The 112,581-nt window shown below is 73.5% G+C and carries 104 protein-coding genes, 3 tRNA genes and 1 pseudogene (2 of these 108 only partly in view); 46 read left to right on the forward strand and 62 right to left on the reverse strand.

The window, feature by feature from the left end:
• On the reverse strand, positions 1–355 hold the 5' end (the start) of the coding sequence (locus ACW14Y_RS15800) for a methyltransferase domain-containing protein (protein WP_456987247.1). 833 nt of this gene lie to the left of the window's left edge; 355 of the gene's 1,188 nt are visible here — the first part of the coding sequence; its start codon is at positions 353–355; the stop codon falls past the left edge of the window.
• Entirely contained in the window at positions 356–520 is a 165-nt protein-coding gene (locus tag ACW14Y_RS15805; protein ID WP_456987249.1) for a hypothetical protein, read from the reverse strand.
• 378 nt (positions 521–898) lie between these two features.
• On the opposite strand from ACW14Y_RS15805, the gene ACW14Y_RS15810 reads away from it, so the two are divergent.
• Together ACW14Y_RS15810 and ACW14Y_RS15815 are read left to right on the forward strand one after the other, a co-directional pair.
• Positions 899–2,182 carry an XRE family transcriptional regulator gene (locus tag ACW14Y_RS15810; protein ID WP_456987251.1) on the forward strand — a complete coding sequence of 428 codons (1,284 nt, stop codon included), beginning with the start codon at positions 899–901 and terminating at the stop codon, positions 2,180–2,182.
• Complete coding sequence (locus ACW14Y_RS15815; RefSeq protein ID WP_380440428.1) at positions 2,160–2,675, forward strand: NUDIX domain-containing protein; 516 nt, start codon at positions 2,160–2,162, stop codon at positions 2,673–2,675. The genes ACW14Y_RS15810 and ACW14Y_RS15815 overlap by 23 nt, the downstream gene beginning before the upstream one ends.
• A gap of 69 nt (positions 2,676–2,744) precedes the next feature.
• Here the strand turns inward: ACW14Y_RS15815 and ACW14Y_RS15820 are convergent, their stop codons facing one another.
• The 4 genes from ACW14Y_RS15820 to snpA (ACW14Y_RS15835) all read right to left on the reverse strand — a co-directional run bounded on the left by ACW14Y_RS15820 (position 2,745) and on the right by snpA (ACW14Y_RS15835) (position 7,487).
• Positions 2,745–4,856, reverse strand: a complete 2,112-nt coding sequence (locus ACW14Y_RS15820; protein ID WP_456987253.1) for a phosphocholine-specific phospholipase C — start codon at positions 4,854–4,856, stop codon at positions 2,745–2,747.
• Positions 4,857–5,021: 165 nt separating this feature from the next.
• Entirely contained in the window at positions 5,022–5,693 is a 672-nt protein-coding gene (locus ACW14Y_RS15825) for a pentapeptide repeat-containing protein (protein ID WP_456987255.1), read from the reverse strand.
• 245 nt (positions 5,694–5,938) lie between these two features.
• Positions 5,939–6,571, reverse strand: a complete 633-nt coding sequence (gene snpA, locus ACW14Y_RS15830; protein WP_380300007.1) for a snapalysin — start codon at positions 6,569–6,571, stop codon at positions 5,939–5,941.
• A 268-nt stretch (positions 6,572–6,839) separates the two neighbouring features.
• Positions 6,840–7,487 carry a snapalysin gene (gene snpA / locus ACW14Y_RS15835; protein WP_380300009.1) on the reverse strand — a complete coding sequence of 216 codons (648 nt, stop codon included), beginning with the start codon at positions 7,485–7,487 and terminating at the stop codon, positions 6,840–6,842.
• A 331-nt stretch (positions 7,488–7,818) separates the two neighbouring features.
• Between snpA (ACW14Y_RS15835) and ACW14Y_RS15840 the strand changes: the two are divergent.
• Positions 7,819–8,757, forward strand: a pseudogene (locus tag ACW14Y_RS15840) (LysR family transcriptional regulator); the annotation flags it as partial.
• A 224-nt stretch (positions 8,758–8,981) separates the two neighbouring features.
• Here ACW14Y_RS15840 and ACW14Y_RS15845 read toward each other — a convergent pair.
• A complete protein-coding gene (locus tag ACW14Y_RS15845; protein ID WP_380300011.1) occupies positions 8,982–10,187 on the reverse strand; it encodes a low temperature requirement protein A in 1,206 nt (401 codons plus the stop codon).
• A 524-nt stretch (positions 10,188–10,711) separates the two neighbouring features.
• On the reverse strand, positions 10,712–12,418 hold the full coding sequence (locus tag ACW14Y_RS15850) for an ABC transporter family substrate-binding protein (RefSeq protein ID WP_030394167.1): 1,707 nt from the start codon (positions 12,416–12,418) through the stop codon (positions 10,712–10,714).
• A gap of 391 nt (positions 12,419–12,809) precedes the next feature.
• Between ACW14Y_RS15850 and ACW14Y_RS15855 the strand changes: the two genes are divergently transcribed.
• From ACW14Y_RS15855 to ACW14Y_RS15875, 5 genes are all read left to right on the forward strand, one after another.
• The gene (locus ACW14Y_RS15855; RefSeq protein ID WP_380300015.1) at positions 12,810–13,793 is read left to right on the forward strand and encodes an ABC transporter permease; all 984 of its coding nucleotides are present in this window, start codon (positions 12,810–12,812) and stop codon (positions 13,791–13,793) included.
• A gap of 16 nt (positions 13,794–13,809) precedes the next feature.
• The gene (locus ACW14Y_RS15860; protein ID WP_380440420.1) at positions 13,810–14,796 is read left to right on the forward strand and encodes an ABC transporter permease; all 987 of its coding nucleotides are present in this window, start codon (positions 13,810–13,812) and stop codon (positions 14,794–14,796) included.
• Positions 14,793–16,946, forward strand: coding sequence for a dipeptide ABC transporter ATP-binding protein (locus ACW14Y_RS15865; RefSeq protein ID WP_456987259.1), 2,154 nt, complete (start codon positions 14,793–14,795; stop codon positions 16,944–16,946). Before ACW14Y_RS15860 ends, ACW14Y_RS15865 begins: the two co-directional genes overlap by 4 nt.
• Positions 16,947–17,088: 142 nt before the next feature.
• Positions 17,089–17,162 (forward strand) — tRNA-Lys (locus ACW14Y_RS15870).
• Positions 17,163–17,312: 150 nt separating this feature from the next.
• Complete coding sequence (locus tag ACW14Y_RS15875) at positions 17,313–18,005, forward strand: GPP34 family phosphoprotein (RefSeq protein ID WP_456987261.1); 693 nt, start codon at positions 17,313–17,315, stop codon at positions 18,003–18,005.
• A 49-nt stretch (positions 18,006–18,054) separates the two neighbouring features.
• On the opposite strand, the gene ACW14Y_RS15880 is transcribed toward ACW14Y_RS15875, so the two are convergent.
• Both ACW14Y_RS15880 and ACW14Y_RS15885 read right to left on the reverse strand, forming a co-directional pair.
• Positions 18,055–19,068, reverse strand: coding sequence for an alpha/beta fold hydrolase (locus ACW14Y_RS15880; protein ID WP_456987263.1), 1,014 nt, complete (start codon positions 19,066–19,068; stop codon positions 18,055–18,057).
• Entirely contained in the window at positions 19,065–19,916 is an 852-nt protein-coding gene (locus ACW14Y_RS15885) for a DUF998 domain-containing protein (protein ID WP_456988179.1), read from the reverse strand. The genes ACW14Y_RS15880 and ACW14Y_RS15885 overlap by 4 nt, the downstream gene beginning before the upstream one ends.
• Before the next feature lie 175 nt (positions 19,917–20,091).
• Between ACW14Y_RS15885 and ACW14Y_RS15890 the strand changes: the two genes are divergently transcribed.
• The 3 genes from ACW14Y_RS15890 to ACW14Y_RS15900 all read left to right on the forward strand — a co-directional run bounded on the left by ACW14Y_RS15890 (position 20,092) and on the right by ACW14Y_RS15900 (position 24,114).
• A tRNA-Lys gene (locus ACW14Y_RS15890) sits at positions 20,092–20,165 on the forward strand.
• A 269-nt stretch (positions 20,166–20,434) separates the two neighbouring features.
• Complete coding sequence (locus ACW14Y_RS15895; RefSeq protein WP_456987265.1) at positions 20,435–22,879, forward strand: transglycosylase domain-containing protein; 2,445 nt, start codon at positions 20,435–20,437, stop codon at positions 22,877–22,879.
• Between the two features lie 149 nt (positions 22,880–23,028).
• Positions 23,029–24,114, forward strand: coding sequence for an EamA family transporter (locus tag ACW14Y_RS15900; protein ID WP_380388843.1), 1,086 nt, complete (start codon positions 23,029–23,031; stop codon positions 24,112–24,114).
• Positions 24,115–24,168: 54 nt separating this feature from the next.
• Here the strand turns inward: ACW14Y_RS15900 and lepB are convergent, their stop codons facing one another.
• Together lepB and ACW14Y_RS15910 are read right to left on the reverse strand one after the other, a co-directional pair.
• Positions 24,169–24,981, reverse strand: coding sequence for a signal peptidase I (lepB, locus tag ACW14Y_RS15905; RefSeq protein ID WP_380300028.1), 813 nt, complete (start codon positions 24,979–24,981; stop codon positions 24,169–24,171).
• 191 nt (positions 24,982–25,172) lie between these two features.
• Positions 25,173–25,535: a chorismate mutase gene (locus ACW14Y_RS15910; protein WP_380300030.1), complete on the reverse strand. Its 363-nt coding sequence runs from the start codon at positions 25,533–25,535 to the stop codon at positions 25,173–25,175.
• A 333-nt stretch (positions 25,536–25,868) separates the two neighbouring features.
• On the opposite strand from ACW14Y_RS15910, the gene ACW14Y_RS15915 reads away from it, so the two are divergent.
• Together ACW14Y_RS15915 and ACW14Y_RS15920 are read left to right on the forward strand one after the other, a co-directional pair.
• Entirely contained in the window at positions 25,869–26,297 is a 429-nt protein-coding gene (locus ACW14Y_RS15915; protein WP_045940640.1) for an OsmC family protein, read from the forward strand.
• Between the two features lie 403 nt (positions 26,298–26,700).
• Positions 26,701–28,881: a putative bifunctional diguanylate cyclase/phosphodiesterase gene (locus ACW14Y_RS15920; RefSeq protein ID WP_456987269.1), complete on the forward strand. Its 2,181-nt coding sequence runs from the start codon at positions 26,701–26,703 to the stop codon at positions 28,879–28,881.
• Positions 28,882–28,887: 6 nt separating this feature from the next.
• On the opposite strand, the gene ACW14Y_RS15925 is transcribed toward ACW14Y_RS15920, so the two are convergent.
• On the reverse strand, positions 28,888–30,006 hold the full coding sequence (locus ACW14Y_RS15925) for an LLM class flavin-dependent oxidoreductase (RefSeq protein ID WP_380300035.1): 1,119 nt from the start codon (positions 30,004–30,006) through the stop codon (positions 28,888–28,890).
• Positions 30,007–30,679: 673 nt separating this feature from the next.
• On the opposite strand from ACW14Y_RS15925, the gene ACW14Y_RS15930 reads away from it, so the two are divergent.
• Together ACW14Y_RS15930 and ACW14Y_RS15935 are read left to right on the forward strand one after the other, a co-directional pair.
• On the forward strand, positions 30,680–31,276 hold the full coding sequence (locus ACW14Y_RS15930; protein ID WP_380300037.1) for a DedA family protein: 597 nt from the start codon (positions 30,680–30,682) through the stop codon (positions 31,274–31,276).
• Between the two features lie 236 nt (positions 31,277–31,512).
• Positions 31,513–32,799, forward strand: a complete 1,287-nt coding sequence (locus ACW14Y_RS15935) for a polysaccharide deacetylase family protein (protein ID WP_380300039.1) — start codon at positions 31,513–31,515, stop codon at positions 32,797–32,799.
• 51 nt (positions 32,800–32,850) lie between these two features.
• On the opposite strand, the gene ACW14Y_RS15940 is transcribed toward ACW14Y_RS15935, so the two are convergent.
• From ACW14Y_RS15940 to ACW14Y_RS15950, 3 genes are all read right to left on the reverse strand, one after another.
• Positions 32,851–33,759, reverse strand: coding sequence for a glycoside hydrolase family 6 protein (locus ACW14Y_RS15940; protein WP_380388837.1), 909 nt, complete (start codon positions 33,757–33,759; stop codon positions 32,851–32,853).
• 344 nt (positions 33,760–34,103) lie between these two features.
• Positions 34,104–34,832, reverse strand: coding sequence for a uracil-DNA glycosylase (locus ACW14Y_RS15945; protein ID WP_380388835.1), 729 nt, complete (start codon positions 34,830–34,832; stop codon positions 34,104–34,106).
• Between the two features lie 102 nt (positions 34,833–34,934).
• Positions 34,935–36,248 carry a low temperature requirement protein A gene (locus ACW14Y_RS15950; RefSeq protein ID WP_456987273.1) on the reverse strand — a complete coding sequence of 438 codons (1,314 nt, stop codon included), beginning with the start codon at positions 36,246–36,248 and terminating at the stop codon, positions 34,935–34,937.
• 254 nt (positions 36,249–36,502) lie between these two features.
• Here ACW14Y_RS15950 and ACW14Y_RS15955 point away from each other — a divergent pair, with 254 nt between their 5' ends.
• Together ACW14Y_RS15955 and ACW14Y_RS15960 are read left to right on the forward strand one after the other, a co-directional pair.
• Positions 36,503–37,282: an HAD-IIA family hydrolase gene (locus ACW14Y_RS15955; RefSeq protein ID WP_380300047.1), complete on the forward strand. Its 780-nt coding sequence runs from the start codon at positions 36,503–36,505 to the stop codon at positions 37,280–37,282.
• A gap of 463 nt (positions 37,283–37,745) precedes the next feature.
• Positions 37,746–38,861, forward strand: coding sequence for a Gfo/Idh/MocA family oxidoreductase (locus ACW14Y_RS15960; protein ID WP_380440398.1), 1,116 nt, complete (start codon positions 37,746–37,748; stop codon positions 38,859–38,861).
• Positions 38,862–38,936: 75 nt separating this feature from the next.
• On the opposite strand, the gene ACW14Y_RS15965 is transcribed toward ACW14Y_RS15960, so the two are convergent.
• Entirely contained in the window at positions 38,937–39,359 is a 423-nt protein-coding gene (locus ACW14Y_RS15965; protein WP_380388831.1) for a type II toxin-antitoxin system VapC family toxin, read from the reverse strand.
• Entirely contained in the window at positions 39,352–39,636 is a 285-nt protein-coding gene (locus ACW14Y_RS15970; protein WP_030394189.1) for a type II toxin-antitoxin system Phd/YefM family antitoxin, read from the reverse strand. The genes ACW14Y_RS15965 and ACW14Y_RS15970 overlap by 8 nt, the downstream gene beginning before the upstream one ends.
• 130 nt (positions 39,637–39,766) lie before the next feature.
• Between ACW14Y_RS15970 and ACW14Y_RS15975 the strand changes: the two genes are divergently transcribed.
• The 8 genes from ACW14Y_RS15975 (at position 39,767) to ACW14Y_RS16010 (ending at position 46,777) form a co-directional block, all read left to right on the forward strand.
• Positions 39,767–40,189 (forward strand): hypothetical protein, encoded by a 423-nt coding sequence (locus ACW14Y_RS15975; RefSeq protein WP_456987276.1) that lies wholly within the window; start codon positions 39,767–39,769, stop codon positions 40,187–40,189.
• Between the two features lie 6 nt (positions 40,190–40,195).
• Positions 40,196–41,662 carry a hypothetical protein gene (locus ACW14Y_RS15980; protein ID WP_456987278.1) on the forward strand — a complete coding sequence of 489 codons (1,467 nt, stop codon included), beginning with the start codon at positions 40,196–40,198 and terminating at the stop codon, positions 41,660–41,662.
• Positions 41,659–42,207, forward strand: a complete 549-nt coding sequence (locus ACW14Y_RS15985; protein WP_456987280.1) for a hypothetical protein — start codon at positions 41,659–41,661, stop codon at positions 42,205–42,207. Before ACW14Y_RS15980 ends, ACW14Y_RS15985 begins: the two co-directional genes overlap by 4 nt.
• Before the next feature lie 76 nt (positions 42,208–42,283).
• The gene (locus ACW14Y_RS15990) at positions 42,284–42,580 is read left to right on the forward strand and encodes a DUF6412 domain-containing protein (protein ID WP_380300059.1); all 297 of its coding nucleotides are present in this window, start codon (positions 42,284–42,286) and stop codon (positions 42,578–42,580) included.
• Between the two features lie 87 nt (positions 42,581–42,667).
• Positions 42,668–43,396, forward strand: a complete 729-nt coding sequence (locus tag ACW14Y_RS15995) for a YidC/Oxa1 family membrane protein insertase (RefSeq protein ID WP_456987282.1) — start codon at positions 42,668–42,670, stop codon at positions 43,394–43,396.
• A 116-nt stretch (positions 43,397–43,512) separates the two neighbouring features.
• Positions 43,513–44,283, forward strand: a complete 771-nt coding sequence (locus ACW14Y_RS16000; RefSeq protein WP_380300063.1) for a CDP-alcohol phosphatidyltransferase family protein — start codon at positions 43,513–43,515, stop codon at positions 44,281–44,283.
• A gap of 251 nt (positions 44,284–44,534) precedes the next feature.
• Positions 44,535–45,803, forward strand: a complete 1,269-nt coding sequence (locus ACW14Y_RS16005) for a serine hydrolase domain-containing protein (protein ID WP_456987285.1) — start codon at positions 44,535–44,537, stop codon at positions 45,801–45,803.
• Positions 45,804–45,868: 65 nt separating this feature from the next.
• On the forward strand, positions 45,869–46,777 hold the full coding sequence (locus ACW14Y_RS16010; protein ID WP_456987287.1) for an aminoglycoside phosphotransferase family protein: 909 nt from the start codon (positions 45,869–45,871) through the stop codon (positions 46,775–46,777).
• A gap of 7 nt (positions 46,778–46,784) precedes the next feature.
• Here the strand turns inward: ACW14Y_RS16010 and ACW14Y_RS16015 are convergent, their stop codons facing one another.
• Positions 46,785–47,222 carry a hypothetical protein gene (locus ACW14Y_RS16015; protein ID WP_456987289.1) on the reverse strand — a complete coding sequence of 146 codons (438 nt, stop codon included), beginning with the start codon at positions 47,220–47,222 and terminating at the stop codon, positions 46,785–46,787.
• Between the two features lie 448 nt (positions 47,223–47,670).
• Here ACW14Y_RS16015 and ACW14Y_RS16020 point away from each other — a divergent pair, with 448 nt between their 5' ends.
• From ACW14Y_RS16020 to ACW14Y_RS16030, 3 genes are all read left to right on the forward strand, one after another.
• Positions 47,671–48,297 (forward strand): RNA polymerase sigma factor, encoded by a 627-nt coding sequence (locus ACW14Y_RS16020; RefSeq protein WP_380300071.1) that lies wholly within the window; start codon positions 47,671–47,673, stop codon positions 48,295–48,297.
• Positions 48,294–49,319, forward strand: coding sequence for a CU044_5270 family protein (locus ACW14Y_RS16025; protein WP_380300073.1), 1,026 nt, complete (start codon positions 48,294–48,296; stop codon positions 49,317–49,319). The genes ACW14Y_RS16020 and ACW14Y_RS16025 overlap by 4 nt, the downstream gene beginning before the upstream one ends.
• 115 nt (positions 49,320–49,434) lie before the next feature.
• Complete coding sequence (locus ACW14Y_RS16030) at positions 49,435–50,112, forward strand: peptidase inhibitor family I36 protein (RefSeq protein ID WP_380300075.1); 678 nt, start codon at positions 49,435–49,437, stop codon at positions 50,110–50,112.
• Between the two features lie 100 nt (positions 50,113–50,212).
• On the opposite strand, the gene ACW14Y_RS16035 is transcribed toward ACW14Y_RS16030, so the two are convergent.
• On the reverse strand, positions 50,213–51,730 hold the full coding sequence (locus tag ACW14Y_RS16035) for an MFS transporter (RefSeq protein ID WP_456987292.1): 1,518 nt from the start codon (positions 51,728–51,730) through the stop codon (positions 50,213–50,215).
• A gap of 158 nt (positions 51,731–51,888) precedes the next feature.
• Here ACW14Y_RS16035 and ACW14Y_RS16040 point away from each other — a divergent pair, with 158 nt between their 5' ends.
• Positions 51,889–52,620, forward strand: coding sequence for a TetR/AcrR family transcriptional regulator (locus ACW14Y_RS16040; protein ID WP_380300079.1), 732 nt, complete (start codon positions 51,889–51,891; stop codon positions 52,618–52,620).
• A gap of 179 nt (positions 52,621–52,799) precedes the next feature.
• Here ACW14Y_RS16040 and ACW14Y_RS16045 read toward each other — a convergent pair whose 3' ends face one another.
• The 9 genes from ACW14Y_RS16045 to ACW14Y_RS16085 form a co-directional block, all read right to left on the reverse strand.
• Positions 52,800–53,639 (reverse strand): DUF4097 family beta strand repeat-containing protein, encoded by an 840-nt coding sequence (locus tag ACW14Y_RS16045; protein WP_456987294.1) that lies wholly within the window; start codon positions 53,637–53,639, stop codon positions 52,800–52,802.
• An 85-nt stretch (positions 53,640–53,724) separates the two neighbouring features.
• On the reverse strand, positions 53,725–54,291 hold the full coding sequence (locus tag ACW14Y_RS16050) for a hypothetical protein (protein ID WP_380443684.1): 567 nt from the start codon (positions 54,289–54,291) through the stop codon (positions 53,725–53,727).
• A 211-nt stretch (positions 54,292–54,502) separates the two neighbouring features.
• Positions 54,503–55,501, reverse strand: coding sequence for an adenosine deaminase family protein (locus ACW14Y_RS16055; protein WP_456988181.1), 999 nt, complete (start codon positions 55,499–55,501; stop codon positions 54,503–54,505).
• A gap of 456 nt (positions 55,502–55,957) precedes the next feature.
• On the reverse strand, positions 55,958–57,253 hold the full coding sequence (locus ACW14Y_RS16060; RefSeq protein ID WP_456987297.1) for a DUF445 domain-containing protein: 1,296 nt from the start codon (positions 57,251–57,253) through the stop codon (positions 55,958–55,960).
• Positions 57,254–57,366: 113 nt separating this feature from the next.
• On the reverse strand, positions 57,367–58,683 hold the full coding sequence (locus ACW14Y_RS16065; protein ID WP_380443686.1) for a nucleotide sugar dehydrogenase: 1,317 nt from the start codon (positions 58,681–58,683) through the stop codon (positions 57,367–57,369).
• A 104-nt stretch (positions 58,684–58,787) separates the two neighbouring features.
• Entirely contained in the window at positions 58,788–60,110 is a 1,323-nt protein-coding gene (locus tag ACW14Y_RS16070) for a glycosyltransferase family 2 protein (protein ID WP_456987299.1), read from the reverse strand.
• 252 nt (positions 60,111–60,362) lie between these two features.
• Complete coding sequence (locus ACW14Y_RS16075) at positions 60,363–61,322, reverse strand: ABC transporter ATP-binding protein (protein WP_456987301.1); 960 nt, start codon at positions 61,320–61,322, stop codon at positions 60,363–60,365.
• Positions 61,323–61,352: 30 nt separating this feature from the next.
• Entirely contained in the window at positions 61,353–62,225 is an 873-nt protein-coding gene (locus ACW14Y_RS16080) for an ABC transporter permease (protein WP_380300093.1), read from the reverse strand.
• The gene (locus ACW14Y_RS16085) at positions 62,218–63,018 is read right to left on the reverse strand and encodes an ABC transporter permease (protein ID WP_380300105.1); all 801 of its coding nucleotides are present in this window, start codon (positions 63,016–63,018) and stop codon (positions 62,218–62,220) included. The genes ACW14Y_RS16080 and ACW14Y_RS16085 overlap by 8 nt, the downstream gene beginning before the upstream one ends.
• Positions 63,019–63,405: 387 nt before the next feature.
• On the opposite strand from ACW14Y_RS16085, the gene ACW14Y_RS16090 reads away from it, so the two are divergent.
• On the forward strand, positions 63,406–65,889 hold the full coding sequence (locus ACW14Y_RS16090; protein WP_456987304.1) for a transglycosylase domain-containing protein: 2,484 nt from the start codon (positions 63,406–63,408) through the stop codon (positions 65,887–65,889).
• A 67-nt stretch (positions 65,890–65,956) separates the two neighbouring features.
• Here the strand turns inward: ACW14Y_RS16090 and ACW14Y_RS16095 are convergent, their stop codons facing one another.
• Complete coding sequence (locus ACW14Y_RS16095; protein WP_456987306.1) at positions 65,957–67,162, reverse strand: winged helix DNA-binding domain-containing protein; 1,206 nt, start codon at positions 67,160–67,162, stop codon at positions 65,957–65,959.
• Positions 67,163–67,317: 155 nt separating this feature from the next.
• Between ACW14Y_RS16095 and ACW14Y_RS16100 the strand changes: the two genes are divergently transcribed.
• The gene (locus tag ACW14Y_RS16100; protein ID WP_456987308.1) at positions 67,318–67,635 is read left to right on the forward strand and encodes a hypothetical protein; all 318 of its coding nucleotides are present in this window, start codon (positions 67,318–67,320) and stop codon (positions 67,633–67,635) included.
• Positions 67,636–67,687: 52 nt separating this feature from the next.
• Here the strand turns inward: ACW14Y_RS16100 and ACW14Y_RS16105 are convergent, their stop codons facing one another.
• The 3 genes from ACW14Y_RS16105 to ACW14Y_RS16115 all read right to left on the reverse strand — a co-directional run bounded on the left by ACW14Y_RS16105 (position 67,688) and on the right by ACW14Y_RS16115 (position 69,651).
• Positions 67,688–68,569, reverse strand: a complete 882-nt coding sequence (locus ACW14Y_RS16105; protein ID WP_456987310.1) for an MBL fold metallo-hydrolase — start codon at positions 68,567–68,569, stop codon at positions 67,688–67,690.
• A 154-nt stretch (positions 68,570–68,723) separates the two neighbouring features.
• Complete coding sequence (locus ACW14Y_RS16110; RefSeq protein ID WP_380302747.1) at positions 68,724–69,026, reverse strand: GroES family chaperonin; 303 nt, start codon at positions 69,024–69,026, stop codon at positions 68,724–68,726.
• Positions 69,027–69,300: 274 nt separating this feature from the next.
• Positions 69,301–69,651: a DUF3618 domain-containing protein gene (locus tag ACW14Y_RS16115; RefSeq protein WP_380442656.1), complete on the reverse strand. Its 351-nt coding sequence runs from the start codon at positions 69,649–69,651 to the stop codon at positions 69,301–69,303.
• A gap of 131 nt (positions 69,652–69,782) precedes the next feature.
• Here ACW14Y_RS16115 and bcp point away from each other — a divergent pair, with 131 nt between their 5' ends.
• The gene (gene bcp, locus ACW14Y_RS16120) at positions 69,783–70,259 is read left to right on the forward strand and encodes a thioredoxin-dependent thiol peroxidase (RefSeq protein WP_030394219.1); all 477 of its coding nucleotides are present in this window, start codon (positions 69,783–69,785) and stop codon (positions 70,257–70,259) included.
• A gap of 142 nt (positions 70,260–70,401) precedes the next feature.
• Here bcp and ACW14Y_RS16125 read toward each other — a convergent pair whose 3' ends face one another.
• On the reverse strand, positions 70,402–72,804 hold the full coding sequence (locus tag ACW14Y_RS16125) for a chitinase C-terminal domain-containing protein (protein WP_380387111.1): 2,403 nt from the start codon (positions 72,802–72,804) through the stop codon (positions 70,402–70,404).
• Between the two features lie 562 nt (positions 72,805–73,366).
• Here ACW14Y_RS16125 and ACW14Y_RS16130 point away from each other — a divergent pair.
• Positions 73,367–73,450: transfer RNA gene (locus ACW14Y_RS16130), tRNA-Leu, on the forward strand.
• Positions 73,451–73,522: 72 nt separating this feature from the next.
• Here the strand turns inward: ACW14Y_RS16130 and rdgB are convergent.
• The 4 genes from rdgB to ACW14Y_RS16150 form a co-directional block, all read right to left on the reverse strand.
• Complete coding sequence (gene rdgB / locus ACW14Y_RS16135; RefSeq protein ID WP_456987313.1) at positions 73,523–74,128, reverse strand: RdgB/HAM1 family non-canonical purine NTP pyrophosphatase; 606 nt, start codon at positions 74,126–74,128, stop codon at positions 73,523–73,525.
• 52 nt (positions 74,129–74,180) lie between these two features.
• The gene (locus tag ACW14Y_RS16140; protein ID WP_149030570.1) at positions 74,181–74,570 is read right to left on the reverse strand and encodes a hypothetical protein; all 390 of its coding nucleotides are present in this window, start codon (positions 74,568–74,570) and stop codon (positions 74,181–74,183) included.
• 183 nt (positions 74,571–74,753) lie between these two features.
• Entirely contained in the window at positions 74,754–75,488 is a 735-nt protein-coding gene (gene rph / locus ACW14Y_RS16145; protein ID WP_266269626.1) for a ribonuclease PH, read from the reverse strand.
• Positions 75,489–75,658: 170 nt separating this feature from the next.
• Entirely contained in the window at positions 75,659–75,892 is a 234-nt protein-coding gene (locus ACW14Y_RS16150) for a glucose PTS transporter subunit EIIB (protein ID WP_030060521.1), read from the reverse strand.
• A 380-nt stretch (positions 75,893–76,272) separates the two neighbouring features.
• Between ACW14Y_RS16150 and ACW14Y_RS16155 the strand changes: the two genes are divergently transcribed.
• The 4 genes from ACW14Y_RS16155 (at position 76,273) to ACW14Y_RS16170 (ending at position 82,200) form a co-directional block, all read left to right on the forward strand.
• Positions 76,273–77,562, forward strand: coding sequence for a PTS transporter subunit EIIC (locus tag ACW14Y_RS16155; protein WP_380302732.1), 1,290 nt, complete (start codon positions 76,273–76,275; stop codon positions 77,560–77,562).
• A 394-nt stretch (positions 77,563–77,956) separates the two neighbouring features.
• Positions 77,957–79,234: a PTS transporter subunit EIIC gene (locus ACW14Y_RS16160; protein ID WP_456987317.1), complete on the forward strand. Its 1,278-nt coding sequence runs from the start codon at positions 77,957–77,959 to the stop codon at positions 79,232–79,234.
• Positions 79,235–79,783: 549 nt separating this feature from the next.
• The gene (locus ACW14Y_RS16165; RefSeq protein ID WP_456987319.1) at positions 79,784–80,914 is read left to right on the forward strand and encodes an LLM class flavin-dependent oxidoreductase; all 1,131 of its coding nucleotides are present in this window, start codon (positions 79,784–79,786) and stop codon (positions 80,912–80,914) included.
• Entirely contained in the window at positions 80,911–82,200 is a 1,290-nt protein-coding gene (locus ACW14Y_RS16170) for an NtaA/DmoA family FMN-dependent monooxygenase (RefSeq protein ID WP_380302726.1), read from the forward strand. The genes ACW14Y_RS16165 and ACW14Y_RS16170 overlap by 4 nt, the downstream gene beginning before the upstream one ends.
• An 88-nt stretch (positions 82,201–82,288) precedes the next feature.
• Here ACW14Y_RS16170 and ACW14Y_RS16175 read toward each other — a convergent pair whose 3' ends face one another.
• From ACW14Y_RS16175 to clpS, 9 genes are all read right to left on the reverse strand, one after another.
• Positions 82,289–83,035 (reverse strand): MBL fold metallo-hydrolase, encoded by a 747-nt coding sequence (locus ACW14Y_RS16175; RefSeq protein ID WP_380302724.1) that lies wholly within the window; start codon positions 83,033–83,035, stop codon positions 82,289–82,291.
• Positions 83,036–83,254: 219 nt separating this feature from the next.
• Positions 83,255–83,446, reverse strand: a complete 192-nt coding sequence (locus ACW14Y_RS16180; protein WP_266269631.1) for a MerR family transcriptional regulator — start codon at positions 83,444–83,446, stop codon at positions 83,255–83,257.
• 156 nt (positions 83,447–83,602) lie between these two features.
• The gene (locus ACW14Y_RS16185; protein ID WP_456987322.1) at positions 83,603–84,571 is read right to left on the reverse strand and encodes a PLP-dependent cysteine synthase family protein; all 969 of its coding nucleotides are present in this window, start codon (positions 84,569–84,571) and stop codon (positions 83,603–83,605) included.
• 94 nt (positions 84,572–84,665) lie between these two features.
• Positions 84,666–84,944, reverse strand: coding sequence for a MoaD/ThiS family protein (locus tag ACW14Y_RS16190; RefSeq protein ID WP_030394231.1), 279 nt, complete (start codon positions 84,942–84,944; stop codon positions 84,666–84,668).
• Positions 84,945–85,047: 103 nt separating this feature from the next.
• A complete protein-coding gene (locus ACW14Y_RS16195; protein WP_317621128.1) occupies positions 85,048–85,167 on the reverse strand; it encodes a putative leader peptide in 120 nt (39 codons plus the stop codon).
• 149 nt (positions 85,168–85,316) lie between these two features.
• Positions 85,317–85,748, reverse strand: coding sequence for a Mov34/MPN/PAD-1 family protein (locus ACW14Y_RS16200; RefSeq protein WP_030394232.1), 432 nt, complete (start codon positions 85,746–85,748; stop codon positions 85,317–85,319).
• 66 nt (positions 85,749–85,814) lie between these two features.
• A complete protein-coding gene (locus ACW14Y_RS16205) occupies positions 85,815–87,269 on the reverse strand; it encodes an amino acid permease (protein WP_380302720.1) in 1,455 nt (484 codons plus the stop codon).
• 226 nt (positions 87,270–87,495) lie between these two features.
• Positions 87,496–88,071, reverse strand: coding sequence for a DUF2017 domain-containing protein (locus tag ACW14Y_RS16210; protein WP_380302719.1), 576 nt, complete (start codon positions 88,069–88,071; stop codon positions 87,496–87,498).
• A 97-nt stretch (positions 88,072–88,168) separates the two neighbouring features.
• Positions 88,169–88,462: an ATP-dependent Clp protease adapter ClpS gene (gene clpS / locus ACW14Y_RS16215; RefSeq protein WP_030394235.1), complete on the reverse strand. Its 294-nt coding sequence runs from the start codon at positions 88,460–88,462 to the stop codon at positions 88,169–88,171.
• Between the two features lie 287 nt (positions 88,463–88,749).
• Between clpS and ACW14Y_RS16220 the strand changes: the two genes are divergently transcribed.
• Complete coding sequence (locus ACW14Y_RS16220; protein ID WP_380302717.1) at positions 88,750–90,066, forward strand: nicotinate phosphoribosyltransferase; 1,317 nt, start codon at positions 88,750–88,752, stop codon at positions 90,064–90,066.
• Positions 90,067–90,287: 221 nt separating this feature from the next.
• A complete protein-coding gene (locus tag ACW14Y_RS16225) occupies positions 90,288–90,878 on the forward strand; it encodes an isochorismatase family protein (RefSeq protein ID WP_380302715.1) in 591 nt (196 codons plus the stop codon).
• A gap of 67 nt (positions 90,879–90,945) precedes the next feature.
• Here ACW14Y_RS16225 and ACW14Y_RS16230 read toward each other — a convergent pair whose 3' ends face one another.
• Positions 90,946–91,983 (reverse strand): hypothetical protein, encoded by a 1,038-nt coding sequence (locus ACW14Y_RS16230; protein ID WP_380387067.1) that lies wholly within the window; start codon positions 91,981–91,983, stop codon positions 90,946–90,948.
• Positions 91,984–92,239: 256 nt separating this feature from the next.
• Here ACW14Y_RS16230 and ACW14Y_RS16235 point away from each other — a divergent pair, with 256 nt between their 5' ends.
• Both ACW14Y_RS16235 and ACW14Y_RS16240 read left to right on the forward strand, forming a co-directional pair.
• Positions 92,240–93,184: a hypothetical protein gene (locus ACW14Y_RS16235; RefSeq protein WP_456987328.1), complete on the forward strand. Its 945-nt coding sequence runs from the start codon at positions 92,240–92,242 to the stop codon at positions 93,182–93,184.
• Positions 93,185–93,724: 540 nt separating this feature from the next.
• Entirely contained in the window at positions 93,725–94,192 is a 468-nt protein-coding gene (locus tag ACW14Y_RS16240) for an RNA polymerase sigma factor (protein WP_380302709.1), read from the forward strand.
• Between the two features lie 111 nt (positions 94,193–94,303).
• Here ACW14Y_RS16240 and ACW14Y_RS16245 read toward each other — a convergent pair whose 3' ends face one another.
• Together ACW14Y_RS16245 and ACW14Y_RS16250 are read right to left on the reverse strand one after the other, a co-directional pair.
• Positions 94,304–94,909, reverse strand: a complete 606-nt coding sequence (locus tag ACW14Y_RS16245) for a DinB family protein (RefSeq protein WP_456987330.1) — start codon at positions 94,907–94,909, stop codon at positions 94,304–94,306.
• A 75-nt stretch (positions 94,910–94,984) separates the two neighbouring features.
• Positions 94,985–95,380 carry a winged helix-turn-helix transcriptional regulator gene (locus ACW14Y_RS16250; RefSeq protein ID WP_456987332.1) on the reverse strand — a complete coding sequence of 132 codons (396 nt, stop codon included), beginning with the start codon at positions 95,378–95,380 and terminating at the stop codon, positions 94,985–94,987.
• Between the two features lie 128 nt (positions 95,381–95,508).
• Here ACW14Y_RS16250 and ACW14Y_RS16255 point away from each other — a divergent pair, with 128 nt between their 5' ends.
• Complete coding sequence (locus ACW14Y_RS16255) at positions 95,509–96,168, forward strand: NAD(P)-dependent oxidoreductase (protein WP_456987334.1); 660 nt, start codon at positions 95,509–95,511, stop codon at positions 96,166–96,168.
• A 4-nt stretch (positions 96,169–96,172) separates the two neighbouring features.
• On the opposite strand, the gene mycP is transcribed toward ACW14Y_RS16255, so the two are convergent.
• The 4 genes from mycP to ACW14Y_RS16275 all read right to left on the reverse strand — a co-directional run bounded on the left by mycP (position 96,173) and on the right by ACW14Y_RS16275 (position 100,289).
• The gene (mycP, locus tag ACW14Y_RS16260; RefSeq protein WP_456987336.1) at positions 96,173–97,360 is read right to left on the reverse strand and encodes a type VII secretion-associated serine protease mycosin; all 1,188 of its coding nucleotides are present in this window, start codon (positions 97,358–97,360) and stop codon (positions 96,173–96,175) included.
• Between the two features lie 136 nt (positions 97,361–97,496).
• Entirely contained in the window at positions 97,497–98,996 is a 1,500-nt protein-coding gene (locus ACW14Y_RS16265) for a WXG100-like domain-containing protein (protein WP_456987338.1), read from the reverse strand.
• Positions 98,993–99,445, reverse strand: coding sequence for a hypothetical protein (locus ACW14Y_RS16270; protein ID WP_380387084.1), 453 nt, complete (start codon positions 99,443–99,445; stop codon positions 98,993–98,995). Before ACW14Y_RS16270 ends, ACW14Y_RS16265 begins: the two co-directional genes overlap by 4 nt.
• Before the next feature lie 94 nt (positions 99,446–99,539).
• Complete coding sequence (locus ACW14Y_RS16275) at positions 99,540–100,289, reverse strand: endonuclease V (RefSeq protein WP_456987340.1); 750 nt, start codon at positions 100,287–100,289, stop codon at positions 99,540–99,542.
• A gap of 275 nt (positions 100,290–100,564) precedes the next feature.
• Here ACW14Y_RS16275 and ACW14Y_RS16280 point away from each other — a divergent pair, with 275 nt between their 5' ends.
• A complete protein-coding gene (locus ACW14Y_RS16280) occupies positions 100,565–100,792 on the forward strand; it encodes a hypothetical protein (protein WP_402723891.1) in 228 nt (75 codons plus the stop codon).
• Between the two features lie 9 nt (positions 100,793–100,801).
• Here ACW14Y_RS16280 and ACW14Y_RS16285 read toward each other — a convergent pair whose 3' ends face one another.
• A complete protein-coding gene (locus tag ACW14Y_RS16285; RefSeq protein ID WP_456987342.1) occupies positions 100,802–101,542 on the reverse strand; it encodes an RDD family protein in 741 nt (246 codons plus the stop codon).
• 176 nt (positions 101,543–101,718) lie between these two features.
• On the reverse strand, positions 101,719–103,245 hold the full coding sequence (locus tag ACW14Y_RS16290) for an RDD family protein (protein WP_456987344.1): 1,527 nt from the start codon (positions 103,243–103,245) through the stop codon (positions 101,719–101,721).
• 513 nt (positions 103,246–103,758) lie between these two features.
• Between ACW14Y_RS16290 and ACW14Y_RS16295 the strand changes: the two genes are divergently transcribed.
• Positions 103,759–104,175 carry an SsgA family sporulation/cell division regulator gene (locus ACW14Y_RS16295; RefSeq protein WP_266269651.1) on the forward strand — a complete coding sequence of 139 codons (417 nt, stop codon included), beginning with the start codon at positions 103,759–103,761 and terminating at the stop codon, positions 104,173–104,175.
• Positions 104,176–104,375: 200 nt separating this feature from the next.
• On the opposite strand, the gene ACW14Y_RS16300 is transcribed toward ACW14Y_RS16295, so the two are convergent.
• The 4 genes from ACW14Y_RS16300 to ACW14Y_RS16315 all read right to left on the reverse strand — a co-directional run bounded on the left by ACW14Y_RS16300 (position 104,376) and on the right by ACW14Y_RS16315 (position 110,276).
• The gene (locus ACW14Y_RS16300) at positions 104,376–105,776 is read right to left on the reverse strand and encodes a glycosyltransferase 87 family protein (RefSeq protein WP_380387096.1); all 1,401 of its coding nucleotides are present in this window, start codon (positions 105,774–105,776) and stop codon (positions 104,376–104,378) included.
• A 243-nt stretch (positions 105,777–106,019) separates the two neighbouring features.
• Complete coding sequence (locus ACW14Y_RS16305) at positions 106,020–107,687, reverse strand: glycoside hydrolase family 18 protein (protein WP_456987346.1); 1,668 nt, start codon at positions 107,685–107,687, stop codon at positions 106,020–106,022.
• A 268-nt stretch (positions 107,688–107,955) separates the two neighbouring features.
• Positions 107,956–109,554 carry a HAMP domain-containing sensor histidine kinase gene (locus ACW14Y_RS16310; RefSeq protein ID WP_380387099.1) on the reverse strand — a complete coding sequence of 533 codons (1,599 nt, stop codon included), beginning with the start codon at positions 109,552–109,554 and terminating at the stop codon, positions 107,956–107,958.
• The gene (locus tag ACW14Y_RS16315) at positions 109,551–110,276 is read right to left on the reverse strand and encodes a response regulator transcription factor (protein ID WP_380302681.1); all 726 of its coding nucleotides are present in this window, start codon (positions 110,274–110,276) and stop codon (positions 109,551–109,553) included. The genes ACW14Y_RS16310 and ACW14Y_RS16315 overlap by 4 nt, the downstream gene beginning before the upstream one ends.
• A 178-nt stretch (positions 110,277–110,454) precedes the next feature.
• Between ACW14Y_RS16315 and ACW14Y_RS16320 the strand changes: the two genes are divergently transcribed.
• The gene (locus tag ACW14Y_RS16320; RefSeq protein WP_380387102.1) at positions 110,455–111,024 is read left to right on the forward strand and encodes a hypothetical protein; all 570 of its coding nucleotides are present in this window, start codon (positions 110,455–110,457) and stop codon (positions 111,022–111,024) included.
• Positions 111,025–111,046: 22 nt separating this feature from the next.
• Here the strand turns inward: ACW14Y_RS16320 and ACW14Y_RS16325 are convergent, their stop codons facing one another.
• Positions 111,047–111,613, reverse strand: a complete 567-nt coding sequence (locus tag ACW14Y_RS16325; protein WP_380302677.1) for a VOC family protein — start codon at positions 111,611–111,613, stop codon at positions 111,047–111,049.
• Positions 111,614–111,975: 362 nt separating this feature from the next.
• Between ACW14Y_RS16325 and ACW14Y_RS16330 the strand changes: the two genes are divergently transcribed.
• Positions 111,976–112,437, forward strand: coding sequence for an Lrp/AsnC family transcriptional regulator (locus tag ACW14Y_RS16330; protein WP_030308163.1), 462 nt, complete (start codon positions 111,976–111,978; stop codon positions 112,435–112,437).
• A 38-nt stretch (positions 112,438–112,475) separates the two neighbouring features.
• On the opposite strand, the gene ACW14Y_RS16335 is transcribed toward ACW14Y_RS16330, so the two are convergent.
• Positions 112,476–112,581, reverse strand: partial view of a S16 family serine protease gene (locus ACW14Y_RS16335; RefSeq protein ID WP_380443615.1) — the 3' end only. 701 nt of this gene lie beyond the right edge of the window; the window shows 106 of its 807 coding nt (coding positions 702–807); its start codon lies beyond the right edge, outside the window; it ends in the stop codon at positions 112,476–112,478.

The following is a 112,581-nucleotide window of genomic DNA, read 5'->3' on the forward strand; positions in this document are numbered from 1 at the left end:
CCAGCACCCGCATGCCGTCCCGCAGGTCGAGCATGTCCAGCATGCGGAAGACGATCCCCGGATCGGACAGCGACGACGTCGGAACCGGGTCGTCCTCGCTCTCCCGACCGTCGTTGATCTGCGTGACCACCGGGGCTTCCGCGTACGCGGAAGCCCACCAGCCGGCTGGGTCTGTGGTCCTGCTGATCGGCGCGAGCGTGTCCGCGTCCCGGATCAGATCCGGCATGAATCGGTGGCGGGGGACCGCGTAGGCGGCCGCCTCCCACTCGGGGGCCACGTCGTGGCCGAGGTATTCCGCAACAGCCCGGAGCAGGCCACGCGTGGCGGCCCGCCCCGTCTCGTGCGCACCGGTCACCTACTTCTCGTCCTTCTTGTGCTTGTTGTCGGCCTTGCCGCTCCGGTGGTCGGCGTTCGTCTTGGAGTCACCGGGATCCTTCTTCCCCCCGTGCTTCCCCTGCCCGCCGTCGTTGGCTCCCGATCCGCCACCGCTGCTTCCGCCCTTGCCCGTTCCCCAGGCCATGGTCAGTCCTCCTGTCTGGATGGTCAGTTGGTGTTCTCGGTGAACCGCTTGGTCTCCGGCGCCGTCGGGCCGGGGGGACGTTCGATCGGGGTGCTCATGATGGCTACTCCTCACGATGGAGAGCGCCGGGCGTCCGACGACGGTCCCGGTCGAATATCGGTGCGAGCTGCCCGCCCTGGTCGCCCGAGGGAGGGCGACCAGGGCGGGCGGTGGTAATCCGGCTTGCTGCGCCCCTGGGGGCAGCAAGTCACCTGCCAGTGCCACCATTCAACGACTCAGAGTCCTCGCCCGGAGACTCCAGAGCGGTGACTCCAAGTTGGAGTCCGTGCACACGCTGTAGGTTGACGATCGGAGCGCGTCGCCAGGGGGAGCGAAACAGTGGATCTGGAACAACCACCATCACCGCGCGATGTTGTCGCGGGGCTCCTCGGAGATGAGCAGATGCTGGCTGTCCTCCGAGCACGCGATATCGGTGCTCTGTTCAAGCTGTTGAACGGCCGTGGCATCAGCACGCGCCGTCTCGCCGCAGCAGCAGAGATCACACAGGGCCGCCTGTACGACTACATGAACGGTCGGACCCGGGTCGAAAAACTGTTGATGTTCGAGCAACTGGCCGACGCGTTCCACATCCCAGGCAGCTTGCTCGGCCTCGCGACACGACCGTGGGAACCAGCAGCGCCGGTGCGGACAGCGCCCTTGGCAGACGTACTTGCCGAGTCCGACGACCTTGCAGCAATGGACGCGTTTCGCGAGGCAGACCGCCAAGCCGGCGGCGGGCGACTGTACGGCGCCGTTGTACAACACCTGCGGGTGAGTGTGGCTCCGCGCCTGATGGACGGCGCAACGGGCCCAAGCGTCTTCGGCGCCGCTGCCGCACTCACCGAAATGGCCGGGTGGATGGCGCATGACTCGGGCCAGGATGCCCTGGCGGCTGCGCACTTCGCCAAGGCATTGCCGCTCGCGCAGATCTCGGGCGATCAGCCGTTCGCCGCCCACGTTGCCGCGAGCAGCAGTCACCTGTCCCTACAGTCCGGCGACACCAAGCAGGCTGCACATTGGGCACTGACTGGGATTGAGATCGCCCGCAATAGTCCTCATTTGCCGAGTCTGGCCGCGCGCCTTCGTACGATGCACGCCCGCGCGCTGGCAGCACTCGGGCAGTCGACATCGGCTAGGTACGCACTCGGACAGGCTCGCGATTTCCTCGACCTCGGCGCGGCTGACGCTCACCCCTGGCTCAGCCCGTTCGATCACGCGGCCCTGGCCAGTGAATCCGCTTTGGCGCTAAAGGACTTGGGTCGGTACAGCGATGCACTGGAGCACGCACAGGAAGCCGTGCGCCTTCGGGGGCACGGACGGACAAGATCTCTTGCATTGAGCCGCATCACACTCGCCGCCGTGCACGTGCAGCGCAAGGAACTGGACGCAGCTGTCGGGGTCGGGGCCGAGCTTCTCGCCACAAGTCCCACTCTCGGGTCGGTAAGGGTCATGCATCAGCTTGACGGCCTTCGGGTTCAGCTCGCCGAGCATGCCGACTACCGTCCCGTCCGTGAGTATCTGGCACGATTCGACGAAGCACGTCGAACCCGGGCGTTGCTTCTGGCCGACATCATGCCGCCGCGAAGGGGAGGGAACGGGAGTGGGGACACCGACCCCGGATGACCCGGTGGCATGGGCCGCTTACCTGGCCGAGGGCAACGCCAGACAGGCGCGGAAACGTGTTGCCGCCGATGTGGTCATAAGAGACCCCGCAGGCCGGATCCTGGTCGTGAATCCCGGCTACAAGCCGGGCTGGGATCTCCCCGGTGGGATGGCAGAGGCGAACGAGGCCCCCGAAATGGCCGCGCGCCGCGAGCTACGCGAAGAACTCGGTCTGGAGATCCACACCTGCGGGCTTCTCGTCGTCGATTGGGTACCCCCACACGGGCCGTGGGACGATCAACTCGCGTTCATCTTCGACGGTGGCGTCATCAGCGTCGACCAGGCGGATTCCCTGCTCCCCCACGACGCAGAGCTGATAGAAGCCGCGATGCTCGCACCTGCCGACGCACGTCAACTACTGCGTACTCGGCTTCTTCCTCGCTATGACGCCGCGCTGGCGGCCTTGAACGACGGGCAGCCCCGCTACCTCAACGACGGACGCCCGATCTCCTGACCGGCGCGGCCTGACCTACCTGCCGGGGCCCGCCACCCGTCGTGCGGGTGGCGGGCCCCGGCCCCCCTATCAGCCGGTGATGCTGGCCGTGCCGGTCTCCAGGTGGCCGGTGAAGCGCTGGGACCAGGTGGCGTCCACGTTCACCGTCACGGTGAAGTCGTACCAACCGTTCGTGTAGGCGACGGCGTTGAAGAAGTCCGTCACGCTGCCGCCGGCCGGGACCTGGTACGTCCAGGGGCCGTCGGTGCGGTAGTTGGTGGACGTGATGGTGAAGGTCATCGCCGTGGTGCCGGTGTTGGCGAGCTTGAAGTACACCGCCGGCTTGCCGGTGCCCGGCTCGACCGCGTAGGAGCAGGTGACGGCCGCGTTCTTGCCCGCCTTGTTGGCGTCGCCCTTGAAGCGGCGGAGGAAGCGGTTGGGGCCGACCACGCTCAGGTCGTAGGGGCCGCCGCCGAAGCCGGTGCCGCAGTTGAAGAAGTCGCTCTGGTTGCCACCGGGGTCGACGGTGTACTGCCAGGGGCCGCCGCTGCGGTAGGCGTTGGCGTAGGCGGCGAAGTGGGCGGACTTGGTCGCCACCGCGCCCTCGTTGACCATCTTCAGCCAGACCTTGATGGCGCCGGCCGAGCCGTACTCCAGGTGGTCCAGGTTGGCGTTCGGCTGGACCGGTACCGCGCGGGCCGGGCGGGTGCCGGGCTCCTGGGCGGGGAGCTTGTTGTCCACCGGGGCCGGGTTGGGCAGCGGGCCGCAGCTGGACATGCCGACCACCGCGCCGGCCGTGTCGGGCAGCCCGGGCAGGCCGTAGACCGGGTTGGCGAAGTCGAACAGGCCGGTCAGGTCGCCGCAGACCCGGCGGCGCCAGTCGCTGATGTTGACGCAGTTCGCGGGCTTGCCGATGGCGGCGGTCCACTTCTCCATGAAGCGCAGCACCGAGGTGTGGTCGAAGACCTCGGAGGAGACCCAGCCGCCGCGGGTCCACGGGGAGACGGCGATCAGCGGGACGCGGAAGCCGAGGCCGATGTTGGTGCCGCCGTAGAACTCGCCCGGGGTGCCGGCCGGGGCCACGGGCGGCGGGACGTGGTCGAAGAAGCCGTCGTTCTCGTCGTAGTTGAGGAACAGGACGCTGGAGTTGAAGACGTCCGCGTCCGCGTTGAGCGCGTCGATCACCCGGTGGACGAAGTGCGCGCCGTCGGCCGGGGTGGCGTAGGGGTGCTCGGAGACCTCCTGGTTGGGGACGATCCAGGAGACCTGCGGAAGCGTGCCGGCCAGGACGTCGGCCTTGATCGCGGCGACGATGTCGTCCGGGGTCTTCCCGGTGACCTTGGGGACGGAGCCCATGCCCTTGACGGCGAGCGGGCTGCCGGCGGGCGCGCTCGTGAACTGCGTGAAATAGCCGAGAGCGTTGTCGCCGTAGTTGTCGGCGGCGTTCTGGTAGACCTTCCAGCTGACGCCCGCGTTCTCCAGCGCCTCGGCGTAGGTCTGCCAGCGCAGGCCCTTCTCGTCGCCGCCGTCGTAGGCCGGGCCGCCCGCCGCGCCGGTGGGGTCGATCTGACCGGACCAGTGGTAGGTGCGGTTGGGGCCGGTGGCGCTCAGCACCGAACAGAAGTAGGCGTCGGCGATGGTCCAGTTCTCGGCGAGCGCGTAGTGGAACGGGATGTCCTGGCGGGTGAGGAAGCCGAGCGGGCGGTTGTTGCCCTTGGCCGCCACCCAGGAGTCCATCTTGCCGCTGTTCCAGGCCCGGTGCTGGTCCCCCCAGCCGTGGGCGAGGTCGCCGTTGCACTGGGCGAGGCGCTCGGGGTCGGCGCCGCCGGCCGGCTTGGTGAGGCTGAACTGCCACGGGTACTGGCGGCCCAGGCCGTTGGGCTGGTTGAAGACGGAGTAGCCGCCGGCGATCTGGATGGCGGAGCGGTCCGCGAAGCCGCGGACGCCGCGCAGGGTGCCGAAGTAGTGGTCGAAGCTGCGGTTCTCCTGCATGAGGATCACGATGTGCTTCGCGTCGGCGATGGTGCCGGTCTGCGACAGCGCCGCCGACGGCGCGACGGCGGTCTCCCCGGCCGGCACCTCCCCCGGCGCTCCGGCGGCCGGGGCGGCCCCCGCTCCAGTGCTGCCGGCACCGGCCGCGGCGAGGCCCGCGGCGGCGGCACCGGACATGGTCACGAACTTCCTACGACTCAACTCGGCCATCAGCCCAGCCCGTCCCTTCACTGGCGAGGTTGTGCACACAACTCGGGCCCACTCGATCGCGCAGCATCTTCCACCCGCCCGGAACGGCCCGACCAGAGGCCGGGAGCAGGTTTGTCGGACTGTTCTCCCGGCCGTCACCGAACGACCGGGAGCTGAACGGTCGGCTCAGCCGTCCTTCACCGTGATGCCCAGGGCCTGGGCGAACTGGGGAGCCAGTTCGAGGAGTTGGGTGGAGCTGATCAGGGCGCCGCGCAGGCCCTGGTGGCCGTCGGGGAGGCCGAGGGAGACGGCCCCGCGCAGGTCGACACCACTCAGGGTGGCGCCGCGCAGATGGACCTCCTCCAGGGTGGAGCCGGGGAAGGTCACCCCGGTGAGCTTCGCGTCACCGAAGTCGACGTCGCGCAGCAGGCAGTCCTCGAAGACGACGTCGCGCAGGACGGCGGCGCGCAGGTTGACCGCTTCCAGCTTGCAGCCGCGCAGCACCACCCGGCGCAGCGCGGCGCCGTGGGCGGCGATGCCGGCCAGGACGCCGCCGGTGACGGCGCTGTCCTGCCACTCGCTGTCGACGAGGTCGCACGCCACCCAGCGGCTCGCCTGCGACCAGACCTCGTTGAACCGGGCCTGGCGGAGCTTGACCCCGCTCAGGGCGACGCCGGTCAGGGCGCACTCCAGGAAGGTGGCGCCGGCGGCCGACTGGTCGGTGTACTCACCGCCGTCGAAGTGGACGGTGTCGTAGCGGTCGTCGCCGCGCAGCGGGCCCCGGTGCGGGACCAGGAGGTCCGCGTACGGCAGGTCCTCCAGGCGGTCGGGGACGAACTGCGGCTTGGACGGCGGCATGGCGGCGGCACCTCGTGGTCGGCGGCGGACGGCTTCTCGTCCGCATGCTCGCACGGGGTACCGACAGTCGAGGGTGCGCGACCGGCCCGGGCGGGGGCGGCGGCGGAGCGGACACGGCGGTGGCACGGTGGGGCGCCCACCGCCGTGCCCTGCTCAGGTGCGCCTCAGGGGCGGGAACGCACGCGGGGCGGCCCGGTCGCCGGGGTTCCGGCGACCGGGCCGTCCACTGCGGTGCGGGAGGAGGATCAGCCGGCCAGGCCGTTCCGCCAGAGGGTGTTGACCCGGGTGCGCTCGGCGCTGTTCGGGTTCGGGTTGGTGCAGGAGGTGCCGGGGCCGCCACCGGACATCAGCTCGCTGCACGGGCCCGAGTAGTGGTCCGGCAGGCCGAGCACGTGGCCGGTCTCGTGCGCGACGACGCGCAGCGAGCTGTACTGGCGGTTCTGCGCGTAGTCGAGGAAGACGTAGCCGCGGCCGTGGCCGTCGGTGCTCGCGTAGGAGCCGCGCGAGTCGTTGCCCTCGTAGTAGCGGAAGTCGGCGGCCGAGCCGGAACGCAGCTGCACGTTGGCGACCGAGCTGTTCCAGATCTGCGCGCTCTGGGCTATCTGGTTGCGGAAGGTGGGCGCGCTGCTGGCGTCGTAGGTCACGGTGACGGCGAGCAGGAACGGGTTGGCGGCCTGCTTGGCCCGGGCGGACTTCATGACGGCCTCGTAGAACGCCTTGTTGTTGGCGTCCTCGGTGGGCGAGCCGGCGTAGGCGGTACCGGAGGCGGTGTAGCCCTGGGCCGGCGCGGCGGCGGCGGTGGTGGTCGGCAGGACCGCCAGGCCGGCGGCGAGGGCCAGACCGACGGCGGCGGAAAACGTGCGCGAGACACGGTTCATGTGGGGGCTCCGTTCAAGGACCGAGGGATGGGGGGTGCTTCGAGTGGGGGTACCGCGGTGGTGCGGGCGCGCCGGACCGGCCGGAGGGGCGTCCGGGCGACGCGCGTCGGGGGGCCGCCCGCCGGAGGGGCGGGCCGCGGAGGGTGGACCGGGCAGGCAGGAGGTCGCAAGGGCCGACCGGTCAGCGGTTCAGGAGGCCAGTGGTTCAGGAGGCCAGTGGTTCAGGAGGCCGGCAGGCCGGCGGGCCAGCAGCTCGGCAGGGCCGGCGTCAGCCCGCCAGGCCGTTCCGCCAGAGGGAGTTGACCCGGCTGCGCTCGGCGCTGTTCGGGTACGCGTTGGTGCAGGACGGACCGGGGCCGCCGCCGGACATCAGCTCGCTGCACGGGCCCGAGTAGTGGTCCGGCAGGCCCAGCACGTGGCCGGTCTCGTGGGCGGTCACCCGCACCGAGGAGTACTGCTGGTTCTGGGTGTAGTCGAGGAAGATGTAGCCGCGGCCGTGGCCGTCGGTGCTCGCGTACGAGCCGTTGTCCGGGTCGTCGCCCTCGTAGTAGTCGAAGTCGGCGCCGGACCCTTCCTGCAGCCGGACGTTGGCGACCGAGCCGTTCCAGATCTGCGCGCTGCGGGCTATCTCCGCCGCGAAGGAGGGCGCGTTGCTCGCGTCGTAGGTGACCACGACGGCCCGCAGGTACGGGGTGGCGGCCTGCTTGGCCCGCGCGGACTTCATGACGGCCTCGTAGAAGGCCCGGTCGTCCGCCTTGCCGGTGCTCTTCGCGGCGGCGCCCGGGGCGTACCCGTGGACGGCGGCCGGACCGGGAGCGGTCACCGGGGCGGCGGTGGCGGCGGCGGGCAGGGCGGCCGTTCCGAGGGCGAGGGCGATTCCGAGCGCGAGGGCAGGCGTTCGCGGCACGCGGTTCATGTGGGGGCTCCGATTCGCGAGTGCGCCGCGGACGGTGGGGGCCGGACCGCGGGCATCGGATGAATGCTTGCTGCCCACAGAGCTTCGGCCAGGCCGACGGCCCGGCGGATGATGTCAACCGGCGATAGCCCGAACCAATCACCCGCACCCGCCGGGGACCGCTCCGGGAGATCCGCCCGGGAGTCGGTGGGGTGTCGCCCGGGGGTCGTCCAGGGGTCGTCCGGGATCCGCCCGCGCGGTCCGGTGTCCGCGCCCCTGCCGACCCGACAGCCTGTCATGTCCCTGGCGTCATCCCGTTTTGGCCGTTACGCTCCCCCCTGTGGAGCTCGACGTGAGACACCTGCGGGTGCTGTGCGCGATCGCCGATACCGGAAGCCTCCGCAAGGCCGCGCTGCAGCTCGGGATGACCCAGCCGTCGCTCACCACCCAGCTGCACCGCATCGAACGGGCTGTCGGCGGAACGCTGTTCACCCGGGAGCAGACCGGCAGCCGGCCGACCGCGCTCGGCCACTCGGTGCTGTCCAGGGCCAGACCGGTGATCGCCGAGATGGCCGCGCTGGTCACCGCCGCGCGCCAGGAGGCCAGGGAGGCCGCCGGCGGCGAGCGGGCCCGCCGGCTGCGCATCGGCAGCGTCGGCAGCCGGGCGGTGGCCGCGTGGCTGCGCCGGGTGCACGAGCGGCTGCCGGAGACCGACACCACGATCCAGATCGACATCTCCGCCAACGCCCTGCTCCGGATGATCGCCTCCGACCAGCTGGACGTCGCCTTCGTGCACGAGAGCGAGGGCTTCCCGGTGCGGCTGCCGCCGGACGCCGAGCACCGGGTGCTGCTCGCCCGCGAGCCGCAGTTCGTCGCGCTCACCTCGGGCCATCCGGCGGCCGCGCGGCAGGTGGTCCGGCTGGCCGAACTCGCCGAGGACACCTGGATGGTGGACCCGACCGCCGACCACGAGTACGCCGCCATGCGCCGGGTGTTCCGCGCCGCCGGGCTCAATCCGCGCGTGGTCCAGGTCCGGGACAACGCCACCGCGGCCGAGCTCGTCGCCTCCGGCGAGGCGGTCCGGCCCTGCCAGCCGACCTCACTGCCCGGGCCGGGCACCGTCGTCCGGCGGCTGCAGGGCGACCCGCTGACCGTGCGGCTGCTCCTGGTCTGGCGGCCGCGCGCCCTCGGCCGCCCGGCCCGCGAGGCGCTGTACGAGGAGCTGCGGGCGGCCTATCTGGACCTCGCCCAGGCCAGTCCCGCGTACCGGGCCTGGCTGTCCGGGCACGGCGAGGTGCTGCACGGCCTGCTGGGGCCGTCGACGGCCGACCCACCGCGCGCGGACGGACCGGTCGTGGCGGGCCTGGCCACCGTCACCGGAACGACCGCGGCGGGCCCGGCCGGCATCACCGCGGCCACCGGAACGGGCCCGGCCGGCATCACCGCGGCCACCGGGGCGGACACCCCGAACCGGTCGAACGGCACCACCGCCCCGGCCGGCCCGGTCGCGCTCGCTCAGCGCTCCCTGGCGTGCAGCGCCACCCCGACCGCCACCGTCAACGCCGTCACCAGGCCCGCCACCAGGACCCCGGAACCGCCCGCCGCCGTACAGGCGAGCACCGCCACTGAGGCGACCGGCAGCAGCAGCTGAGCCGCGCCGGTCTTGACGTGCCGGGAGTGCAGCGCCCACACGGTGACGAGGTAGAGCGCGGTCGGCACGGTCACCGTCGCGGTGGCGGCCGTCTCGGACACGTGCGCCTGGTGCACGGCCGATTCGACCGCCACCTCCAGCCCGGAGCCGATCGCCGCCGCCGCGCCGAAGACCAGGTAGTGGCCGTACCCCCAGAGGAACGCCTGCCGGTTGGAGCGCAGGTGGTCGTGGACCGGCCGGGCGAAGTAGATCCACCAGGCCGAGAAGCAGATCAGCAGGCCGCCGGCCGCGACCGGCAGCAGCCGCGCCAGGCCCTCGTGCTCGTCCACCGCGGACTGCACCGCGACGGTCGCCGCGGCCACCGTCTCACCGAGCACGATCAGCGTGAACAGGCCGTACCGCTCGGCGATGTGGTGCGGGTGCCAGGTGGTCTGCGTCCGCAGTTCGGCGACCACCGGCACGGACAGCTCGGCCAGGATCCCGATCGGGATCACCACCGACCGGACGTCGTGCGGGAGCACCAGCACCACCGCCCAGCCGATCTGGCAGAGGGTGATCCCGACGGCGTAGCGCAGCGCCACACCGCGCGCCGGCCCCTCCTCGGCGGCCGCCGCGCGCAGCCACTGGGTGACCATGGCCAGCCGCATCACCACGTAGCCGACCACCGACAGCACGATGTCCTGGTCGGCGAAGAGCCGCGGCACCCCGGCCGCGAGGATCAGCACGCCGGCGATCTGGACCAGGGTGGTGACCCGGTACGGCACGTCGTCGCAGTCGTAGGCGGAGGCGAACCAGGTGAAGTTCATCCAGGCCCACCAGATGGCGAAGAACGCGAAGAAGTAGCCGGTCAGCCCGTCGCCCCAGTGGCCCTCGGCGAGGTCGTGTGCCAGTTCCCGGCCGGCCTGGCCGACCGCGACCACGAAGCAGAGGTCGAAGAAGAGTTCCAGCGGGGTGGCGACCCGGTGCGGCTCCTCCCGGCTGCGCGGGACCATCCGGCGCACCGGGCGCGAATCGGCGTGGTGCGGGCCGGCGTGGTGCGGTGGGGGGACTGCGGCGGACTCGCTGCTCATCGACGGTCTCCGGGCTGCGGACGGGCGGGCTGACCCGCCGCATCCTGGCAGCGCGCGGAGCCCCGCGCACGCACCGTCGCCCGCTCCGGCGCGGTCGGCGGAGCGCTCCGATTGCCCCGCAACGGCCCGATTTGCCCTGTCGTCAGCGAGAGTTGACGCCTCGGTGCGCGAACCGGGTGACTCCTCGGCGGGTTTCCGGGCGCGCCCCGCGCGCTGGGGCGCGAGGGCCCGGACCGCACCGCTAGATTCGTTCCGGTTCGAAGCGGGAGGGGTCCGGGGACGGGCCCCACGACACGGGCGGCCTGCGGGCATCGCGGAAGGTCAAGGCGGGTGGCAGGACAGCGGGGGCGGCAGCGCCGGTACCCCCGTGTCCGTACCACCGGCCTCGTGATCACCGCGCTGCTCGCCAGCGCCTGCCGTGCGCTCGCCGCTGCTCGCGGACGTCTGCCGTGCGCCCGCCGGCCTCCGCCGCGCGCCCGCCCCCGCCGCGGCCGTGCCCGCGACGGCCGCCCCGCCCCCGGCCGCTACTTCTCCCAGCCGACCTTGGTGTAGTCCGTGCTCGCCAGGCCGAAGGCGCCGTAGTTGGCGAGCCCCTTGCGGGCCGCCACCACGGTCGGCCGCTGGTACAGCTCGAAGGTGTGGCCGAGCTCCCAGATCTTGGCGTCCGCCTGGTTGTAGAGCTTCGCCGCCTCCACCGGGTCGATCGTGCCGGCCGCCTTCTTCAGCAGTCCGTCGATCTCCTCGGTACCCAGCTTGGAGAAGTTGCCGAACACGTTGTCGCCCTGCGGCAGCCGGAAGTTGGTGAGGCTGCTGGAGAGCGGGAACGAGTCGGTGTTGCGCCAGCTGGCGATGTCCCACTTGCCGGGGTTGACGTACTTGGTGAAGAAGTCGTTGGCCGCGACCTTGTCGACCTCCACCTTGACCCCGGCCTGCAGCCACATCGCCTGGGCGGCGGTGGCGAGGTCGACCTGGGCCTGCGGGGTGGACTCGTTGAGCACCCAGTGCAACGTCAGCGACTGGCCGTCCTTGGTGCGCGGCTGGCCACTGCCGGCCTCCTTCCAGCCCGCCTCGTCCAGCAGCTTCTTCGCCGCGGGCACGTCGAACTTCGCCCACTCGCCGGAGTTGTCCTGGTAACCGGCCTGGTTCGGCATGAAGATGTGGTTGCCGAGCGGCTTGAACTCCACCGGCACGCCGTTGTTGGCGATCTTGATGAGCGCGTTGCGGTCGAGCGCCTTCCCGAGCGCCTGGCGCACCTTCTGGTCCGCCAGCGCGCCGCCGCCGCCGAAGGAGATGTGCACCTCGTCCCAGGGGCTGGCCGAGCGGATCACCGCGTCCTTGGCGTCCTTGAGCTGCCCGTACGCGGTGGCGGTGCCGGCCGTGGCGTAGTCGATCTCGTTGTTGAGGAAGGCCTGGGTGGTCGCGGACTGCGACATCACCCGGAAGACGATCCGCTCCGCCTTGGGCTTGGCGCCCCACCAGTTGGGGTCCGGGACGAGGGTCAGGGTCTGCGCGGTCTTGTCGGCCGTGCCGATCTTCAACGCGCCCGCGGTGATCGGGACCTTCTCCACCCAGCCCTTGTTGAAGTCGTCGGCGGTGGCGATCCCGGCGGCCGGGATCAGCGGGCGGAAGAGGTTCTGCCAGTCCGCGTACGTCTCGGAGAAGGTCACCTTGACCTCGGCCGGGTCGGCGCCCTGCTCAACGGCGGAGATCAGCTCGTAGCCGGCCGAGTCGGCGATGTTGTAGCCGTCCTTCTTGCCGTTGCTGGCCTCCCAGTCGGCCTTGAAGTCCAGGTAGCTCAGCGGCTTTCCGTCCGACCACTTGGCCTTCGGGTTCAGCTTGTAGGTGACCACCTGCGGCGAGGTCGAGGTGACCTTGGCGTCCACCAGGTAGTCGGCGTTCGCCTTGAAGGTGCCCGTCTCGTCGGTGGTGAAGAGGTCCGGCTCGACGGTGCGCATGATCTCGACCGCGTCGCCGTACCGGCCGTCCACCTGGAACGGGTTCCACTGGGTGATCCACTGGTAGAGCGGGAAGCGGACCTCGCCGCCGTCGCGGATCTGGTCCACCGTCTTGGCGTTGATGTCGATCGACCCCTGCCCCGGCGCAGCGCTCTTCACCGCCGTGTCCGCCGAGCCACCACCGCCGGAGCTGCACGCGGTGGCCGCGAGGGCGACGGCGAGAGCGAGGACGGCGGCGCGGCCGAGTCGGCGCGCAGGCGTGGCGGAAGCGTGCATGAGGGTCCCCCCGTGAGGTCCGGCGAGCGGTGAGAGATGAGCGTCGCGAGGTGTGGCGAGGCTTGAGCGTGGGCAGCCAAGTCGGTGCCGGGGACCGAACGTAACAGCCGATCAGGACGAGTACCAGGGGGCGTGGTGGACACCTGATCCGAACGAAACAGGGCGCAATACGACCGCAACACCGCGGCCGCGCGCCGGTGCCAGACTCTGACCTGCACGCTTTCCTGACCACGGTCAAGAACGCGGCCCGGGACCACCCACGACCCGCCCGCCCCCTCCACCCCTCGGCGCCCGCACCCCCGGTGCCCCGCTCCCCCACCCCCCGACCCGAAGGCCACCCTCCGATGCCCACCAGACGCGTCGGCTCCGCCCCCACCCCGGGCGGCCGTTGATGCTCCGTTACCTGACCAAGCGGTTCGCCTACTACGCCGCCCTGCTGGTCGCCGCCGTCTTCCTGGCGTACGCACTGGCCGGCGCCGCGCTGCAGCCGCGCGTCTACTTCGAGGCGAAGGTGCCGCGCCCGGCCGCCGCCTCGGTCGAACGCCAGCTCACCGACCTCAATCTGAACGACCGCACCCCGGTCGTCGAACGGTTCGGACACTGGGCGGGCGGCCTGCTGCTGCACGGCGACCTCGGCCGCACCATCCACGACACCCCGGTGATGGACGACTTCCGCCGCCGGGTCTGGGTGTCGCTGCGGCTGCTGCTGATCGGCAGCCTGCTCGGCATGGTGCTCGGTGTCGCCGCCGGGGCGTGGAGCGCCGTGCGGCAGTACCGGATCTCCGACCGGCTGCTCACCGTGCTCTCCTTCGTACTGCTCTCCACCCCGGTGTTCCTGGTCGCCCTGTTCCTCAAGAACGGCGCCATCGCCGCCAAGGACGCCGTCGGCCACGAGGTCGTCCCGTTCACCGGGTACGAGACCCCCGGCCTCAGCGGCGGCCTCGGCGCCCACCTCGCCGACTGGGCGCTGCACCTGCTGCTGCCCACCCTCTCGCTGGCGCTCGGCGGCCTCGCCACCTACAGCCGCTACCAGCGCGGCACCATGCTCGACGTGCTCGGCTCCGACTACCTGCGCACCGCCGAGGCCAAGGGCCTCACCCGGGGCCGCGCCCTGGTCAAGCACGGGCTGCGGACGGCGGTGATCCCGATGTCGACGATGTTCGCGTACAGCTTCCTCGGCATCTTCACCGGCGCCGCGTTCACCGAGACCATCTTCGGCTGGCACGGCATGGGCGAATGGTTCATCCAGTCCGTCAACGAGCAGGACGTCAACGCGGTCGTCGCGGTCAACCTGTTCGCGGCGGTCGTGGTCCTCGCCTCCGGCTTCCTCGCCGACACCCTGCACGCCGCCCTCGACCCGCGCGTGCGGTCCTGAACCGAGGAGAGCCCCCTTGACCGCCGTCATCGCGGAGTCCGCCGGCCCCGCCGAACCCACCGGCCCCGGCACCCCCACCGCTCCCGCCGCTCCCGGACCGACCGGCCGGGGGCGGATCGTCCTCGCCCGGCTGCTCGCCGCCCGCTGGGCGGTGGTCGGCGTGGTCGTCGTCCTGCTGCTGTTCCTGCTCGCCTTCGGCGGCGGGTTGGTCACGCCCTGGGACTACGCCACCCCCGACTACGGCGCGCTGCGCCAACCGCCTTCGGGCACCCACTGGTTCGGCACCAACGGGGTCGGCCAGGACGTCTTCGCGCAGACGATCCGCGGACTCCAGAAGTCGCTGGTCATCGGCCTGCTGGTGGCGCTCTTCTCGACCGTGCTGGCCTCCCTGGTCGGCGCCTGCGCCGGCTACTTCGGCGGCTGGACCGACCGGCTGCTGATGTTCCTGGTCGACCTGATGCTGGTCTTCCCCAGCTTCCTGGTCATCACGATCGTCTCGCCCCGGCTGAAGGGCGCCGGCTGGCTCGCCTTCGTGCTGCTGCTCGCCCTGTTCAACTGGATGATCACCGCCCGGGTGGTCCGCTCGATGACCATCTCGCTGCGGGAGCGGGAGTTCGTGCGCGCCGCGCAGTTCATGGGCGTCCGTCCGCTGCGGATCATCTTCCGGCACATCCTGCCGAACGTCGCCTCCTTCCTGATCATCGACGCCACGATCGCGGTCGGCGGCGCCGTGATGAGCGAGACCGCGCTCTCCTACTTCGGCTTCGGCGTCAAGGCACCGGACGTCTCGCTCGGGACCCTGCTCGCCGCCGGCACCAGCGAGGCCCCGGTCTTCCCCTGGCTGTTCTACTTCGCCGCCGGGCTGCTGGTGCTCTTCGTCCTGGCGGTCAACCTGATCGGCGACGGGCTGCGGGACGCCCTCGACCCCACCTCCGAGGGCGCCCGGCGACCCCGCCGGTCCCGCACCCGCGCCCGCGCCACGAGGAAGGGGACCAGCGCGTGACCACCACCGCCACGACCACCACCACCGGAACCCCGCTGCTGAGCGTCCGCGACCTGCGGGTCGACTTCACCGGCCCGCGCGGCGCCGACCCCGTCCCCGCCGTGCGCGGCGTCGACCTCACCCTGCACCGGGGCGAGACCCTCGGCATCGTCGGCGAGTCCGGCTCCGGGAAGTCCGTCACCGCGCTGGCCGTGCTCGGCCTGCTGCCCGGCACCGCCCGGGTCCGGGGCTCGGTCCGGCTGGACGACCGCGAGCTGATCGGCCTGCCCGGACGCGAGCTGGCCGCCGTCCGCGGCCGCCGGATCGCCATGGTGTTCCAGGACCCGCTCTCCGCCTTCACCCCCGTCTACCGGATCGGCGACCAGCTCGTCGAGGCGCTGCGGATCCACCGGCCCGGCCTCGACCGCGCCGCCGCCCGCAAGCGCGCCGCCGAACTGCTCGACCTGGTCGGCATCCCCGCCCCCGACCGCGCCCTCGACAGCTTCCCGCACGAGTTCTCCGGCGGCATGCGGCAGCGCGCCATGATCGCCATGGCCGTCGCCAACGACCCCGACGTGCTGCTCGCCGACGAACCCACCACCGCCCTGGACGTCACCATCCAGGCCCAGGTGCTCGACGTGCTGCGCACCGCCCGCCGCGAGACCGGCGCCGCGCTCGTCCTGGTCAGCCACGACCTCGGGGTGATCGCCGGGATGGCCGACCGGGTCGCGGTGATGTACGCGGGCCGGGTGGTCGAGACGGCGGGCGTGGACGAGCTGTTCGCCGCGCCGCGCCACCCGTACACGCTGGGCCTGGTCGGGGCCGTCCCCCGGCTGGACGGGAACCGCGGACCGCTGGTGCCGATACCCGGCACGCCCGCGCCGATGGCCGAACTGCCGCCGGGCTGCCCGTTCGCCGCCCGCTGCCCGCTGGTCGAGGACCGCTGCCGCACGGCCGAACCGCCGCTGACCGGCGACGGGACGGCGGGCTCGGACCCCGGCACGGGGGCCGACGGCGCGACCGCCCACCTGGCGGCCTGCGTCCGGGCCGGCGAGCTGGCCGAACGGCGGCCCGCGCCCACCGAGGTCTACCCCGTGCCCGAGGTCCCGGCCGCGTCCGCCGCCGCACCGGTCCCCCGGGAGCAGCGCCCGCCGGTCCTGGAGGTCGAGGGGCTCACCAAGACCTTCCCGCTGCTCAAGGGCACCGTGTTCAAGCGCCGGATCGGCTCGGTCCACGCGGTGGACGGCGTCGAGCTGTCGATCCGGGAGGGGGAGACCCTCGGTCTGGTCGGCGAGTCCGGCTCCGGCAAGTCCACCACCCTGTTCGAGCTGCTGCGCCTCGCCGCCCCCGAGTCCGGACGGATCGAGCTGCTCGGCCGGGACACCGCCGCGCTCTCCCGCGCCGAGGCCCACCGGATGCGGTCCGATCTGCAGATCGTCTTCCAGGACCCGATGGCCAGCCTCGACCCCCGGATGCCGGTCGGCGACATCGTCGCCGAACCCCTGCGCGCCCAGCGGGCCGCGAAGGACGAGATCGCCCGCCGGGTGCCCGAACTGCTCCGCCAGGTCGGCCTCGACCCGGCCCACGCCGTCCGCTACCCGCACCAGTTCTCCGGCGGGCAGCGGCAGCGGATCTCGATCGCCCGCGCGCTGGCCGTCCGGCCCCGGCTGCTGGTCCTGGACGAGCCGGTCTCCGCGCTGGACGTCTCGATCCAGGCCGGGGTGCTCAACCTGCTCCAGTCCCTCAAGGCGGAGCTGGGCCTCTCCTATCTCTTCGTCTCGCACGACCTCTCGGTGATCCGGCACCTCGCCGACCGGGTGAGCGTGATGTACCTGGGGCGGACGGTCGAACAGGGCGAGGTGTCCGCCGTCTTCGACCGGCCACGGCACCCCTACACCCGGGCGCTGCTCTCGGCGGTCCCGCTGCCGGACCCGGCCGCCGAACGGACCCGGACCCGGATCCTGCTGGCCGGCGACCCGCCCTCCCCCACCGTCCGGCACACCGGCTGCCCGTTCCGCGCCCGCTGCCCGGTGTACGCGGGACTCGACGCGGGGGCGCGCGGCCGGTGCGAGACGGAGGCGCCGCCGCTCACCGGCGCGGGCCCGCTGCCGGCGGCCGCGGGTGCCCCGGCCCCCGACCACCGGGCCGCCTGCCACTTCCCGGAGGGATGACGGGGCGTCCACCGCCGGGGCCTTCGAGATCCTTCTCGCCGGACCGCCGGTCACCCACCGCCCCCGCGACCACGGTGGGTGACCGCGCTGTCGCGATTCGGCGGATCGGCCCGATTGCGTGTAATGTCTTCCAGGTCAGCAGGCGCCGCTAGCTCAGTTGGTTAGAGCAGCTGACTCTTAATCAGCGGGTCCGGGGTTCGAGTCCCTGGCGGCGCACCGACGGTCGAAGGCCCCCTCGCAGCAGCGAGGGGGCCTTCGGCGTTCCCGCGCCCCCGATCGTTCCTCCCCGTTTCCCCGAAGGCCCGGAACGGCGGCGGTTCCGCGGATAGCGTGGGTGTCCGTCCTCGCACCGGAGGTGCTGTCGCCGTGGCTCCCCTCGGTCCCCCCGATCCGTACGCCGCCTCCGACCGCCTCCCGCTCGCGCTCGCGGAGGAGCTGGTCCTGCTCTTCACCGACCCGGACAGCGGCACCCTGCGGGTCTCCCGGAACGGCTTCCAGCGGGCGATCGCGGCCGCCGTGCTCGCCGAGCTGCTGCTGACCGGCGGTATCGAGGTCGAGGACCGGCGGATCACCGGGTTCCGTCCGGTCGGGGCGCGCGACGAGGTCACCGCCGAGGTGCTCGACCGGCTGGGGCAGGCCCCCAAGGGGCGCCGGCCCGGGCTGGACGCGGCCCTGCGCCGGGTACCGCGGGGGCCGGCGGTGCGGATCTTCCGGGAACGGCTGGTGGCGAGCGGGCACCTGACCCTCGAACGCCGGCTGTTCCTCCTGCTGGTGCCGTACCGCGCCTGGCTTCCGGTGCGCGCCACCGTCGGCGCCGAGATCGCCGAGCGGATCGCCGCCACCGTGCGGGGTGCTTCCGGCCCTCGGGGCACCTCCCCCTCGGCCCAGCGGGACCTGCAGCTGGCCGGACTGCTCTGGGCCGCGCAGCTGGACCGCCGGCTCTTCCCCGGCCGGGTCCACTCCGAGCTGCGGAAGTCCTTCCGGGCGGTCGCCCAGGAGCAGCCGATCTCCCGGGCCCTGCGCCGGGTGGTCGGGGCGGACAACGCCAGCGGCGGCTGAGCCGCCCCGGCGGGCCCGGCCCGGCAGGGGTTCAGTCCGGCTGGGGGTTTCAGCCCGGCCCGCGGGAGGTGTCCAGGACCGCCGAGGCCACCGCGTCCGGCCGGTCGAACATCAGCAGGTGCCCGGCCGGGGCGGTGCGCCGGTACTCCGCGCCGAGGAGGTCGGCCAGCCCCCGCTGGGCGGTCAGCCACTCCTCGGTCCGGGGCCCGCTCAGGCCGTCGTCGGCGGCGAGCACGGTCACCGGCAGGCCCGCCGGCAGCGGCGCGGTGCGGCGCAGCGCGGCCAGCTCGGCGGCCATGTCCAGGTAGTGGGTGTTCTCCCGGAGCAGCGCCCGCAGCGAGCGTCCGGTGCGGTAGCAGTGCCGGACCAGCGGCGCCGGGGCGAGGTCCTCGTGCCGCACCGTGGTGGCCCGGGCGACCGTCCGGCGCACGGCGGGCCCGAGCAGGTAGGGCACGGCGACGGCGGTGGCGGCGGCCGCGGCGGCGCGCGCCGCGAAGTCCCGCAGGCCGGGCGCGGGGCGCGGCCGGGGGTCCGGTTCGACACTGCCGTCCAGCAGGACCAGCCCGGCCGTCCGCTCGGGGTGGAGCCGCGCGAACGCCTCGACGTGGAAGCCGGCCAGCGAGTGCCCGGCCACCGTGCAGCGCCCGGGCAGGCCGAGCGCGTCGAGGACGGCCCGGATCCGGTGGGCCTCCCCGGCGGCGGTCGGGACGGGCCGGTCGGCCGGCTCGGGGGCACTCAGGCCGTAGCCGGGCCGGTCGAAGCGGACGACGGTGCGGTAGGGGGTGAGGAAGGGGACCACGAGGTCCCAGTCGAACCAGCTGCTGCCGAGCCCGCCGGTGAGCAGGCAGACCGGCCCCAGGCCCTCGACCCGGACGTGCAGCGGGGTGCCGTCGATCCGGACGAAGGCGGCCGGCGCCGGGCCGGACCGGGAAGGGGGCGCGCCCTCGGGGCCGCCAGGATCCTCCGTGCCGCCCGTGCCGCCCAGGCCGCCCGGGCCGCCCGGACCGTCAGCGCCCTCCGGGCCTCCGGCGCCGTTCGCGGCCGGGCCCCGGGCGCCGGTCATACCGGATCCCGTCGCTGGGCCCGGGACGGCGCGGCGGCGGCCGGGGCCTCGCGGACCGCACCCTCGGCGACCGCCCCGGCCTTTCCGGCGGTGTCCCCGCCGGAGGCGCCGGTCCGGCCCGGCAGGCCGACGGCCGCCGCGAGCAGCGCGAGCCAGAGGGCGACGAGCAGCACCTGGAGCCGCTGGCCGGCACCCAGCGCCCAGGTGCCGTGGCCCGCCTCGAAGGCGGCGATCGCGCTCAGGCTCCAGCCGGTGGCGAGCACCTCGGCGCCCAGCAGCCACGGCCCGTACCGGGCCACCGGCGGCCACCGGTGGTAGCGCCGGGCGGCGACGGTGAGCGCGGTCAGGCCGCCGAGCGCGCCGAGCACGGCCAGGCTGCTGGTCACGGCGTGCGCGGTGTGGGTGGCGGGGACGAGACCGGCGGTCTCGCGGGCGGCGCACATCTCGTCGCTGGTGGGCGCGCAGCTCAGTGGCAGCCGGGAGTCGGCGGCGGTGGCCGCGCCGAACAGGGCGAGCGCGGCCCAGCCGCCCGCCGCCCAGGGCCGCCGACCCCGGCTCCCGCCGGCCTCCGGCCGGGCCGGGCGGCGGAGGTGGAAGGCGGACAGCGCGAGCAGGGCGGCCGCCAGCACGGCGAGTCCGGCGACCAGGTCGGTGGCCCGGAAGAGGCCGCCCAGCGGCTGGTCCTCGGCGGCGAGCTCGCTGATGTAGGCCTGGACCGGGTCGAGCCCGGTACTGAGCACCACCTCCAGCACCCACGCGGTGTACGCCACCGCGCTGAGCAGCAGCAGCGCGGCGACGGCCCCGGTGGCGGCCCCGGGCCGGGCCGGGGCCGAGGTCGGGGCGGAGATCGGGGCGGAGGTGCGCCGAGCGTTCCGGCGACCGGGGTGGGAGCTGGGCACAAAACCACCCTAACCGTCGACAAACTCCACCCCAACCGGGCGGAAACGGACAGGTGGCCCCCGGTGACTTCCAGGTGGTTCGAGGCACCCTTCGGAAGCGTGTATTGTTTTCCCCGTCAGACAGGCGCCGCTAGCTCAGTTGGTTAGAGCAGCTGACTCTTAATCAGCGGGTCCGGGGTTCGAGTCCCTGGCGGCGCACCGACACCGGGGAGCCTCTCGTTCACACGAGGGGCTCTCCGGCTTTTCGCTGCCCATTGACGCCCGATTTGTGTGTGATGTCGGTCTCGCTTCCCGTCGCGGTGGAGCCAACCGGTACCTTCGGCGCGTTCTGGGCTGTACACCGGAAAAGGGGCAAAGGCCCCCGACCGCCGACGGTCCTGTCCGCGCGGGCCGGCCCGGCCGTACTACGTGCCGCCGCCCGACCCGTGCACCCTCCCCGTCGTTCGCCCGCAGGAAAGGCCGCCGCTTTGTCCCGTAATGCCCCGAGCGGCGCGCAGCGCACCCGGAAGACCAAGGTCCGACGGCCGAGACGCACCGGCTGGCGCCGGCTGATACCGACCTGGCGGATCACCCTGGTGGGCCTGGTGGCCTCGGTCCTGCTCGGGGTCGGCCTGTTCGCCCTCGGCATCGCCCTGGTGAAGGTGCCGGACGCGCACGCGGCCGCGACCACCCAGAGCAACACCTGGCTCTACCAGGACGGCTCGGTGCTCGCCCGGACCGGCCAGACCAACCGCCAGAACGTGCCGCTGGACAAGGTCTCCCCCGCCGCCCAGCACGCGACCCTGGCCGCCGAGGACCGCAACTTCTACCACGAGGGCGCCGTCAACGTGCCCGGCATGGTCCGCGCCGCCGTCAACACGGCCAAGGGCGAGGGCACCCAGGGCGGATCCACGATCACCCAGCAGTACGTGAAGAACACCTACCTGAACCAGCAGCAGTCGGTCACCCGCAAGGTGAAGGAACTCTTCATAGCGATCAAGGTGGACGCCACCGAGACCAAGGACGAGATCCTCTCCAGCTACCTCAACACCTCGTACTACGGGCGCGGCGCGTACGGCGTCCAGGCCGCCGCCCAGCAGTACTTCGGTGTCGACGCCGCCCAGCTCGACGCCGCCCAGGGCGCCTACCTGGCCACCCTGCTGAACGCCCCCAGCGCGTACGACGTCGCCACCGCCACCCCGGCGGGCAAGCAGAACGCCGTCAACCGCTGGAACTACGTGCTCGACGGCATGGTGAAGGAGGGCTGGCTGTCCGCCGAGGAGCGGGCCGCCACCGCCTTCCCCGAGGTCAGGGACCCGCAGGCGCAGCTCGGACTGTCCGGCCAGGCCGGCTACCTGGTCAACGCCGCGACCGAGTACCTCACCACCAACCAGATCATCGGCGAGTCGGAGCTGGCCAAGGGCGGCTACACGATCAGGCTGACCGTCGACCCGACCCGTCAGCAGGCCCTCCAGGACTCCGTCCAGGCCCAGCTGCACGACACCCTCAACCCGGACAAGCGGAAGAAGGACGCCGCCGTCCAGGCCGGCGCCGCCTCGGTGGACCCGAGGACCGGGGCCGTGGTCGCCCTGTACGGCGGGGTCGACTACACCAAGCACTACATCGACAACGCGACCCGGCGGGACTACCAGTCGGGCTCGACCTTCAAGGCGATCGCCCTGGCGGCGGCCCTGGAGAACAACGCCAAGACCCAGACCGGCCAGACCGTCACCCCGCGCACCGTCTACGACGGCACCAGCGAGCGCAAGGTCCGCGGCGGGAAGGGCACCGCGTACGCGCCGCCGAACGAGGGCGACAAGAGCTACGGCCAGATCACCCTCCAGCAGGCCACCGACTGGTCGGTGAACTCGGCCTTCGCCCAGCTCGCCCAGGACACCGGGCTGGCGAAGGTGCGGGACACCGCGATCGCGCTCGGCCTGCCCAGCAACACCCCCGACCTGAACGCGGTGCCGTCGATCCCGCTGGGCACCTCCACCCCCAGCGTGCTCGACATGGCGGGCGTGTACGCGACGCTGGACAACGGCGGCAAGCAGATCACCCCGTGGCTGGTGCAGTCGGTGGACCGCGAGGGCGAGCCGCTCGCGCTGCCCGCCCACAAGACCACCCAGGCGGTGAGCGAGCAGACCGCGCGCCAGGTCACCTCGATGCTCCAGGGCGTGGTGGCCGACCAGGGCGGCACCGGCTGGCGGGCCAAGGCGCTGGGCCGCCCGGCCGCGGGCAAGACCGGCACCACCGACGAGCACCGGTCGGTGTGGTTCGTCGGGTACACCCCGGAGCTGGTCACCTCGGTCGCGCTGTTCGGCCAGGACCCGGGCACCGGCGCCCAGGTCAGCCTGAACGGCACCGGCGGGCTCGACGGCGCGGCGGGCGGCCAGTACCCCGCGCAGATCTGGACCGCCTACATGAAGGCGGCGCTCAAGGGCCAGCCGGTCGCCGACTTCCCGGCGCCCACGGGCGCGGACGACTCCGGGCGCGGCGGCTGGGGCTCCTCCGGCGCCGGCGCCTCGCCCAGCCCCTCGGGCGGGGCGAGCTCCGCGCCGACCACCCCGGACGGGCCGGCGACGCCCTCCGGCGAGCCGTCGCCGCAGGGCGGCACGGGCGGTCAGGGCGGCACGGGCGGCTCCGGCGGGTCGGGCGGGTCGGGCGGCTCGGGCACCGGTTCGGAGCCCACCGCCACGCCGTCGGGCGGGCCGACCACGGCACCGCAGCCGACCGGCGGCACCGGCGGGGCGACCAGCACCCCGACCCAGCCGACGACGCCGCAGCCGACCAGGACCCCGGCGCCGACCACCGCCCCGACCACCGGGCCGACCACGGCGCCGCAGCCGACCGGCGGCACCGGCGGCACGGGCACCGGGTCCGGCGGCGGCACGGGGGCGGACGCGGGCACCGGGACCGGCTCCGGCCAGTAACCGCGGCCCTCGGCTGCGGCCGGCAGCGCCGGTCGGTGACTCCGACCGGCGCTGCGGTCGGTAGCGGGCTGTCACTCCGCGTGACGTCCAGGACCGAATAACGAAATGACCCCTTACCGGGATTGCGGTCCTACTGTCACAATTCGTCGGTGCACAGCTCGAAGCCCCCGCTCGGCCGTCCCTCCGGCCGCACCCTCGGTCTCACCCTCGCCCTCGTCTCCGCGGTCGCCTTCGGCGGCTCCGGCACCGCGGCCAAACCACTGATCGAGGCCGGGCTGTCGCCCCTGCACGTGGTCTGGCTGAGGGTGACCGGCGCCGCCGTCGTCCTGCTGCCGCTGGCCTACCGCCACCGTGACGCCGTGCTGCGGCGGCCCGGCCTGCTGATCGGCTTCGGCCTGCTGGCCGTCGCGGGCGTGCAGGCCTGCTACTTCGCGGCCATCTCGCGGATCCCGGTCGGCGTCGCCCTCCTGATCGAGTACCTCGGCCCGCCGCTGCTCATCGGCTACGTCCGGTTCGTCCAGCGCCGACCGATCAGCCGGGGCGCGGCGATCGGCGCCGGCGTCGCGGTCGCCGGACTCGCCTGCGTGGTCGAGGTGTGGAACGGGCTGAGCTTCGACCTGCTCGGCGTGCTGTTCGCGCTGGGCGCCGCCTGCTGCCAGGTCGGCTACTTCGTGCTCGCCGACGCGGGCAGCCGGGGCGACCGCCCCGTCGACCCGATCGCCGTCAGCGCGTACGGCCTGCTGATCGGCTCGGTCGTGCTCACCGCGTTCACCCGCCCCTGGCAGGCGGACTGGGGCAAGCTCGGCGGGGACGTGGTGATGAACGGGCACACCCTGCCCGCGCTGCTGCCGGCCGCCTGGATGGTCCTGGTCGCGACCGTGCTCGCCTATCTGACCGGGGTCGTCGCCGTCCGCCACCTGTCGCCGCCGGTCGCCGGTGTGGTGGCCAATCTGGAGGCGGTCGTGGCGACCGTGCTGGCCTGGGTCCTGCTCGGCGAGCACCTCGGCCTGCCGCAGGTGACCGGCGGTCTGCTGGTCCTGGCCGGCGCCTTCGCGGCCCAGGCGAGCAAGCCCGCCGCCGCGGACGCCTCCGGGAAGGACGGCGGAAGCGGGAAGGCCGGAGGGGACGCGGACCGCGCGGCGGTTCCGGCGGGCGCGACCGCGCTCGGCGAACGGCTCGCGCGGGCCGCCGGGGCGGAGGACGCCCGGCAGAAGGAACTCGGCCGGGAGCGGTAGCCGGGAGCCGCCCGGCGCGGGACCGGTCCCGCGCCGATCCCGGTCCCGGTCGGATCAGCGGCCGACCCAGCCGAACCAGTCGAGGTGGCCGAGCGGCCACACCACGGCCGACACCGGACCGACCACATTGTCCACCGGCACCGCGCCCCCGCCCGGGCCCCGCTGGTGGTACCGGGAGTCGGCGGAGTCGCTGCGGTGGTCGCCCTCGACCCAGACGTGGCCCTGCGGCACCGTCACCGGGCCGAAGTCCAGACCGGCGCAGGAGTCGTCCCCGGGGTGGAGGTACGGCTCGTCGACCTTGGCCCCGTCGACGGTCAGCGTGCTGCCCGCGCACTGCACGGTCTGCCCGCCGGTCGCGATCACCCGCTTGACCAGGTAGTTGTCGTCCTTCGGCGGCACCAGGCCGACGAAGGAGAGCGCCGAGCCCAGCGCGTCGGTCAGCGGGTTCCCGTCGGTCGCCTGTGGCGGCAGCCAGCCGCCCGGGTCCTTGAACACCACCGGCTGGCCCGGCTCCGGCTTCCAGCCGGTCAGCGGGGCGAACTTGTTGACGCCGACCCGGTCGCCGATCCGCAGGGTGTTCTCCATCGAGCCGGAGGGGATGGTGAACACCTGGAACAGACAGGTCTTGATCAGCAGCGCGACCACCAGGCCCACCGCCGCCATGGCCGGGATCTCGATCCACCACGGCCTCGGCCGGCGCCCCGCCCGGCCCTTCTTCGGCGACCCGTTCTTCGGTGCCCTGCTCCGGCGGCCCTCGGCGGCCCGGCGGGCCCGCCGGGCCTCGGCCCGGCCCCCGACCGGGGCACCGGGGGCGGCGGTCCCGGCCCCGGCATCGCCGCCGTGCGTGTCCGGCAGGTTCACCGCCATCGTCGCTGCTCCACTCTCCGGCTGCGGGGGAACCCGCACGCTACGCCAATCGGGGATCCAGGCGAAATCGGGCTTTTACCCATGCCCGACATGCCACGGGCCCGACCTCCGCCGGGCCCGTGGCGACGGCGGCTCCGGCCCACCGCGGCGCCGGCTCCGGCCCCGGCCGGCGGCGCCGGCCGCGCGGGCCGTCAGACGGCGTCGTTCCCGCTGGTCACGGCGTCGCTCGCGATGGCCTCGTGGTGGCGGATGACCTCGGCGATGATGAAGTTGAGGAACTTCTCCGCGAACACCGGGTCCAGGTGCGCGCCGGCGGCCAGCTCGCGCAGGCGCTTGATCTGGGCGCGCTCGCGGGCCGGATCGGCCGGGGGGAGCTTGTGCTCGGCCTTGAGCCGGCCGACCCGCTGGGTCGCCTTGAAGCGCTCGGCCAGCATGTGGACCACCGCGGCGTCGATGTTGTCGATGCTCTCGCGCAGGCTGGTCAGCTCGGCCCGCACGGCGTCGTCGACCCCCTCGGGCAGTCCGGCATCGGGGGTCGTGGGGCGGTCGGTCATCGGGCAGGCTCCGCGGCTCTCTCGGTCTTGCGCCCGGCCGTCCGGCGGCCGGGCCCGGGCCCGGGCAAATCTAACAGGGCGCCCGGCACGGGCCCGCACCATTTGGCCGATCGGTCCACGATATGGACGGCACACGGACCGACCGCCGGACGCCGCTCCGAGCTGCCCGGGCCCGGCCTCCGGAAGCCGCGCCCGCCGGGGCGGCCGAGGGATTTTCGGACTCGGCAGACCGAGGCGCTACTTGTGGCAGGCCCCCGACCTGCACGTAGGCTGGGCGGCGGCATGACCGGACGTGACGACCCAGCAGTTCCTCATTCGATGGAGGTACCGATCGTGGCAACCACCCGCACCGCCCGCACCGCTTGGGAAGGCAACCTGGTCGACGGCAAGGGCCAGGTGGCGTTCGCGTCGTCCGGCATCGGCGAGTTCCCGGTCTCCTGGCCGGCCCGCGCCGAGGCTCCGAACGGGCTGACCAGCCCGGAGGAGCTCATCGCCGCCGCCCACTCCGCCTGCTTCTCGATGGCGCTCTCGCACGGCCTGACGGGCGCGGGCACCCCGCCCACCAAGCTCGACACCCAGGCCGATGTCACCTTCCAGCCGGGCACCGGCATCACCGGCATCCACCTCACCGTCACCGGTGAGGTGCCCGGGCTGGACGAGGCCGGTTTCGTGGCCGCCGCCGAGGACGCCAAGGCGAACTGCCCGGTGAGCCAGGCCCTGACCGGCACCACCATCACCCTCACGGCCTCGCTGGCCGGCTGACCGTCCGGTCCTTCTGCTCCACCTGCTCCTTCTGCTCCTCGGCCCCGGTGGGGCGCGTGTTCGGCGCTCCGCCGGGGCCCGAGGGCGCACTGTCGGAGCACGCGCCCTCGGTGCACGTCATGTGATGTGTACCGGGGGCGTCCGCATGTATCGCCGTACTTGCCCCCAAAGCCGACGAATCACCCTGGCGGCGGTCACCGCGCGTTGCCGTCGCGTCCTATGATCGGCCGCAGCACCTGTTCCTCACGGTTCCTCAGGCGGGCTTCGTCCCGGCCCGCTCCGTCCCGAGCGTTCCGCCGCGCCGCCCGCCTCCCAGGAGCCCCGGCAGGGTGCGGAGCCGGCCGCCGAAGTCGGGTGACCGGCCGGACCAGCGTCAAGCGTCAGCAGCGGACGGGAGCATGCCGTGCCGGGCCAGAACGAGGGGGCCGACGCTCACCACCCCGGCGTACGGCGCGAGGAGCCACGGGCGCACCACCGTCTCCCCCCGCCCGCCGTCCGCCCCGGCGGCAGCGCCAACGGCACCGGCCCCGGCAGCGCCGCCGCCGGCACCAACGGCACCGCCCAGGCCGTCCTGGATGCCGTGGCCGACGGCGCCGCGCTCTGCCCGACCTGCGCGCGGCCGCTCTCCGGCGACACCCACCGGACGGCGGACGACAGCCCCGGCGACGGGACCCCGGAGCCGGGACCGGCCGCCACCGAGGGCGACGACCGGCTGCTGGACGCCCTGCGGGTGAGCGAGGCCAGGCTGCGGGCCGCCTTCTGGGACGCCGGTATCGGTATGGCCCTGATCGACCCCGAGGACCGGATCATCGAGGTCAACCCCGCCTTCGCCACGCTCGTCGGCCGTACCGTCGGCGAACTCGCGCAGACCCACATCCACGAGATCGTCGACCCCGAGGGCATGCCGCACCGGCTCTTCCCGGCCCTCGTCGACGGCGAGCGCGACCGGCTCCGGGTCGAGAAGCAGCTCAAGCACCGCGAGGGCCGGACGGTCTGGAGCAAGCTGACCGTCTCGCTGATCCGGGACGCCGCGGGCGGGCCGCTCTACACCCTCGCCCTGGTCGAGGACATCACCGAGCAGCGCCGGCTCGGCGACCGGCTGGAGTACCAGGCCCTGCACGACCCGCTGACCCGCCTGCCCAACCGGACGTACTTCTTCGAACGCCTCGACGCCGCCTGCCTCACCGCCGACCGGTCGACGACGCCCCCGCCGGCGCCCGCACCCGCCGCCCCGGCCGTCGGGGACGGGGCCGACGGCCCCCGGGTCGGCGTCTGCTACCTGGACCTCGACGGGTTCGCCGCGATCAACGAGACGCTCGGCCACCACATCGGCGACCAGCTGCTGATCGCCGTGGCCACCCGGCTGCGGCGCGGCTTCTCCGCGCACGGCGGCCGGCTGGTGGCACGGATGGGCGGTGACGAGTTCGCCGTCCTGGTGACCGACAGCCGGGGCAGCGACCAGCTGACCGACCTGGCCGCCCGGATCCTCGAAGCCCTGGAACGGCCCTTCGACGTGGCCGGCCACCGGCTGGTGGTCACCGCCAGCGTCGGCGTCGTCGAGCGCTCGGTGCGCGAGACCACCCCCACCGACCTGGTCAAGGACGCCGACGCCACCCTGTACTGGTCCAAGGCCGACGGCCGGGCCCGGTGGACCCTCTACGACCCCGACCGGGGTGCCCACCAGCTGACCCGCCAGCTGCTCGCGACCGCGCTGCGGCCGGCGCTGGAGCGCGGCGAGTTCACCATCGAGTACCAGCCGCTGGTCGGCCTCGCCGACGGTACCGTGCACGGCGCCGAGGCCCTGGTCAGATGGCGCCACCCCCGCTACGGGACGCTCTCGCCGGACCGCTTCATCCCGCTCGCCGAGGAGTCCGGGGCGATCGTGCCGCTCGGCAAGTGGGTGCTGGAGGAGTCCTGCCGCCAGGCGCGGCGCTGGCTCACGGAGTTCCCCGAGACCGAGACCTTCGTGAGCGTCAATCTGGCCGCCCGGCAGATCTGGGACTCCGACGTGGTCGCCGATGTCGCCCAGGCCCTCGAAAGCACCGGTCTGCCGGCCCGGCTGCTGCAGCTGGAGATCACCGAGAGCGCGCTGCTCGGCCCCGGCGGACGCCCGCTCCAGGCACTCCAGGCGCTCGCCGACATGGGCGTCCGGATCGCGATCGACGACTTCGGGACGGGCTACTCGAACCTCGCGTACCTCTCCCGGCTCCCGGTGCACGTACTGAAGCTGGACGGCACCTTCATCGAGGGCTTCCGCGACCCCTCCCCGACCGGTTCCCGGGCGGAGCTCCCCGGGTCCGGCGCGCGGCGGAGCGACGCGGACGAGCAGATCGTCGGCGCGATGGTGCAGCTCGCCCACACCCTCGGCCTGACCGTGACCGCCGAGGGCATCGAGAGCGCCGCGCAGGCCGAACGGCTGCGGCTCACCGGCTGCGACACCGCCCAGGGCTGGTACTTCGCCCGCCCGGGCGAGGCGGAACTCGTCGCGGCCATACTCCGCGACAACCGGGACAGCCGGGACAGCCGCGACGGGCACGACGGGCGCGACACCCCCGGCGGCCGGGGCGGGCGGGACAGCCGCTAGGGCCCGTCAGCCGGCCGAGGTCCGGGCCGCCCCGGTCAAGCCGTACGCCTCGGCGATCAGCCCGTAGGAACGCAGCCGCGCCTCGTGGCCGTGGATGTGCGAGGTCACCATCAGCTCGTCCACCCCGGTCCGCTTGCGCAGCGCCTCCAGCCCGTCGGCCACCTCGCCGGGCGAGCCCAGCACGACGTTGCCCAGCCACTCGTCGATGAAGTCCGCCTCCATCGGGCTGTACGGGTAGGACTCGGCCTCCTCGGGCGTGGGGATGGGGCCCGGGTTGCCGCGGCGCAGCCGGAGCATGCCGAGGGCCGCGGAGCGGGCGAGGCGGCGGGCGGCGTCCCGGTCGTCGGCCGCGACCGCGCCCACCCCGATCAGCGCGTACGGCTCGTCGAGCACCGCGGAGGGGCGGAACTCCGAGCGGTAGAGGTCGAGGGCCGGGAGGGTGTTGACGCTGCTGAAGTGGTGCGCGAAGGCGAACGGCAGCCCGAGCCGGCCGGCCAGCTGGGCGCTGAAGCCGGAGGAGCCGAGCAGCCAGACCGGCGGCCGCCCCTCGCCCTTCGGCACCGCGGTCAGCCGGGAGTAGGCGTGCTCGGCCGGGAAGCTGCCGTCGAGGAAGTGGGTCAGCTCCGCGAGCTGGCGGGGGAAGTCGTCGGCGCCCTCGCCGAGGCCCCGGCGCAGCGCCCGGGCGGTGGCGGCGTCGGTGCCGGGGGCACGGCCGAGACCGAGGTCGATCCGGCCGGGGTGGAGGGCTTCGAGCAGGCCGAACTGCTCGGCGATCGCCAGCGGGGCGTGGTTGGGCAGCATCACGCCGCCCGAGCCGAGCCGCAGGGTGGTGGTGTGGGCGCCGAGGTGGGCCAGCAGGACGGCCGGGGTGGAGCTGGCGACACCGGGCATGCCGTGGTGCTCGGCCACCCAGAAGCGGTGGTAGCCCCATTCCTCGGCGCTGCGGGCCAGCGTGGTGGTCGCGGCGAGTGCCTGCGAGGGGGTGTGGCCGACCCCGACGGTGGCCAGGTCGAGAATCGACAGCGGGGCGGGCGCCGTCCCCCGGGCCGTCCCTCGGATCGCGTCCGGGGCGGGGGCCGCGCTCCCGTCCTCCCGCTGCTCCGCCCGCCTGTCCTCGGTCGTCATACCGTCCGTCCTCCTGGCCGTGGTCGTTCCGTCCGCCGGCGCGGTGCACCGGTGCCGGCCACCGGGTCGGCCGGTGCCGCCGCCGGTGCCGACTGTGGTCAACCCCGGCCGAGGTCGCCCTTGTTCCCCGCCCCGCTGTTCCCCGCCCCGGGTGGGCCGTGCCCCGGCCGACCCGTTCGCGAACGCCCGTCCCGTCCGTCGCCGGAGGCCCCTCGGATCCCGGGTCCTGGTTGACACAGAGCCAGCGGACGAACACCCGTGGCGACTTCACGCCAGCGCGGGAAGTCGCCAGTCGGAGGGCTCGCGGGCGGTGTCCGGCGTCCGGCAGGCTTGGTTCCCGGCGGATCACCCAACCGGATCCGCACTCAACAGCAAGATCGTCGGGCTGGACCAGCGCCGACCGATCCCCGCGAGCCCCCGGAGCGGCACCCCGCCCCGGGGGCTCGTGCCAGTTCCGGGCCCGCGCCCGCGCCGATCCCGGGCCCGCCACCACGCCGCTCCGGGCCCCGGCCCCGCCTGTTCCCGGGCCCGGACGGGGCCGCTGTCCGGCCGGTGCGGCCCGGATCCTGTGAGCCGGCGCACAGCCGGGGTGCTTCATGGCATGAAAAGTCGAGGCGCTAGCGTTGTCCCTTGCAACCACTGCTCCCCCGGGCAGCCTGGAGGGAGGAAGCACATGGACATCGCGACACTGGCCGGATCCTCGTGGATCTGTGCCCTGGCGCTCTGCGCCGTGCTCGGCGACGCCTTCCTCCCCTTCATCCCGAGCGGGACGCTCGTCATACTCGCGGTGCTCAAGACGGCACAGATAGACGGCGCGCCCGTACTGCTCGGGCTGGGCGTGGCCACCGCCTCCTTCCTCGGCGATCTGCTGCTGCTCCAGCTGGCCCGGCGCGGCGCGCCCATGGTCAACCGGCGACTGGAACACCGGCCGAAGCTCGCGGCGAGCGTGGCACGGGTGCAGCACGCGCTGGACTCGCGCACCACCCGGGCGGCGGCCGTCATGGTCGTGGTCGCCCGCTTCGTCCCGGCCGGGCGGACCATTCTCGACCTGGCCATCGGCCACTCCCCCGCGCACCCCCACCGCTTCCTGCGCTGGTCGGCGCTGGCCGCGATGATCTGGGCGGCCTACATCGTGACCCTGGGCTGGCTCAACAGCCACTGGTTCGACACCGCCTGGCTGAGCCTCGCGGTCTCCTGCACCGCGGCCACCGCGGTGAGCACCGCCATCGCGCGGATCGTGCGCCGCAACCGCCGGATCCCGCTCGGCTGACGCCGCGACGGCACGCCCCTCGAATCGGGCGAAGCGTCACAGGACGGCAACAGAAGACATTTCTTCGCATCCCGCACAGGCGTGCCGAGCGTGTTCATGTTCGGCGACCCCCGGTTCCTTGGTGACCCGTGTGTTCGCATGCAATCCTAACGACGGATAATCACTCAATTGTCCGAATTGACTGATGCGGGCACGGCCACGGCCATACCCGGTCCGGAACGACCCCAGGGGAGACGATGGGCAGCATCTCGCGCAGGACCGTGCTCACAGCCACCGCCGCGACCGCGGCCCTCGGAGCGGTGACGGCCTGCTCCGGGGGCGGCTCGGGATCGGCCTCCGCCTCCGGGTCCGGTTCGGGCCCCGCCCCCGCCCCCACCACCGGCGGGGCGAGCACCGGAACCGGCGCCTCCCCGAGCGGCACCCCGGCCAAGGGCACGCCGATCGGCGACGGCTCGACCTCCGACACCGGCCCGCAGCCCAACCAGCCCAAGCCGGAGAAGCTCAAGCCCGGCGAGCGCCCGCCGCAGTTCGTGGTGTTCTCCTGGGACGGCGCCGGAGCGACCGACGACGGCCAGTTCCCCCGGTTCCTCAAGCTCGCCGAGGAGCACAAGGCCTCGATGACCTTCTTCCTCTCCGGCATATACACCCTGCCCAAGGGCAGGTCCGAGCTGTACCACCCGCCGCTGCACTCGGTCGGCGCCTCCGACATCCCCTATCTGTCGGACGGCGCGGTCAAGAACACCATCAAGCTCGTCAGCCAGGCCTGGCTGGCCGGCCACGAGATAGGCACCCACTTCAACGGCCACTTCTGCTCGACCCGCCCGGACGGCAACGGCGTCAACAAGTGGAGCCCCCAGGACTGGCAGAGCGAGATCGACCAGGCCGTCGGCTTCGTGACCCAGTGGCGGACCAACACCGGCTTCACCGACGTCGACCCGCTCCCCTTCGACTACAAGAAGGAGCTGATCGGCGGCCGCACCCCGTGCCTGGAGGGGCAGAAGGCCCTGCTGCCGACGGCCGCCGCGCTCGGCTGGAAGTACGACGCCAGCTCCCAGGGCGGCCAGCAGATCTGGCCCCAGAAGGTGCAGGACGGGAAGGTCTGGGACCTCCCGCTGCAGAGCATCCCGTTCCCCGGACACACCTTCCAGGTGCTCTCCATGGACTACAACATCCTGGCCAACCAGTCGAAGGTCACCAACGGGGACCCGGCCAAGTTCAACGACTGGCGCACCCAGGCCAGGGACTCCTACCTGGCCGGCTTCGACCGCGCCTACAACGGCAACCGCGCGCCGCTCTTCATCGGCAACCACTTCGAGCAGTGGAACGGCGGCATCTACATGGACGCCGTCGAGGAGACCCTCAAGACGATCGCGGGCAAGCCCGAGGTCCGGCTGGTCTCGTTCAAGCAGTTCGTCGAGTGGCTGGAGGTGCAGGACCAGTCCACCCTCCGCAAGCTGCGCACCCTCAACGTCGGGCAGGCGCCGGCCGGCGGCTGGGAGAGCTTCCTCGGCGCGACCGGCTAGGGACCCGGGGACCCCTGCGGGGTGTCCGGCGGCGGCCTACCCGGCGGCGGCCTACCCGGCGGCGGGGGCGGCCGTCGCCAGGCCCAGCGCGTACGGGAGCCAGAACTCGCCCGCCCGGGGCTCGCCCCGGCCGCACTCGCCGTCCGACTCGCCCGGGTTCTTGATCCAGAGGAAGGCGTCCACCCCCGGCTGCCCGGTCTCCGTGGTGGGCGGCGTGCCGAGCGCGCGGCCGGGCGGGTTGCACCACGCCTCCGCGCCCAGCGGGCCGTTGCCGTTGCGGCTGGTGTCGACGACGAAGTGCTTGCCGTCCAGCAGGGCGGACAGCTGGGCCCCGTACGCGGTACTGCGGTCGGTGGCGTAGAAGTTGGAGACGTTCAGCGCGAAGCCGTCGGCCGCCGCGACCCCGGACTTGCGCAGGGCCTCGGCCAGCGCGGCCCGGTCCTGCACCCAGCCGGGGTTGCCCGCGTCCAGGTAGACCCGCACCTGCGGACGCTTCTTCAACTCCTGGACGGCGAAGGCCAGCAGGCCGTAGCGCTCGGCGGCGGCGTCGCCCTTGACCCCGCAGGCGTCCAGGGTGTGCGCGACCGCGTCGGGCTCCAGCACCACCCAGGCCCGGCGGTCACCGAGCGCCTCCGCGAGCCCGGTGACCCAGGCCCGGTAGGCGGCCGCGTCGGTGGCGCCGCCGGCCGAGTAGAGACCGCAGTCCCGGTGCGGGATGTTGTACGCGACGAGGACCGGCGTCCGGTCCGCCTCGGCGGCCCGCCGGCTCACCTGCTCGGCGGTGGCCCGGGCGGACTGGTCGGTCAGCCACTGCGAGGAGGGCCGGGAGGCGATCCGCAGCAGGGTGTCCGCCTCCGCCGTCCGGCCCTGGCCGCGCAGGGCGGCCACCTGCTGGGCGGCGGCGGTCCGGTCGGAGACGTAGAAGGTCTGACCGGGGAGCTGCGGCAGGGCGCCGGACACCGGCGGCCCGGACGCGGTCGCTACCCCCGGCGCCGCCCCGGGCACGACCGCCGCGGGTGTGGTGGCGGGAACGACCGCTCCCGTCGGGCTCCCCCCGGCGCAGCCCGCGATCCCCGCCACCAGCCCCAGCACTACCGCCCCCACGGCCGGCCGGAACCCAGCCCCTCGCCCAACTCGGCGCACGTACCGCCCCTCCCAGATCCGGCCCGGCGACCCGGTCCGGCCCCAGCTTCGCACACCGGGTACCGCCCGCCGTCCACCGGAAGGTGAACGACGGGCGGCCCGCGGCGCGGAGACGGACCGTCAGGAGACGATCCGGTCCGGGCGGCTCGGCCCGGACCGGCTCAGGCCTGCTTGAGGTCCGGGATCCGCCAGTCGATCGGGTCGACGCCGAAGCCCTCCAGCGCGGTGTTGATCTGCGAGAACGGGCGGCTGCCGAAGAACAGCTTGGCGGACAGCGGCGACGGGTGCGCGCCCTGGACCACCACGTGCTTCTCGGTGTCGATCAGCGGCAGCTTCTTCTTGGCGTAGTTGCCCCAGAGCACGAAGACCACCGGCTCCTCGCGCGCGCTCACCGCCTGGATCACCGCGTCGGTGAACTTCTCCCAGCCCTTGGCCTTGTGCGAATTGGCCTCGTGCGCACGGACCGTGAGCACCGCGTTGAGCAGCAGCACGCCCTGCTCGGCCCAGTGCATCAGGTAGCCGTTGTCCGGCGCCGGAATGCCGAGGTCGGCGTCCAGCTCCTTGAAGATGTTGCGCAGCGAGGGCGGCGTCCGGGTGCCGGGCAGCACCGAGAAGCTCATCCCGTGGGCCTGGCCGTCGTCGTGGTACGGGTCCTGGCCGAGCACGAGCACCCGGACCTTCTCGTACGACGTGGCCTCCAGCGCGGAGAACTCCTGCCCGCTCGGCGGGAAGACCTGGTGCTCCGCGCGCTGGGCCGCCACGAAGGCCGCCAGCTCGGCGAAGTACGGCTTCTCCGTCTCGGCGCCCAGCACCTCCCGCCAGGACTCCGGCAGCTCCAGACCGGCTCCCGATTCGGCCCCGCCCACGCTCGCCTCGACCGTGTCCGTCACGACGACATCTACCTCCCACCGAACGGCCGCTCACCGCGGAACCGCCCCGACCTGCGGGCATATCGCGCCCCTCGCGCCGTACGCCCTCTTTCACCCCGAACGCTACACAGGCCCACCGACAACCGGGTCCCCGGCCGCTTCCGCACCCGCCTCCCGGTCCGCTTCCGCGGCCGGTTCCGCGACCGCCGCCGCCGCGTTCACCCGCCGGTGCTCGACCACGTTCAGCACCACCAGCACCACCGCGAGCGTCACCAGCGCGGCGAGCGCCGGCCACCGCACCATCGCGGGCGCGAGCGCCAGGACCACCGCCGCCGCCACGATCCGGGTGGTGGCGACCGACCGGAACATCATCCAGCGCGTGTAGCCGAAGGTCAGCAGATACAGTCCGCACCCCCCGTACAGCAGCCCCACCGAGGCCGCGCCCAGCGACCGGCGGGGATCGGCCACCGTCTCGCCGAAGCCCACCGCCACCGCGATGACCGAGGCCGCCAGCGCCAGGTGCCCGTACTGGAAGACCCGGCGGACCAGGTCCCGGCGCGAGTCGGCGACGGTGACGGCGTGCCGCATGGCGTCGGCCGCGAAGACGAAGTACTGCCACCAGAGCCCGGCCGAGATGGTGAACGCGGCCGCGACCGCGACGAGTTCGGCCGCGTCGAGACGGACCGAGGCCGCGCTCGCGCCGATCCCGACGATCGACTCGCCGAGCGCCACCAGCAGGAACAGCGCGAACCGCTCCGGCATGTGCGACGGGTGGTAGGAGACGGCGGCCAGCTTGCGGCGGAACACCACCGGCCCGGACAGGTCGCAGAGCGCCGCCAGGGCCCAGAGGCAGACCCTCGGCCCCTCCGGCAGCAGCCCGCCCGCCACCAGCAGCGGCCCGCTGACCAGCACGCCCACCCCGTACGGCCCGCGCCAGACCCCCGGGATGCGCACCAGCAGGAACAGCAGCACCACCCGGGCCGCCCAGTACCCGGCGCCGAGCAGCACGCCCCGGTTCCCGTACGCGCCGGGCACGGCCAGCGCCATGACCAGGCCGGTGAACCCGACGGCCAGGATGCCCAGCCGGTCGCGCGGGGTGTCCACGTCGCGGATGTTGGCCTGCACCGTGGTGCCGACCCAGCACCAGTAGACCGGCACGAACACCACCAGCGCCTGCCCGATCCCGAGCAGGTCGTGGCGGTGGTGCAGCAGGCCCGACACCTGCGTGATGGCGAAGACGAAGATCAGATCGAAGTACAGCTCCGCCCAGGTGACCCGCTTCTCCGGCGGCCCCCCGGCCCGCTGTTCGTCCGGTCGTCCCCCCTCCGGCCCTCTCCCCTCCGGTCGTTCCGCGTCCGGCCGTCTCCCCGCCGACCGTTCCCCCTTCCCGACCGCCGATTCCTCGGCCTCCGCCGGAAGCTCCCCCGTGGTGCTCATCCGCCCCTCCTCGGTGCACACAGCGAGCGGGCCCGCCCGAAACATCGACCGGTGCGGGGCCCGCGACAGCAGTGCAGAGGCTAGACCAGCCAGTCCCGGCCCACCGCCCCGGTCCACCGGTCGGCGGCCCCTACGTGCGGCGGCCCGGGACGACTAGGCTGATCGCTGTTGGGGCAGCCATTGGCGCCCGGCCGGCCGCTGGTGTCCGGTCCGGTGCGATTTTCGAACCATCGCAAGACCTAGGAGACACCACCGTGGCAGACCGCAAGCCCATCGACACCTGGCTGACCGACATGGACGGGGTCCTCATCCACGAGGGCGTGCCGATCCCCGGCGCCGATGCCTTCATCAAGCGGCTGCGTGAGTCCGGCAAGCCGTTCCTGGTGCTCACCAACAACTCCATCTACACCCAGCGCGACCTGCACGCCCGGCTCTCCCGGATGGGCCTGGACGTCCCCGCCGAGCACATCTGGACCTCCGCGCTGGCGACCGCGAAGTTCCTCTCCGACCAGCGCCCGAACGGCACCGCGTACGTGATCGGCGAGGCCGGTCTGACCACCGCGCTGCACGACGTCGGCTACGTGCTCACCGACACCGACCCCGACTTCGTCGTCCTCGGCGAGACCCGGACGTACTCGTTCGAGGCGATGACCAAGGCCGTCCGACTGATCAACGACGGCGCCCGGTTCATCGCCACCAACCCGGACGAGACCGGCCCGTCGGCCGAGGGCGCGCTCCCCGCCACCGGCTCGGTCGCCGCCCTCATCACCAAGGCCACCGGTGTGGAGCCCTACTTCGTCGGCAAGCCCAACCCGCTGATGATGCGCGCCGGCCTGAACGCCATCGGCGCCCACTCCGAGCGGAGCGCGATGATCGGCGACCGGATGGACACCGACATCGTCTCCGGCATGGAGGCCGGCATGTCGACCTTCCTGGTCCTCACCGGCCTCACCCTGGCCGGCGAGGTGGAGCGCTTCCCGTACCGGCCGACCCAGGTGGTCGACTCGATCGCGGACCTGGTCGACCTGATCTGAGGCCCGGTCACCGGTCCTCGGTCCCACGGCACCTCGAAGGCCCTCCCGCTTCCGGCGCGGGAGGGCCTTCGCCGTGGCCGCCGCCGCCCGGCGCGGGCCGGCCGCTCCTCAAGGTGTCCTTAAGCCGCCCCTAACCGCACCGATGACCCTCAGCGGCGCGGCCCGGCGCGGTTAACGTGAGCGCCACGCCGGGTCCCCCACACCGGCGCCCGGCGGCCACCACCGCCGGTCTCCACCCGGGTCTGCCGCCGCCGCGCCCCCACCGCGGCGGCGGCAACACCTGAGCGGACAGCGCTGCCGACGCCGGTCCGCACGCCCCGGGCGCGCATGCCCCGGACCGCATGCCCGGGTGCGCATGCCCGGGTCCGAATACCCCGGCACACCCCGGCACACCCCGGCCCGAACGCCGCGGCCCGACGCCGAAACCGGGGCCAACCGGGCGCACCGTGGTTGAGTAGGGCGCATGACCACCTCCGCGCGCCCCGCCGCCCCCGGAGCTCCCGGCTCCCGCCCGCCCTTCCGCGTCGGTCTGATCGGCTACGGCCTGGCCGGCTCCGCCTTCCACGCCCCTCTGATCGCCACCACCCCCGGACTCCGGCTCGCCGCGGTGGTCACCGCCAACCCCGACCGCCGCGCCCAGCTGCGGCAGGAGCACCCCGACGCCCTTGCCGTCGACACCCCCGAGCAGCTGCTCGCCGACCCCGACGCGCTCGACCTGGTCGTCATCGCCTCCCCCAACCGCACCCACGCCCCGCTCGCCCGCGCCGCCCTGCGGGCCGGACTGGCCACCGTGGTCGACAAGCCGCTCGCCGCCACCGCCGCCGAGGCCCGCGAGCTCTGCGCGCTCGCCGGATCGAGCGGCACCCTGCTCACCGTGTTCCAGAACCGCCGCTGGGACGGCGACTTCCTCACCGCCGCGCGACTGGTCCGCGAGGGCGCGCTCGGCCGGGTGCACCGCTTCGAGTCCCGCTTCGAGCGGTTCCGGCCCAAGCCGAAGCCCGGCTGGCGCGAGCTCGCCGACCCGGCCGAGGTCGGCGGCACCCTCTACGACCTCGGCAGCCACCTCGTCGACCAGGCGCTCACCCTCTTCGGGCCGGTCGACACGGTGTACGCGGAGATCGACGTGCGGCGCGACGGCGCGGTGGTCGACGACGACGCCTTCCTCGCCCTCACCCACGCCAACGGCACCCGCTCCCACCTGTGGACCAGCGCGATCGCCCCGCTCGTCGGCCCCCGGCTGCGGGTCCTCGGCGACGCCGCCGGATACGTCAAGCCCGGCATGGACCCGCAGGAGGCGGCCCTCCGGACCGGCCTGCGCCCCGACGGCACCATGCCCTGGGGCGCCGACGACCCCGACCAGTACGGCACCCTCGGCACCGACGGGTCCACGACCCCGCTGCCCACCGACCCCGGCGACTACCCCGCCTTCTACGCGGGCGTCGCCGCCGCCCTGGCCACCCCCGGCACCCCGCCGCCGGTCGACCCGCAGGACGCCGTCGCCACCCTGACCGTGCTGGAGGCCGCCCGCGCCTCGGCCGCCACCGGCACCGCCGTCCGGCTGGAGGCCGTTCCCGCCTGAGCCGCTCCGTCGGCCGCCCGTGCCCGTGCCCGCGCCCTGCCGCAGGCGCGGGCGCGGGCACGGGCACGGGGCCGTTCAGATCCCGATGACCTCGACCGCCGAGCCCAGCCCCTTGAAGTCCGAGATGTTGCGCGTGTACAGCGGCAGCCCGTGCGCGGAGGCGATCGCGGCGATCATCAGATCGATCCGCCGCGGCCGCGGCTGCCGCCCGGCCGCGATCGTCAGCGTCACCAGGGTCCCGTAGCGGGCGGCGGCGGCCCCGTCGAAGGGCAGCGGCTCGAAGTCCGCCATCGCCGCGCCCAGCACCTCCAGCCGGGCCGCCCGGCTGACCGGGTCACGGGCCATCGACACACCCTGCTGCAGCTCCGCGAAGGTGATCGCGGTCAGCTCCGGCACCGCCGGCAGATCGCCCGGGCCGAGCAGCGCCAGGTCGATGTAGACACACGTGTCCAGCACCCCGGCGGGCCGCCGCCGGGCCGCCCGCCGCCGCTCAGCCACGCGGCCGCTCGAACGGGTCGCCGTCCTCGTCCCCGACCAGCTCCTCCGGCCCGAAGTACTCCTCGGACTCCTTGCGCATCTGCTGGTAGTCCACCCGCGGCAGCTTCACGTGCCGCGCCACCAGTTCCTCGGCCGTGAGCCGCCGGCGCCCCGCCACCGGCCGCAGCTCGGCGACCTCGACCCCGTTCCTGGTGATGTGGAAGATCTCCCCCGCCTCCACCGCGTCCATCACCGCGGCGGAGTTGTTCCGGAACTCCCGCTGGGTAATCGTCTTCATGCTTTCCAAGGTAGCCCCGTGTAGCACCCGCGGCTACGCCTCGCGCACCGGTCCGTCGAAAATCCGCCGCCCCGGGGCCGCCGCCGCGTTACCGTACGACATCGACCGATCACGCTGGGGGGCTCCGACCGTGGCCGACACGACCGCCGAAGCACAGCAGAATCCTTGGCTCCACGGCCAGGACGGCCCACCGCCCGGCCTCCCCCGCCCCGCCGCCGGACCGGGCCCCTGGGCGGACGGCCCCTCGGCCGGCGCACCCGTCCACGTCGAACCGCCCGCCCTCCGGCTCGCCGCCACCGCCTCCCGCCGCCTCCAGGGCGAACTGCGGCAGGCCGTCGGTCACGCCGAACCGGACACCGGCGCCGCCGCCACCGCCCTGACCGCCGACGGCTTCGCCACCGGCGCCGCGCTCACCCAGGTCCTCGGCTGGTGGAAGACCCGCTGGACCGGCCTCGACCAGCGCCTCGGCCTCGCCGCCGACCGGCTGGACGCCACCGCCACCGCCTACCGGTCGGCCGACACCGGTGCCGCCTCCGCGTTCCGGGCGCCCTGAGCCGTGGTGACCTTCGACCGGCTCCGGCACGCCGCCCTCGCCCCGCTCGACCGGGCCGGGGACACCTGGAACGGCCTCGCCGGGCACGCCGAACAGCTCGCCGGCCAGGTGCGCTCCGGCGTCCTCCAGCCGCTCACCGGGGCGGCGCCGAGCCCCCTCGCCGCCGGCGGCGCCCGCGCCTGGACCGGTGTCGCGGCCGACGAGGCCACCCGGGAGATCGGCCTGCTCGCCGACGAGCTGACCGCCTTCCACTACGAGGCCCTCGCCGTCACCGCCGCCCTCCGCCGGGCCACGTCCGCGTTCACCCGCGCCCAGCAGGACCTGAGGCGCGCCATCGGCGACGCCGAGGCCCTCGGCGCCACCGTCACCACCGACGGCACCGTCACCCTGCCCCCGCTCCCGCCGGAGGACCGCAACGACCCCGACGCGGTCGCCTACCGGCGGCGGCAGTGGGAGGAGCTGCAGCAGCACGTCGAGGCGATGCGGAAGGCGGTGGCGGCCGCCACCGAGGCCGATGCGACGGCCGCGGCGGCGCTGCGCACCCTCGACCCGGCCGAGGTCGACCCGGCGACCCGGCCGGGGGCGGTGGCGGAGGCCAAGGCCGATCTGCTCGGCGCGGTCGGCATGCCGAAGGACCGCAAGGACATTCCGGCCTGGTGGGCGACGGTGGACCCGGCCGTCCGCGCGCAGCTGCTGGACCTGGCACCGGGCCGCCTGCTCGAAGCCGGGGTTCTCGACCCGACCTATGTGTGGACGGCTCCGGACAGCGGGGCCGGTCCGTTCTACTCCCGCGAACCAGGTGTCGGCGAACACTCGTTCCGTGCGTTCGCCGGGCTGCTCATGGCCGGCGGCACCTTCGCGGGCCGCACGGACGCGGCCCGCAATCTGCAGCACTTCCTCGACGGGACCGGAGAGCCGCTGACTGTGGACGTGGACCGGATGCTTCGCGACGACCCGCAGTTCCGCGACCATGTGGCGACCCTGCTCACCGCGAACGACGCCCAGTGGCGGGAGACGGCACTGGCCGCCTACCAGAAGTCGGGCGGCGCTCCGGTCGCCGTGCCGGTGGAGACTCCGCGCACCAAGACCAATGACTACACGTTCCCGGAGGGCAGTCAAGCGAACTGGTTCACCGCCGTGGGCAGTCAGGCATGCGTGCTGTCGGGCGTGGTCACGGTGCGGCCCGGGCCCGACGGCAATCCCTCGGTGTCCATGAAGTACCAGGTCAATGTGTGGGACCGGTACAACTGGGACGCGGGCAAGAGCACCAACATCGTCGGTGTGCGGGTCTCGGACTCGGACATGCAGGGCCTCCATCAGACCGGCCTGGCGCAGGAGTACAACCTGAGCGGCCGGAGCACTCCGTACGACCGACCGGTCAGCGGCGGCGCACCGGTCGTACCGGCGGGCACGGGTGAGCGCTACAGCGATCGCGAGGGCGGTCCCACCGACCCCGGGAGGCAGACCCGATGAGTTCCACGACGCGCCCGGCCCCGGCGGCCCCACGCTCCCGGAGGAGGCCGCTGCTCGGTTTGCTCACGGTGTTCCTCCTGCTCCTGGCCGCCGGGGTGGCCGGGCTCTACTGGGTCGACTACGACCTGCGCCATCCGAAGGCCGACAGTGGGCGACCGGGTGCCTGGATGACCGTCGACCGGGACGAGGTGTCCGGGTTCGCCCACGTGACGGTCCCCGTGTCCGCGGAGGATGTCCGGTGGGGCTACCAGAACGGCTTCCAGGACGACTTCGCCGTTCTCGCGTTCCGAATCCCACAGGGCGAGCTGGAGGAATACAAAGGCTCCCTAGCCGCTTCCGGGTGGGCCGACACCAAGTACGTCCCGCAGATCGACCTCGACGGTTTCCAACACATCGGCGTCCCCGCTCCCTCGACCACTTCTCCGCTGACCTGCGGGGACTTCTACACTCCCGGCAAGGCCAAGAACATCGGCACCAGGGTCTGCGTCGCTTCCCGGTCCGACGGGACTAGCCAGGTTTGGGTCAGCGCTGTCCACACCCCCTGAAACCCCGGCCCGGCCGGTCTCCCCGTCTGGCATCATCAGTAGCAGTACTGGTCCGGAGCGCAGAGGAGGCAGGGACGTGGCCGTGGTCGCGATGCTGCTCGGGCTGCTCCGGGTGCTGAGTGGGGAGTGGCTCGCCGAGGGTGGCGGGTCGCTGACGTCGGTGGCGGCCGCGGCCGCCGTGGTGCTGCTGACCGGGGCGGTCGCGGGGGCGCTGGTCGTCGCGCGGACGCTGGGGGCGCGGGCGCCGGCGAGTGTGCGGGCCGGGGTGCTGCGCAGGCACGCGTTCCGGACGGCCTTCCTCCCGCAGCGTGATCCGGATGCCCGGGGCCGTCAGCGCCCGAGGGCCCCGGGAGCGGTCCCGGCGGCCGCCTAGCACCGGGGATTCCTTCACCACCGGCCCGTCGCGGCCGTCCTCCGTCGATCACTCGTACCCCGAGACCCCCGGAGGGCTCGCTCCACCATGTCCGTTTTCGCAATCCTCGACCCGGCCGTCGGCCTGGCCCACGATGTCGTCGCCGCGTTCGCGCAGGTCGTCCCGACCGCGCTCGCGATCGTCCTGTTCACCGTCTGCGTCCGGCTGGCGCTGCACCCGCTGGCGCGGGCGGCCTCGCGCGGCGAGAAGGCGCGGGCCCGGCTGGCGCCGCGGATCGCCGAGTTGAACCGCAAGCACAAGGGCCGTCCGGAGAAGCTCCAGGCCGCGCTCGCCGAGCTGTACCGGGAGGAGAAGGCCTCGCCGTTCGCGGGCTGCCTGCCGATGCTGGTGCAGATCCCCTTCTTCTCCGTGATGTACCGGCTGTTCACCACTCCGAACGACCTGCTCGGCCACACCCTGTTCGGCGCCCCGCTGGGGCTGCACGTGGGTTCGGCGCACGGTGCGGGCGAGTGGGCGGTGTTCGCGGTGCTGTACGCGGGGCTGGCGGCGCTGGGGTACGTCAACTTCCGGCGGGCCCGCCGGGCCCAGGCCAAGCAGGCCGCACAGGCGCCGCAGCCGGCCCAGGGCCAGGGCGCGCAGGCACAGCCCGCGCTCGCCCTCCTGCCGTACCTCTCCTTCGGCACCGTGCTGTTCGCCGCCCTCGTCCCGCTGGCGGCCGCGGTCTACCTGCTGACCACCAGCACCTGGACGGCGGCCGAGCGGGCCTGGCTGTACCGGGACGGGGCCCCGGAGCCGGCGGTTCCGGCGCTGGCCTGAGGCCGGGTCGGCCGGTCCGCCCGGCCTCCTCTAGCCTGTGTGATCGTTTGGGCCGGTCGGCCGGAACGATCACACAGGTGGACCCAGTGGACTCGGGTGAAGGGAAGGGTGGGGTCATGGCGGTCGCTGCGCCGGCGTTGGCCGAGTTGCGGGAGGTCTGTCAGCCGCGGGCGAAGCTGGCGAGCCGCAACGGGGAGCACTGGGCGGGCCGGCTCTACATGCGCGCTGTGTCGCTGCGGGTCACCCGGCAGCTGGTGCGGACCTCGGTGTCGCCGAACACCCTGACCTGGCTGATGGTGGTCTGCGGGGTCGGGGCGGGGGCGGCGCTGCTGGTCCCCGGGTTGCCGGGCGCGGTGCTGGCGGCGGTGCTGTTCCAGGGGTTCCTGCTGTTCGACTGCGTCGACGGCGAGGTGGCCCGCTGGAAGCGGCAGTTCAGCACCGCCGGGGTTTACGTGGACCGGCTCGGCGCGTATCTGGCGGACGCGGCGCTGATGGTCGGCGCGGGTGTCCGGGCGGCCCGGGGCGGGTCCGAGCTGTGGGTGTCGGTGGGCCTGGCGGCGGCGCTCGGCGTGGTGCTGCTGAAGGCGTCGACGGATCTGGTGGACGTGGCGCGGGCGCGCAGCGGGCTGGCTCCGGCGGACGAGGAGTCGACGCAGCCGCGTTCGCAGGGCATCGCGACGGCGCGCCGGCTGGCGTCGGTGTTCAAGATCCACCGGGTGACCAACGGCATCGAGGCCTCGCTGGTGCTGCTGGCGGCGGCGGTGGCCGACGCGGCGGTCGGCGGCCTCGGCCCGACCCGGGCGGTGGTGGCCGGTATCGCGGTGATCACCTGGGGCATGGTGGTGGCGCACCTGGCCTCGATCCTGTCCTCCTCGCGACTGCGGTAGCCCGCCGCGCCGTCGGGCGCCGAGTGGCGAACTCGCCGATGCGGGCGCGGCGTTGCACCGGGGCCGTCCGATGTCAAGACCGCCAGTACCGAGCGGCCGCCGCCCGACCCCCGCCGTTCGACCGGGGCACCCGCTACCCCCGTCGGACGGCCGGGGGCGGCCGAGGCCGGTCCGCAGGATGACGCGGGCCGGCCGGGTCAACTGCGAGCCTGAACCCGGAGGGCCCGAGGTCCGGGCCGGAGGGGTTCACCATGACGTTCCGTCAGAATTCTTATGTTGTCGACAAGTTGAGCAGGACACGACGACTGGGCAGTCGACTGGCCGCCGTCGCCCTGGCGGGTGCCGCCGTCGGTACGCTCGCCCCGGCCGCGGTGGCGGCGCCCGCCGCCACCGCGGCCGACGCCCGTCGCGGCGGGGTCGACGCGCGGGCGGAGCTGAAGGCGTTCCTCGCGGACGGCGCCTCGACGGCCGCGTTCGCCGAGGTCCGGGAGGACGGCCGGCGGGTCTGGCGCGACGCGGTGGGCACCTCCGACCTGGCCACCGGGCAGCCGGTCAGGCCGGACGGCCGGTTCCGGATCGGCAGTGTCACCAAGGCCTTCGTGTCCACGGTCCTGCTGCAGCTGGCCGGGGAGGGACGACTGCGGCTGGACGACCCGATCGAGCGCCACCTGCCGGGCGTCGTCCCCAACGGCGGCGCGATCAGCGTCCGCCAGCTGCTCAACCACTCCAGCGGTCTGTACGACTACCTGGAGGACCCGCAGTTCTTCTTCCAGGACGAGGCGAGCCTGCGCGACTACGCGCTCGGGAACCGCCGTTGGCAGGACTACCGGCCGGAGCAGCTGGTCGCGATCGGTGTCGCGCACGCGCCCTACTTCGCCCCGGGCCAGGGATGGAAGTACTCGAACACCAACTACATCCTGGCCGGCATGCTGATCAACAAGCTCACCGGCCACAGTTGGCAGAGCGAGGTGACGCGGCGGATCGTCCGGCCGCTGCACCTGGACGACACCGTGTTCCCCGGCTCGGAGACCGGGATACCCGGCCCGAACGCGCATGCCTACGCGAAGCTGCCGGAGGGGCCGGCGGACATCACCAGGCTCAACCCGACCGTCGGCGACGCGGCCGGCAACGGCATCTCCACCACCGCCGACCTCGACCGCTTCCACGCCGCCCTGTTCGGCGGCAAGCTGCTGCGGCCCGCCGAGCAGACCGCGCTCACCACCACGGTGCCGACCGGGTCGGGCCACAGCTCGTACGGGCTCGGCGTGGCCAACGCGGACTTCGGCTGCGGCCCGCTGTGGGGCCACGACGGGGGTCTGCCGGGCTGGGGGACGCTGATGTTCGGCACGGCGGACGGCAAGCGGCAGGTGGCGCTGTCGTACAACCCGTACGAGGGCGCCGACCAGTCCGGGCTGGAGACGGCGGTCGTCGCGCTCGCGGTGAAGACGCTCTGCGGCCCGACGGCCCCGGCCGTCCCCGCCGCGGACGCAGTGGCGGCCCTGCGGGTCACCGGCCGCTGAGACGCGGCGGGGGCAGCCGAAAACCATTTGCCCCGCCCGGCCGCACGGCGGTCGGATGGTGCCCCATGAACAGCGACACCGTGCACCTGCACCCCGGCCAGCACCCCATCGACGAGGACCTCGTCCGGCGCCTGGTCGCCGACCGGTTCCCGCAGTGGGCCGGGCTGCCGGTGACGCGCTTCCCCTCCGGCGGCACCGTCAACGCCATGTACCGGCTGGGCGAGGCGATGGTGGTCCGGCTGCCGCTGGTGGACTGGGGGGCACCCGACGTACTGATGGAGCAGGAGTGGCTGCCGAGGCTGGCGCCGCTCCTGCCCGTCGCCGTTCCGGAGGTGCTCGGCGCGGGCGGACCCGCCGAGGGGTACCCGTGGCCGTGGTCGGTGTACCGCTGGCAGGACGGCGCCAACCCGCGGCCGGGAGCGCTGCGCGAGCCGGTGCGGCTGGCCGAGGACCTCGCCGGTTTCGTGACCGCGATCCGCTCGCTCACCCTGCCGGACGCCCCGCCCTCCTACCGGGGCGGGCCGATCGGGCTGCTCGACGAGGAGACCAGGACGGCTATCGGGGAGCTGCGGGCGCTGCCCGAGGAGGGCGTCGACTGCGCGGCCGTGACCGCCGTCTGGGAGGACGCGTTGGCCGCCCCGGCCTGGGACGGGCGGACGGTGTGGCTGCACTCCGACCTGATGCCGGGCAATCTGCTGGTGGACGGGGGCGGGCGGCTCAGCGGGGTGATCGACTTCGGCTGCGCGGGCGTCGGCGACCCGTCCTGCGACCTGATGCCCGCGTGGAACCTGCTGCCGCCCGAAGCGCGCGCGGTCTACCGCGCAGCCCTCGACGTGGACGACGCCACCTGGCGGCGCGGGCGCGGCCGGGCACTGGCGCTGGCGTTGAACGCGCTGCCGTACTACCGGGAGACCAATCCGGCGATGGCGGAGAACGCCCGGCATGTGATTCGGGAGATCCTGAGCGGGTCCTGAACCCACATCAACCCCGGACCAGCGTCCACAAGGTGAGCGGGGCGGTGTGCATGCCCCCGATGAGTCGGTGCCCTTCGCCCTCCGTGACTTTGCTCGTCAGCGTGAGGTAGCAGTGCCGGGGCGCGTCGAAGCGGATCGTCACCACGTTACCGGAATCCGGGTCGTAGGAGGCTTCCCAGGTGCCGTCCGCCACCTCCAACCAGTTGCCCGCCCCCTTGGCCGCCGCAGGTTCGAGGCAAGCGGCGGCCGGTACCACCGACGGGCCGAGCCGCCCGCCCTCCACCAGCTCCAGCCGCGTTCCGTCCGCCCCCTGCCCGGCCCACCGGCCGACCGGGCTCGGCGGCGGCGGTTCGGTGAGGACGTCTCGGAGGGCGATCAGGCCGAGCGGTACGAGCAGGAACGCGAGCACGACCGCCGGTATCGCATACCTCGTGGCTCTGGTCATGCCGGGACGCTAGCAGCACGGCCCGTTGGGGCTCCGCCTGCGCTTCGGGGAGGAGCCTGCTCCCGCCGATCGGCAGATGGACGGCGGCTCCCGACCCCGGGGACGATGGGGTGCGCCCCCGACCTGGCCGACCGGGCAGCCGGTCAGGCCGGGCGCGCGGGAGCGAGGCGGCTGCTCGGCCGTGCGGTGGCCGCCCTCGCGGTGACGGTCGTGGAGGAAGTCCGACCGGAGCCGACAACGGCCGGGGCGAGGTTCGAAGCAGCCTCCGGCCCACCGGGGTGGCACAGTTGACCCCGGAAAGGGCGCGGCCTTCCCGGGGGGATCCGCAACAGGGAGTTCGGCGTCCGCACCGGCGCTTCGCCCCTCGGGGTGCCGGCCTTCCCAATTTCCCCAAGATTCCCTGGAACCCTCTCCGCCCTGCGGACACCAGATCTGCGTGGAGTCCTCCTTGTCCAGTAAGCAGACGCAGGCCGGCGAGCGCCAGATCTTCGCCGAGCTCTACGATCAGCACGCTCGCACGGTCTTCGCGCACGCGTACAGATCGACCGGGGACCGCGACCTCGCGGACGACATCGTCTCGCTGACCTTCCTCGAAGCCTGGCGGCTCCGGAAGAAGCTCCGCGACGAGGTGCTCCACCCCCGGGCGTGGCTGCTGGCCATCGCCACCAATGTGCTCCGCAACACCGCCCGGACGGCGCGCCGGCACCGTGACGCGATGTCCCGCCTCCCCCGCCGCGATCCGATCCCCGACTTCGCCGACGAGGTGGTCGGCCGGATCACCGACGCCAATACGGCCGCTGCCGCCGTCCGCGCGCTCGACCAGCTCGCCGTTCCCGAGCGCGAGGTCTTCACGCTCGTCGTCTGGTCGGGGCTCGGCTACGCGGAGGCCGCCGAGGCGCTGGGCATACCCGTCGGCACCGTCCGCTCCCGGCTCTCCCGGGTCCGGGACAAGCTCCGCCGGATCGTCGACGCCGAGGATCCCCCCGCGCCACGGGTCCCCTCCGCCTCGTCGACGCCCGCCGGTCTCACCATCAGTCATCAGTCCGTGGGCCACCACCAGGAAAGGCGGCCATGACCAACCCACGCACCGACCACACCGAGTGGGACGAGCACTACGAGCGCCGTGAACTCGCCCGGCTGCTCCCCCCGCCGCCCCACTTGGAACCCTCGCTCTCGCAACTGGCCGACCGCCGTGACTTCCTGCTCACCGAGTTCGCCCGGCCCCGTCCCTTCTCCGGTCTCACCACCCGGTGGCGGGGCCTGGTCCTGGTGACCGCCGTCGCGACCGCCGCGGCCATCACGGCGATGACGCTCGCCCCGGAACCCTCCTCCACGGAGGAGGCGCCGCCCGCCACCGCCGCCTCCGTGGAACTCCTCGACCGGATCGCCAGGGTCGCCTACACCCAGCCGCAGCCCTCGGCCCAGGACAGCCAGTACACCTACATCAGGACCGTCGGCCACACCACCGCGCTGGCGGAGTCCGCCGACGGTTCGATGCAGCGCAGCACCACGACGACGAACATCGAGCGGTGGACGGCGGTGAACGGCGCCCGCCCGGGCCTCCAGCGCCGGGACGGCGGTGAGCAGCAGCTTCCCGCGCCGGACCCGGTCTCCCTGAACGCGCCCAGCTACCGGATGCTGGCCGGTCTGCCGAGCGAGCCCGAGGCCCTGACCAAGCTCATCTACGCCGATGCCGGGTACAACCACGGCGCCGGGTCCGCTTCGACCACCGGTTCCGACCAGGAGGCCTTCGTCACCATCGGCGACCTGCTGTGCAACGCGGTCGCGCCGCCCGCCGTCTCCGCCGCCCTGTACCGGGCGGCGGGCCGGATCCCCGGTGTGACGACCGTCGACGACGCGGTCGACGCGGTCGGACGCCACGGGGTGGCCGTCGCCCGGGTGCACGACGGCACCCGGTTCGAGTGGATCTTCGACCAGCGGACGATGCGGCTGCTGGGCAAGCGCGCCGTGCTCGTGAAGGACGGTCCGTGGGGCCGGGCCGGGGACGAGGTGAACTCCGTCGCGCTGGTCGCGCAGGGCATCGTGGGCGCTCCGGGCGAGGGGGTCGCGATCGAGACCGCAGAATCAAGCCAATGACCGAATTCGGTCAGCCATTGTCCGGTCCTCGTCGGAACTATTGTGCGAACGGCGGATCCGGCGTTGGGTCGTGGCAGCACTGTCCTGCCACGACTCACCAAGGGAGAAGCTGACCGTGCGTTCCTTCCGCACGCTCGCCGTCGTCACCGCTGTCGCCGGCGCGCTCGCGCTCGCGGCCCCGGCGGCCATGGCGACGCCCGCGCCGTCCGTTCCGACGGCCCCGTCCGCCGACGTCCCGCAGTCCGCCGGCCCGGCGAAGGCAACGCCGTCCACGCCGGTGATCGCCACCTACCGGGGCAAGAAGATCGACCTGGCCAAGGGCTGGGCCGGCGCCAGCGTCTGCACCGAGGTGAAGGGCGGCGCGGTGTACTGCCACGACAGTGTCGCCGAGGCCGACCGGGCGCTCACCACCCTCGACCCTGCGGCCGCCCTCGCCGTGCAGGAGGCCAAGGCCGCCGGCGCCTCGGCCCCCGCCACCGGCGGCCAGGTGGCGCAGTCCACCTCGGACTGCCCGTCGGGCTGGGCCTGCCTCTGGGAGGACATCAACTTCTCCGGCCTGCTGCTGCGCTGGTCGGAGCCCGGCACCAAGTACCTCTCCGACTGGTCCTTCCGCGACCGGGCCAGCTCCGCCTGCGTGTTCCGCAACGGCGGGGACCTGACGCTCTACGACGACCGCACCCTGCAGCCGGACCCGTCGGTCTACCTGTGGAACGGCAACTGCTACAACCTCACCAGCCTCAGCTACCCCTACGGCGGCAGCTGGAACGACAAGGCCGACTACATCGTGCTCTGAGGTCGCACTCCGAGCACTCGCAGGTGCGCCGAGCTACGCCCAGGTACGCCGAAGGCCGGCCCCCGTGACGGGGTGCCGGCCTTTCGCGTGCGCGTGCCGGTCAGACCGCCAGCTCGGCCGCCACGTCCTCCTTGGCCGCCCCGGGAGCCTCGGCGGCAGCGCCCGGCTTCCGGTTCCGCAGCACCAGCGCCGCCACCAGGGCCGCCGCCAGGACACCCGCCGCGCTCACCATGAGCGTGGTCGACATCGCCGAGGTGAACGCCTCCCGGGCGGCGTGCACCGCGGTGGGGTCGCCCTTGGCCTCGGCCAGCGCACCGACGATCGACTGCTTGGCCTGCTCGGAGGAGCCGGCCGGCATCTTGTCCGCGTAGCCGCTGGCCAGCAGGGAACCGAGGATCGCGATGCCCAGCGCGGTGCCGGCCTGCTGGATGGTGTCGTTGAGCGCGGAGCCGACGCCCGCCTTCTCGGCCGGGATCTCGCTCATCAGCGCGCCGACCGCGGCCGGCATCGCGAGGCCGGCCCCCAGGCCGAGCAGGCCCAGCGCCACCGCCGGGACGGTGAAGCCGGTGTCCGCGTCGACCGTGCTGAGCAGGACGAACGAGCCGGCCATCAGGGCCATGCCGACCAGGACCAGCGGCCGGTGGCCGGTCTTCGCGCTCAGCCCGGCGCCGGCGCCGTTGCCGATCAGCGCGGCGACCGCCATCGGCACGAAGGCCGTGCCCGCCTTGACCGGCGAGTAGTCCAGCACGAACTGCAGGTATTGGGTGAGGACCAGCAGCAGGCCGCCGTTGCCGATCTGCACCAGGGTCAGCGAGAGCGAACCGCCGCTGAAGTTGCGCTTCTTGAAGAGCGCCAGCGGCACCATCGGCTCCGCGACCCTGTTCTCCCAGAACACGAAGCCGCCGAGGGCACCGACCGCGACCAGCAGGGAGACCAGCGAGGCGCCGCCGAACGCGCCGTGCTTCGGGATCTCGATGATCCACCAGATCAGCGCCGTCATGCCGACCGCCGAGAGGACCGCGCCCAGCGGGTCCGGCTTCTGCCAGGGGCCCTTGGACTCGGGCATCAGGAGCAGCGCGGCCGTGATCGCCACGACCACCACCGGCACGTTGATGAAGAAGATCGAGTGCCAGGAGAAGTGGTCGATCAGCACGCCGCCCAGCACCGGGCTGCCGACCAGGCCGAGCATCGAGACCGAGCCCCAGGCCGCCATGGCCTTGCCCCGCTCGTCCTCGTCGAAGACGGTGATGAGGATCGACAGCGTCGAGGGCATGATCAGCGCGCCGCCCACGCCCATCGCCACCCGGCTCGCGATGACCTCACCGGGGTTGGTGCAGAGCGTCGCCGCCAGCGAGGCCGCACCGAAGAGCACCAGGCCGGCGATCATCACCTTCCGTCGGCCGAACCGGTCGCCGAGGCTTCCCGAGGTCAGCAGCAGGCCGGCGAAGACCAGGATGTAGGAGTCGAGGATCCACTGCGTGTCCTGCGCGGTGGCCTTGAGGTCCTCGGTCATCGACGGCACCGCCACGGTGAGCGCCATGCTGTCGACCACCAGGACGAGCGTGCTGAGGCACAGCACGAGCAGGATCCACCAGCGCCGTGGGTTACGGCCTTCCATGTCTTTTCCCCTCCGAAGTACGCCCGATGCGTACGATGTACCGTCGATGCGAACACTGTACGCACGCCGGAACAGTGTGCGCAACCCTGCCTCCTGTACGCTTGATGCGAACGGTGTACGCAGGGATTTCCGTTACCGATTCCAAGGAGGACCAGCCGGTGGCCGCCAAGGCGACGAACCCGATCCCGTCCGTGTGGGCCCGGCAGCAGCGGGAGCCCGAACAGCCCGCGCTCAACCGGGACACGATCGTCCGCGAGGCGATCGCGATGCTCGACGCCGACGGCGTCGAGGCGCTGTCCATGCGCAAGCTCGGCGCCCGGCTCAACGCCGGCGCGACCTCGCTCTACCGGCACGTCGCCACCAAGGACGAGCTGATCGAGCTCGCGGTGGACGAGGTGTTCGGCGAGATCCCCGTCCCGGACCCGGATGCCGCCGACTGGCGCTCCAATGTCGCCCTGACCTGCGAATCCTTCCGGGCCACGACGCTGCGCCACCGCTGGCTGGGCTCGGTCATCGGCCAGGCCGGCCTGGTCTACCTGGGCCCCAACCTGTTGACGGTGTCGGAGCGGATGGCCGCGCTCTTCTCGGCCGCCGGCTTCCCCGAGCCCTCGCGGGCCATCGACACCCTGCTCTCCTACGTCCTCGGGATGAGCACCACCGAGGCGGCCTTCCTCACCACGGTGGCCAGGAGCGGCGACACCGAGGGCGAGTTCATCGCCCGGTTGATGCCCTCCACCGCGGAGGCGGTGGCCGGGCACGACTTCCTCGCCGACGCCTTCGCCGCCACCGCGGCCGACGCCGTGGCGAATCCCGAGGCCCTGCGCGACCAGAAGTTCAACTACGGCCTGGAGGTCATCCTCGACGGCCTGGCACTGCGCCTGCCGCGCTGACCCCGGTCGGCCGGTCCCCGCCCTAACGACCCGTCCGCCGTACCGACCCGTCCGCCGTACCGACCCGTACGCCGCGCCGACCGGCCCCGGGCCTCCCGCACCTCCCGCTCCCCGGAGCCCGCGGCCGCCCCCCGTCCGGGCGGCCGCGGGCGGTCTCAAGGACGGCACCGCGGTGCCGCTCAGGCGCGCCGGATCACGATGTCACCGACCTGGGTGCGGGCCGTGATCCGGACGGTCTCCCCGGTCGCCCCGGCGGGCGCGTCCGAGGCGTCCAGGGCGTTCCGGACCGAGCCGACCTCGGTGTGCACGTCGAGCCAGGCGGCGGTGCCCTCGGCGATGCCGACCTCTACGGTGCCGATGGCGGTCTCCAGCGCGGCGCGGCCCCGGACGAGCTCGCCGATCCGCAGGCTGCCGTTGGCGGACCGGAGGTCGGCCCCGGCCAGCGCGGTGCCGACGGTGACGGCGCCGTTGGCCGCCTCGGCCCGCAGCTCGCCGCCGACCTCCCCGACGACGGTCTCGCCGTTGAGGTTCTTGATCTTCAGCGCACCCCCGACGGTGCCGATGTCTATCCGGCCCGAGGACGCCACCTCGGCGTCCCCGTCGGCCCGCCCCAGTCGGACCTCCCCGAGCTCGTTCCTCAGGTCGACGGCCGCCGCCTCGTCGATCCGGATCCGGCCGACCGACGTCCTGATCCGGCAGTCGCCGAACACGCCCTCCAGATCGAAGTCGCCCATCGGCGCGTCGGCGTCCACCGAGGACCCGACCGGGACCTCGACGGTGATGTCCACCGATCCCGTCTTCCCGAAGATCCCGCGCTTCTTCGGGACCTTGACGACCAGCGTGCCGTCGGCGCACGAGACCGTGGCCTGCTCGGCGAGCCGGACGTCCAGCGCGGCGCCGGGGTCGGTCGGGCGGACCTCGACCAGGGTGTCGGTGCGCTTGGCGGCCGCGATCCGGACCGAGCCGATGTCGAAGCGCAGGGTGGCGCGGATCGGGCCCGGGGTGTCGAAAGAAGGCATGGCTGTTCCGTCCTAGTGGCTCTGTGCTGCGTTTCCGCAGGTGAAAGGGGTGACTGACGGATGTTCGAGGGAGCGGGGCCGAGTGTTAGCGGACCCAGCCCGTGAAGCCCTGACCGACCCCGCGGCCGGTCCTCGGCCCGGGCCTGGCGGGCGCGGCCGGCTCCAGCGCGGCGGCGACGGCCCGGACCAGCCAGGCGTTGACGGAGAGGCCCTCCTGTCCGGCGGCCTCCTCGACCCGGGCCTTGAGGTGACCAGGGAGCCGGAAGTTGATCCGGGCGGTGGTGCCGTCCTCGCCCTCCCCGGCCGCACCGGGCGGCGCCACCGGTGGCACCATCGACGGCGCCACCGGCCCGGGCCCGACCGGCCCCGTCTCGTGGAACGGCCCCGGCCCGTGGAACGAGTCGCCGCTCGACGGCACGGTGACCACGAACTCCGGATCCAGCCCGCGCAGCCGGACGTCCACCGATCCGGGGGCCAGCTCCCTGGTCACCTCCCCCATCGCGGCGGAGAGCGCGTTCAGCAGCGTGAGCCGGGCGGCCGACTCCAGCGGCAGGGTCAGGCGCTCGGCCAGAGCGCGTGCTTCGTCCCCGCCCGCACCCGCGGCCACCGCGAGCTCGTGCCGGAGATTGTCGACGTACGGCGTGAGGTCCATGTCCAGAAGAATGGCACACGCATGGCGCCATGTCGAGCGATTTGGCGCCACTTCTTGGCACCACTCGAACGAGTGAATGGCGCCACCTCTGGCGGGCGGCCCCGCCCGGAAACGCCGAAGGCCCCGCCGGCGACCGCCGACGGGGCCCCGGAGCCGCGGCAAGCCGCAGCTCGGGCTCAGCCCGGACTCGAACTCGGACTCAGGCCCTGACTCAGACCTGGCGCCACCGGGCCAGGTGGGCGTCGATCTCCCCGGCCAGCCGGGCCTTGCCGGTGGCATCCAGGAAGGACGCCTCGACCGCGTTCTTCGCCAGCCCGGCCACCCCGGCCTCGTCCAGGCCGAGCAGCCGCGCCGCCACCGCGTACTCGGTGTTGAGGTCGGTGCCGAACATCGGCGGGTCGTCGCTGTTAACGGTCACCAGCAGCCCGGCGTCGACCATCCGCTTGATCGGGTGGTCCTCGATCCGCTCCACCGCCCGGGTGGCGATGTTGGAGGTCGGGCAGACCTCCAGCGGGATCCGGTGCTCGCCCAGGTGGTCGACCAGCGCCCGGTCCTTCACCGCCTGGGTGCCGTGGCCGATCCGCTCGGCGCCGAGCACCCGCAGCGCGTCCCAGACCGTCTCCGGCCCGGTGGTCTCCCCGGCGTGCGGGACGCTGCGCAGGCCGGCCGCCCGCGCCCGGTCGAAGTAGGGCTTGAACTGCGGGCGCGGGACGCCGATCTCCGGGCCGCCGAGGCCGAAGCTGACCAGGCCCTCGGGCGCCAGGTCGACGGCGAGCCTGGCGGTCTCCTCCGCGGCCGCGAGGCCGGCCTCGCCGGGGATGTCGAAGCACCAGCGGAGCACCACCCCGAGCTCCTTCTCGGCGCGGTGGCGGGCGTCCTCGATGGCCTCCATGAAGGCGACGTCGGGAATGCCGCGGCTGACCGAGGAGTACGGGGTGACGGTCAGCTCGGCGTAGCGGATGTTCTGCCGGGCCATGTCCTCGGCGACGCCGTAGGTGAGGGCGCGGACGTCCTCGGCGTCCCGGACCAGGTCCACGACGCTCAGGTAGACCTCGATGAAGTGCGCGAAGTCGGTGAAGGTGAAGTACTCGGCGAGGGCCGCCGGATCGAGGGGCACCCTGGTCCGGCCCTCGTGCCGGGCGGCGAGTTCGGCGACCACCCGGGGCGAGGCCGATCCGACGTGGTGGACGTGCAGTTCCGCCTTCGGCATCGCGGCGATGAACGCCTCGATGGAGCGGTCCGCGACGTCCGCGGGGTTGCTGCTGGGGGTTCCGATCCGACTTCCGTCCGGCTGGACCACGGTGGTGCCCTTTCTTCCTCTGCCTCGACGAGCCGCCGCGCCGCGCGTACTTCTACGCGCGTACGAGGTGGTGCTGGCAAGGATAGAGGCGGGTGGTGCGGTGGGAGCGGCGGGCACACCCCCGTGCCGCCCGCTGTCCCCACCGCACCGCCCGCCACCGCGTCGTCCATCTGCGGGCGGATCCGCGCCCCGGTCGATCACCGTGCCGCGGAACCTGCTGGGACCACTGTGGCGCACGCCGCCGGGGCCGCCGAACCGTTTTCCGCCGTCCCACCGCGTCTCCGGGCACCGCCAGGAGTGTTTTCGCAGGTCAGAGCCCATCCGGGGGCGGTGTCTCAAGCTTCGGTTGGAGACACCGCCGCTGTCTCAGCCGCCGAACGCGACCGCCACCGAGTGGATCAGCAGCCCGGCCAGCGCGCCGACCACCGTGCCGTTGATCCGGATGAACTGGAGGTCCCGGCCGACATTGGCCTCGATCTTGCGCGAGGCGTCGTCGGCGTCCCAGCCCGCCACCGTCTCGGAGATCAGCGAGGTGATCTCGGTGCGGTAGGTGCCGACCAGGTACTGGGCGGCGTCCTGCAGCCAGCCGTCCGCCTTGGCCTGGAGCTTGGGGTCGGTGGCCAGGCGCGCACCAAAGGTTCGCACGCCCTCGCGGATGCGCCGGCGCAGCTCGCTGTCCTCGTCCTCGGCGGCGTTCAGCACCAGCGAGCGGACGGCCGCCCAGGTGGAGGCGATCAGCTCCTGCACCTCGGGCCTGACGAGCAGCTCGCCCTTGGCCCGCTCGACCCGGGCGATGGTCTCCGGGTCGGTCTGCAGCTCGGTCGCGAAGTCGGCGAGGAAGTTGTCGATCGCGCCGCGCGCCGGGTGCTCCTGGTCGTCCCTGATGTCGGTGACGAACCGCATCAGCTCCTTGTAGACCCGTTCGCCGACCTGGTGGTCGAGGAACTTCGGGGTCCAGCCGGGGGTCTTCTGGGTGACCCGCTGGACCACCTCGGCGTGGTTCTCGGCCAGCCAGTCGTGCGCCCGGACGGCGATCAGGTCGACCACCCCGTGGTGGCCGCCGTCCGCGACCACCTTGCCGAGCATCCGGCCGGCCGGCTCGGCGACCGAGGTGGCCGCGGCCCGCCGGGTCACCGCCTCGGCGACGACCGCCTGCACGTCGTCGTCGCGGAGCACCGCCAGCACACCGCGCAGCGCCGCCGAGGCCTCCTTGGTGACCCGTTCGGCGCTGCCGGGCGCGGCCAGCCACTCGCCGAGCCGGCGGGCGATGCCGAGCGCAGCGAGCCGCTCGCGCACCACCTGGCCGGAGAGGAAGTTCTCCCCGACGAAGTCGCCCAGCGACCGGCCGAAGGAGTCCTTCTTGGTCGGGATGATCGCGGTGTGCGGGATGGGCAGCCCGAAGGGGCGCCGGAACAGCGCGGTCACCGCGAACCAGTCGGCCAGCGCACCGACCATGCCGGCCTCGGCGGCGGCCGCCAGATAGCCGGCCCAGGCGCCGGCGCCGGCCGACTTCGCCCAGGTGGCCAGGGCGAAGACCAGGGTCGCGAAGGCCAGCAGGCCGGTCGCGATGGTCTTCATCCGGCGGACGCCGCGTCTCTTCTCCTCGTCGGCCGCGGTGAACCGCATCCCGGGGCCGGTTCCGCTCAAGGCTTCGTCGCTCACCCCGCCAGTCTGCCCGTTGCCCGGCGCGAACGGACGGCGCGTCCGGTGGCCGCGCGCCGGTCGGCCATCGCGCCCGCCCCGCGCGGGTCGGTGGGGCGGGCGGGCACCCGGCCTCAGGCGCCCCCGAGCACGATCCGGCGCACCCCCGCCACGCCCGCCCAGCGGTCGGCCTCGGTGCACCGTCGGCCGTCCAGCAGCACCCTGACGCCCGGCAGGTCGGCCGGGGCCAGCTCGCGGTACTCCGGGTGGTCCGCCTGCAGCACCGCCGCCGCCACCGGCTCGCCCCCGTGCGCGGGCAGGCCCAGCGCCGTCAGTTCCCCCGCCGGGTACAGCGGGTCGGCCACGTACGGCCGGGCGCCCGCCGCCCGCAGCGCCTCCACCAGCGGGAACACCCCCGAGTAGGCGGTCTCCTTGACCCCGCCCCGGTACGCGGCGCCGAGCACCAGCACGCCCTGTCCGGCGATCCCGCCCTCCAGCGCGCCGTCCAGCACCCCGACCGCGTAGCCCGGCATCTCCAGGTTGGCCGCCCGGGCCGCCCGGACCACCGTCGCCGAGGGGTCGTTCCACAGGTAGAGCCGCGGGTAGACCGGGATGCAGTGTCCGCCGACCGCGATGCCCGGCCGGTGCAGATGGCTGAACGGCTGCGAGTTGCAGGCGTCGGCGACGGCGGCGAAGTCCACCCCGATCCGGTCCGCGTACCGGGCGAACTGGTTGGCCAGCGCGATGTTGACGTCCCGGTAGGTGGTCTCGGCCAGCTTGGCGAACTCCGCCGCCTCGGCGGACTCCAGCTCCCACACGCCGTTCGGCCGACCCTGCGCCGCCAGCTCGGGGCGCGGGTCGAAGTCCAGCACCGCCCGGTAGAACTCGGCGCCGCGCCGGGTGGCAGCCGGATCGGTCCCGCCGACCAGCTTGGGGTAGCGGCGCAGATCGGCGAAGACCCGGCCGGTGCGGACCCGCTCCGGGCTGAAGACCAGCGCGAAGTCCCGGCCCGGGGTCAGCCCGGAGCCGGCCGCCAGCCGCGGCGCCCACCGGCCCCGGGTGACGCCCACCGGCAGGGTGGTCTCGTAGCTGACCAGCGTGCCCCGGCGCAGCCCGGCCGCGACCGCGTCGGTGGCGGCGTCGAGCAGGGTGAAGTCGGGCGTGCCGTCGGCGGCGGTGACCAGCGGGACGACCAGGACGACCGCCTCGGCCCCGGCGACGGCGGCCGAGGTGTCGGTGGTGGCGCGCAGTCGGCCCTCGGCGACCACCCGCTTGAGCGCCTCGTCCAGTCCGGCCTCGCGGGGGAACGGCGGCCGGCCCTGGTTCACCGCCTCGACCACCGGCGGGGCGACGTCGGCGCCGGTCACCCGGTGGCCCTTGGCGGCGAACTGGACGGCGAGCGGCAGACCGAGCTTGCCCAGACCCACCACGCAGATGTCGAGCGGACCCATCGCCGTCCCCCGTTCCGGCCGGCCCGTCGCCGTCCCCTGTTCCGGCCGACCCATCGCCGTTCCCCGTTCCGACGGACCCATCGCCGCCCCCTGTTCCGGCCCGCTCATCGCCGTCCCCCGTTCCGGCCGTCGGCGGTCACCGCGTCGGCGAGCCGGCGCCAGGCCGGGTAGCTCCGCAGCCGGCGGCGTACCTGGGCGGGCACCGCGCCGCGCCAGAGCTGCTGCACCAGCGTGGGCGGCGGCGGCCCGGTCTCCCTGCCCGCGTCCGGGTCCACCGGTTCGCGGTGCCCGGCCGACTCCTCCCCGGGCGCCCGCGCCTCCACCCGCTCCTCCCCGAGCAGGAACAGCTCGTCCGCCAATCCCACCGCGCCGTCCCGGAACACCGGGTAGGCCGCGTACCGCCGCCGGACCCCGTCCGCCCCGGTCTCCGACACCTCCGGCGGTGCGCCGTGCTCCGCCTCGTACGCGATCAGCTCGCGCAGTTCCCGGTACCGCCCGGTGGCGGCCAGCTCCAGCCGGATCCGGTCGGGCACCGCGAGCCGGTGGTACACCTCGCGGGCGCCGAACTGCCGGACGAGCTCGCCGACCCCGTCGCAGACCTGGTCCCGCAGCCCGGCGTCGAGGGCGAGCAGGCCCTCCTGGAGCAGTTGCTGCACCTCCCAGCCGAAGTGCCGGGCCCTGATGGCGTCCAGCTGCCCGCCGGGAGCGGCCAGTTCGGCGGCCACCCACTGCACGGCCGCGACGCCGCGGACCCGGTCCAGCGCGCCGGCCCGCTGGGTGACGTTGCCCCGGTCCTCGCGCAGCACCAGGAAGTAGTGGTCGTAGTCGGCGAGGACGGAGATCCGGCGGGCCCGCAGGCAGGCGGCGAGGGTGAAGGGCTGGTCGGAGTAGACCTTCAGCTCCTCCTTGCGCGCCAGGTTGTGCCGCCTGATCAGGTCCAGCCGGAACAGCTTGGTGTCGGCGAGCGCCCAGGCCAGCGCGGAGTCCTCGAAGCCGACCGAGGCGGCGGTGGCGTCGAAGATGCCCTGCGGGACCAGCCGGCCGTTCACCCCGATCTGCTTGGGGATCAGGACGTCCGACCCCCACTCGTCGGCGGAGGCGACCATCCGTTCCAGTGCCTCGTCACCGAGCCAGTCGTCGGCGCCGAGGAAGAGCACGTAGCGGCCGCGGGCGAGTGCCAGCCCCCGGTTCGTCGGCGCGGCCGGGCCCCCGGAGTTGGCCTGGTGGACGACCTGGAACAGCCCGGGGTGCCGGGCCGCGTAGCCGTCGAGCAGTTCGCCGCAGCCGTCCGTGGAGCCGTCGTCGACCGCGACCACCTCCATGCGCGCGTGCCCGATGGTCTGCCGGACCAGGGAGTCCAGACAGGCGGTCAGGTACGGCATGGTGTTGTAGACCGCGATCACCACGGTCACGTCGGGTACGGTCATCGGGCGCTGCCCTCCGGTGCGCGGGTCGCCGAGCGGTCGCCGCCCGGCGACGCGCCGTCCGCGGAACGGGGCGGGCGGCGCGTCGCCGGGCGATGCAAGGTCAACTCGGCGGCACGCCGTGGGGTCACGTCCACCACCCGCACGAGCGAGGCGGGCCGAACGCCCGGCCGATCACCGAACGCCCCGGCCCCCGGAGTGACGGCCCCGACCGCCCGGCGGACGCCCGCCCCGGGCGGCGACGGCCCCGGCCGCTCAGCCGATCGCGACCTCGGCGTACATCCGGGCGATCACGTCCTCGATCGCCGGCTCCCGCACCGACAGGTCGACCAGCAGGTAGCGGGCGGCGACGGCCGCCACCACCGGGGCCGCGCTCTCCTGCGCCGGGAAGGCCAGCCACTGGCGCGGGCCCTCCACCCGGACCACCCGGGCGCCGGGCACCTCGATCGGCGGGTGGCTCCCGGCCAGGTCGACGACCAGGGTCCGCTCGCTGTCGCCGGCCGCGTGCAGGGCCTCCAACCCGCCGTCGTGGACCACCCGGCCGTGGTCGATCACCATCACCCGGTCGCACAGCTGCTCGATGTCGGTGAGATCGTGGGTGGTGAGCAGCACCGTGGTGCCGAGGTCGCGGTTCACCTCGCGCAGGAAGTCCCGCACCTTGGCCTTGCTGACCACGTCCAGGCCGATGGTCGGCTCGTCCAGGTACAGCACCCGCGGGTCGTGCAGCAGCGCGGCGGCGAGGTCGCCGCGCATCCGCTGGCCGAGCGAGAGCTGGCGGACGGGTGTGTCGAGCAGCGCGCCGAGGTCGAGCAGTTCGACGCAGCGGTCCAGGTTGGCGCGATATCGGTGGTCGGGGATCCGGTAGAGCCGACGGGCGAGTTCGTAGGAGTCGCGCAGCGGGAGGTCCCACCAGAGCGTGGTGCGCTGTCCGAAGACGACGCCGATCCGGCGGGCCAGCGCGACGCGTTCGCGGGCCGGGTCGACCCCGGCGACGCGCAGCCGTCCGGCGCTGGGGACGAGGATGCCGGTCAGCATCTTGATGGTGGTGGACTTGCCGGCGCCGTTGGGGCCGATGTAGCCGACGCACTCGCCGGCCTCGACGGTGAAGGTCAGCCCGTCGACGGCGCGCACCTCGCGCTTCTCGCGCCGCAGCCGGCCGGCCTTGGCGCGGACGGTGAAGGTGCGGCGGACGTCGTCGAGTTCGATCAGTGCCATGGTGCTTCCTCAGGTGTCGGGGGGAGGGGGTCAGCCGCCGGCGCCGCGGTAGGCGCGCAGCCCGGCGCGCCAGGCCAGGCCGGCGACGGCCAGGGCGAGCACGGCCGCGAGCGGCGAGGCGTACTGGAAGGCGGTGGGCAGGCCCAGCGGGTCGGGCCGGTCGAGGATCCGCAGCGCCGGCAGCCAGTTGACGAAGGCCAGCGGGACGCCGAAGACGGTGCCGGCGACGAGTTCCTTGGCGAAGACGGTCGGCGGGTACTGCAGCACGGTGGCGCCGCCGTAGGTGAAGGAGTTCTGGAGCTCCTTGGCCTCGCCCCACCAGAACTGGAGGCTGGCGAAGCCGATGAAGACCGCGGCGAAGATCAGCGTGCCGCAGACCACCAGGACCGGCAGCAGCAGTACCCGGTCCCAGGTCCAGTGGACGTCCAGCGCCGTCAGCGACCAGACCAGCACGGCCACCGCCTGGGCGGGCCGGCCGAGCCGGCGCAGCGAGAACCGCTCGGCGCACAGCTGGGCGAGCGCGGGCGCGGGCCGGACCAGCATGATGTCCAGCGTGCCGGTGCGGATCCGCTCTCCCAGGGCGTCGATGGAGCCGACGAAGAGGTTCGCCAGGCCGAGGGCCAGCGCCGAGGTGCCGTAGAGGAAGCCGAGTTCGGGCAGGGTCCAGCCGCCGAGCGTGTCGGTGTGGCGGAACATCAGGATCACCACGACGAAGTCGAGGAAGGTCACCACGACGTTGGCGCAGAGCATCATCACGAACGACGCCCGGTAGGACATGATCGCCCTGGTCCACATGGCGGCGGCGAGCCACCAGGAGCGCACCGCCCACGCCGCCCGGGCGGCCGGGGACTCGCGGGTGACGGCGGGCAGCGGCGCCCGGGTCACGACGGCCTGGTCAGCCACCCTGGACCACCACCTTGCGGGTCGCCAGCAGCTGGACCAGCCGGCCGGCCGCGAGCAGGACGACGGCCCAGCCGAGCTGGAAGCCGAGCGCGCCGAGCAGGCCGGGACCGGTGACCCGCTCCAGGAAGACGTCGGTGGGCACCTTCACCAGGGCCGCCCAGGGCAGCAGCGGGGCGAGGTCGCCGAGCAGGCCGGGGAAGAGCGCGAGCGGCAGCAGCATCCCGGAGAAGAACATCGACACCACCAGGGTCACCGAGCGCACGCCCTCGGAGTCCTGCAGCCAGAAGCCGGTGAGCGAGACCAGGAAGCGCACCCCGAAGCTGACCACCACCGCGAGCAGGGTGGCGAGCAGGAAGTACACCCAGGTCAGCGGGTGTTCCGGCAGCCGGATCCGGAACACCAGGGAGCCGACGAGCATCGGCGGCACGCCCCGGGCGAGCAGGTGGAAGGCGGCCCGGCCGAGGTCGGTGGCCAGCCACCAGCCCTGGAAGTCCACCGGACGGTAGAGGTCGACGGCGATGTCACCGCTGCGGAAGCGCTCCTGGACGTCGTCCTGGAAGCCGCCGCCCATGACCGCGACGGTGACCAGCAGGCCCTGGCTGACCCAGATGTAGGTGACCGCGGTGACCTCGTCGTAGCCGCCGAGTCCGGGGCGGGCGTGCCAGAGGGCGAGGAAGGTGGAGGCGAGGATGAAGCCGAAGACGGTGTTGGTGAAGGCCCCGGCGAGGCTGGCGGCCCGGTAGGTGGAGAAGCGCCGGAACGCGCCCCGGACGACGGCCGCGTAGAGGCGCAGGGCCGGGTAGAGGTCCGCCGCCACGCCCCCGGGGGTGCCGCCCGGGGCGTCGGCCGGACGCGGCGGGCGCGGGGGCGCGGGAGGGTCGCCGACGGGATCAGGAGGATGGAGCCCAGCATTCTGCATATTGTCTCCTTGTCGACAAAGAGCGGCGCAGGGAGACCCCTGGCCGCGAGAGCGCAGGCCGGACCGGCCCCGGCCACCGCACCCGGGGGGTCCCGGGCCCGACGGGCGGAGCTGCGACGGGCCGGAGCCCGAAGTGGCCGCGCTATGTCGTTAGCACCTTTCACCGTAGCGCCGGACAACCCGGCGCGCACCCGGTTTTCCCCCGGCCGCCCGGCCCCGCCCCGCCACCTGATCGACGGTCAAATAGCACATAATCTCGGCATGACCTTGAGCACCGGCCGCCGTGCCAGACGGGCCGCCCGCCGCGAGGCGCGCCGCGCCCTGCCGCTCCGGCGGCGGCTGCTGCCCACCTGGCGGATGTGCCTCGGCGCCGTCCTCGGCCTCCTGCTGACCGCCGTCGGCGCCTTCGCCGTGCTCTACGTCATCGTCCCGCTGCCCGACCCCAACGCCCAGGCCGTCGCCCAGAGCAACGTCTACCTCTACGCCGACGGCGTCACCGAGATCGCCCGCACCGGGGCCGTCAACCGCACCGATGTCGACATCGAACGGATCCCCGTCAGCACCCGGCAGGCCGTCGTCTCCGCCGAGGACCGCACCTTCTACCAGAACCGCGGCATCGACCTGAAGGGCATGGTCCGGGCCGGCTGGAACACCCTGACCGGCCAGGGCATGCAGGGCGGCTCCACCATCACCCAGCAGTACGTCAAGAACTACTACCTCACCCAGAGCCGGACCATCGAACGCAAGGGCCGCGAACTCCTGATCGCCCTCAAGGTCGACCAGCAGCGCGACAAGAACGAGATCCTCGCCGGCTACCTCAACACCAGCTACTTCGGCCGGGGCGCCTACGGCATCCAGAGCGCCGCCCGCGCCTACTACGGCGTCGACGTCTCCGAACTCACCCTCCCGCAGAGCGCCTACCTCGCCGCCCTGCTCCAGGCCCCCAGCGCCTACGACGTGAAGACCGCCACCCCCGCCAACCGCGAACGCGCCCTCGCCCGCTGGCAGTACACCCTCGACGGCATGGTCCAGCTCGGCTTCATCAGCGCCACCGAACGCGCCGACACCGCCTTCCCCGACCCGATCGACCCCCAGCCCGCCACCGGCCTGGCCGGCCAGGCCGGCTACCTGGTCGGCGTCGCCGACGACTACCTCGTCACCAACCGCATCCTCGACTCCGCCACCCTCAGGGCCGGCGGCTGGCGCATCACCACCACCTTCGACCAGGACAAGCAGGACGCCTTCGCGCGCGCCGTCCACGAGGAACTCACCAGCGAACTCGACCCCTCCGCCCGGCCCGCCACCGACACCGACGTCCGGGTCGCCGGCGCCTCCGTCGAACCCGCCACCGGCCGCGTCGTCGCCGTCTACGGCGGCCCCGACTACGCCAAACAGCCCTACAACGACGCACTGCGCCAGGACAACCAGATCGGCTCCACCTTCAAACCGATCGACCTCGCCGCCGGGATCAGCTCCCACCGGGGCAGCAGCTCCGACGGCCTCCCGATCAGCACCGAGACCCACTACGACGGCACCAGCGAACGCCCCGTCACCGACGCCCCCACCCCGTACGCGCCGCCCAACGAGGACGACATCGACTACGGCTCCATCACCCTGCGCCAGGCCATGGTCAAGTCCGTCAACTCGGTCTACGCGCAGGAGGGCGTGGACGCCGGCCTCGCCCACGTCCGGGAGACCGCCGTCCGGCTCGGCATCCCCGCCGACGTGCCCGGCCTGGACCCGGCCAACACCTCGATGACCCTCGGCACGGCCACCCCCAGCGCCCTCGACCTGGCCGGCGTCTACGCCGCCCTGGCCAACCACGGCGAGGCGCACCGGCCCTGGTCGGTCGCCAAACTGGAGCGGGTCAACCCCGGCCCGGGACAGCTCGACGTACCGGACCTGCCCGAGCAGCCCGGCACCACCGCCCTCGACCGGGGCACCGCCGACGCCGTCACCGACGTCCTGCGCGACGTCATCGGCCCGCACGGCACCGGAGCCGCCGCCCTCGACCTCGGGCGCCCGGCCGCCGGCAAGACCGGCACCACCGACGCCAACCTCTCCGCCTGGTTCGCCGGCTACACCCCCGAGCTCGCCACCACCGTCGGACTCTTCCGGGAGAACCCGAAGACCCACGCCAAGGAACCGCTGGCCGGCACCGCCGGCTACGCCCGGATCAACGGCGGCGCCTTCCCCACCCGGATCTGGACCAGCTACATGGGCGACGTCCTGGACGGCACCGCCGTCCGGTCCTTCGACCTCCAGCCCACCGAGGCCACCAAGTGGCCCGTCATCGGCGGCCCGAGCACCACCCCGAGCACCACCGCGCCGGCCTCGGCCTCCCCGTCCGCCGCCCTCGCCCCGTCACCCCCCGCGGGCGGAACCGGCAGCACGAACGGCGCGGGCGGCGCGCCGATCCCCGCCGCCCCGGCCCCGACCGCCCCCCGCCGGCCCACCGCGAGCACCGGCCCCGGCACCACCCCGCCGGACCCGGTCATCACCGTCGTCACCCCCGAACCGCCCACCCCGGTGCCGCCCACCCGGCCCGAACCCACCCAGTCGCAGCCCTCCCCCACCGCCCGGCCCACCAGCACCCGACCCACCACCGAACCGGGCACCACCTCCCCCACCAGGACCCCGGAACCGACCCGCACCCCCGCGCCACCGCCCACCGGCGCCACCAAGCCCCCGAGCACCAGCAGGCCCCCGGCCACCGCCGACCCGGCCACCCCGCCGCCCGCCTGAGCCGCCTCCGGTCCGTCCCGCCCCGGCCTGCCCCGGTCTGTCCTGACCTGCCCTGCCCGCGGGCGGCTCAGGCCACCAGCTCACGCTCCAACGGCGTCCGGAACCTCGGCGTCACCCGCACCTCCCCCAGCCAGCCCACCAACCGCTCCGCCTCCGCCCCGACGGCCGCCACCGCCTCCGCCCCCACGTCCTCGAACAGCCGCCACACCACCTCGCCGTCCGCCCGCTGCGCCCAACCACCGACCACCCGACCGCACCACCACACCGTCGGCCCGGCGTTCCCCGCCCGGTCGAACAGGGCCGGCACATCCTCCGGCCGCAGATACCAGTCCCGCCCCCGCCAGCCCATCACCGCGGGATCCAGCCCCGGCAGCAGCGCCGCCCACGGCTCCGGCTCCGCCACCGGCGCCTCGTCCCCCGGCAGCACCAGCCCGGCCGCCGCGCCGCCCCCCGCACCCCCGGCCGCGCCGCCCGTCAGCGCCACCTCCATCGCGCCCACGTCGGCCAGCGCCCGACGCACGTCCCCCAGCGTCCAGCCCGTCCACCACTTCACGTCCTCGACCGTCCCCGGCCCGTACCGCGCCAGCCAGCGCCGCACCACCTCCGCCTTCGCCTCCCGCGCCGGCAGCTCCGGCCACTGCTCCACCGGCGCCCACGGATAGCTGCTGCTCAACCACGACCCGCGCGGCCGCGACCGCCGCACATGCCCGTCCGAGGCCAGCAGCCGCAACAGCCGGCTCCCCACGCTCTGCTTCGCCTCGTACGGCTTGCCCGCCGCCATCAGCATGGTCTCCCGCAGCGCCGGCACCTCCGCGCCCAGCTCGGCCGTGGTCGCCTCCCCGCGCGCCGCGAGCGCCGCCAGCACCGCCCGCTCGGTCTCCGCCAACCGCGCCTCGCTCCACCCCTCGGCGAACTCGCCCAGGTGCTTCAGCAGCGTCGCCCGCTCCTTCACCGCGATCGGCCGGGCCGCCGCCGCGCTCACGAACGGCGCGAACTCCTCCGTCACCGCGAACAGCGTCCGCCGCATCGACAGCAGCTTCACCAGCGAGACGTCCTCGTACAGCGCCCGCTCCACCTCCCCCGCCGACGGCTCCCGCAGCCGCGCGCACGCCGACAGGTACACCGTCGCCGGATCGGAGGCGTGCAGCCCGACCACCGCGTCCGCGGTCTCCTCCACCCGCGCCACCCGCGCCGCCGGTGCCAGCAACTGCCGCAGGCCCAACCGCGCCCGCCGCTGCCCGTCACCGACCCGAACCGCCCCAGTGCTCACCATGCGCGGATCCTACGATCCGTCACCGACAAGTGCCGGAAAGGACTTTCGACTGGCGTGGACACGTCTTGACCGGACCCGGAGCGCCCGGGACACACTGGGAGCGCCCTGAGCGTCCGCCGTCGCCCCGGCCTCGAGGCCACCACCGAGGAGTCCTCATGAACCGTTCCTCCGCGCTGCGACTGCGCGCCGCCGCGGCCCTCGCCGTCCCCGCCCTCCTGCTCGGCGGGGCCGGCACGGCCCTGGCCGCCCCGGCCGTCACCCGGACCGCTGCCTGGACCGAGACCGCGGTCTTCGTCGGCACCGCCTACGGGCACACACCGAACTCGGCGATCGTCGCCGCCGGCGAGGTGGCCTACACCAAGGCCGTCTCGGCGTTCTGGCTGCGCAGCCAGTGCAACATCGGCCTCACCAATGCGACCCCGGACGGGATCGGCTGGTACCTGGGCCAGGCCCGTCTGTACTGCAGCCGCTGACCGGCCGCCGTCCCGCCGGGGCACGCCGGTGCGCCCGGCGGGACCGCCCTGGTCAGTCGTCGGGCGAGAGGATGAACAGCGGGAACACCCGGCGCTCCGGCACCTCGCCGATCTCCTCCATCGCCGCCCGGATCTCCCGCAGGTGGTCGACCGTCAACTGCAGCGGCACCTCGTACGGCTGGTAGGTGTACCGGATCGGGTAGTCCACCCCCGGCTTCACACTCATCTCGATGTGGCAGCCCAGCACATGGCCGACCGACCGCCCCTCGCAGAACTCCACCAGCCGCCCGATCGAACGCCCGAACGCCGCCCAGTCCTGGATGTAGAGCCGCCCGGGATAGACCGTGTCACCGGTGAGCAGGAACCCGCTCCACGGGTCGAAGAACGTCACCGCCGCCTCGTGGTGCCCCGGCGTCGCCAGGCACTCCAGCACCCGGCCCCCGAGGTCGACCCGCGCCACCGCGTCCGGGTCCGCGTCGAAGCCGAGGAACGCCCACACGGTCGCCCGGTCCGCCCGCACCAGCCGGGTGTCCGGCCGCCCCTCGAACTGCCCGTCCCCCGCGACATGGTCCCCGTGCCCGTGGGTGTGCAGCACCAACAGCTCGTACCCGTCCCGCGGATTGCGCTCCAGCCACTCGTCGAGGAGCCCGTCGACGGTCTCCCGCAGCGGGAAGAACTCGGCCGACGCGGTGGCCCCGGTGTCGATCAGCACCGCCCGCTCATTGCCGAACAGCAGGAACAGGAACGGCGCCTCGTAGTTCACCGCCATGTTCTGCCGCAGGATCACGGTGTGCTCGTCGTACCGGTGGACCTGGATGTCCGGATCGGTGTTGTGCTTCGCCGACTCCGAGCCGTGGATCCACCGCACCCCGTCCAGCCCGCGCACCTCCGCGGCGGTCCCGCCGAAGTCGACCGAAGAGCCGTTCCCGCCCATAGCCGTCCCCCTTGCTCCGTGTACGCCGTGACGTGCGACCCGTCCCCTCGGCGACGCTACCACCGCGCCGACCGGCCCCCGGGCCCGCCGCGGAACGACGGCGGGCCGCCGCGCCCACGGCACGGCGGCCCGCCGGGAGCCCGCGTTCAGCGGCTCACAGGTACAGCCCGGTCGACCCCTCGGTGTCACCGAAGCGCATCGCGGCCACGGCGTGCAGATCGCGCTCGCGCAGCAGCACATAGGTGGCGCCGCGGACCTCGACCTCCAGCTTGTCCTCGGGGTCGTAGAGCACCCGGTCGCCGGGCTCCACCGAGCGCACGCTCTGGCCGACGGCGACCGCCTCGGCCCAGGCGCAGCGCTTGGAGATCTCGGCCGTGGCCGGGATGAGGATGCCGCCGGTGGAACGGCGCTCGCCCTCTCCGCCCTCGGTCCGCACCAGCACGCGGTCGTGCAGCATCTTGATCGGCAGCTTCTCGCCCAACCGGTCGTGGCGCCGCTCGTCGGCCTCGACGGAGGGGGACTGCTGGGTGGGTTCGTCGTTCGTGCTCACGACCCCGAAGGTACCGCCCCCGGGCGCCGCGCGTGACGTCAGCCCGGCCCCACCGCGAACGGCCCCACCGCACGGCCCCGCCACGGAGGGGCCTGCCACGGACAGCCCTGCCACGGACGACGGGCCCCGGACGACGTCGGGCCGGGCACCAGGTGCCCGGCCCAGGACGTGCCGCCGCGGATCAGCCCTTGCGGCGCTTGCGCGCGGAGGCGAGCAGCAGCACCAGGCCGACCCCGACCAGCGCCGCCGGGACGATCCGCTCCTTGCGCGGCTGCCCCTTCTCGTCCACGAACTGCGCCCGGGCCTGCTCGACCAGCCCGCTCGCGGCCACGTACGCCCGGCCCGCCTTCTCCTCGACCGTGGCCACGGCCTTCGCCTTGACCTGGGCGGTGATGGTGGTCGGATGCACCCGCACGGCGAGCTCGTCCAGGGTCGCCGCCAGCTGGGTGCGGGTACGGGTGATGTCCGCCTCGATCTGGGCGGTCGTCCGCGCCGACTTGTCCGTAGTGCTCGCCTCGCCCACTCGGGCCACCCCATTCACTGATGTTGTCCTGTGCGACTGACCCAGTGTGTCAGCTGCCACCCGGGCCCGCGCGGCCCCACCCACCATCAGGGGTAAGTTGGCCGTGGTACGACTGCCCGCCCAGCACCAGGAGAAACCCCGTGAGTGAGCGTCTCCAGCCCGGTGACACCGCGCCCGCCTTCACCCTGCCCGACGCCGACGGCAACGACGTGTCCCTGGCCGGACACCTCGGCCGCAAGGTGATCGTCTACTTCTACCCGGCCGCGCTCACCCCCGGCTGCACCAAGCAGGCCTGCGACTTCACCGACAACCTCGAGGTCTTCGCCGGCGCCGGCTACGACGTCATCGGCATCTCGCCGGACAAGCCGGAGAAGCTCGGCAAGTTCCGCGAGGCCGAGGACCTCAAGGTCACCCTGCTCTCCGACCCGGAGAAGAAGGTGCTGGAGGCCTACGGCGCGTTCGGCGAGAAGAAGCTCTACGGCAAGACCGTCACCGGCGTGATCCGGTCGACCGTGATCGTGGACGAGCAGGGCAAGGTCGAGCACGCGCTCTACAACGTGAAGGCGACCGGCCACGTGGCCAAGCTGCTGCGCGACCTCAAGGTCGAGGCGGCCTGACCCGACCCGGGGCTCCCCCCGGGACGACGACCCTGAGGACGACGGCCCGGAGGACGACACCCGGGACGACGCAGCGGTGGCGGCGCACCCCCCGACCGGGTGCACCGCCACCGCCGTCTCTCACCTCAGGCGTCCGCTGTCATCAGCAGGCGCCGAGGTCGCTCCAGACACCCCAGGCGCCGCTGGCGCTCGGGTCGTCGCCCTTGGTCCACCACTTGTTCTGGTAGTAGTGGCCCTTCCAGGAGACCTTGGTCGTGCTGGCATAGGTGGTGCCCGCGTCCCAGCTCGGCGCTCCCGCGCAACCGGCCGGCGGAGTCGTCGGCGGCGTGGTCGGAGGCGTGGTGGGCGGCGTGGTCGGCGGCGTCGTGGGAGGCGTCGTCGGCGGGGTGGTCGGCGGCGTCGTCGGAGGCGTCGTCGGCGGGGTCGTGGGCGGAGTGGTCGGCGGCGTGGTCGGCGGGGTCGTACCGCCGTCCACCGCACCGCGGGTCAGGTCGCCCTTGAGCCCGTACAGCGTGCCCGCCACGTTGACCGTCCAGTTGGACGGCGTGGACACCGGCAGGTAGTAGACGAAGTCCAGGTCGACCGAGGCACCCGGGGCGAGCGACTGCCAGCCCGGCAGCTTGACCGACACCCGGTTGTAGTTGCCCTTGAGGCCGCCCACGTTGCCGGTGCCGGTGTGGTCGGACTTGATCACCGTCAGACCGAAGCCCGACTGGTCCTTGGCGTTGCCCGGGGCCGAGTTGCCGTAGTCGAACTGGAACTCGGTGCCGCCCGGCAGGGTCAGCGTCGAGTTGTTGACGATGTGGATCTTCGGGTTGATCGGGTAGTTCGAGTCACCCAGCGCGAAGTTGGTGAACGACACGTCGACCGGCAGCGTCTGCTGCGGCAGCGCCGTCGTCGAACGGATCGCCCCGTACGGCGAGGCCGCCTTGAACTTGTCGTACATCAGCGAGGTCAGCGTGTTGCCGGGCACGTACTGGCCCTTGCCGCCGTTCGCGGCCGCGTCCCACTTGTAGTCGCCCGCGAGCTCCCAGATCATCGCGCCACCGGCGCCCTGGTTGACGATGTAGTCGGCCTTGGCGGCGACCGACTGCTCGTCCTCGGTCGACAGGAAGACCTTCTTGCTGTCGTTCCACAGCCACGACGCGACCAGCGAGGAGCTGTAGTTGCGCACGTAGGTGCCCTGCAGCGCGGTGTCCTTGACCCCGTACTTGGACAGGTAGTCGGGCAGGATGCCCTTCTCCAGGTTCTTCGCGTGCCACATCGGGTTCGACCCGGCCGGGGACTCCTTGCCCGCGTCGTCCTTGTCGTTCCAGATGTTGTCGATACCGACCGCGCCGTCACCGCAGGAGGTCAGGCCGGCGCCGACCGGGCAGGTCGTCGCCGCGGCGGTGCCCCAGAGGCCGTTGGTGCCGCCCTGGACGTTCTTGAAACCGCGGGTGTAGTACGGCAGGCCGACATTGACCCGGCCGCCCGGCATCGAACCGCGGAAGTAGTGGTACGACCAGTCCGCGTTGAGGTAGCCGATCCCGCCGTACTGGCCGGTGCCGTAGACGTTGGCCGCCGCCAGCTCGCCGTCCTTGCCGTCGTCGAACAGCGAGGCGTTCGGGCCGACGTACTTGTTCCAGGCGCCGTGCAGGTCGTACGACATGATGTTGACGTAGTCCAGGTACTGCGCCACCTGGAAGGTCTCCATGCCGCGCAGCAGGTAGCCGGACGACGGGGCCGCGACCGAGAGCAGGTAGTGCTTGCCGTCGGCGGCACCCGCCCGGTCCAGCTTCTCCCGCAGGGTCTTCATCAGGGCGGCATAGCCCTTGGCCAGCGAACCGCGCTTGCTGTTGGCGAGCTGCCAGTCCAGCGGGTTGCCCGCGTCCTTCATCGAGGTCGGGTACTCGTAGTCGACGTCGACGCCGTTGAACCCGTACTTCTTGATGAAGTCGACGGCCGAGGCGGCGAAGGTGTCGATGCCCGCCTGGTTGACGCTGCCGTCCGGGTTGACGGTCATCGAGTAGAAGCCGCCGCTGTTGACGCGCTTGCCGTCGTCACCGAAGAAGCCACCCGTCTCCGTCCAACCACCCACAGAGATGAGGGTCTTGACGTTCGGGTACTGCTTCTTGTACTTGGTCAGCAGGTTGAAGTTCCCCTTGTACGGCAGCGAAGGGTCGAGCTCCGCGCCGGGCACACCGGGGAACGAGATGCCGGTGGCCTCGTTCTTGTCGTTGTCGGTACCGACGGACAGCTTGTTGTCCGAACCGACGTGCCCGAAGGCGTAGTTGAGGTGGGTGACCTTGTCCCACGGGATGTCGCTGACCAGGTACGGCGGCGTGCCGTCCTTGCCGCTGCGCCAGCCGGTGAAGTAGCCGATGATGCGGCGCTGGTGATCGGCGCCCATCTTCTCGCGGCCGTTGGTGTCGTAGACGCTGCAGTACGGGACGTCGACACCGGGCGTGGCGTAGAGGCCGTCGGGACGACAGGCGGCATTGTCGACGGTGGCGGACGCCTGGGAGGGCGCCGCGCCCAGCGTGGCCATCAGCAGGCCGGCCATCGTGGCCGCGGCCAACGAGGCCAGGCCGGCGCGGGCCGCCGGGCTCTTGGACCGACGGGCAGCGGTGGGACGCCGCTCCGCCGTGGATCGGATCAACACTCGGTCCTCCGGGCAGAGTGTCGGCGCGTGCCTGTGGGGGAGCACGCACGTGGGGGAAAGCAGATTGGCGCCGAAGCTATGTGGTCTGAACCACATAGGTCAATAGGTCTGTACCAATTGGTAATCAACTCCCCAACATCGCCGGTCGAACGACCACCCCCCGCCCGTCACCCGAAGCCCACCAACCCCACCCACCCCACCACCCCTCCACCCCCGGGAAACAGCCCCCCGCACAGCCCCCGCAGCACCCCACTCCGGAGGCCGACCGCACCAACAGGACCGGTCCGACAAGCGGTCGGACGACCTCCGACCGCCGGGCCCGAACTGCCGCGCCGTCACCGACACTTGCTGCGGCCGGAACGAGAACCGCCACCCGAGGCCCTCCCGGTGCGACAAACAGGGCGGACCCCGGCCCGGAATGACGGTGTCCCCGCACCGCACGACCCCCTAGACTGAAGGCCATGCGGCCTTGGCGTAACCGGCAGCCGCGCGGGTTTTAGGTGCCCGTGGGAGGAATCCCGTGAGGGTTCGAATCCCTCAGGCCGCACGAGGCTTTAAATCGAAGGCCCGCCCCGGAGTGATCTCCGGGGCGGGCCTTCGTCGTCCGAGAGGCGGCACGTCAGCCGATCAGGTCCTTCACGACCGGGGCGAGGGCGCGGAAGGCCTGGCCCCGGTGGCTGATGGCGTTCTTCTCCGCCGGGGTGAGTTCGGCGCAGGTGCGGGTCTCGCCGAGGGGCTGGAGGATCGGGTCGTAGCCGAAGCCGCCGTCGCCCGCCGGGGCGGTGCGCAGGGTGCCGAGCAGGCGGCCCTCGACGACGCGCTCGGGGCCGTCCGGCAGGGCGAGGGCGGCGGCGCAGAAGAAGTGGGCGCCGCGGTGCTCGGGGGCGATGTCGGAGAGCTGGGCGAGCAGCAGGTCGAGGTTGGCGCGGTCGTCGCCGTGCTTGCCGGACCAGCGGGCGGAGAGGATGCCGGGGGCGCCGCCCAGGACGTCGACGCAGAGGCCGGAGTCGTCGGCGACGGCGGGCAGTCCGGTGGCGCGAGCGAGGGCGTGCGCCTTGAGCAGGGCGTTCTCGGCGAAGGTGATGCCGGTCTCGGGGACGTCGGGGATCTCCGGGTAGGCGTCGGCGCCGACCAGTTCGACGTCCAGGCCGGCGTCGCCGAGGATGTCGCGGAGTTCGGCGACCTTGTGCTGGTTGCGGGTGGCGAGGATGAGTCGGGTGGTCATGGATCCACCCTAAACGGACAGGGGCCGTGAGTCCTCGTCAGCCGGTGCGGAGTCAGCCGGTGCAGACCTTGGTGAGGTTGGAGGCGGCGTTGCCGAGCGGCTTGAAGTCCGGGACCTGCTTGTTGTTGACGGCCTGCTGGACCTTGTCGACCTGGGTGTTGAGGTCGTTGATGGCCTGGACGACGTCGGTGTCCTTGGAGTTCTTGCCGAGCTGGTCGAGGTCGTTCTTGAGCTTCTGCAGCGCCTGCCCGGCGGCGGCCGAGTCGTTGCTCGCGTTGCTGTAGGCGTTGCTGACCTCGTTGATGTCCCCGGTGATCTTGACGGCGGTGTTGCCGCAGTCGAGCGCCTTCTGGGCCGCGGAGCAACTGACCGCGCTGAGGGGGAGGATGGCGATCAGGCCGGCCACGGCGAGCATGGTGGGGCGGGCAATGCTCTGGGGCATCCGGTCCTCCTGGGTGCGCGGGTCTCCGGAAGGGAAGGACGCGCGCTGAGGGGTGCGCGGTTCCCGGAACGGGGTGCTGCGGGAACCGTACGGGCTCCGGACCCGGCGTGTACAGCGGCCTGGTCCGGAGCCCGGGGGATTTCGCGGAACCGAAATGGAACCGGTATGCGAGGCGTGCCGGCGTCAGCCCTCCAGCTCGCCGAGGACCTTGCGCTGGACCTCGTCGAGCTCGGCGCAGCCGAGGGTGCCGAGGTCGAGCAGCTGGTCGAGCAGGGCGCGGTCGAAGGGGGCGCCCTCGGCGGTGCCCTGGACCTCGACGAAGCGGCCGTCGGAGGTGCAGACGATGTTCATGTCGGTCTCGGCGCGGACGTCCTCCTCGTAGCGGAGGTCGAGCATGGGGGTGCCGTCGATGATGCCGACGCTGACGGCGCTGACCCCGCCGGTGATCGGCTTGCCCTTGGCGCGGAGGAGCTTGCGCTCGCGGGCCCAGCCGACGGCGTCGACGAGGGCGACGTAGGCGCCGGTGATGGCGGCGGTGCGGGTGCCGCCGTCGGCCTGGAGGACGTCGCAGTCGAGGACGATGGTGTTCTCGGCGAGGGCGCGGTGGTCGACGACGGCGCGCAGCGAGCGGCCGATGAGGCGGCTGATCTCGTGGGTGCGTCCGCCGAGGCGACCCTTGACGGATTCACGGTCGCCGCGGGTGTTGGTGGCGCGCGGGAGCATGGAGTACTCGGCGGTGACCCAGCCTTCGCCGCTGCCCTTGCGCCAGCGGGGGACGCCCTCGGTGACGCTGGCGGTGCACAGCACCTTGGTGTCGCCGTAGGAGATGAGGACGGAGCCTTCGGCGTGCTTGCTCCAGCCCCGTTCGATGGTGACGGGTCGGAGCTGGTCGGGGGTGCGGCCGTCGATGCGTGACATAGGCACCGAGCGTAGTCGGTTGTGGGGGGCGTTCCGGGCGCGCCTCGGGCGTGCCGCGGCCCGCCGACCGGGAGGGGTCGGCGGGCCGGGGTGGCGCGTGGGCCGGGTCGGCGCGGGCGCGGAGGCCGGACCGGCGCGGGCGCCGGGTGGAGCGAGCCGGTGGGCTCAGCTCACATCATGTCCTCGATGTCGGCGGCGATCGGGTCGGCGTCGGTGCCGATGACGACCTGGATCGCGGTGCCCATCTTGACGACGCCGTGGGCGCCGGCGGCCTTCAGCGCGGCCTCGTCGACGAGGGAGGCGTCCTTGACCTCGGTCCGAAGGCGGGTGATGCAGCCCTCGACCTCTTCGATGTTGTCGATGCCGCCGAGACCGGCGACGATCTTCTCAGCCTTGCTGGCCATTGCTTTCTCCCTCTGTCTCGGCCCGTCGGCTGCTCTGCCGGGTGCCGTCCTGCGCGGTGACCTCGGTCGCGGGTGACGCGTGGTCAGTGGTCGGTCGTGCCGTGGCGTGCTGTCGGAGCAGCGCGACCAGCATGACGCGATCCGGACCGATATGTCACGTTAGTCCACTTTTGGCCCACTCCGACGCGCATACCCCTGGTCGGCACCCGAGGATGACGAGCAGCGGGGCCGGTCTCCCGGTGCGCGGACTGCGTCCCAAAGTGGTCTACACCAATATATGTGTACTCCGATGAACGCAGGAAGGGCCCCGGGTGTTCCCGGTCCCCGCCCGAGGTCCCGCCGGGGACCACCGGACGGCAACCGCACTCGGAGGGCGAAGGATGAGTACGGCAGGCGCCGCGGCGTCACAGACCACGTGGTGGCACACCTTCTACGGCGGACTCCAGAAGATGGGCCGCTCGCTCCAGCTGCCGGTGGCGGTCCTCCCGGCCGCCGGCATCCTCAACCGGCTCGGGCAGCCCGACGTCTTCGGCAAGGACGGCCTGGGCTGGGACAACGTCGCCAAGGTCTTCGCCGCGGCGGGCGGTGCGCTGCTGGACTCCTCGCTCGGCCTGCCGATGCTGTTCTGCGTCGGCGTCGCGATCGGCATGGCGAAGAAGGCCGACGGCTCGACCGCGCTCGCCGCGGTGGTCGGCTTCCTCGTCTTCTACCGGGTGCTGCACGCCTTCCCCGAGCAGTGCAAGCCGCCGACGGTGCTGATCAGCGACCAGTGCGTGGACTACACCTCGGCGAAGGCGGCCGCCGCGACGTACCAGAACCCCGGGGTGCTGGGCGGCATCCTGATCGGCCTGCTGTCGGCCTGGCTCTGGGTGCGCTTCCACCGCACCCGGCTGGTCGACTGGCTGGGCTTCTTCAACGGCCGCCGCCTGGTGCCGATGATCACCGCCCTGGTCGGGATGGTCATGGCCTGTCTGGCGCTGTGGGTCTGGCCGCCGATCGGCCGGGGCCTGAACGACTTCAGCCAGACCCTGGCCGACCTGGGGTCGGTCGGCGCGGGCATCTTCGGCGTGGCCAACCGGGCCCTGCTGCTGATCGGCATGCACCAACTGCTGAACACCTTCGTCTGGTTCCAGTTCGGCGAGTTCACCAAGCCGGACGGCACGATCGTGCACGGCGACATCCCGCGCTTCCTGGGCGGGGACCCGACGGCCGGGCAGTTCCAGTCCGGCTTCTTCCCGATCATGATGTTCGCGCTGCCGGCGTGCGCGCTGGCCATCGCGCACGCGGCCAAGCCGCACCGGCGCAAGGAGATCTACGGCCTGATGGTCTCGCTGGGCCTGACGTCCTTCGTGACCGGCGTCACCGAGCCGATCGAGTACTCCTTCGCCTACATCGCCCCGGTGCTGTACGGCGTGCACGCCCTGCTGACCGGGGCCTCGATGGCGATCACCTGGGCGCTGGGGGTGCACGACGGCTTCAGCTTCTCGGCCGGTCTGATCGACTACGCGATCAACTGGAGCCTGGCCACCAAGCCCTGGCTGATCATCGTCATCGGCCTCTGCTTCGCCGCCGTGTACTACGCGCTCTTCCGCTTCATCATCGTGAAATTCGACCTGAAAACTCCGGGGCGGGAGGACGAGAGCGAGGTCGAGGACGTGACCAAGGCATAAACCGAGCGTCACCGCCGCCAATCCGAAAAGGCCCCCGGACCGATGGTCCGGGGGCCTTCGGCATATCCGGCCCGGGCCGATGGTCCCGGTGCGGAACGCCGGACCGTCACCGGTGACGAGCCATCGGTGACCTGCCGGGGAGTCCCGGGGGCCGTCGGCTTTTTGTTGCGCAATTAGCCAAAATCCCAATCACGGCGGGTAATCAAGATCGTTGATCCGCAAGTAGGTTTCGATTTCATAGCGCTTCCCATCAGCACCGCTTTCGAGGGTTCCCCGCCCCCTCCACCCGTGCTACAAAACTGGTCTACACCACGTGTGGTGTAGACCAGTTCGCGGTTCGGCCCCTGTGCCCTCCCCCCGACCGACCCGCCCTTGCCGTAAGGAATCCACCCCCATGAGTCAGTCTGCGCAGGCACCGGCGCCCGCCACGGCTCCGGCCACACCCAGTCCCGCCAAGAAGTTCGGCCAGAACCTGCTCCAGGGCCTGCAGAAGATCGGCCGCAGCCTCCAGCTGCCCATCGCCGTCCTCCCCGCCGCCGGTCTGCTGATGCGACTGGGCCAGGACGACGTGTTCGGCAAGGACGGCCTCGGCTGGGACAAGGTCGCCGCGGTGTTCGCCGCCGCGGGCAACGGCGTCTTCGACAACCTGCCGCTGCTCTTCGCGGTCGGCATCGCCATCGGCTTCGCCAAGAAGGCCGACGGCTCGACCGCGCTGGCCGCCCTGGTCGGCTTCCTGGTCTACAAGAACGTGCTCACCGCGTTCCCGATCGCCGAGGGCCACATCGCCGACGGCAAGTGGGTCCCCGCCATCTACCAGAACCCCGGCGTGCTCGGCGGTATCGTGATCGGCCTGCTCAGCGCTGTGCTGTGGCAGAAGTACCACCGCACCAAGCTGGTCGACTGGCTCGGCTTCTTCAACGGCCGCCGCCTGGTCCCGATCCTGATGGCCTTCGTCGGCACCGGCATCGGTGTCCTCTTCGCCCTGACCTGGGGCCCCATCGGTGACGCGATCAAGAGCCTGAACGACACCCTCATCGGTGCGGGCGCCGTCGGCGCCGGCGCGTTCGGCCTGGTCAACCGCGGTCTGCTGCCGGTCGGCATGCACCAGTTCGTCAACTCCTACGCCTGGTTCCAGACCGGTGACTTCACCAAGCCCGACGGCACCGTCGTGCACGGCGACCTGACCCGCTTCTTCGCCGGCGACCCGACCGCCGGACAGTTCATGTCGGGCTTCTTCCCGATCATGATGTTCGCCCTCCCGGCCGCCGCCTTCGCGATCGCCCACACCGCCAAGCCGCACCGCCGCAAGGCCGTCACCGGCATGATGCTGTCGCTGGCCCTGACCTCCTTCGTGACCGGTGTCACCGAGCCGATCGAGTTCTCCTTCGTCTTCATCGCCCCGGTGCTGTACGTCATCCACGCGCTGCTGACCGCCGTCTCGATGGCCGTCACCTGGGCGCTCGGCGTGCACGACGGCTTCACCTTCTCCGGCGGTCTGATCGACTACGCGCTCGCCTGGAGCAAGGCCACCGACCCGTGGATGATCATCCCGATCGGCCTGGCGTTCGCCGCGCTGTACTACTTCCTCTTCCGCTTCGCGATCCTGAAGTTCGACCTCAAGACCCCCGGCCGCGAGGACGAGGACGAGATCGAGGACGTCACCAAGGCCTGAGGCCCGACGCCCGGAACCACCCGCACGCCGCTCACGGCCCCGCCCCGCCACCCGCTCCCCCGGGTGGCGGGGCGGGGCCGTTCCGCATGCCCGGGGCCGGTTCGCAGAAGTCCCCGGCCCTGCTCACCCCGTACCCGCACCGCCGCCCCGGGCGTCCGCCGAGCTGTCCACCGAGGTGGCCACCCGCTGGGACGACGGTTGACGAACCGGCGAGGGCGCTGGTCAACTGGGGCGGTGAACGCCTCCCACCCGCTGGTGACCCGCAGCCACATCGACTTCGGTCGCGTGTGGTCCGCGGCGTGTCGCGGCTGACCCGAGCGCTCCCCGCGCCGCCGCCCGGCTGACCTCCCGCCGCGCCCGGCCGTTCCTCCCCTCCCCCGCGCCCGCCCGTGCCCCGGGCGCGCGGCCCCGTGCCCGTCCGCACCGCCCGCCCCCGTCCCCGTACCGCCCCGGCCGCCCCACCGCGTCCGGGCCGTGCGCCGAGGGTCACGGGCCGGTCCGCGACCGCCGGCACGCACCGCTTCCGTACGAGGAAAGTCAAGGCCACCCATGCCCCGCCAACTGCACCTTTCCGCCGCCCTCGACAGCCCCGGCCGGTTCGACGCCGCCCACTTCACCGAGCTCGCCCGGCTCGCCGAACGCGCCACCCTCGACTTCGTCACCCTCGACGACTCCTACACCCCCGAGCCCGCCCGGCTCGACGCGCTGGCGACCTTCGCCCGGCTCGCCCCGGTCACCCGGGGCCTCGGCCTGGTCCCGACCGTCACCACCACCCACACCGAGCCCTTCCACACCTCGATCGCGGTCAACACCCTGGACTGGGTCAGCGAGGGCCGGGCCGGCTGGCTGGTCGGGGTCTCCGACACCGAGGCCGAGGCCAGGGCCTTCGGCCGCCGGGGCGCCGCCCCCGCCGAGGAACTCTGGGCCGAGGCCGCCGACGCCGCCGAGGCGGCCTCCCGGCTCTGGGACAGCTGGGAGGACGACGCGGAGATCCGCGACACCGCCACCGGCCGTTTCGTCGACCGCGCCAAACTGCACTACGTCGACTTCGAGGGCCCGCACTTCTCGGTCCGGGGGCCGTCCATCACCCCGCGCCCGCCGCAGGGCCGCCCGGTGATCGCGGTCACCGTCGCCGCCGCCGACCTCGCGCCGGACGCCGGCCCCGGCGGCCGCGCCCGGGTCGCCACCGCCGCCCGGCACGCGGACGTCGTCCTGCTCGACGCCCCCGACCGGGCCACCCGGCTGACCGCCGCCACCGAACTGCGGCTGCGCGGCGGCGAGGCGCTGCGGATCCTGGCCCGGGTCCCGGTCGCGCTCACCACCGCCGCCGCGACCGCCGCCCTGCTCACCGAGGCGACCGAGGGCGGCGGCGGGGTCGACGGCTTCCACCTGGTGCCCGCCGACCCGGCCCGCGACCTCGCGGTGCTCGCCGACCACGTGGTGCCGGCCCTGCGCGAGCGCGGCCTGTTCCGCACCGGCTACACCGGCCGCACCCTGCGCGACCGGCTCGGCCTGGCCCGGCCCGCCAGCCGCTACGCGTCCGGCACCGACACCGCCGCGACCGAGCCACCCGCCACCGAGCCACCCGGCACCGGGGCGTCCGCCACCGACACATCCGCCGCCGGAACGCCCGCCGGTACGCCCACCCGCCCCGCCGCGACCGCCGAGGTGACCCGATGACGGACCGTCCGCTCAAGCAGATCCACCTCGCCGCGCACTTCCCCGGCGTCAACAACACCACGGTGTGGACCGATCCGGCCGCCGGCAGCCAGATCGCCTTCGAGTCCTTCCGCCACCTCGCCGCCACCGCCGAGCGCGGCCGGTTCGACTTCCTCTTCCTCGCCGAGGGCCTGCGGCTGCGCGAGGTCAAGGGCCGGATCCACGACCTGGACGTGCTGGGCCGCCCCGAGTCGATCACCGTGCTGGGCGCGCTCGCCGCCGTCACCACCCACCTGGGGCTGGCCGCGACCGTCAACGCCACCTTCAACGAGCCGTACGAACTGGCCCGCCGCTTCGCCTCGCTGGACCATCTCTCCGGCGGCCGCGCCGCCTGGAACGTGGTCACCTCCTCGGACGCCTTCACCGGTGAGAACTTCCGCCGCGGCGGCTACCTCGACCGCGCCGACCGCTACACCCGGGCCGCCGAATTCGTGCAGCTGGCCCGGGAGTTCTGGGACGCGGCGGGCACCGGCACGGTCCGCCACCAGGGCCCGCAGTTCGACGTCGAGGGCACCCTCTCGCTGCCCCGGCCGCCGCAGGGCCACCCGGTGGTGATCCAGGCCGGGGACTCCGACGAGGGCCGCGAGTTCGCCGCCGCCACCGCCGACGTGGTCTTCAGCCGGCACTCCACGCTGACCGCCGGACAGGCCTTCCACGCCGACGTCAAGCGGCGGCTGGCCGCGTACGGCCGCAAGCCCGACGAACTGAAGATCATGCCCGGGGTGACCTGGGTGCTGGGCGACACCGAGGAGGAGGCCGTCGAGCGGGCCGCCGCGATCCGCCGCGCCCAGGTGAGCCCGGCCACCACCGTCGCCTACCTGGAACAGGTCTGGGGCGTCGACCTCTCCGGCCACGACGTGGACGGCCCGCTGCCGGAGGCCGACCCGGTGCGCGGCTCCGGGCTGGTCCAGGGGCGGACCTCGCTCGGCGATCCACTGGAGATCGCCGCCGAGTGGCGGGCGGTGGCCGCCGCCAAGGGGCTCAGCAGCCGCGAGCTGGTGATCGAGGTGACCGGCCGGCAGTCCTTCATCGGCACCCCGCGGAGCGTGGCCGAGCAGATCGACCGCCATGTGCAGAGCGACGCCGCGGACGGCTTCATCCTCGTCCCCCACCTCACCCCGGGCGGGCTGGACGAGTTCGTGGACCGGGTGGTGCCGCTGCTCCAGGAGCGCGGGGTGTTCCGCACCGAGTACACCGGGACGACGCTGCGCGACCACCTCGGCCTGCCGGTCCCCGGCCGCCGCTGAGGCGCTGAGCCGCTGACCCGCCGTCGGGCCGCTGCCGGGACCGTTCCCGGCGGCGGCCCGGTCCGGACCGGACAGGGCTGGACCGGGCTCAGATCTCGTAGACCGCCCCGGCCCGGGCGATCTCGACCGGCCCGGGATAGGCGGCGGCCGCGTCCCGCCGGTTGAGCTCGGCGTCCGTCCACGGCGGGATGTGGGTGAGCACGAGCCGGTGGGCGCCGGCCGCCGTGGCGTGCTCGCCCGCCTCGCGGCCGTTGAGGTGGACGGCCCGGTACGTGTCCCGGCCGTCCAGGTAGGCGGCCTCGCAGAGGAAGAGGTCGGTGTCCCGGGCGAGCTCGACGAGTTCGGCGCTCTCCCCGGTGTCGCCGGAGTAGACCAGGCTGCGGCCGTCGTGTTCGAGCCGGAAGGCGAAGGCGTCGACGGGGTGGTTGACCTGGGCGACGTCGATCCGGAACGGACCGAGGTCGAAGCGGCCCGGGGTGAGGGTTCGGAACTCGAACACCTCCTTCATCCCCGGGTTCTCCGGCATGTCGTAGGCGCGGGCCATCCGTTCGGCGGTGCCGGCCGGGCCGTAGACGGGCATCGGCGCGGGGCAGCCCTCGGCCCGGTAGTTGCGGGCGACCCAGTAGGCGCACAGGTCGATGCAGTGGTCCGCGTGCAGGTGGCTGAGCAGGATCGCGTCGACCTCGTAGATCGAGGCGTACTTCTGGAGGGCGCCGAGCGCGCCGTTGCCGAGGTCGAGCACGACCCGGTAGCCGTCGGCCTCCACGAGGTAGCTGGAGCACGGCGAGTCGGCCGACGGGAAGCTCCCCGAGCACCCCACCACGGTCAGTTTCATCCGAGCCCCTCCGCCCCGACACGTCCTGGCTGCCGCTGGTCATGACAGCGGGCCGGGAGTACCGGCCGGAGGCGCTGCCCTGCGCGTGTTGTCGAGAGTAAGGGCGGAGCGGCACTTTGCCCCCGTCTCCGTGCCGTGCTGTGGCTGGAATCACCAGAACGCCGGGGGGACGGGGGACGGACGGTGCACCGGTGGTGCTTCCGCGCCGGCCGGGGCGGCTCAGCGGTGGCCGGGGCGGCTCCGGGCCCAGGCGCGGACGGTCTCGGGGTACCAGCGCGGGTGGCCGCCGCCGTCGACCACATCGGGTTCGGGGAGCAGGCCGTGCCGCCGGTAGTTGCGGACGGTCTCCGGCTGGACGTTGATGTGACGGGCGATCTCGGCGTACGACCACAGGTCGGTGCTGCGACTCACGGGCCACCTCCGCTGGTGCGTGGGAGACGTTCGTGGTCAGCCTTTCCACGCCGGGCGGCGGCCCCGCGCCGGAACGGCCACCGTGGTCGTACCGTGACGAACCGGGAGCACGGTACGGACAAATCCCCGATCGTCACGATCGGGGCGGTGGGGGTTTCAGGCCCAGAGCTGGCCCTGCAGCGCCTCGACGGCGGCCTCGGTGGACTCGGCGGTGTAGATGCCGGTGGAGAGGTACTTCCAGCCACCGTCCGCGACCACGAAGACGATGTCGGCGCGCTCGCCGGCCTGGGCGGCCTTGCGGCCGGCGCCGATCGCCGCGTGCAGGATCGCGCCGGTGGACACGCCGGCGAAGATGCCCTCCTCCTGGAGGAGTTCGCGGGTGCGGCGGACGGCGTCGGCGGAGCCGACCGAGAAGCGGGTGGTCAGCACCTCGGCGTCGTACAGCTCGGGGACGAAGCCCTCGTCGAGGTTGCGCAGCCCGTAGACCAGGTCGTCGTAGCGCGGTTCGGCGGCGACGATCCGCACCCCGGGGACCTTCTCGCGCAGGAATCGGCCGACGCCCATGAGGGTGCCGGTGGTGCCGAGCCCGGCCACGAAGTGGGTGACGGTGGGCAGGTCGGCGAGGATCTCGGGGCCGGTGCCGGCGTAGTGGGCGCCGGCGTTGTCGGGGTTGCCGTACTGGTAGAGCATGACCCAGTCGGGGTGCTCGGCGGCGATCTCCTTGGCGATCCGGACGGCGGTGTTGGAGCCGCCGGCGGCGGGCGAGGGGATGATCTCGGCGCCCCACATGCGGAGCAGTTCGCGCCGTTCCTCGCTGGTGTTCTCGGGCATGACGCAGACCATCCGGTAGCCCTTGAGCTTGGCCGCCATGGCGAGCGAGATGCCGGTGTTGCCGCTGGTGGGTTCGAGGACCGTGCAGCCGGGGGTGAGCCGGCCCTCGGCCTCGGCGCGCTCGATCATGTGCAGCGCCGGACGGTCCTTGATGGAGCCGGTGGGGTTGCGGTCCTCCAGCTTCGCCCACAGGGTGACCAGGCCGTCGGTGTTGCCGGGCACCGCGGCGGACAGCCGGGGCAGGCGGACCAGCGGGGTGTTGCCGACGGCTTCGAGCGGGCTGTCGTAACGCAAGGGGTCCTCCGGCGGCAGCGGCGGTTCGGTCGGGTCCGGGCGGGCGGTGCCCTCCCCGGCCCGGGCGGTGCGCCGGGCCGGGGAGGGCGGGGTGTCAGCGGGCGCCGCCGGCCACGGCGGGCAGGATGGTGACGCTGTCGCCGTCGGCGAGGGCGGTGGAGATGCCCTCCAGGAAGCGCACGTCCTCGTCGTTCAGGTAGACGTTGACGAAGCGGCGCAGCTCGCCGCCGTCCAGCAGTCGGGCGGCGATGCCCGGGTGGCGGGCGTCGAGGTCCTGGAAGAGTTCCCCGAGGTTGCTGCCGGTGCCCTCGACGGCCTTGGCGCCGTCGGTGTAGGTGCGGAGGATGGTCGGGATGCGGACCTCGATGGCCATGGCTGCGCTCCTGTGCGAGTCGTGAGGTGGGTGGGCCGCAGCGGGCGCGGCAGGACGTGACGGCCCGGGGCGGTGGGATCCGCGGCGGGCCGGGACGGGCGGCTCAGCGCGAGCGCGCCGGCGTACCGGGACAGATCGCGCCGGCGTGCCGGCACAGGTCGATGTGCAGGCGCGCCACGAGGCGGGTGCCCGGGGCCTGGTTGCTCACATCGACGGAACGCATGGGCTCATCGTATAGATTCCCGGGCCCGCTCCTCCATGCCCGTCCCGGTATGCGGATGGTTTCGTCCCCCATGTCGAGATGCCCCGGGAACAGCGGTGGCCCGCCGACCACTCGCGGAGGTCGGCGGGCCTCGCCCAGGTGGGTGCGGGTCAGGCCTGGTGGGCCTCGACGACCTGGACGTCTTCCTCCGTGATCACACCGTCCACGATGCGGAACGAGCGGAACTCGTACGGGTCTTCGGCGCCGTTGCCCTCGGCGGTGGAGACCAGGACGTAGTGGGCGTTCGGCTCGGAGGCGTAGCTCACGTCGGTGCGCGAGGGGTAGGCCTCGGTGGCGGTGTGGGAGTGGTAGACGATCACGGGCTCCTCGTCCCGGTCGTCCATCTCACGGTAGAGCTTCAGCAGGTCGCCCGAGTCGAACTCGTAGAACGTGGGCGAGCGGGCGGCGTTGAGCATCGGGACGAACCGCTCGGGGCGGCCGCTGCCTTCCGGACCGGCGACCACACCGCAGGCCTCGTCCGGGTGGTCGGCGCGGGCGTGGGCGACGATCGCGTCGCGCAGTTCTCGGGTGATGGTCAGCATGGCGTCAGGATAGCCACGCCCCGGCGGGTCACCGCCGGGGCGTCCACGACGGCCGGGGGTGTCGTCTCAGTGGGTGTCGGCGCCGTCGCCGGCCGCGTGCAGGTGGTCGTGGGCGACCGCGTGCACCGCCTCGGGGCGGCGGCGCTTGAGCACCTGGTAGCCGACGACGAGCAGGACCGCCCAGACCGGGAAGACGTACAGCGAGATCCGGTTGTCCTTGTCCAGGGCGATCAGGACGACCACGAACACGAGGAAGGCGAGCGAGGCCCAGCTGCTCCAGACGCCGCCGGGGGCCTTGAAGGTGGGCGGCGGCAGGTGGCCGCCCTGCCAGGCCTTCCGGTAGCGGATCTGGCAGATGAGGATCATCGCCCAGGTCCAGAGGCCGCAGACGGTGGCGACCGAGGTGATGTATTCGAACGCGCGGGCCGGGACGACGGCGTTGAGGATCACGCCGAGGCCCATCAGCAGGCAGGAGAGGGTGATCGCGACGGACGGCGAGCGGTGGGAGTTGAGCTTGGTCAGCCGTCCGGGGGCCTGGCCGCGCATCGCGAGGTCGCGCAGCATCCGGCCGGTGGAGTACATCCCGGAGTTGCAGGAGGAGAGCGCGGCGGTGAGCACCACGAAGTTGATGATGCCGGCCGCGGCGGGGATGCCGATCTTGCCGAAGGCGGCGACGAACGGGCTGACGCCGGGCTGGAACTCGGTCCACGGCACCAGCGAGAGGATGATCACCAGGGCGCCGATGTAGAACAGCGCGATGCGCCAGGGCAGGGTGTTGATGGCGCGCGGGAGGGTCTTCTGCGGGTTCTCGCTCTCCCCGGCGGTGACGCCGACGAGTTCGACGCCCAGGTAGGCGAACATGACGATCTGCAGGGTCATCACGGTGGCGCCGATGCCCTTGGGGAAGAAGCCGCCGTTCTCCCACAGGTGGGTGATCGAGGCGGTGTCGCCGGCGTCGCTGAAGCCCAGGGTGAGGACGCCGATGCCGATCAGGATCATGCCGATGATGGCGGTGACCTTGACCATGGAGAACCAGAACTCGATCTCGCCGAAGAGCTTCACCGAGATCAGGTTGGCCCCGTAGAGGATCACCAGGAAGACCAGCGCGCTGAGCCACTGCGGGATGTCGGGTGCCCAGAAGCGGACGTAGACGGCGGCGGCGGTGGTCTCCGCCATGCCGGTGACCACCCAGAACAGCCAGTACGTCCAGCCGGTCACATAACCGGCGAAGGGGCCGAGGAACTCCCGCGCGTACTCGGCGAAGCTGCCGGAGACCGGGCGGTAGGTGAGGAGTTCGCCGAGCGCCCGCATGATCGCGAAGATCACCACGCCGGCGACCGCGTAGGACAGGATCAGGCTGGGGCCGGACTTGGAGATCGCGGTGCCGGCGCCGAGGAAGAGTCCGGTGCCGATCGCGCCGCCGATCGCGATCATCTGGATCTGGCGGCTGCCGAGCCCCCGCTCGTAGCCCTCCTCGTCCGGTTTCGCGTCGACGACCTCGTCGTAGAGCTGTTCGGCCATGGTGCACCGTCCTGGATGGGATCTCGTGGTGGGACTCGTGGGGGTGGGGAGCAGTCGTACCACGCCCGATCCGGACAGCGGTGTCCATCTGAGCGATATTTGAGCATGTCCCGATAGGGTTTCGCCCGTTTTGGCCGGAAAAGCCCCGGCCGCCCGTCCAGCATGCGGACGGGCGGCCGGGGCCTGCTTCGCGCCGGGGCGGGCGCTCCTGGGGCGCCCCGGGAGCTCAGTCGGCCATCGCCTCCAGCAGCGACTCCTGCAGCGCGCCGAGCCACAGGTAGGCCATCACCAGCGGCTTGCGGTCGTCGCTGTCCGGCAGCTCGTAGAGGCCCCGCTCGTCCTCGTCGGTGACGTCCAGGCGCACCCCGAGGGTCAGCCGCAGGTCGTTGAGCGCGCCCAGCCAGTGCCGGCACCCGGCGGGGTCGAGCTCGACCGTCCCGTCCTCGCCGCCCAGGCCGTCCAGGGTGCGCACCGCGTACAGCGCGTCCTCCCGCTTGCGGGTGCGCAGGTCCGGCTCGGTGAAGCGGCGGAACTCCCCGGCCGCCTCCCGGGACTCCGGGTCGGCCGGTCCGGCGGGATCCCCGTAGGCGTCGGGGAAGAGCCGCGCCAGCGCCGGGTCCGCGGGCGCCTCGGTCGGCCCCTCCGCGAACAGCGCCGCCAGCGGGTCACCGCCGTCCCCGCCCGGGCCCGGCCCGATCAGCTCCAGCATCTGCACTTCCAGCGAGCGCAGGATGGAGGCCTCCAGCTCTTCCAGCGCGAGCACCGCGCCCCCGCCACCGGCACTCTCGAACAACCCAGCCATCGGTATCGGTCAGCCCGTCTTCGTCTTCGTCGCCGTCATCGTCGCTGTCGCCGTCGTCGCCACCGTCGCCGCTGTCGGCCCGGCCGCCGCCGCGGCCTCAGTCGTGCTGCAGGGTGGCCCAGAGACCGTAGCCGTGCATCGCCTGCACGTCGCGCTCCATCTCCTCGCGCGAGCCGCTGGAGACCACGGACCGCCCCTTGGTGTGCACCTCCATCATGAGCTTCCTGGCCTTGTCCTTCGGATAGCCGAAGTAGGCCTGGAAGACGTACTGGACGTAGCTCATCAGGTTGACCGGGTCGTTGTGCACGATGGTGACCCAGGGGGTGTCCGGTTCCGCCACCGGTACGCCCTCGACCTCCGGGCGCTCGATCTCCACGGGCGCGACACTCACCGCGGGGTCCCTCCTGTCGCCTGGCTCTCCAGGTGGTTCCCACCTGGCCGTCACGTGCTTTGCACGTGCCCCTTCAGCCCCATGCTGCCATCCGGGGGACCTCGGGGCGATTCCGCCCCCGGCCCCGCGACCCGCTCCGGGCCCGCCCGCAACCCGGCCGCCGACCGCCCGCACGGGGCGCGCCGGGGACCCCGGGAAGCACCCCGCGAGGAGCCCGCGACGCGCCCGCCGAGGATCCGCCCCGAGAAATCGTCACTTTGACGCTAAGGGGTAGTAGCATCATCCTCATGGACGCCACTTCCGTGACTGCGGCCGGCTCGACCGCGCTGCTCACCGACCGCTACGAGCTCACCATGCTCCAGGCCGCCCTGCGCAGCGGGGCGGCGCACCGCCGCTCCGTCTTCGAGGTGTTCACCCGCAGGCTGCCCGCAGGCCGGCGCTACGGCGTGGTCGCCGGCACCGGCCGGGTCCTGGACGCCGTGGAGAGCTTCCGCTTCACCTCCGCCCAGCTCGACTGGCTCTCCGACGAGCGGATCGTGGACGAGGAGACCCTGCGCTTCCTCGCCGACTACCGGTTCACCGGCGACATCCACGGCTACCCCGAGGGCGAGGTCTACTTCCCCGGCTCCCCGCTGCTCACCGTCGAGGGCAGCTTCGCCGAGGCGGTGATCCTGGAGACGGTGATCCTCTCGATCCTCAACCACGATTCGGCGATCGCCGCCGCCGCCTCCCGGATGACCTCCGCGGCCGGCGGGCGCCCGGTGATCGAGATGGGCGCCCGGCGCGCGCACGAACGGGCCGCCGTCACCGCCGCCCGCGCCGCCTACGTGGCCGGCTTCACCGCCACCTCCGACCTGGAGGCCGGCTTCACCTACGGCATCCCGACCACCGGGACCGCGGCGCACGCCTTCACCCTCGTCCACGACAGCGAGCGGGACGCCTTCCGGGCGCAGATCGACTCGATGGGCCGGGGCACCACCCTGCTGGTCGACACCTACGACCTGCGGGAGGCCGTGCGCACCGCCGTCGAGGTGGCCGGCCCCGAGCTGGGCGCCGTGCGGATCGACTCCGGCGACCTCACCCTGCTCGCCCACCGGGTCCGCCGCCAGCTGGACGAGCTCGGCGCCACCGGCACCCGGATCATCGTCACCTCCGACCTCGACGAGTACGCGATCGCCGCGCTCGCCGCCGCCCCGGTGGACGGCTACGGCGTCGGCACCAGCCTGGTCACCGGCAGCGGGCACCCGACCTGCGCGATGGTCTACAAGCTGGTCGCCCGGGCGGCCGGGCCGGACGGGCCGCTGGTGCCGGTCGCCAAGCGCTCGGCCGGCGGCAAGACCAGCGTCGGCGGGCGCAAGTGGGCCGCCCGGCGGCCGGACGCGGACGGCGTCGCCGACGCCGAGGTGGTCGGCACCGGAACGGTCCCGGCCGAGCTGGCCCCGCACCTGGTGCAGGTGCCGCTGGTCAAGGCCGGCGAGGTGGTCGGCCGGGAGCCGCTGCAGGCCGCGCGCGAGCGGCACGTCCGGGCCCGGGCCGCGCTGCCGCTGTCGGCGACCCAGCTCTCCAAGGGCGACCCGGTGCTGACGACCGAGTTCCAGGTGTGACGCCGGGGCCGGCGGGGCGGGGCCGTACGGCGGATCGGCGGCGCGGACCGCCGTGACGGTTCGTGGACGGGTCGAGGGGCCGGGCCCTCCCCGGGCCTTCCGCCCCCGGATGCCACTGCCTACAGTCGACCGTAGAGTTCCCCTCACACGGGGCCTGAGGTCCCCTCACGCCCCCTCCCCACGTCCTCCGCAGGACCCCACCGGACCGAGGAATACCAGCCATGCACCGGGCACTGATCGTCGTCGATGTGCAGAACGACTTCTGCGAGGGCGGCAGCCTGGCCGTCGCGGGCGGGGCCGAGGTGGCCGCCGCGATCACCGACCTCATCGCCGAGTCCGCCCCCGGCTACCGGCACATCCTCGCCACCCGGGACAACCACATCGACCCGGGCGACCACTTCTCCGACGACCCCGACTACGTGCACAGCTGGCCGGTGCACTGCGTCGCGGGCACCGAAGGGGTCGGCTTCCACCCGAACTTCGCGCCCTCCGTCACCTCCGGCGCGATCGAGGCGGTCTTCGACAAGGGCGCCTACGCCGCGGCCTACAGCGGCTTCGAGGGCGTGGACGAGAACAACCGGGGGCCCGCGGAGTGGCTGCGCGAGCGGCAGGTCACCGAGGTGGACGTGGTCGGCATCGCCACCGACCACTGCGTCAAGGCCACCGCGCTGGACGCGGCGCGGGCCGGGTTCAGCACCCGGGTGCTGCTCGACCTCACCGCCGGGGTGGCCGCGCCGACCACCGCCGCCGCGCTGGACGAACTGCGGGCGGCCGGGGTGGAACTGGTCGGCACCCCGTTGCTCGGGGGCTGAGCCGGGCCCCGACCCGGCGGTTCGGATCTTCCGGCGCCCGCGGCGTCCGCTCCGGGCTCCTGGGCGCTCACCGCTCGGTGACCAGGAGTTCCACCACATCGGTGCCGCCCAGCCGGAAGGCCTCCCGCAGTTCGGCGCCCACCGCGTCCGCGTCCTCGGCCAGCCGGGCGCCGGAGACGTACACCACCCGGACCCCGAGGTACTCCATCCGGTGCTGCCCGCCGCGCACCCAGGCCGCCTCGCCCTCGCTGACGCAGCGCAGCTCCGAGTCGACCTCGACCGCGACACCCGCCCGCGGCCAGTAGAGGTCCGGCACGGCGACGTAGGTGCCGCCGCGCATCCGCAGCTCCGGGGAGGTCAGCGGCACCGGCAGCAGCCACTCGTCCACCAGCTCGCCGACCCGGTCCAGCACCCGGTCCCGTTCGGCGGCCAGCAGGCCGTCCAGCACGGCCCGCACCCGGGGGTCGGCGGTCAGCCCGGACTCGGCCAGCTCGGCGGCCAACTCCCCCACCGAACAGTGCAGCTCGGGCCGGCCGACGGCCTCGTGGAGCACCTCCCGGACCGGCGCGGGAGCGAACACCCCGGCACCGGCGCCGGCCGTCCACTCGGCGGAGGTCCACTCGCTCAGCGCGTCGGCCACCGCCCTGGCGACCGGCGCGCAGGCCAGGCCGTGCACCGAGCGCGCCACCAACTCCCGCTCGGTGCGCCGGATCCGCACCTCCCCGGCGTCCTTCAGCCGGCGCTGGCGCGGCACCAGCACGTCCACCCCGGTGACCGCCGGCAGCCGGGGCACCGCGGCGAAGCCGTACAGCGCGAGCGCGGCCGGGCCGGTGATCACCGCCCCCTCCCGACTGCCCTCCTCCCGGCCGTTCTGCGCCGCGTACAGCAGCGCGGCCCACATCCGCTGCTCCGGCGAGGGTTCGCCGGACTGCATCAGATAGACCCGGGGAAGCATCCGCCGCCAGGGCCCGCCGCGGCGGCAGTGCTCGCTGACGACCCGGGACGGCACGCCCCTGGCGCGCAGCTGACCGGCGGTGAGGACGTTCTGCTGACGGCGCGCCAGCTCCTCCAGGGAGGGCGGCGGCGTGGGAATCCGGTAGTTCATGCCGACACCATCCCCAACGCTCCGGAGCCTTTCCCGGCCGCCTGACGCACTGTTACCCAACCGTCGCGAAACCGGGACCAGCCCGCACTAAAGTCCTCATACCCTCACCCATTCGGAGGAATGGGTGATCATCGTTTTGTCATACTCGATCACTCTCGATCGACCACCAGGCCGTCTGACCGTCCGTGACCAAGCACATACGGCAAAGTCACCTCCGGGCGTCACTCCAGCCCGCCGGATTGCCTACCCTTAGTACATGTCACGTGACGAGACCGCCGGCCTCCGCGCGGCCCAGCTCCGCCTCGGACGCCTGCCCGGATACGTCCGCCGGCCGGACCCGGCCCGCCGCAGCGGCGCACAGGGCCATACTTACAAGAAGGGCTGGGAGGTCCGCTTCACCGCGCGCAGCGAAGCGGAGATAGCCGAGATCCGCGACCTCGTGGTCGCCGCCGGATTCGCGCCCGCCCGCCCCTTCTTCAAGGGCCATCAACTGATCCAGCCCGTCTACGGAATGGCGGCCGTCCAGGCCTACCTGGCGGCTAGACAGGCGGCCGAGGAACAAGCGGCGCGCACCGCCCCCGGGCGAGCCCGGGGGGCCTCCGGGGCGGCCCGCCTGCGCGCGGCCACCAGGGCCGCGCACGAGGCCGCCGAGGGCACCGCGCACGAGTTGCGCGAGCTCCGGGAGGACCCTGGCCGCGAAGCCGCGGAGCATCCCGCCCCCGTGCCCGCCGCCCGGGACGGCGCGGCTCCGGACCGTCCGAAGCCGGACCGTACAACGCCGGACTGTACGGCCCCGGACCGGGGTTCGCCGGACGGCGTCCCGCCGGACGTCGACGCGCCCGATAGCGCGGTCCCCGATACCGAGGTGCCCGATACCGACGCTCCGGACGCCGACGCGCCGGGGACCGAGGCGCTGGGGACCGAGGTGCTGGCCGCAGACCTGCCGGACGGCAGCGCGGCGGGACGCGGGACCTCGGACCACGGCACGGCCGGCGTCCGCCCCGAGGACCTCCGGGGCCGGGAGCACGAACGGGAACGGCTGGCCGTGGCCGAGGAAGTGGCCCGCACCGCAGGGGCCGCGGCTGCGGCGGCCGCGCGACGCGCCCGTCGCCGGGCCGCGGAAGCCTTCCCCGCCCAACTCGCCCGGAGCACCGCCCCGGACGACCTGACCGCTCCGACGAAGACCCGCAACACAACCTGACAGTTCGTCAACTCTCTGCTCGTACACGGCGATCCGCCGACGAAGGGCCGGGCACGCGGGACGCGTGCGACGGGGCCGGCCCACCGCCCCTCCCGCTCCCGAACCGCGCCGCCAGGCCGCTGCCCGCGTCATCGCCGCAGCCCGGCCCGGCCCACCCAGCGCGCGAGCGGTAGTGCGACCGGTGGTGCGGGCGCGGCTTCGCGCCGCAGGCGTGGACGGGAACCGCCGAACCGCTTACGGTGGCACATCACACCCCTCGCGGTGGCGCACCGACCGATCCGCCACCGCGGCCGTGCCACCCCGCTGACCGGCCACGAAGCACCGCACCTCAGCCTCTGACACCACTGCGCAGCACTCCACGCCCCTCCGCCACCGCCGCACCGCACGCCGGACCCCACCCGGCCACCGCCGGAACCGGCCGCACGGCGACTCCTTCCGGGCATTCCATCCGATTGGTAACCCAGCGCACCGAGCGCCTACCGTAGAGTGAGCACAGATGATCGACCGTCAGATGCCCATCTCACTTGCCGAGAAGCCGAGATGACCCAACGCCACGACAGCACCGCCGAGCCACCCCCGGGGCCCGGCGACCCACCCGCCGTACCGCTGGAGTTCGCGGCCTTCTGCGAACTGCACCGGCCGCGGTACCTCAGCTACGCCCGGGTCTGGCTGCCCGACCCGGACCGGGCGACCGGCGCCGTCCAACAGGCCTTCGCCGAAATCGCCGTCCAGTGGCGCGAATTGCTGGGGAGCTCGAATCCCACCGCGCACGCCTGGCAGATCCTGCGCGCCACCGTCGACGAGCACACCCGGCAGAGCGGCCTGCCCGCGGCCCGCCCCGCCGCCGCCCAGGACCGTCCCGGCCACGCCGCCGACGACGACCTCGCGATCCTGCACTACGTCGTCGGTCTCGCCGCGCCCGAGATCGCCGACGTCATCGGCACCGACACCGCCAGCGTGGCCGGGCGGCTCCGCCGCACCATGCTGCGTGAGGCCTCCGGCTGGTGAGCCGCCCCCGGGCCCTGCCCGGCCCGCAGCGGCCCGCCCGGGCCCGCCCACGGGCCGCACACAGGCTCGCACGCAGGCCCGCAGACCGGCCCGCGCACCGGCCCCCCGCGCTCAGACCCGCTCGCCCGTCACGTCGTACAGGTGGTGGACCGGGTCGTGGATCAGGTAGCGGGCGAACGACTCGACCGTGAACCGCGCCCCGTCGGAGCGGTTGCCGGTCCGCGCCCACCGCGCGCCCGCCACCCCCTCGAACGCCGCCGCCAGCGCCTCCGCGGCCTCCACCAGCTCCACCGCCACCACGGCCGGCCGCTGCTCGCCGTAGCGCTCGGCGACCGCCGTCGCGTCCTGGTCCCAGTTGGCGAACAGCGGGTCGTCCTGGTCCAGCATCAGGTCCAGCCGGACGCGGAACAGCCGGAAGACATCGCGGACGTGGCACGCGTATTCGAGGTCCGACCAGATCTCCGGACGCGGACGGCGGCGCAGCGTCTCCGGGTCGCCGCCCAGCACCGCCGTCCAGCCGGCCGCGTTCGCCCGGACCATCCCGGCCACGTCCTCCCGCACCACGGCGCCGGCGTCCAGCCCGCAGTCGGCGCAGGGCTGCTCCAGCACCCAGGTCCAGTCCTTGGTGTCGGGGACGATCGGGTCGGCGGCGGTGACCTCGGCGGCCTCGTCCGTGGTGACGGCGGGCTCGGGCGAGGTGTGCTCGGAATCGGTCATGCGCCCAGGATGGCCGCGCCCCGACCGCTCCCACCAGCGGCGTCAGCGCCAGCGGTCACCGAAATCCTGCCAGCCCTACCGCTCCGCGAGTTCGGCAGCCCGCTCGGAGGCCGCCCGGGCGGCGAGCAGCTCCGCCAGATTCGCCCGGCTCCAGTCGCACAGCGCGTCCATCGGTCCCAGCAGCGTCCGCCCGAGCGGCGTCAGCGCGTACTCGACCCGCGGCGGGTTCTCCGCGTACTCCGTGCGCTCCAGCACGCCGTCCTGCTCCATCGACCGCAGCGACTCGGTCAGCACCTTCGCCGTGATCCCGACCAGCGGCACCCGCAGCTCCGAGAACCGGCGCGGGCCGCCCTCCAGACAGCGCAGGATCCGCCAGGCCCACTTCTTCCCGCCCAGCACCGGGACCGTCGGCACGGGGCAGTCCGGGTCGAAGAGGTCCGGTGGCAGCGGCGCGGGCACGGTCCGAGTCATCCCCCGACCGTAACCGAACGGCGGCCCCCGCCGGTACCGTTGAAGTAACCGGCACCCCCCGGTCTACCGTCACCGCGACGGCGGACGGCCCCCCTTGGCCCCGCCCCGACCCACCGACGGAGACCGCCATGGACCGCACCCCCGCCACCACCACCGACCTCGTCGTCTTCGGCGCCGGCGGCCAGGTCGGCCGCGCCGTCGTCGCCGAGGCCCGACGCCGCGGACTGACCGTCACCGCCGCCGTCCGCTCCCCCGAACGGCACCCCGACCTGGCCGGCCCCGGGATCACCGTGGTCCCCTGCGACGTCACCGACCCCGCCGCCGTCGCCACCGCCGCCCGGGGCCACGCCGCCGCCGTCAGCACCGTCTACACGCCCGACGTCCCCTCCGGCGAGTTCTACCCCGCCGCCACCCGTGCCCTGATCGCCGGCCTCGCTCGTGCGGGCGTCCACCGCCTCGTCCACGTCGGCATCGCCACCACCCTGGAGACCGCCCCCGGCGTCGCCGTCCACGACGACCCCGCCTTCCCCGAGGCCCACCGCGCCTTCTCCCTCGGCCACGCCGCCGCCCTCGACCTGCTCCGCGACTCCCCCACCACCCTCGACTGGGTCGTCGTCACCCCGCCCCTCGACCTCGACCGCACCGCCCCCGGCACCGGCCACTACCGGGTGGGCGGCCCCCAGGTCCTCGGCGAACGGATCGCCCAGGCCGACCTCGCCACCGCCGTCACCGACCAGCTCGCCGGCCCGGCCGCCCGCCACCGCGAGCAGATCGCCGTCGCCGAGTAGGCCCTCAGCCCTGCCGCGGCGGCGGATACCCCTGGTACGCCGCCGCGGCCGCCCGCTCCCGCCGACGCCGCCCCCGGACCACCAGCACCGCCACGACTCCCCCCACCGCCACAACACCGGCTACCCCCGCGGCCGCCACCGCCACCCACCGCACCCCGCGGTTGCCCCCGTCCGCCACCGGCGCCGCGGCCTCCGGCGACTCCCACGCCTCCTCGGTCGGCGGCGGCACCGTGCCCTGCGACTCCGCCCGGCCCAGCAGCGGGTTCTCCCGCGAGCCGCTGTCCACCGCCGGATTCGCCTCCAACGCCTTGCCCGGCGCCAACACCCCGTAGCCGTAACGGTTGCTGGGGACGGCCGAGCCGTCGCCGGGTGCGGAGGCGGACTTGATCATCCGGTTGATGACCTGCCCGGCGGAGAGCGACGGGTACTTCGCGCGGATCAGGGCGGCGGTGGCGGAGACGTAGGCGGTGGCGTCGGAGGTTCCGTTGCCGAGGCCCTGTGCACTCGTCGACTTGGCACCAGCCAGGGGAATGTCCGCGCCGGGCGCCACCAGGGTGGTCTCGGGGCCGACGTTGGACTTGCTCCAGAGCTGGCCGTTCTGGTCGACGGCCCCGACCGCGACCACCCCGGGGAAGGCTGCCGGGTAGAGCACAGAGCTCGTCTCATTGCCTGTGCTTGCCACCAGGACCACGTCCTTGTCGACCGCGTACTTGACCGCCGCACGTTCCTCGGGATCGGTCCGGGAGAGTCCACCGATGGACATGTTGATGACGCTCGCACCGTGGTCGGCTGCGTAGCGGATCGCCAGGGCAAGCTCCGACTGCAGCGAGAGCGACTCCCCCTCCATCGGGATCCGAACCGGAAGAATCTTGGCCTTGGGAGCCAGACCCATGATGCCGGCCCCATCGCCGTGGCCATGGCCGGCGATGAGACTGGCCATACCGGTTCCGTGGCCATTGGTGTCCACGGTGCCGTCGGTGTTCGCCCCGGTGAAGTCCTTACCCGCCAACACCTGCCCGGTCAGGTCTCGATGGTCCTTCAACACGCCGCTGTCGATGACCGCGACCGTGACACCGTCTCCCTGCGAGACCGGCCAGACCGCAGACTCGGCCCGGTACGTGGCAAGCGGCCACTGAGAATCCCTCACGCTGTCGGCGCGGGACACCCCGGCGCCGGCGACTACCAGCAGCACCCCCGCCAACACGGCTGCCCCACGACTCAGACGCCTGCCAGTCAAGCCCTGCCACCCCACTCAGCGCAGAGGCTGCCCCGGATCCGAACGACCCATTGGGCAACCGATCGATTCGCCTGGGCCCGAAGGCCGGTCGTCATTCCACCACGTTCGGATTTGCGGGCTTGTCAGACGCCCAGGTCTCCTCGTCCTCGACCAGGTAGTCGGGACGTCGCCGCTTCTTCTCCTCATCCTCCCGTCCCCTGCCAGAGCTGCCGAGCGGCATCAATGGCGTCTGCGCAGAAGGACTCCTGCCACCGGTCTCCGGCTGGATCCGCCCCCGCACTCCCAACCCCGAACCGCCTTCGGTGAAGGCCTGCTTTCCTCCACCCCCCTTGCCTGGCCGGTCACCTGTACCGACGATCGTGCCTCCGGCGCGCCCGGCTGCACCTCCGGCAGTGCCTCTCCCCCGGGTAGAACCGGCGCCGGACATCCCGCCACCGCTCGCACCGGACATACCCTCCGCACCGAAGGCCGCGCCGCTACGACCGGCGGTGTTCCGACCCGATGTCCGCTCCTTGCCGACACGTGCGGCCTCAGGCTCCGATGTGTCGCGCCGGGCCCCAGCGACAGGAGAGAACGGCTGCGCTGTCCCGCTCGGATGAGGAGATGTGCCCCCATTCCCCTGCGATGCGACGGGCTGGGCCGCCGAGCTGCTCGGCAGAACTTGATTGCCGCCGCTCCCCGACGTACCGAGCAAGGACGTGCTGCCGGGGTCCGGCGACTTCCTGCCGGGCGCCGAGGAGGACCCAGGCTCGTTGCCGTCCACGACCGTTCCGGCGCCGAAACTCACCGGCACGGACTTGGGTGGCGACATGGCAACCCCACCTTTGACGCCGGGGTCGGAGGGGGCGGGTGGTGGTGTCGAGTACGCCGGACTCGCTGCCGGGGAGGCCGAACGTCCGGTACCGCCGGTCCGTGGATCCGCCACCCCCGTCTCCCGTGGCCGGGAGACAGGCACCGTGCCCGCCCCGGAGTAGCCTGCTCCGGCACCGCCGAGGAAGCCACCGACAGCCGCGTATCCACTTGCTCCGGTGCCGTCGTCCTCAGGCAGATCTGTGTAGTCGTTCTTACCTCCCGGCTTCGCCGGCGGCGGCGGTGGCTTCAGCATCGGGGCGGCCGTGCGGTAGTGCATGGCGAGGGTCTGGAGGACGGTGGCGGCTTCGGCCTTCTTCTGGTTGGCGAGGTCGGTGCGGGCGTCCTCGTCGTCGGCGCCGAAGAGGGAGGAGAAGGTGTCGCCGACGCCGTCCTTGAACTGGGCCCAGCCGCTGGGTTCCTCGGGCATGTTGCGCTTGGCCTCGGCGATGGCCTCGGAGACCGCCTTGAGGGTGATGGCCGCGTCGTTGGCGTAGGAGGCGGCGGTGTTGATGGTGGTGGCGAGGTGGAGCATGCGGGTGTGGAAGGCGTCGCTGGTGCTGCCCTCCCAGGTGGTGGCGGCCTCGGTGCTGGCGCGGGTGAGGGTCGTGCGGATGGCCTTGAGGGTGTCGGCGGCGCGGCGCCAGGGGTCGGCGGCGGCCATCACCTCGCCGGGGTTGAGGGCCTGGACCATGGCGCGGAGTTCGGCGTGGCTGAACTGCCGGAAGTCGGTGTACTTCATCGGACGCCCTTCCCGTCGTCGTGCCGGGCCGGGGCGGTGGTCCGGGCGTAGGCGGCGGTGCTGGTGGCGGAGGGGTTGGCGACGGACCAGCCGTCCTCGCCGAGCTTCAGCTTGGTCCTGGTGCGGTGTTCCTGTTCCTCGTAGTTGGTGGCGGTGAGTTCGGCCTTCTTCTGGGCCTCGTCGACGGCTTCCTGGAGCTGGTCGAGGACGTCGCGCAGGCCGTCGCGCATGGTCTGGTAGCGGCCGTGCAGGTCGGTGGCCTCGGCGAAGGTGCCGAGGGCCTTGGGGCCGATGCCGCTGCGGCCGTGGGTGGCGGTGCCGTCCGCGTGGTGCTGGAACTCGGCCAGGAGCAGCCGCACCTGGGCGGCGAAGGCGCGCAGTTGTTCGACCTCGACGCGGTAGCCGCGTCCGGACCCGCCGGTCGATCCTGTTCCGTTCCCCGTTGCCACTGCGGCGCCTCCCCCGTGCGTCCGGCCGGTGTGTCGTTCACGGTTCTGCTGATCCGGTCATGTCTAACACACGATCCAGGCTCCTGGCGTGCCGTCAGTTCACGTCCGACGCAACGACGGTGGTGCCGCTGGTGCCGTTCGCGGTGAGGGCGGTGAGGGCGCGGCGGCAGAGCGAGTCGGCGTGCCGGGTGGTTTCGGGGAGGCGGTAGTGGGGGGCGAGGGCGAGGGTGGTCCCGACGGCTTCGGTGAGGCCGATGCGGTGCCCGACGGAGACGAAGACGGGTTTGACCCCGGCCCGGGTGCGGACGGCGCTGCCGACCTCCTCCCCGGTGGCCGGGTCGGTGAGCGGGGTGCGGTCGCCGCGCTCGGGGCCGGGCGGCAGGTGGTCGAAGACGAACGGGGTCTTGGCGACGCCGAGGGTGCGCAGGCCGGTGAGGACGCCGAGGTGGCTGGCGAGGCCGAGGCGACGGGGGTGGGCGAGGCCGTAGCCGTCGCAGACGACGGTGCCGGGGCGGTGGGTGAGGGTGTCGAGGGCGTCGAGCACGGCGGGGATCTCGCGGAAGGCGAGCAGGCCGGGGATGTAGGGGAAGGCGATGTGCCCGGTGGCGGTGGCTTCGTCGACGACGGCGAGGGTGGCGAGGTCGAGCACCACGGCGGCCGCGACGACGAGGTCCCGTTCGTCGTCGTAGGCGACGTCGACGCCGGCGATCAGCCGGTCGTCGCCGACCGAGGAGGAGGCCGCAGCCGCGCCGATCGCCCCGGTCGGGTCGACGAGCGGGCGCAGGCGTTCCTGTTCGGCGAGCGCCTCGGCCTCGGTGGTGGGCCAGTCGGCAGGGACGGGCACGGCGGTTCCCCCTGGTGCGTGGTGCGGCGGTGCGGTCGGGCCCACGCTACCGAGCGGGGCGGACGGCGTCGGGGGCGGTTCCGTGAGCCCGTGCGCCCCCCGTGCCCCGGGCGCGCCGGGCTAGCCTGGGAGGAATGCCGCGGACGACCGCCGGAACGCGCCGAACGCCCTTCCCCCGCACGGTTTCCCCGCCGCGGCCCGGGCGGCACCGGGGCGGCCGGTGCCCGCCCCGGCGACGGCCCGCCCGTTCCCCCCGACGCGCGAAGGACTCCGCCATGTCGCACCGCCCGACCACCGCGCAGTTCGCTCTCGGTGTCTTCACCGTGGTCGCCGCCACGGTCGCCCTGCTGGCCGCCACCGGTGTCTCGGCCGTACCGGGGGTCGCCGCGGTGGTGCTGTTCGCACTCGCGCTGGGCACCTTGGTGACGGCGCTCGCGGCACGTGCCCCGCACGCGGCCGACCGGCGCGCGGACCACCGCACGCCGGTCGGCGGGCACGAATAGGAGACCGGTTCAGGCCGTGGAGACCACCACGGTCTTCGCGGCCTTGTCGTGGATGCACTGCCGGTACGGCTTGTCGAACACGCCGAACAGGCCGTCGATCAGCCACCAGAGGACGGCGCAGCAGATCACCGCGGGCAGGATGAAGACCGCCGACCTGGTCCAGGCGGCCGACTGGGTCGGGGTGTTGCCGTCGACCAGCATGGCGACCCGGACCTTCATGGCCTTCTTGCCGAGGGTCTGGCCGTCCCGGCCGAGCATCACTCCCTCGTAGACGAGCCAGATCCCGCAGGCGAGCCAGAACGAGCCGGCCGAACCGGAGCGGTCGGTGAGGCTGGCGAAGGGCAGGACCAGGATCACGGCGACGGCCTGGACCAGCAGGTAGTCGATCAGCCGGGCGAGGATCCGGTTGGGCCAGGTGCCGAGCGGGGGCATCCCGGGGACGGGGCCGCCACCGGGCGTGCCGTACCCGGCGGGACCCTGGCCGGGCGGCGGCTGGTCGTAGGGGCCCTGGCCGTAGGGGCCCTGGCCGTAGGGGCCCTGGCCGTACGGGCCCCCGCCGGGGGCTCCGCCGTAGGTGCCGCCGTACGCGCCGGGGCCGCCGGCTCCGGGGCCACCGGGGGGCGGCGGGGTGCCGTACGGGTCCGACGGCGCACCTTCCGGCGTGCCGCCGCCCTGCTGCGGGGGCTGCTTGCCGAAGGAGGGCTTGCCGCCCCCCTCCGGCTCGGGGCCTGAGGGGTCGTAGGTACTCATTCCCCGAGTAGAACATCACGCATTCTGTGGATTTGGGATATTCAGTCCGTTTTGTCGACCGAGGCCACCGGAGCGGCGGACGGGCGGCCGCCAGGGCAGGACGGCGGGGCCGGGCAGGGGCGGGGCCGGACAGGAGCGGGGCAGGACGGCGGGGCAAGCGCGGGGCAGGGCGGGACTCAGAGCCGGACGACCCGGGTGCGGGCCGCCCGGTCGTTCCAGCCGCGCCGGGCCTGGCGGTCGAACAGCGGCCAGAGCAGGCCGACCACCAGCAGTGCCGACAGCTGTCCGACCAGCCAGCGGACCAGCGAACGACCGAGCCCGGGACGGTCCGGGGCGGCGGCCGAGCCCGCCCGGGCCGTGGCGACCACCCGGATCCGGGCGAGCCGCTTGCCGAAGGTCTGGCCGGTGCGGGCGGTCGGCAGGGCCTCGTAGAGCAGGCCGACGAAGAGCAGGATGCCGAGCAGGACGGCGACCTTGCCGAGCACCGTGCCGTCCACCAGCCAGACGTCCGTCTGACGGCGGGTGAGACTGCTGGCCATCCGGGCCTGGTCGAGCTTGCGCTGGAGGTGGGCCTCGACGGAGCGGCCGAGCGGGACCCCGGCGGCGACGGCGACCACGGCCAGCACGGCGGTGTCGACGAGCCGGGCGAGGAGCCGGCGGCCGAGGCCGGCGGGGCGGAGCACCGGGGCCGCCGAAGCGCGACGGCGGCGGGGGGCGGGGGGCGGCGTCCGGGCGGGCACCGCGGCAGCAACGGCCCCGGCGGCAACGGCCCCGGCGGCGGCAGCCGGACGGCGGGCGGGAGCGACGGCGGACGGGGGCGGCTCGACGGCCTCCACCGCGTCCGCCACCTCGACCGGCTCCGGCTCCGGCGTCGGCTCCGGCTCCGGCTCCGGCTCCGGCCGCGCCGGGAGTTCCACGACGGCGGACGCCGCCGGGGCAGAGACCCTCGGCCCCGGGACGGGACGCGGCTCGTCCGGGTCGGGAACGGCGGGCGACACCGGCGCGGCGAGCGGCCCCGAGGGCGACACGGAGAGCGGCACGGCGCGCGGCACGGACGCCTCGCCCGCGGCGGGCGGCTCGGCGGACACCGCGCCGGACGGCTCCTCCGCCCCGGGCAGCACCCCCCAGGAGACCCACCGCGGCGCACTCCCCGTCTCCATCAGGCCGCGCTGCGCCCGGGGGTCCGCCTGCCAGCCGGCCGGCTCCGGTGCCGCGTGGGCTGGTGCCTCCGGCACGGGGTCGGGCGCCGGCCCCGCCGCCCCGTCGACCACCACCGGTCCCCCGCCGGGGCGGAACACCGGACCGTTGTCCGGGGCCGTGAAGGTGAACGACGCCCCGCCCGCCGTCCGGTCCAGGTACACCGGCCCGGTGTCCCCGCCGGACGCCGGTTCCGGCACGGGCCGAGTCGCGGGCACCGGCCCGGACACGGGCACCGGCACCGGCACCGGCACCGACTCGGCGACCACCGGCGGCGGCACGTACCGGGCCCCGGCGCCGGCGCCCGCCGCCGCGGGGCGGCGGGTCGCGTACCGCGGCGGCTCCAGCACCTCGCCCTCGGCCGGGGCCGCCCTGCTGGTGCCGGGCACCCAGGCCGAGCCGCCCCAGTAGCGGACGAAACCGGGAACGGACGGGTCGGGGTAGTAGCCCGGCGCGGGGCCGGCCGCCGTCTCCGTGCTGCCGCCCGCGTGGGGCCGGTCCGTCATGGGGGTCTCTTTCCTGGCAGGGCCGATGCGGCTCGCCCGGCGAGCGGGTGTGCGCGACGGTGGCCCGGGCGCCCCGGATGGCTCCGCCGTCGGCGCGCGCGAGGGGGGGTACCGCCGAAGAGGCGGACAGTCGCCGGGCAGTCACAAAGCGTAGTGCCTCGGCGGGGGCGCGGTGCGAAGTTGCCCATTCGGGGGACAGCCCGGGGCCGCCCACGGTAAGGAAGACGGCGCACATGCCCTACCGCGCGCCCACCCTTCACCCTTCACCACTCCGTGTACCCCCGGCGACGGACCCGGCGCGGAGTCCCCCGAGGAGCCCCGCCCGGCGTCCACCCCGGAATTCGCCCAGGAATTCGCCCAGGTGCCCACCCGGACCGTCCACCCACCCGTCCACCGACGTGTCCCGGGCCGAAGAAATTCCGGAAACCCGTGTAAGAGCGCTCCCGGGCCGCGCTCTCCCAGGTGCAAGGGCCCGACAGCGGGCACGAACCGCAGGCAGAGAGGAACCCGATCATGGAGCGCCCGACGAGCGTGGTCGAGCACGAGCTGGAGCTCAACCTGGTGCTCTCCCCCGAGCACAGCGTCCCCGTCCCCGCCCGGCTGTCCTACGGCAGCCACGACCCGTACGCCGTGCACATCACCTTCCACCTGGACACCGGCTCGCCGGTCACCTGGGTGTTCGCCCGCGAGCTGCTGGTGGAGGGCACCTTCCGGCCCTGCGGCCAGGGCGATGTGCGGATCTGGCCCACCCGCTCGGGGCGGCGCAGCGTGCTCTGCATGGCGCTGAGCTCCCCGGCCGGGGACGCGCTGCTGGAGGCGCCGCTGCCGGTGGTGGCCGCCTGGCTGGAGCGGGCGCACCGGCTGGTGCCGCCGGGCAGCGAGCTGGCCGCGCTGGACATGGACGGCTCGCTGGCCGAGCTGCTCGCGTGAGGCGTCGCGTCCCCGCTCGGCGGGCCCGGCGCCGTGCGGAGCACGCCGTGCCGACCCTCGGGGGTCCCCCCGGTCGAGGGCCGGGGTCGGTCCGGCCGGACCGACGGGGCTCCGCCCGTACCCGCGCGGCCGTCACCGGCACCGGCACCGGTCCGGCGGCCACCGGCAGCCGTCCGACCGTCCCCGGGGGCCGGGCCGAGTCAGCGGGCCGCGGGGGCCTGCTGACGCTCGCGCGCGGAGTCCGACGAACCGCTGTCGCGCTGACCGGGCAGCGCGGTCGGCGCCGCCCCGGCCGCCGCACGCCGGGCCCGGACGCGTAGCGCGGCGGCCAGCAGGAAGCAGATCCCGACGAGCGGGTAGACCGAGGTCGGGATCTGGTGGAGCGGCGACAGCTCCAGCACCAGCGCGCCCTTCGGCTTGGCGAGCCACATCGCGAACGACAGGAAGGCGATCAGCGTGGCCCCGAAGGCGAGCCGCCAGCGCAGCTTGCGGACGGCGGCCGGGCGGGCCCGTTCGACCGCCGCCTCGGAGCCGAGCAGCACCAGCAGGGGCACGCACCAGACCCAGTGGTGGGTCCAGCTGATCGGCGAGATCAGGACGGCCGTCACGGCGGCGCAGCAGACGCCCCACGCCTCGGAGCGCGCCAGCCACCGCGAGCTGCGGGCGGCCCAGGCGGCGACGCCGAGGCCGGCCGCCGCGACGGCGACGGCCGCCAGGGTGCCGGTGAGGCCCGGTGCGGGGGTGTGCAGCAGTCGGGCGACGGCGCCGCTGAGCGCCTGGTTGTCGACGATCTCGGTCTTGCCGACCCGCGAGGAGTCGTAGAGGTACTTGGTCCAGAAGCCCCAGGTGGCGTCGGGCAGGACGAGCGCGCCGAGCAGGAAGGTGCCGAGGAAGGTCGCGCCGGCCACGAACGCCGCCCGGATCCGGCCGGTGAGCAGCAGGTAGACCGCGAACAGGCCGGGGGTGAGCTTGATGCCGGCGGCGATGCCGATCGCGACGCCCTTGCTGCGCTTGCCGTCGGGCCGGGTGAGGTCCCAGAGGATGAGGCAGGCCAGGGCGAGGTTGATCTGGCCGTAGCGCAGCGTGGTGTAGACGGGTTCCAGCCAGACGCCGGCGCCGGTGACCAGGATCACGCCGATCGCGCGGAGGTCCCGGCGCGGCCAGCCGACCAGCTTGAACGACAGGTGGGCGAACAGCGCGAGCAGCCCGAGGTTGCAGAGTGTGATCGCGACCCGCAGGAACGGCACCGGGAACCAGGTCGTCGGCACGAACAGCATCGCGGCGAACGGCGGGTAGGTGGCGGGCAGGTTCCACTGGGTGACGCGCAGGCCGTAGAGGTCCCCGCCGTTGACGACGGCGGCGCCCTCGGCCCGGTAGACGATCATGTCGACCATCGAGGTGTGCGCGAAGTGCCGCACCACCGCGTAGCCGAGCAGTGAGACCAGCGCGAGCACGGAGACGGTCAGCAGCGGGCGGCGCGGGGCCTCGCGCAGAGCGCGGACGGGCGCTCCGAGGGCCGTGCGCAGCCGGTCCGACAGGGGGGCGGGCGTCAGGTCGGGTGGGGTGTCCACCGCGCCGCGCTCGTCTTGCACCGCTGTCACTTCTCGCTCCGTCCGCCGATCGGCCAACCAGCGACGATACCGGATGCCCGGCGGACGGGCCGATCCATCGCCGTAACAGAGAGTGATGGCCGGGGGATTGGAGCCGGCCGGCCGTGCCCCGTTGCGGTCGGGGCACGGACGGCCGGAGTCGGTGCGGCGGACGGATCCGCCCGGGTGCCGCGCGAGGTCGGCGGGCCCGGCGGGCCGGTCGGCGGCGGCCCGTGACGGGCCCCGGCGGGCCGGTCAGCCGGTGTAGGCGCCCAGGGCCCGGGTGAAGTCCAGCGGCTGCTGGACGATCGAGCTGCAGCTCGCGTCCGCGTACGCCTTGGCGCCGCCCTCGCAGGCCTTGTCGCGGGTGCCGGACCACATCGCCAGCCAGGCCAGGTGCTTGGTCCCGGCGAACTCGGCGAGCTGCTTGGCGTCGGCGACGGTGAAGACCTCACTGGCCACGTCGTTGACGCCGATCATCGGGGTGACCGCGACCCGGCGCCAGGCGGCCGCGTCGTCCAGGCCGAGCACGCTCTTCACCTGGGCCTGGGTGGCGGTGGCCGCGGCGATGGCGTAGGTGCCCATCCGGCCCTGCGGGGAGGGGGCGACCCCGTCGCCGTAGTCCATCGCCATGATGTTGACCGCCCCGATCGTCACACCGTTGTTCTTGGCGTCGGCGACCAGGTTGACGCCCTCCTGGGTCAGTCCGGAGGGGAGTGCGGGCAGGGTGAAGGAGACGTCCAGGGCCCTGCCCTTGGCGGCGGCGTTCTTCTGGAGCTGGGCGATCGCCTGGGCGCGCCGGGTGTTGGCCGCGGTGTTGGCGATCGCGCCGCCCTCGACGTCGAAGTCGAGCCGGGTGAGGCCGAAGGCGTCGACGGTCCGCTGGTAGACGGCGGTCAGGTCGGCGACCGAGGAGCAGGCGAGGGCGAGCTCGCTGCCGTTGGCGCCGCCGAAGGAGACCCGGACGTCGCCGCCGATCGCCCGCAGGGCGCCGATCCGGGCCGCCACCGCGTCGTCGGCGAGTTCGGTGACGCCGCCCCACTTCGGGGTGCAGCCGCCGCCGGAGACGACGAAGGCCAGGGTGAAGTCCTTGACCCCGGTGGCCTTGGCGGTGGCGACCAGGTCGTACGGCGGGTAGAGCGAGGTGTCGACGTAGGGCGCGAAGCGGCCGCCGCCCGTCGGGGCGGGGGTGCCGGTCGCGGTGGCGGTGGGCGCCGGGGTGGTGGGCGCGGCGGTGGCGGTCGTGGTGGCCGTCGGGGTCGGAGTGACCGGGGTGGTCGGCCGGACGGTCGCGCTGCCGGTCGGGCTCGGCGCCCCGGTGGTGGGCCGGACGGTGGCCGTCCCGGTAGCGGTGGCCGAGGCGGAGGCCGTCGGGGTCGGCGGGACGGACGCGGACGGCGAGGCGGACGCCGAGGCCGTCGCGGTACCGGTCGGGCGGCCGGACGGGGTGGGCACGGTGCCGTCCCCGGCCTTGCAGGAGGTCTTGTTGATCAGGCAGTTGCCCGGCTCGGCCTGGGCCGCGCCGGTGCCCTGCGCGACGTAGCCGACCACGACGCTCCGCCCGGGCTCCAGCCGCTTGCTCCACTCCTGGGGCCGGACGGTGATGTGCCCGCCCTCGGCGGTGAAGGTGGCGTTCCAGAGCGAGTCGATCTTCGCGCCGGCGGGCAGGTCGAAGGTGAGCGTCCAGTCCTCGATCGCCCGGTCCGCCGGGTTGGTGACCAGGTACTGGCCGGTGTAGCCGGAGTCCCAGCCGCTGGTGCGGGTGTAGACGGCACCGAGCGGGGCGGCGCTGGCCGAGGAGGCGAGGACGACGACGCCGCCGGCGACCAGGGCGGCGGCGACCGCCGAGGCGCCGAGCACGGTGCCCCTGCGGCTGCGCCGACGGCGGCCGCCGGGGCGGCGGTGGGGCTGCTGGGTCGTCATGGGGCGTACCTCCGGGGCTGGCAGATGCGCGGTCGGGGGGTGACCGGCGCGGCCGACGCGGACGACGCTAGTGGGGCCGAATGGCCGGAATCCGTCTGCTGAGCCAGGGGTAGAGCTCCCTTACGGCGCGCTTAAGAAAGAGGTCCTCCGACCCGCGCCCCGACCCGTCCTCCGACCCGCGCCCCTGCTCGTCCCCGCCCGAACCCCGCCCCGCTCCCGCCCCGGACCGGCGCCGAAACCTTTCTTCAAGTGCTCCGCGGCCCCCGACTCAGCGCGTGAACAGCGACCCCCGGCCCCGGCGCCGACCCGTCCGGGCCGGGACGGTGCCGTCCGGCCTGGACCGCAGCCGCAGCCGGATCTCGGCCCCGCCCAGCACCGCCGACCGGCCGAGCGCGAGGTCCCCGCCGGTGGCCTCGGCGAGCTTGCGGACGATGTCCAGCCCGAGCCCGGTCGAGCCCTCGCCGCCGTGGCCCTCGCCCCGCTTCAGGGCGGCCTCCGGATCGGTGAAGCCCGGGCCGGCGTCGCCGACCAGCACGATCACCGAACTCCCGGTGGCCAGCACGTCCACCGAGAAGGCGGTGCCGACCCCCGTGTGCCGGAAGACATTGCCGAGCAGCGCGTCCACGGCGGCGGCCAGGTCCCCGCGCTGGACCGGCACCGGTGTCTCCCGGTCCGCCCCGGCCAACTGCCAGCGGCGGCCCTCGTCCTCGGCGAGCGCCGACCAGAAGCCGACCCGCTCACGGATCACCTCGGCCGCGTCGCAGCCGACCGTGACGGCGGGCGCGTCCTCGGGTGCCCGGCGGGCCGAGCGGATGATCTGGTCGACCTCGCGCTCCAGCTGCGCCACCGCGTGCCGGGTGGCGTCGGCCGCGTCGCCCTCGCCCAGCGAGGCGGCGTTGAGCCGCAGCACGGTCAGCGGGGTGCGCAGCCGGTGCGACAGGTCGGCGGCCAACTCCCGCTCGGCGGCCAGCAGCTGGACCACCCGGTCGGCCATGGCGTTGAACGCGTGACCGGCCTCCCGCAGCTCCTCGGGGCTGCCGGCGGCCTGCTTGCCGTCGACCGGCACCCGGACGGCGAGGTCGCCCGCGCCGAGCGAACGGGCCGCGGCGGCGAGCCGGCGGGCCGAGCCGACGATCCGGGCGCCCATCCGGTCGGCGACCAGCACCGAGACGGCGACCAGGCCGAGCGCGACCCCGGAGAGCACCTGCCAGGCGGTGGCGACGCCCCGGGTGAGGTCGCCGTCGGCCACGAACACCTCGACCACGGCGGTCCGGACGGTGTCCACCGCGACCGGCTGGAGCAGCGCGTAGCCGCCCGGGACCTCGACGGTGAACGAGCGTCCCTGGCCGCCGGCGCTGGCCACATCGGCGGCCAGCGCCCGGACTTCGCCGATGGTCGCGCCGGCGGCCGGCCCCGACCCCGACCCCGCGGCGGCGGTCGCCCCCGTCCCGTCCGAGACCTTCCCCGCCGGGGCCGCCCCGCCCGGGGCCGCCCCTCCCGAAGCTGTCCCTCCCGAAGCGGTCCCACCGGGCGCCGAGGCCACCCCGCCCGCGCCGCCGCCCGGTCCGGACAGCGTCGTCGCCCCCGCCCCGGCCGCCTCGGGCGGCGGCAGGTGCACCGCCATCCGCCCCTGCGCGCCCGCGTCCGTCGAGGCCACCGCCCGGGCGATGGCGTCCTGGTCGGTGGTGATGGCCAGGGCCGGACCGAGCGCCGCCGCCTGCCGCTCCGCGGCCGTGAACGCCCGGTCCCGGGCAGTCTGCTGGACCATCAGGCCGAGCGGGATGAGGAAGGCCAGCGCGACCATCGTGGTACCGGCCACCGCGGCCTTGATCAGGGCCCAGCGCAACGAGTGCCGCAACCGCCTCATGTCCGGCGCTCCACCGGGACGGGCCCGGGCCCGGTGGGATGCCCGGACGCCTCCAGCCGGACCCCGACCCCGCGCACGGTGTGCAGATAGCGCGGGCTGGACGCCGTCTCCCCGAGCTTGCGGCGCAGCCAGGACAGGTGCACGTCGATCGTCTGGTCGCCGCCGTAGGTCTGCCGCCACACCTCGGCCAGGATCTCCTTGCGGGGCACCACCACGCCCGGGCGGGCGGCGAGGAAGGCCAGCAGGTCGAACTCACGCCGGGTCAGGTCCAGCGACCGCCCGTCCAGCGCGGCCTCCCGGCGCTGGAGGTCGATCGCCAGCCCGCCGACCCTGAGCACCTGGCTGACCGGGGCCGCCCCGCCGCCGAGCCGGCGCAGCACGGCGGCCATCCGGGCGCTGAGGTGCTCCCCGGAGAACGGTTTCACCAGGTAGTCGTCGGCGCCGTCGTTGAGCAGCCGGACGATCTCGGCCTCGTCGTCGCGGGCGGTGGAGATGATGACCGGGACGTTGGTCAGGCCGCGGATCATCTTGAGCGCCTCGCTGCCGTCCAGATCCGGCAGTCCGAGGTCCAGGATCACCAGGTCGCAGCCGACCTGGGCGACCTCGCGCAGCGCCTCGAGTGCCGTGCCCACGCTGCGGACCGCGTGGCCGGTGTCGGACAGGTGGCGGATGAGGGCGGATCGTACGAAGGGGTCGTCCTCGACCACGAGCACTGTTGCCATGGGGCTGCACGGTACGGCATCGGCCCCGAATGGTCTGTACCTCGGGGTCGCCCCGGGCAGCGCTTCGTGAACCTTCGGGAAGGGTTCGCCCGGAAGGTCGCGGGTTTGTGCAAGTCCCCTGTGGAAGTGCGGGGGTGCCCACCTGCCGGGAGCGGTGATGGGGCAGGATGTGCGCACTATGCGGAACGGACTGGTACAGCTCGGCGCCTGGGCGGCGGCCACCGGGGCGGCGGTGGCGCTGTCCTGGTTCGGCGTGCACACGGTGCTGACCGGGGCCGCGTTCGAACAGCCCACCGCGCTGCCGCTGCCCTCACCGGCGTCGGCCGGTGGCGCGAGACCCACGCCGACACCGTCGGCGGAACCCGCGCAGTCGGCCGGCCGGTCGGACCCGGCCGCGCCGCCGTCCACCGCCCCGGTGTCGGCCGCCCCGTCCAGGGCCGGTTCCCCGGCCGCCGCCGCGCCGCCCGCGGCCCCGTCGACCGCCGCCGCCGTGTCGCACCGCCCGGCGCCGACCACGAGCACGACGTCCTCCGTCCGCAGTTATCCCGTCCCGGGCGGCAAGGTCGTCCTGGACCTCCGGTCCGACCGGGCCTCGCTGGTCACCGCCGCCCCGGACCCGGGCTGGAAGATGCAGGTCTGGGACGGCCCGCAGTGGATCCGGGTGGACTTCACCAAGGACGACCAGGCCAACTCGGTGTTCGTCTACTGGAACGGGCACCCGCCGGTGGTCGACACCGTCACCCGCTGAGCGGGTCCGGCCCGGCGCTCCGTCACCACCGCTCGAAGGGCACGTAGCCCGGCAGGTACGGCCCCCGGTAGCGGGACCGGTCGACCAGGGTGTGCCTGGTCCCGCCGGGCACCCCGATCGCGGCGAGCACCACCGTGCCGTACGCGTCCCGCACCTCGTACGGCTCGGCGAGCGAGGCCGCGCCCCGGTCCACGGCGTAGTCGTAGGCGTAGCAGACGTCCGGCACGGCCACCGCGAGGTCGATCACGCCGTCACCGTGCCGGGCCAGCCGGCCGGCCAGCTCCCGGCCGCGCGGGCCGATCACCTGGACCAGCGAGGTCAGTACGAAGCGGGTGCCGGGCGCCTGCAGCACGTAGGAGACGATCTCGGGTTCGCCGGTCTCGGGCCCGGCGTACGCGGTACAGCGCAGGCCGAGCGCGACCGCGTACCGGTGGGCCGCCCGCTCGGCGTCGCCGACCACGAAGACCACCGCGTCGGCGCGGCCCATCGGGAGGAGGCCGGGCTCGTCCGGCCCGGCCTCGCCGAGGGTCGCGGTGAGCAGCGCGGGTTCGGCGGTGAGCAGCGCGGGTTCGGCGGCGGTGTCGGTCATGTCAGCCCTCCCGGTGGGGGTACGGGACCACGGTTCCGCTCGCGGACCGGTGGGGGCCGGCGCGCGGGGTTGTGGCTGGAGGGTGGCGCCGGGGCGACATCCGCGCAACTGTTCCGTTTCCTCCTGGTCAAGCTGTGCTCCGGGGCGGGAGAATCTGCCGCACCGCTGTACACAATGCCCACCCGAGGACGGAGCACGCGATGCCCCCCGCCCACGCCGCCAGCCCGACGGGCGCGCCCGGATCGCCCAACTCGCCCACCGGACAAGGGCATTCCGGCGCCGACCCGACCACCGCCGGAACCGCGACCGGAGCCGGCGGCGCCGTCGCGGCCGGAGCGGTCCCGGGGAGCACCAACGACGCCATCGACGCCCTGGACGGCCGGCTGATCCGGCTGCTCGCCGAGGAGCCCCGGATCGGCGTCCTGGAGTGCTCGCGGCGGCTCCAGGTGGCCCGGGGCACGGTGCAGGCCCGGCTGGACCGGCTCCAGGCGCGCGGGGTGATCGGCGGCTTCGGCCCCGAGGTGGACCCGGCGGCGCTCGGCTACCCGGTGACGGCCTTCGCGACCCTGGAGATCTCCCAGGGGCAGGGCGCGGACGTGCGGGCGCACCTGGCGGCGGTGCCGGAGGTGCTGGAACTGCACACCATCACCGGGCACGGCGACATGATGGTGCGGATCGTGGCCCGGTCGAACGCCGATCTGCAGCGGGTGATCGACCGGGTGGTGGGCTTCGACGGGATCGTCCGCTCCTCCACCGCGATCGCGCTGGAGAACCCGGTGCCCTACCGGATCCTGCCGCTGGTCGACCAGGCCGCCGCCGAGTAAGCCCGCCGCCCGGCCCGACCGCTCCGCACCTCAGTGGTTCAGCACCCCGGAACGGCCCCGCCGGTCCGCAGCGCCTCCAGCGCCGAGACGGACTCCCCGAGCGTGCCGACCGGCACCAGCCGCAGCCCCGCCGGGAGGTTGACC

Source organism: Kitasatospora sp. cg17-2 (assembly GCF_054031055.1).

Bases quoted from the DNA above. Each gene is read 5' to 3' on its own strand.
- ACW14Y_RS16075 (WP_456987301.1), bottom strand. From the start codon at position 61,322: ATGGCACTGATCGAACTCGACGACGTCCGCCGCACCTTCACCGTCCGC.
- ACW14Y_RS16050 (WP_380443684.1), bottom strand. From the start codon at position 54,291: ATGGACCTCACGCCGTACGTCGACAATCTCCGGCACGAGCTCGCGGTG.
- ACW14Y_RS16055 (WP_456988181.1), bottom strand. From the start codon at position 55,501: ATGCCGAAGGCGGAACTGCACGTCCACCACGTCGGATCGGCCTCGCCC.
- ACW14Y_RS16230 (WP_380387067.1), bottom strand. From the start codon at position 91,983: ATGAACTACCGGATTCCCACGCCGCCGCCCTCCCTGGAGGAGCTGGCG.
- ACW14Y_RS16320 (WP_380387102.1), top strand. From the start codon at position 110,455: ATGCGGAACGGACTGGTACAGCTCGGCGCCTGGGCGGCGGCCACCGGG.
- ACW14Y_RS16250 (WP_456987332.1), bottom strand. From the start codon at position 95,380: ATGACTCGGACCGTGCCCGCGCCGCTGCCACCGGACCTCTTCGACCCG.
- ACW14Y_RS15880 (WP_456987263.1), bottom strand. From the start codon at position 19,068: ATGACCGGCGCCCGGGGCCCGGCCGCGAACGGCGCCGGAGGCCCGGAG.
- ACW14Y_RS16010 (WP_456987287.1), top strand. From the start codon at position 45,869: ATGAACAGCGACACCGTGCACCTGCACCCCGGCCAGCACCCCATCGAC.
- ACW14Y_RS16315 (WP_380302681.1), bottom strand. From the start codon at position 110,276: ATGGCAACAGTGCTCGTGGTCGAGGACGACCCCTTCGTACGATCCGCC.
- rph (WP_266269626.1), bottom strand. From the start codon at position 75,488: ATGTCACGCATCGACGGCCGCACCCCCGACCAGCTCCGACCCGTCACC.
- ACW14Y_RS15960 (WP_380440398.1), top strand. From the start codon at position 37,746: ATGACCACCTCCGCGCGCCCCGCCGCCCCCGGAGCTCCCGGCTCCCGC.
- ACW14Y_RS16045 (WP_456987294.1), bottom strand. From the start codon at position 53,639: ATGCCTTCTTTCGACACCCCGGGCCCGATCCGCGCCACCCTGCGCTTC.
- ACW14Y_RS16325 (WP_380302677.1), bottom strand. From the start codon at position 111,613: ATGACCGACACCGCCGCCGAACCCGCGCTGCTCACCGCCGAACCCGCG.
- ACW14Y_RS16005 (WP_456987285.1), top strand. From the start codon at position 44,535: ATGACGTTCCGTCAGAATTCTTATGTTGTCGACAAGTTGAGCAGGACA.
- ACW14Y_RS16200 (WP_030394232.1), bottom strand. From the start codon at position 85,748: ATGCTGACCATCACCCGAGAACTGCGCGACGCGATCGTCGCCCACGCC.
- ACW14Y_RS16305 (WP_456987346.1), bottom strand. From the start codon at position 107,687: ATGACGACCCAGCAGCCCCACCGCCGCCCCGGCGGCCGCCGTCGGCGC.
- ACW14Y_RS16140 (WP_149030570.1), bottom strand. From the start codon at position 74,570: ATGCCCCAGAGCATTGCCCGCCCCACCATGCTCGCCGTGGCCGGCCTG.
- ACW14Y_RS16210 (WP_380302719.1), bottom strand. From the start codon at position 88,071: ATGGCTGGGTTGTTCGAGAGTGCCGGTGGCGGGGGCGCGGTGCTCGCG.
- lepB (WP_380300028.1), bottom strand. From the start codon at position 24,981: ATGGCGGTGAACCTGCCGGACACGCACGGCGGCGATGCCGGGGCCGGG.
- ACW14Y_RS16160 (WP_456987317.1), top strand. From the start codon at position 77,957: ATGAGTCAGTCTGCGCAGGCACCGGCGCCCGCCACGGCTCCGGCCACA.
- ACW14Y_RS16070 (WP_456987299.1), bottom strand. From the start codon at position 60,110: ATGACCGTACCCGACGTGACCGTGGTGATCGCGGTCTACAACACCATG.
- ACW14Y_RS16095 (WP_456987306.1), bottom strand. From the start codon at position 67,162: ATGGTGAGCACTGGGGCGGTTCGGGTCGGTGACGGGCAGCGGCGGGCG.
- ACW14Y_RS15930 (WP_380300037.1), top strand. From the start codon at position 30,680: ATGGACATCGCGACACTGGCCGGATCCTCGTGGATCTGTGCCCTGGCG.
- ACW14Y_RS16155 (WP_380302732.1), top strand. From the start codon at position 76,273: ATGAGTACGGCAGGCGCCGCGGCGTCACAGACCACGTGGTGGCACACC.
- ACW14Y_RS16025 (WP_380300073.1), top strand. From the start codon at position 48,294: ATGACCAACCCACGCACCGACCACACCGAGTGGGACGAGCACTACGAG.
- ACW14Y_RS15855 (WP_380300015.1), top strand. From the start codon at position 12,810: ATGCTCCGTTACCTGACCAAGCGGTTCGCCTACTACGCCGCCCTGCTG.
- snpA (WP_380300007.1), bottom strand. From the start codon at position 6,571: ATGAACCGTGTCTCGCGCACGTTTTCCGCCGCCGTCGGTCTGGCCCTC.
- ACW14Y_RS16015 (WP_456987289.1), bottom strand. From the start codon at position 47,222: ATGACCAGAGCCACGAGGTATGCGATACCGGCGGTCGTGCTCGCGTTC.
- ACW14Y_RS15850 (WP_030394167.1), bottom strand. From the start codon at position 12,418: ATGCACGCTTCCGCCACGCCTGCGCGCCGACTCGGCCGCGCCGCCGTC.
- rdgB (WP_456987313.1), bottom strand. From the start codon at position 74,128: ATGACCACCCGACTCATCCTCGCCACCCGCAACCAGCACAAGGTCGCC.
- ACW14Y_RS15995 (WP_456987282.1), top strand. From the start codon at position 42,668: ATGTCCGTTTTCGCAATCCTCGACCCGGCCGTCGGCCTGGCCCACGAT.
- ACW14Y_RS16265 (WP_456987338.1), bottom strand. From the start codon at position 98,996: ATGAAGTACACCGACTTCCGGCAGTTCAGCCACGCCGAACTCCGCGCC.
- ACW14Y_RS15935 (WP_380300039.1), top strand. From the start codon at position 31,513: ATGGGCAGCATCTCGCGCAGGACCGTGCTCACAGCCACCGCCGCGACC.
- ACW14Y_RS16295 (WP_266269651.1), top strand. From the start codon at position 103,759: ATGGAGCGCCCGACGAGCGTGGTCGAGCACGAGCTGGAGCTCAACCTG.
- ACW14Y_RS16170 (WP_380302726.1), top strand. From the start codon at position 80,911: ATGACGGACCGTCCGCTCAAGCAGATCCACCTCGCCGCGCACTTCCCC.
- ACW14Y_RS16245 (WP_456987330.1), bottom strand. From the start codon at position 94,909: ATGACCGATTCCGAGCACACCTCGCCCGAGCCCGCCGTCACCACGGAC.
- ACW14Y_RS16000 (WP_380300063.1), top strand. From the start codon at position 43,513: ATGGCGGTCGCTGCGCCGGCGTTGGCCGAGTTGCGGGAGGTCTGTCAG.
- ACW14Y_RS15805 (WP_456987249.1), bottom strand. From the start codon at position 520: ATGGCCTGGGGAACGGGCAAGGGCGGAAGCAGCGGTGGCGGATCGGGA.
- ACW14Y_RS16035 (WP_456987292.1), bottom strand. From the start codon at position 51,730: ATGGAAGGCCGTAACCCACGGCGCTGGTGGATCCTGCTCGTGCTGTGC.
- ACW14Y_RS16100 (WP_456987308.1), top strand. From the start codon at position 67,318: ATGAACCGTTCCTCCGCGCTGCGACTGCGCGCCGCCGCGGCCCTCGCC.
- ACW14Y_RS16285 (WP_456987342.1), bottom strand. From the start codon at position 101,542: ATGAGTACCTACGACCCCTCAGGCCCCGAGCCGGAGGGGGGCGGCAAG.
- ACW14Y_RS16190 (WP_030394231.1), bottom strand. From the start codon at position 84,944: ATGGCCATCGAGGTCCGCATCCCGACCATCCTCCGCACCTACACCGAC.
- ACW14Y_RS15910 (WP_380300030.1), bottom strand. From the start codon at position 25,535: ATGACCGACCGCCCCACGACCCCCGATGCCGGACTGCCCGAGGGGGTC.
- ACW14Y_RS15970 (WP_030394189.1), bottom strand. From the start codon at position 39,636: ATGAAGACGATTACCCAGCGGGAGTTCCGGAACAACTCCGCCGCGGTG.
- ACW14Y_RS16195 (WP_317621128.1), bottom strand. From the start codon at position 85,167: ATGCGTTCCGTCGATGTGAGCAACCAGGCCCCGGGCACCCGCCTCGTG.
- ACW14Y_RS16165 (WP_456987319.1), top strand. From the start codon at position 79,784: ATGCCCCGCCAACTGCACCTTTCCGCCGCCCTCGACAGCCCCGGCCGG.
- ACW14Y_RS15950 (WP_456987273.1), bottom strand. From the start codon at position 36,248: ATGAGCACCACGGGGGAGCTTCCGGCGGAGGCCGAGGAATCGGCGGTC.
- snpA (WP_380300009.1), bottom strand. From the start codon at position 7,487: ATGAACCGCGTGCCGCGAACGCCTGCCCTCGCGCTCGGAATCGCCCTC.
- ACW14Y_RS16310 (WP_380387099.1), bottom strand. From the start codon at position 109,554: ATGAGGCGGTTGCGGCACTCGTTGCGCTGGGCCCTGATCAAGGCCGCG.
- ACW14Y_RS15925 (WP_380300035.1), bottom strand. From the start codon at position 30,006: ATGACGACCGAGGACAGGCGGGCGGAGCAGCGGGAGGACGGGAGCGCG.
- ACW14Y_RS16125 (WP_380387111.1), bottom strand. From the start codon at position 72,804: ATGGCCGGCCTGCTGATGGCCACGCTGGGCGCGGCGCCCTCCCAGGCG.
- ACW14Y_RS16290 (WP_456987344.1), bottom strand. From the start codon at position 103,245: ATGACGGACCGGCCCCACGCGGGCGGCAGCACGGAGACGGCGGCCGGC.
- ACW14Y_RS15845 (WP_380300011.1), bottom strand. From the start codon at position 10,187: ATGAGCAGCGAGTCCGCCGCAGTCCCCCCACCGCACCACGCCGGCCCG.
- ACW14Y_RS15825 (WP_456987255.1), bottom strand. From the start codon at position 5,693: ATGCCGCCGTCCAAGCCGCAGTTCGTCCCCGACCGCCTGGAGGACCTG.
- ACW14Y_RS16255 (WP_456987334.1), top strand. From the start codon at position 95,509: ATGGACCGCACCCCCGCCACCACCACCGACCTCGTCGTCTTCGGCGCC.
- ACW14Y_RS16225 (WP_380302715.1), top strand. From the start codon at position 90,288: ATGCACCGGGCACTGATCGTCGTCGATGTGCAGAACGACTTCTGCGAG.
- ACW14Y_RS16280 (WP_402723891.1), top strand. From the start codon at position 100,565: ATGTCGCACCGCCCGACCACCGCGCAGTTCGCTCTCGGTGTCTTCACC.
- ACW14Y_RS16090 (WP_456987304.1), top strand. From the start codon at position 63,406: ATGACCTTGAGCACCGGCCGCCGTGCCAGACGGGCCGCCCGCCGCGAG.
- ACW14Y_RS15985 (WP_456987280.1), top strand. From the start codon at position 41,659: ATGAGTTCCACGACGCGCCCGGCCCCGGCGGCCCCACGCTCCCGGAGG.
- ACW14Y_RS15820 (WP_456987253.1), bottom strand. From the start codon at position 4,856: ATGGCCGAGTTGAGTCGTAGGAAGTTCGTGACCATGTCCGGTGCCGCC.
- ACW14Y_RS16235 (WP_456987328.1), top strand. From the start codon at position 92,240: ATGTCACGTGACGAGACCGCCGGCCTCCGCGCGGCCCAGCTCCGCCTC.
- ACW14Y_RS16205 (WP_380302720.1), bottom strand. From the start codon at position 87,269: ATGGCCGAACAGCTCTACGACGAGGTCGTCGACGCGAAACCGGACGAG.
- ACW14Y_RS16065 (WP_380443686.1), bottom strand. From the start codon at position 58,683: ATGGGTCCGCTCGACATCTGCGTGGTGGGTCTGGGCAAGCTCGGTCTG.
- ACW14Y_RS16220 (WP_380302717.1), top strand. From the start codon at position 88,750: ATGGACGCCACTTCCGTGACTGCGGCCGGCTCGACCGCGCTGCTCACC.
- ACW14Y_RS16150 (WP_030060521.1), bottom strand. From the start codon at position 75,892: ATGGCCAGCAAGGCTGAGAAGATCGTCGCCGGTCTCGGCGGCATCGAC.
- ACW14Y_RS16240 (WP_380302709.1), top strand. From the start codon at position 93,725: ATGACCCAACGCCACGACAGCACCGCCGAGCCACCCCCGGGGCCCGGC.
- ACW14Y_RS16175 (WP_380302724.1), bottom strand. From the start codon at position 83,035: ATGAAACTGACCGTGGTGGGGTGCTCGGGGAGCTTCCCGTCGGCCGAC.
- ACW14Y_RS16110 (WP_380302747.1), bottom strand. From the start codon at position 69,026: ATGCTGCACGACCGCGTGCTGGTGCGGACCGAGGGCGGAGAGGGCGAG.
- ACW14Y_RS16105 (WP_456987310.1), bottom strand. From the start codon at position 68,569: ATGGGCGGGAACGGCTCTTCGGTCGACTTCGGCGGGACCGCCGCGGAG.